At 73.1% G+C, this 105,242-nt stretch carries 92 protein-coding genes; 41 read left to right on the top strand and 51 right to left on the bottom strand.

Going from position 1 to position 105,242, the window contains the following annotated elements; genetic code table 11:
• A partial coding sequence (locus ABZ128_RS20625; RefSeq protein WP_356850094.1) for a LacI family DNA-binding transcriptional regulator occupies positions 1-1,022 on the bottom strand: 1,022 nt, incomplete at its 3' end.
• A 195-nt stretch (positions 1,023-1,217) separates the two neighbouring features.
• Here ABZ128_RS20625 and ABZ128_RS20620 point away from each other — a divergent pair.
• Positions 1,218-3,371: a GAF domain-containing SpoIIE family protein phosphatase gene (locus ABZ128_RS20620; RefSeq protein WP_356850092.1), complete on the top strand. Its 2,154-nt coding sequence runs from the start codon at positions 1,218-1,220 to the stop codon at positions 3,369-3,371.
• A gap of 85 nt (positions 3,372-3,456) precedes the next feature.
• Entirely contained in the window at positions 3,457-3,690 is a 234-nt protein-coding gene (locus ABZ128_RS20615) for a hypothetical protein (protein WP_356850090.1), read from the top strand.
• A 111-nt stretch (positions 3,691-3,801) separates the two neighbouring features.
• Here ABZ128_RS20615 and ABZ128_RS20610 read toward each other — a convergent pair whose 3' ends face one another.
• The 5 genes from ABZ128_RS20610 to ABZ128_RS20590 all read right to left on the bottom strand — a co-directional run bounded on the left by ABZ128_RS20610 (position 3,802) and on the right by ABZ128_RS20590 (position 8,318).
• Positions 3,802-4,362 carry a DUF4232 domain-containing protein gene (locus tag ABZ128_RS20610; RefSeq protein WP_356850088.1) on the bottom strand — a complete coding sequence of 187 codons (561 nt, stop codon included), beginning with the start codon at positions 4,360-4,362 and terminating at the stop codon, positions 3,802-3,804.
• A 110-nt stretch (positions 4,363-4,472) separates the two neighbouring features.
• A complete protein-coding gene (locus ABZ128_RS20605; protein WP_356850086.1) occupies positions 4,473-5,492 on the bottom strand; it encodes a zinc-binding alcohol dehydrogenase family protein in 1,020 nt (339 codons plus the stop codon).
• Between the two features lie 132 nt (positions 5,493-5,624).
• Entirely contained in the window at positions 5,625-6,662 is a 1,038-nt protein-coding gene (locus tag ABZ128_RS20600) for a hypothetical protein (protein WP_356850084.1), read from the bottom strand.
• Positions 6,659-7,966, bottom strand: a complete 1,308-nt coding sequence (locus ABZ128_RS20595; RefSeq protein ID WP_356850082.1) for a flavin-dependent oxidoreductase — start codon at positions 7,964-7,966, stop codon at positions 6,659-6,661. The genes ABZ128_RS20600 and ABZ128_RS20595 overlap by 4 nt, the downstream gene beginning before the upstream one ends.
• A 160-nt stretch (positions 7,967-8,126) precedes the next feature.
• Positions 8,127-8,318 (bottom strand): hypothetical protein, encoded by a 192-nt coding sequence (locus ABZ128_RS20590; protein ID WP_356850081.1) that lies wholly within the window; start codon positions 8,316-8,318, stop codon positions 8,127-8,129.
• 27 nt (positions 8,319-8,345) lie between these two features.
• On the opposite strand from ABZ128_RS20590, the gene ABZ128_RS20585 reads away from it, so the two are divergent.
• The 7 genes from ABZ128_RS20585 to ABZ128_RS20555 all read left to right on the top strand — a co-directional run bounded on the left by ABZ128_RS20585 (position 8,346) and on the right by ABZ128_RS20555 (position 17,788).
• Positions 8,346-8,945: a hypothetical protein gene (locus tag ABZ128_RS20585; RefSeq protein WP_356850080.1), complete on the top strand. Its 600-nt coding sequence runs from the start codon at positions 8,346-8,348 to the stop codon at positions 8,943-8,945.
• Between the two features lie 303 nt (positions 8,946-9,248).
• Positions 9,249-10,517 (top strand): AMP-binding protein, encoded by a 1,269-nt coding sequence (locus ABZ128_RS20580; protein WP_356850078.1) that lies wholly within the window; start codon positions 9,249-9,251, stop codon positions 10,515-10,517.
• A complete protein-coding gene (locus ABZ128_RS20575; RefSeq protein WP_356850077.1) occupies positions 10,514-11,899 on the top strand; it encodes an MFS transporter in 1,386 nt (461 codons plus the stop codon). The genes ABZ128_RS20580 and ABZ128_RS20575 overlap by 4 nt, the downstream gene beginning before the upstream one ends.
• Positions 11,896-13,032, top strand: coding sequence for a GNAT family N-acetyltransferase (locus ABZ128_RS20570; protein WP_356850075.1), 1,137 nt, complete (start codon positions 11,896-11,898; stop codon positions 13,030-13,032). The genes ABZ128_RS20575 and ABZ128_RS20570 overlap by 4 nt, the downstream gene beginning before the upstream one ends.
• Entirely contained in the window at positions 13,029-14,222 is a 1,194-nt protein-coding gene (locus ABZ128_RS20565) for an acyl-protein synthase (RefSeq protein ID WP_356850074.1), read from the top strand. The genes ABZ128_RS20570 and ABZ128_RS20565 overlap by 4 nt, the downstream gene beginning before the upstream one ends.
• Complete coding sequence (locus ABZ128_RS20560) at positions 14,219-16,732, top strand: acyl-CoA reductase (protein ID WP_356850072.1); 2,514 nt, start codon at positions 14,219-14,221, stop codon at positions 16,730-16,732. The genes ABZ128_RS20565 and ABZ128_RS20560 overlap by 4 nt, the downstream gene beginning before the upstream one ends.
• A gap of 201 nt (positions 16,733-16,933) precedes the next feature.
• Complete coding sequence (locus ABZ128_RS20555; protein ID WP_356850071.1) at positions 16,934-17,788, top strand: calcium-binding protein; 855 nt, start codon at positions 16,934-16,936, stop codon at positions 17,786-17,788.
• Between the two features lie 15 nt (positions 17,789-17,803).
• Here the strand turns inward: ABZ128_RS20555 and ABZ128_RS20550 are convergent, their stop codons facing one another.
• Positions 17,804-18,610, bottom strand: coding sequence for a dienelactone hydrolase family protein (locus ABZ128_RS20550; protein ID WP_356850069.1), 807 nt, complete (start codon positions 18,608-18,610; stop codon positions 17,804-17,806).
• Between the two features lie 101 nt (positions 18,611-18,711).
• Between ABZ128_RS20550 and ABZ128_RS20545 the strand changes: the two genes are divergently transcribed.
• Positions 18,712-19,029: a hypothetical protein gene (locus ABZ128_RS20545; RefSeq protein WP_356850068.1), complete on the top strand. Its 318-nt coding sequence runs from the start codon at positions 18,712-18,714 to the stop codon at positions 19,027-19,029.
• Between the two features lie 429 nt (positions 19,030-19,458).
• Positions 19,459-21,057, top strand: coding sequence for a phospholipase D family protein (locus ABZ128_RS20540; protein ID WP_356850066.1), 1,599 nt, complete (start codon positions 19,459-19,461; stop codon positions 21,055-21,057).
• A gap of 49 nt (positions 21,058-21,106) precedes the next feature.
• Here ABZ128_RS20540 and ABZ128_RS20535 read toward each other — a convergent pair whose 3' ends face one another.
• Complete coding sequence (locus tag ABZ128_RS20535) at positions 21,107-22,216, bottom strand: glutamate--cysteine ligase (protein WP_356850064.1); 1,110 nt, start codon at positions 22,214-22,216, stop codon at positions 21,107-21,109.
• Between the two features lie 194 nt (positions 22,217-22,410).
• On the opposite strand from ABZ128_RS20535, the gene ABZ128_RS20530 reads away from it, so the two are divergent.
• Both ABZ128_RS20530 and ABZ128_RS20525 read left to right on the top strand, forming a co-directional pair.
• Positions 22,411-22,902 (top strand): hemerythrin domain-containing protein, encoded by a 492-nt coding sequence (locus tag ABZ128_RS20530; RefSeq protein WP_356850063.1) that lies wholly within the window; start codon positions 22,411-22,413, stop codon positions 22,900-22,902.
• Entirely contained in the window at positions 22,899-23,933 is a 1,035-nt protein-coding gene (locus ABZ128_RS20525) for a cation diffusion facilitator family transporter (RefSeq protein WP_356850062.1), read from the top strand. The genes ABZ128_RS20530 and ABZ128_RS20525 overlap by 4 nt, the downstream gene beginning before the upstream one ends.
• 76 nt (positions 23,934-24,009) lie before the next feature.
• On the opposite strand, the gene ABZ128_RS20520 is transcribed toward ABZ128_RS20525, so the two are convergent.
• From ABZ128_RS20520 to ABZ128_RS20495, 6 genes are all read right to left on the bottom strand, one after another.
• Positions 24,010-25,650 (bottom strand): phospholipase D-like domain-containing protein, encoded by a 1,641-nt coding sequence (locus ABZ128_RS20520; RefSeq protein WP_356850060.1) that lies wholly within the window; start codon positions 25,648-25,650, stop codon positions 24,010-24,012.
• Positions 25,651-25,854: 204 nt separating this feature from the next.
• A complete protein-coding gene (locus ABZ128_RS20515; protein WP_356850058.1) occupies positions 25,855-26,223 on the bottom strand; it encodes a VOC family protein in 369 nt (122 codons plus the stop codon).
• A gap of 122 nt (positions 26,224-26,345) precedes the next feature.
• Positions 26,346-26,603 carry a hypothetical protein gene (locus tag ABZ128_RS20510; protein ID WP_356850057.1) on the bottom strand — a complete coding sequence of 86 codons (258 nt, stop codon included), beginning with the start codon at positions 26,601-26,603 and terminating at the stop codon, positions 26,346-26,348.
• Positions 26,590-26,877 (bottom strand): DUF6400 family protein, encoded by a 288-nt coding sequence (locus ABZ128_RS20505; protein ID WP_356850056.1) that lies wholly within the window; start codon positions 26,875-26,877, stop codon positions 26,590-26,592. Before ABZ128_RS20505 ends, ABZ128_RS20510 begins: the two co-directional genes overlap by 14 nt.
• Before the next feature lie 52 nt (positions 26,878-26,929).
• A complete protein-coding gene (locus tag ABZ128_RS20500; protein ID WP_356850055.1) occupies positions 26,930-28,162 on the bottom strand; it encodes an MFS transporter in 1,233 nt (410 codons plus the stop codon).
• A gap of 642 nt (positions 28,163-28,804) precedes the next feature.
• On the bottom strand, positions 28,805-29,155 hold the full coding sequence (locus ABZ128_RS20495) for a PRC-barrel domain containing protein (RefSeq protein ID WP_356850054.1): 351 nt from the start codon (positions 29,153-29,155) through the stop codon (positions 28,805-28,807).
• Between the two features lie 206 nt (positions 29,156-29,361).
• Here ABZ128_RS20495 and ABZ128_RS20490 point away from each other — a divergent pair, with 206 nt between their 5' ends.
• Positions 29,362-30,495, top strand: a complete 1,134-nt coding sequence (locus tag ABZ128_RS20490) for a D-isomer specific 2-hydroxyacid dehydrogenase family protein (protein WP_356850052.1) — start codon at positions 29,362-29,364, stop codon at positions 30,493-30,495.
• Here ABZ128_RS20490 and ABZ128_RS20485 read toward each other — a convergent pair.
• The 14 genes from ABZ128_RS20485 to ABZ128_RS20420 form a co-directional block, all read right to left on the bottom strand.
• Positions 30,446-31,456, bottom strand: a complete 1,011-nt coding sequence (locus ABZ128_RS20485; protein WP_356850051.1) for a glutathione S-transferase C-terminal domain-containing protein — start codon at positions 31,454-31,456, stop codon at positions 30,446-30,448. The two genes, ABZ128_RS20490 and ABZ128_RS20485, sit on opposite strands and share 50 nt — an antisense overlap.
• Positions 31,457-31,574: 118 nt before the next feature.
• Entirely contained in the window at positions 31,575-31,883 is a 309-nt protein-coding gene (locus tag ABZ128_RS20480) for a hypothetical protein (protein ID WP_356850049.1), read from the bottom strand.
• Between the two features lie 69 nt (positions 31,884-31,952).
• Positions 31,953-32,333: a hypothetical protein gene (locus tag ABZ128_RS20475; protein WP_356850048.1), complete on the bottom strand. Its 381-nt coding sequence runs from the start codon at positions 32,331-32,333 to the stop codon at positions 31,953-31,955.
• Positions 32,334-32,369: 36 nt separating this feature from the next.
• Positions 32,370-32,642: a gas vesicle protein K gene (locus tag ABZ128_RS20470; RefSeq protein ID WP_356850047.1), complete on the bottom strand. Its 273-nt coding sequence runs from the start codon at positions 32,640-32,642 to the stop codon at positions 32,370-32,372.
• Positions 32,639-32,824: a gas vesicle protein gene (locus ABZ128_RS20465; protein ID WP_356850046.1), complete on the bottom strand. Its 186-nt coding sequence runs from the start codon at positions 32,822-32,824 to the stop codon at positions 32,639-32,641. The genes ABZ128_RS20470 and ABZ128_RS20465 overlap by 4 nt, the downstream gene beginning before the upstream one ends.
• The gene (locus ABZ128_RS20460; protein ID WP_356850045.1) at positions 32,821-33,699 is read right to left on the bottom strand and encodes a GvpL/GvpF family gas vesicle protein; all 879 of its coding nucleotides are present in this window, start codon (positions 33,697-33,699) and stop codon (positions 32,821-32,823) included. Before ABZ128_RS20460 ends, ABZ128_RS20465 begins: the two co-directional genes overlap by 4 nt.
• Positions 33,687-34,013 carry a gas vesicle protein gene (locus tag ABZ128_RS20455; RefSeq protein ID WP_356850044.1) on the bottom strand — a complete coding sequence of 109 codons (327 nt, stop codon included), beginning with the start codon at positions 34,011-34,013 and terminating at the stop codon, positions 33,687-33,689. Before ABZ128_RS20455 ends, ABZ128_RS20460 begins: the two co-directional genes overlap by 13 nt.
• A gap of 40 nt (positions 34,014-34,053) precedes the next feature.
• Positions 34,054-34,290: a gas vesicle protein GvpG gene (locus tag ABZ128_RS20450; RefSeq protein WP_356850042.1), complete on the bottom strand. Its 237-nt coding sequence runs from the start codon at positions 34,288-34,290 to the stop codon at positions 34,054-34,056.
• An 8-nt stretch (positions 34,291-34,298) separates the two neighbouring features.
• The gene (locus ABZ128_RS20445) at positions 34,299-35,018 is read right to left on the bottom strand and encodes a GvpL/GvpF family gas vesicle protein (protein WP_356850040.1); all 720 of its coding nucleotides are present in this window, start codon (positions 35,016-35,018) and stop codon (positions 34,299-34,301) included.
• The gene (locus tag ABZ128_RS20440; RefSeq protein WP_356850039.1) at positions 35,015-35,446 is read right to left on the bottom strand and encodes a gas vesicle structural protein GvpA; all 432 of its coding nucleotides are present in this window, start codon (positions 35,444-35,446) and stop codon (positions 35,015-35,017) included. The genes ABZ128_RS20445 and ABZ128_RS20440 overlap by 4 nt, the downstream gene beginning before the upstream one ends.
• Positions 35,447-35,482: 36 nt before the next feature.
• Entirely contained in the window at positions 35,483-35,794 is a 312-nt protein-coding gene (gvpO, locus tag ABZ128_RS20435; RefSeq protein WP_356850037.1) for a gas vesicle protein GvpO, read from the bottom strand.
• 113 nt (positions 35,795-35,907) lie between these two features.
• Positions 35,908-36,519 carry a pyridoxamine 5'-phosphate oxidase family protein gene (locus ABZ128_RS20430; protein WP_356850097.1) on the bottom strand — a complete coding sequence of 204 codons (612 nt, stop codon included), beginning with the start codon at positions 36,517-36,519 and terminating at the stop codon, positions 35,908-35,910.
• Between the two features lie 42 nt (positions 36,520-36,561).
• Positions 36,562-37,647 (bottom strand): globin domain-containing protein, encoded by a 1,086-nt coding sequence (locus ABZ128_RS20425; protein ID WP_356850035.1) that lies wholly within the window; start codon positions 37,645-37,647, stop codon positions 36,562-36,564.
• A gap of 479 nt (positions 37,648-38,126) precedes the next feature.
• Positions 38,127-40,988 (bottom strand): peroxidase family protein, encoded by a 2,862-nt coding sequence (locus ABZ128_RS20420; RefSeq protein ID WP_356850096.1) that lies wholly within the window; start codon positions 40,986-40,988, stop codon positions 38,127-38,129.
• 288 nt (positions 40,989-41,276) lie between these two features.
• Between ABZ128_RS20420 and ABZ128_RS20415 the strand changes: the two genes are divergently transcribed.
• Both ABZ128_RS20415 and ABZ128_RS20410 read left to right on the top strand, forming a co-directional pair.
• On the top strand, positions 41,277-42,983 hold the full coding sequence (locus ABZ128_RS20415; RefSeq protein WP_356850033.1) for a thiamine pyrophosphate-binding protein: 1,707 nt from the start codon (positions 41,277-41,279) through the stop codon (positions 42,981-42,983).
• Between the two features lie 65 nt (positions 42,984-43,048).
• Positions 43,049-44,440 (top strand): hypothetical protein, encoded by a 1,392-nt coding sequence (locus tag ABZ128_RS20410; protein WP_356850032.1) that lies wholly within the window; start codon positions 43,049-43,051, stop codon positions 44,438-44,440.
• Here the strand turns inward: ABZ128_RS20410 and ABZ128_RS20405 are convergent.
• Complete coding sequence (locus ABZ128_RS20405) at positions 44,365-45,057, bottom strand: phosphatase PAP2 family protein (RefSeq protein WP_356850031.1); 693 nt, start codon at positions 45,055-45,057, stop codon at positions 44,365-44,367. The genes ABZ128_RS20410 and ABZ128_RS20405 overlap by 76 nt on opposite strands.
• Complete coding sequence (locus ABZ128_RS20400) at positions 45,047-46,105, bottom strand: YihY/virulence factor BrkB family protein (protein ID WP_356850029.1); 1,059 nt, start codon at positions 46,103-46,105, stop codon at positions 45,047-45,049. Before ABZ128_RS20400 ends, ABZ128_RS20405 begins: the two co-directional genes overlap by 11 nt.
• A gap of 180 nt (positions 46,106-46,285) precedes the next feature.
• Between ABZ128_RS20400 and mscL the strand changes: the two genes are divergently transcribed.
• Both mscL and ABZ128_RS20390 read left to right on the top strand, forming a co-directional pair.
• The gene (gene mscL, locus ABZ128_RS20395; protein ID WP_356850027.1) at positions 46,286-46,753 is read left to right on the top strand and encodes a large conductance mechanosensitive channel protein MscL; all 468 of its coding nucleotides are present in this window, start codon (positions 46,286-46,288) and stop codon (positions 46,751-46,753) included.
• A 142-nt stretch (positions 46,754-46,895) separates the two neighbouring features.
• Positions 46,896-47,231, top strand: a complete 336-nt coding sequence (locus tag ABZ128_RS20390; RefSeq protein WP_356850026.1) for a hypothetical protein — start codon at positions 46,896-46,898, stop codon at positions 47,229-47,231.
• 60 nt (positions 47,232-47,291) lie between these two features.
• Here ABZ128_RS20390 and ABZ128_RS20385 read toward each other — a convergent pair whose 3' ends face one another.
• The gene (locus ABZ128_RS20385) at positions 47,292-48,263 is read right to left on the bottom strand and encodes a WYL domain-containing protein (RefSeq protein ID WP_356850025.1); all 972 of its coding nucleotides are present in this window, start codon (positions 48,261-48,263) and stop codon (positions 47,292-47,294) included.
• Between the two features lie 100 nt (positions 48,264-48,363).
• On the opposite strand from ABZ128_RS20385, the gene ABZ128_RS20380 reads away from it, so the two are divergent.
• Both ABZ128_RS20380 and ABZ128_RS20375 read left to right on the top strand, forming a co-directional pair.
• On the top strand, positions 48,364-48,987 hold the full coding sequence (locus ABZ128_RS20380; RefSeq protein WP_356850024.1) for a TIGR03086 family metal-binding protein: 624 nt from the start codon (positions 48,364-48,366) through the stop codon (positions 48,985-48,987).
• Positions 48,988-49,454: 467 nt separating this feature from the next.
• Positions 49,455-50,609 (top strand): oxygenase MpaB family protein, encoded by a 1,155-nt coding sequence (locus ABZ128_RS20375; protein WP_356850023.1) that lies wholly within the window; start codon positions 49,455-49,457, stop codon positions 50,607-50,609.
• A gap of 134 nt (positions 50,610-50,743) precedes the next feature.
• Here ABZ128_RS20375 and ABZ128_RS20370 read toward each other — a convergent pair whose 3' ends face one another.
• Positions 50,744-51,676: a LysR family transcriptional regulator gene (locus ABZ128_RS20370; RefSeq protein WP_356850021.1), complete on the bottom strand. Its 933-nt coding sequence runs from the start codon at positions 51,674-51,676 to the stop codon at positions 50,744-50,746.
• Between the two features lie 128 nt (positions 51,677-51,804).
• Here ABZ128_RS20370 and ABZ128_RS20365 point away from each other — a divergent pair, with 128 nt between their 5' ends.
• Complete coding sequence (locus ABZ128_RS20365) at positions 51,805-52,842, top strand: YncE family protein (RefSeq protein ID WP_356850020.1); 1,038 nt, start codon at positions 51,805-51,807, stop codon at positions 52,840-52,842.
• A gap of 8 nt (positions 52,843-52,850) precedes the next feature.
• Here ABZ128_RS20365 and ABZ128_RS20360 read toward each other — a convergent pair whose 3' ends face one another.
• Together ABZ128_RS20360 and ABZ128_RS20355 are read right to left on the bottom strand one after the other, a co-directional pair.
• Positions 52,851-54,590 carry a serine/threonine-protein kinase gene (locus tag ABZ128_RS20360; RefSeq protein ID WP_356850095.1) on the bottom strand — a complete coding sequence of 580 codons (1,740 nt, stop codon included), beginning with the start codon at positions 54,588-54,590 and terminating at the stop codon, positions 52,851-52,853.
• Between the two features lie 128 nt (positions 54,591-54,718).
• Positions 54,719-56,977, bottom strand: a complete 2,259-nt coding sequence (locus tag ABZ128_RS20355; protein ID WP_356850019.1) for a catalase — start codon at positions 56,975-56,977, stop codon at positions 54,719-54,721.
• A 206-nt stretch (positions 56,978-57,183) separates the two neighbouring features.
• Between ABZ128_RS20355 and ABZ128_RS20350 the strand changes: the two genes are divergently transcribed.
• The gene (locus tag ABZ128_RS20350; protein WP_356850018.1) at positions 57,184-57,954 is read left to right on the top strand and encodes a hypothetical protein; all 771 of its coding nucleotides are present in this window, start codon (positions 57,184-57,186) and stop codon (positions 57,952-57,954) included.
• A 54-nt stretch (positions 57,955-58,008) separates the two neighbouring features.
• Here ABZ128_RS20350 and ABZ128_RS20345 read toward each other — a convergent pair whose 3' ends face one another.
• Together ABZ128_RS20345 and ABZ128_RS20340 are read right to left on the bottom strand one after the other, a co-directional pair.
• Positions 58,009-58,857, bottom strand: coding sequence for an aldo/keto reductase (locus ABZ128_RS20345; RefSeq protein ID WP_356850017.1), 849 nt, complete (start codon positions 58,855-58,857; stop codon positions 58,009-58,011).
• A 126-nt stretch (positions 58,858-58,983) separates the two neighbouring features.
• The gene (locus tag ABZ128_RS20340; RefSeq protein ID WP_356850015.1) at positions 58,984-60,033 is read right to left on the bottom strand and encodes a saccharopine dehydrogenase NADP-binding domain-containing protein; all 1,050 of its coding nucleotides are present in this window, start codon (positions 60,031-60,033) and stop codon (positions 58,984-58,986) included.
• Between the two features lie 98 nt (positions 60,034-60,131).
• On the opposite strand from ABZ128_RS20340, the gene ABZ128_RS20335 reads away from it, so the two are divergent.
• Complete coding sequence (locus tag ABZ128_RS20335) at positions 60,132-61,094, top strand: helix-turn-helix domain-containing protein (RefSeq protein ID WP_356850013.1); 963 nt, start codon at positions 60,132-60,134, stop codon at positions 61,092-61,094.
• A 58-nt stretch (positions 61,095-61,152) separates the two neighbouring features.
• Here ABZ128_RS20335 and ABZ128_RS20330 read toward each other — a convergent pair whose 3' ends face one another.
• On the bottom strand, positions 61,153-63,705 hold the full coding sequence (locus ABZ128_RS20330) for a discoidin domain-containing protein (protein WP_356850012.1): 2,553 nt from the start codon (positions 63,703-63,705) through the stop codon (positions 61,153-61,155).
• A 263-nt stretch (positions 63,706-63,968) separates the two neighbouring features.
• On the opposite strand from ABZ128_RS20330, the gene ABZ128_RS20325 reads away from it, so the two are divergent.
• Both ABZ128_RS20325 and ABZ128_RS20320 read left to right on the top strand, forming a co-directional pair.
• Positions 63,969-65,696, top strand: a complete 1,728-nt coding sequence (locus ABZ128_RS20325) for an ATP-binding cassette domain-containing protein (RefSeq protein ID WP_356850011.1) — start codon at positions 63,969-63,971, stop codon at positions 65,694-65,696.
• Between the two features lie 61 nt (positions 65,697-65,757).
• Complete coding sequence (locus ABZ128_RS20320; RefSeq protein WP_356850009.1) at positions 65,758-66,729, top strand: zinc-binding dehydrogenase; 972 nt, start codon at positions 65,758-65,760, stop codon at positions 66,727-66,729.
• Between the two features lie 56 nt (positions 66,730-66,785).
• Here the strand turns inward: ABZ128_RS20320 and ABZ128_RS20315 are convergent, their stop codons facing one another.
• A complete protein-coding gene (locus ABZ128_RS20315; protein ID WP_356850008.1) occupies positions 66,786-67,235 on the bottom strand; it encodes a PRC-barrel domain-containing protein in 450 nt (149 codons plus the stop codon).
• A 327-nt stretch (positions 67,236-67,562) separates the two neighbouring features.
• On the opposite strand from ABZ128_RS20315, the gene ABZ128_RS20310 reads away from it, so the two are divergent.
• On the top strand, positions 67,563-67,706 hold the full coding sequence (locus ABZ128_RS20310; protein WP_356850006.1) for a hypothetical protein: 144 nt from the start codon (positions 67,563-67,565) through the stop codon (positions 67,704-67,706).
• Between the two features lie 209 nt (positions 67,707-67,915).
• Here ABZ128_RS20310 and ABZ128_RS20305 read toward each other — a convergent pair whose 3' ends face one another.
• From ABZ128_RS20305 to ABZ128_RS20290, 4 genes are all read right to left on the bottom strand, one after another.
• Positions 67,916-72,676, bottom strand: a complete 4,761-nt coding sequence (locus tag ABZ128_RS20305; RefSeq protein WP_356850004.1) for a hypothetical protein — start codon at positions 72,674-72,676, stop codon at positions 67,916-67,918.
• Positions 72,677-72,829: 153 nt separating this feature from the next.
• A complete protein-coding gene (locus ABZ128_RS20300) occupies positions 72,830-73,771 on the bottom strand; it encodes an NAD-dependent epimerase/dehydratase family protein (RefSeq protein WP_356850002.1) in 942 nt (313 codons plus the stop codon).
• A gap of 62 nt (positions 73,772-73,833) precedes the next feature.
• The gene (locus ABZ128_RS20295; RefSeq protein WP_356850000.1) at positions 73,834-74,331 is read right to left on the bottom strand and encodes a GNAT family N-acetyltransferase; all 498 of its coding nucleotides are present in this window, start codon (positions 74,329-74,331) and stop codon (positions 73,834-73,836) included.
• Between the two features lie 67 nt (positions 74,332-74,398).
• Positions 74,399-75,052 (bottom strand): hypothetical protein, encoded by a 654-nt coding sequence (locus ABZ128_RS20290; protein ID WP_356849999.1) that lies wholly within the window; start codon positions 75,050-75,052, stop codon positions 74,399-74,401.
• A 484-nt stretch (positions 75,053-75,536) separates the two neighbouring features.
• On the opposite strand from ABZ128_RS20290, the gene ABZ128_RS20285 reads away from it, so the two are divergent.
• The 6 genes from ABZ128_RS20285 (at position 75,537) to narI (ending at position 84,022) form a co-directional block, all read left to right on the top strand.
• A complete protein-coding gene (locus tag ABZ128_RS20285) occupies positions 75,537-76,841 on the top strand; it encodes a ferredoxin reductase family protein (RefSeq protein WP_356849997.1) in 1,305 nt (434 codons plus the stop codon).
• Positions 76,842-76,857: 16 nt separating this feature from the next.
• A complete protein-coding gene (locus ABZ128_RS20280) occupies positions 76,858-77,136 on the top strand; it encodes a hypothetical protein (protein ID WP_356849996.1) in 279 nt (92 codons plus the stop codon).
• A gap of 184 nt (positions 77,137-77,320) precedes the next feature.
• On the top strand, positions 77,321-81,001 hold the full coding sequence (locus ABZ128_RS20275) for a nitrate reductase subunit alpha (RefSeq protein ID WP_356849995.1): 3,681 nt from the start codon (positions 77,321-77,323) through the stop codon (positions 80,999-81,001).
• The gene (gene narH, locus ABZ128_RS20270; RefSeq protein ID WP_356849993.1) at positions 81,001-82,644 is read left to right on the top strand and encodes a nitrate reductase subunit beta; all 1,644 of its coding nucleotides are present in this window, start codon (positions 81,001-81,003) and stop codon (positions 82,642-82,644) included. The genes ABZ128_RS20275 and narH overlap by 1 nt, the downstream gene beginning before the upstream one ends.
• Positions 82,641-83,270, top strand: a complete 630-nt coding sequence (gene narJ, locus ABZ128_RS20265; protein ID WP_356849991.1) for a nitrate reductase molybdenum cofactor assembly chaperone — start codon at positions 82,641-82,643, stop codon at positions 83,268-83,270. The genes narH and narJ overlap by 4 nt, the downstream gene beginning before the upstream one ends.
• Positions 83,267-84,022, top strand: a complete 756-nt coding sequence (gene narI / locus ABZ128_RS20260; RefSeq protein WP_356849990.1) for a respiratory nitrate reductase subunit gamma — start codon at positions 83,267-83,269, stop codon at positions 84,020-84,022. Before narJ ends, narI begins: the two co-directional genes overlap by 4 nt.
• A 64-nt stretch (positions 84,023-84,086) precedes the next feature.
• Here the strand turns inward: narI and ABZ128_RS20255 are convergent, their stop codons facing one another.
• Positions 84,087-86,402, bottom strand: coding sequence for an immune inhibitor A domain-containing protein (locus ABZ128_RS20255; RefSeq protein ID WP_356849988.1), 2,316 nt, complete (start codon positions 86,400-86,402; stop codon positions 84,087-84,089).
• 222 nt (positions 86,403-86,624) lie between these two features.
• On the opposite strand from ABZ128_RS20255, the gene ABZ128_RS20250 reads away from it, so the two are divergent.
• The gene (locus ABZ128_RS20250; protein WP_356849986.1) at positions 86,625-88,568 is read left to right on the top strand and encodes a S41 family peptidase; all 1,944 of its coding nucleotides are present in this window, start codon (positions 86,625-86,627) and stop codon (positions 88,566-88,568) included.
• Between the two features lie 76 nt (positions 88,569-88,644).
• Here ABZ128_RS20250 and ABZ128_RS20245 read toward each other — a convergent pair whose 3' ends face one another.
• The 3 genes from ABZ128_RS20245 to ABZ128_RS20235 are packed head-to-tail and all read right to left on the bottom strand — an operon-like array spanning position 88,645 to position 92,242.
• Positions 88,645-90,969: an FtsX-like permease family protein gene (locus ABZ128_RS20245; protein WP_356849985.1), complete on the bottom strand. Its 2,325-nt coding sequence runs from the start codon at positions 90,967-90,969 to the stop codon at positions 88,645-88,647.
• A 2-nt stretch (positions 90,970-90,971) separates the two neighbouring features.
• Positions 90,972-91,739, bottom strand: coding sequence for an ABC transporter ATP-binding protein (locus ABZ128_RS20240; protein ID WP_356849983.1), 768 nt, complete (start codon positions 91,737-91,739; stop codon positions 90,972-90,974).
• Complete coding sequence (locus ABZ128_RS20235; protein ID WP_356849982.1) at positions 91,736-92,242, bottom strand: PadR family transcriptional regulator; 507 nt, start codon at positions 92,240-92,242, stop codon at positions 91,736-91,738. Before ABZ128_RS20235 ends, ABZ128_RS20240 begins: the two co-directional genes overlap by 4 nt.
• 168 nt (positions 92,243-92,410) lie before the next feature.
• Here ABZ128_RS20235 and ABZ128_RS20230 point away from each other — a divergent pair, with 168 nt between their 5' ends.
• The 6 genes from ABZ128_RS20230 (at position 92,411) to ABZ128_RS20205 (ending at position 99,792) form a co-directional block, all read left to right on the top strand.
• Positions 92,411-93,685 (top strand): ABC transporter substrate-binding protein, encoded by a 1,275-nt coding sequence (locus tag ABZ128_RS20230; RefSeq protein WP_356849981.1) that lies wholly within the window; start codon positions 92,411-92,413, stop codon positions 93,683-93,685.
• A 221-nt stretch (positions 93,686-93,906) separates the two neighbouring features.
• The gene (locus tag ABZ128_RS20225) at positions 93,907-95,589 is read left to right on the top strand and encodes a glycoside hydrolase family 13 protein (protein ID WP_356849980.1); all 1,683 of its coding nucleotides are present in this window, start codon (positions 93,907-93,909) and stop codon (positions 95,587-95,589) included.
• 66 nt (positions 95,590-95,655) lie between these two features.
• The gene (locus ABZ128_RS20220; RefSeq protein WP_356849979.1) at positions 95,656-96,987 is read left to right on the top strand and encodes an ABC transporter substrate-binding protein; all 1,332 of its coding nucleotides are present in this window, start codon (positions 95,656-95,658) and stop codon (positions 96,985-96,987) included.
• A gap of 10 nt (positions 96,988-96,997) precedes the next feature.
• Positions 96,998-98,329, top strand: coding sequence for a sugar ABC transporter permease (locus ABZ128_RS20215; RefSeq protein WP_356849978.1), 1,332 nt, complete (start codon positions 96,998-97,000; stop codon positions 98,327-98,329).
• Positions 98,326-99,258, top strand: a complete 933-nt coding sequence (locus ABZ128_RS20210) for a carbohydrate ABC transporter permease (protein ID WP_356849977.1) — start codon at positions 98,326-98,328, stop codon at positions 99,256-99,258. Before ABZ128_RS20215 ends, ABZ128_RS20210 begins: the two co-directional genes overlap by 4 nt.
• A gap of 78 nt (positions 99,259-99,336) precedes the next feature.
• Complete coding sequence (locus ABZ128_RS20205) at positions 99,337-99,792, top strand: YbhB/YbcL family Raf kinase inhibitor-like protein (protein ID WP_356849976.1); 456 nt, start codon at positions 99,337-99,339, stop codon at positions 99,790-99,792.
• An 84-nt stretch (positions 99,793-99,876) separates the two neighbouring features.
• On the opposite strand, the gene thpR is transcribed toward ABZ128_RS20205, so the two are convergent.
• Positions 99,877-100,461 carry an RNA 2',3'-cyclic phosphodiesterase gene (thpR, locus tag ABZ128_RS20200; protein WP_356849975.1) on the bottom strand — a complete coding sequence of 195 codons (585 nt, stop codon included), beginning with the start codon at positions 100,459-100,461 and terminating at the stop codon, positions 99,877-99,879.
• Between the two features lie 123 nt (positions 100,462-100,584).
• Here thpR and ABZ128_RS20195 point away from each other — a divergent pair, with 123 nt between their 5' ends.
• Positions 100,585-100,995, top strand: a complete 411-nt coding sequence (locus tag ABZ128_RS20195; protein WP_356849974.1) for a VOC family protein — start codon at positions 100,585-100,587, stop codon at positions 100,993-100,995.
• A gap of 13 nt (positions 100,996-101,008) precedes the next feature.
• The gene (locus ABZ128_RS20190; RefSeq protein WP_356849972.1) at positions 101,009-101,380 is read left to right on the top strand and encodes an AraC family transcriptional regulator; all 372 of its coding nucleotides are present in this window, start codon (positions 101,009-101,011) and stop codon (positions 101,378-101,380) included.
• On the opposite strand, the gene ABZ128_RS20185 is transcribed toward ABZ128_RS20190, so the two are convergent.
• The 4 genes from ABZ128_RS20185 to ABZ128_RS20170 all read right to left on the bottom strand — a co-directional run bounded on the left by ABZ128_RS20185 (position 101,338) and on the right by ABZ128_RS20170 (position 104,372).
• Positions 101,338-102,213 carry an alpha/beta hydrolase gene (locus ABZ128_RS20185; protein ID WP_356849971.1) on the bottom strand — a complete coding sequence of 292 codons (876 nt, stop codon included), beginning with the start codon at positions 102,211-102,213 and terminating at the stop codon, positions 101,338-101,340. The genes ABZ128_RS20190 and ABZ128_RS20185 overlap by 43 nt on opposite strands.
• The gene (locus ABZ128_RS20180) at positions 102,210-102,947 is read right to left on the bottom strand and encodes a TetR/AcrR family transcriptional regulator (RefSeq protein WP_356849970.1); all 738 of its coding nucleotides are present in this window, start codon (positions 102,945-102,947) and stop codon (positions 102,210-102,212) included. The genes ABZ128_RS20185 and ABZ128_RS20180 overlap by 4 nt, the downstream gene beginning before the upstream one ends.
• 11 nt (positions 102,948-102,958) lie before the next feature.
• Positions 102,959-103,810 (bottom strand): class II aldolase/adducin family protein, encoded by an 852-nt coding sequence (locus ABZ128_RS20175; protein ID WP_356849968.1) that lies wholly within the window; start codon positions 103,808-103,810, stop codon positions 102,959-102,961.
• 223 nt (positions 103,811-104,033) lie between these two features.
• Positions 104,034-104,372 (bottom strand): hypothetical protein, encoded by a 339-nt coding sequence (locus ABZ128_RS20170; protein ID WP_356849966.1) that lies wholly within the window; start codon positions 104,370-104,372, stop codon positions 104,034-104,036.
• Positions 104,373-105,242: the final 870 nt, after the last annotated feature.

Genomic DNA, 105,242 nt, shown 5'->3' with positions numbered 1-105,242 from the left:
GCGAACATCGACGCGACGTTCTGGTCGCGCCCGCCGACCACGGGAGCCGCGGCCGCGGCGCCCGAGCCCCGCAGCCGGCCGAGCAACAGTTCCACGGCCTCGGACGCGGCACGGTCCAGGTGCAGGTCGACGGAGGTCAGCGGCGGCTGGCAGGTCCGCGCCCGCAGACCGTCGTACCGCGTGACCACCAGGACGTCCTGCGGGATCCGCCGGCCGCTGTCGAGGATCGCCCGCACGGCGCCCACCGCGAAGGTGTCCACGAGCGCGCAGACGGCGTCGATACCCGGGTGCTCGGCCAGCAGGGCCGCGCAGCTGTCGTACCCGGCCTGCTCACCGCCCTCCTCCGGGGCACTCGCCACCAGCGGGGCCCAGCCGTGCCGGGCCGCGGCGCGCTCGAACACGTCCCGCGCGTCGACACCCGAATGGCGGGACCCGGCTCCGACGATCAGCGCCGGCCGGCGCGCCCCCTGCTCGCGCAGGTGGCCGAGGAGCAGTTCGGCCACCTCGACCCCGCGCAGGTCCACGTACGGCGCCTCGTCCCCCGGCGCCACCGGGCGGCCCAGCGCCACGTAGGGGAGCCCCCGCTCGCGCAGCTGTGCGATCGCCACGTCGTCCGTCTCGGGCTCCACCACGATCGCGCCGTCGATGTCCACCGAGTACAGCGGTGAGCCCGACCGGACCGGCGGTACGAGGACCAGCGCGTAACCGTGCAGCAGGGCCCGCTCGGCCGCCGCGGCGGCCACCTCCATGTAGAACCCGAGCCGGGAAGGGCCGCCCGCGACGGCGAAGGGCATCGACGACGCCAGGGCGATGGCCTTCGCCTCGCCCCGCCGCAGCCGCTGCGCGCGCAGATTGGGCCGGTACCCGAGCTCGGCGGCGATCGCCTTGATGCGCTCCCGCGTCCGGGGATCGACCTTCCCGATCCCGTTCAAGGCGTGTGAGACGGTGGTCCGCGACACCGAGGCGGCCTGGGCGACATCGGCGATCGTGGGCGGCCGGGAACCGGAACCGGAGGCGGACATCTGCGGCAACGCTCCTCGGACTGCAACGGGAATGACCCCCGCATCTTCCCCGACCGCCCGCCCCCGCCGGAAGACGCCCTCCCTTTCCCGGCTCGGTTCCCCCGTACCCCGTCCGGGGCCCCCCCCCGGCGCGCTCCTTCGGCTCACTCGCCGGGCGGCCCTGCGGCGGCGATGGGGTGGGGACACCATGGTGGTGTGCGGAATGTTGCGTGGCGCGAGCAGGGGGCGGCTCAGCAGGCGCTGGGGGAGTCGCTGGTGCAGGGCTGCGCCGAGGCCGGGGCGTCCATCGGCATGCTCTACCTGCCCGGCGGTCCGGCGGAGGACGTGCTCCATCTGGCACTCGCCACCGGACTGTCCCACGAGTTCGCCGCCCCCTGGTCCCGCGTCGGACTGGACGACCCCATTCCGATCGCCGACGCGGTCCGTGAACAGCGCCTCGTGTGGCTGAGCGGGCAGGAGGACACGGCGGCCCGCTTCCCGCGGCTGGGTCTGGTCCTGCCCTACGACTTCGCCCTCGCGGCCGTTCCCGTCCCCGCGCACCCGGCCGAGCGTCCCCCACGGGCCGGGCCGGGCATCGTCCTCCTGTGGCCGGGCTCGCACGGCCCCCAGCTGGGCCAACGGGAACGGCAGGCCCTGGGGGCCCTCAGCCGCACCCTCGGCCGCATCCTGCGCCGGGCCACGGACGACGGCCGGCCGGTGCGGCCCGCTGCGCGGCCCGTCATCCTGCGCCCCCTGCCCCCGCCCACCCCTGGGCCGGTGGAGGCGGCCGCCGCCCTGGCCTTCATCCGGCGCCTGCCAGGGGGAAACTGTGCGCTGGACCTGAACGGCAAGGTCACCTTCATCACCCCGGAAGCCGCCGACCTCCTGGGCGCGTCCGTGTCCCACCTGCGCGGAGCCCTGCCCTGGGAAGCGCTCCCCTGGATGGACACCCCCACCATCGAGGACCACTACCGGGGCGCGGCCATCAGCCGCCTGCCCCGCAGCTTCACCGCCGCGCACCCCAGCGGACGGCACCTGCACTTCGCTCTGTACCCCGACGACACGGGCATCAGCGTCCGCATCACCCCCACCACCCACGCCGCGCCCGCACCGGTCCACCCGCCGTCGGCGCCCAGCCGGGCCACCGCCCTCTACCAGCTCATGCACCTGGCGGCCACCCTCACCGAGACGGCCCACGCGCGGGACGTCGTGGACAAGGCCGCCGACCAGCTCGTCCCCGCCCTGGGAGCCGAGGCCATGGCCCTGCTCGTGGTCGAGGAGCACCGCCTGCGGATCGTCGGATTCCGCGGCTACACCGCCGAACTCATGGCCCGGTTCGACGGGGCGCCCCTCACCACCGACACCGCCACCACCGAGGTCCTGCGCACCGGCACCCCCCTGTTCTTCGCGAGTCCGGAGGAACTGCTGGCCTCCTATCCCGAGGCGGTCATCCAGGACGGGATGTCCGCATGGACCTTCCTGCCGCTGATCGCCTCCAACCGCCCCGTGGGCTCTCTCGTCCTCGCCTACGCGCGCCCCCACCCCTTCGCCCCCGGCGAGCGCGCCGTCCTGAGCTCCATCGCCGGGCTCATCGCCCAGGCCCTGGACCGCGCCCGCCTCTACGACTCCACGCACCAGCTCGCCCACAGCCTGCAGACCGGCCTCCTCCCGCACGAACTGCCCCGCGTCGGCCACCTGGACGTCGCGGCGCGCTACCTGCCCGCGGCGCACGGCCTCGACATCGGCGGAGACTTCTACGACCTCATCCGCATCGACGACACCACCGTCGCCGCCGCCATCGGCGACGTCCAGGGGCACAACGTCACGGCGGCCGCCCTCATGGGACAGGTCCGCACCGCCGTCCACGCCACCGCCGGGGCACCGCCCGCAGAGGTCCTGGCCCGCACCAACCGCCTGGTGACCGACCTCGAACCGGGGCTCTTCACGAGCTGCCTGTACGCGCACATCGACCTCGCGCGGCGGACCGCCCACCTGGCCTCCGCCGGGCACCCGCCACCGGTGCTGCGCCGCCCCGACGGCACCTCCGCGATGCTGGACCTGCCGCCCGGTCTGCTCCTCGGCATCGACCCCGGCGCCGCCTACACCGCCGTCGAAATCCCGTTCACCCCCGCCACGCTCCTCGCCTTCTACACCGACGGTCTCGTCGAAGTCCCCGGCGAGGACCTTGAGGACTCCATCCGCGCCGTGGCCGACCGCATCGGCAGGGCCCGCCGGGACGAGCCCCTGGACGCGCTGGCCGACGACCTCATCCGCCACTCCCGGCGGAGCGCACCCCGCACCGACGACATCGCCCTGCTCCTGCTGCGTGCGCAGCCCCCACCCGAGCCGCACGGCCCCCCGGGGGCGTGACCGGCCGCAGCGGCCGAGCAGCGGGGTCGCGCGTCATTGCGGAGCATGGAACCGAGCACGGCGTCGTGCAGTGAGGAGCCTGGTGATGACTGAGTCTGGAGCCGGTGGTACCTATTCACGGGTGGTGGTGTCCCCCGTCTACCCGGGCAGCCCGCCGTTTCGGATCGTGCAGACCGAGGGCGACGTGCTGGGCCGGGCCCATGACGTGATCGACGTGGTCCGCCTGCTCATCTCCATCGGCATCGCCCACCCCGATCTCGACGATCCGTCGGTCATCCGCTGGGAGGGCGGGGGCAAGTACACCTGGGCCGTGCACTGACCGCTGCACGTGCCGTACGCCGGCGGTCACCGCCCCGCCGTCCCGCCCGGCCGACAGCGCCGGGCGGGACGCCGGGGACAACCGGCGCGGGGGAGCAGGGCGGACCCGGCGTCAGGAACCGCCCGCGCGGAAGGCGGTGGCCCGGACGCTGGTGCCGCAGAGTGCGAACTCGCCCCCGTCGTCGGGCGCCAGCTGGTTCTGCGTGCCCGCGACGCCCACCACGAGCGTGGGGGCCACGGTCGGTGTGGCGCCGGAGGCGCAGTACCCGTCCGCCTCACCGAGAACCGGTGTGAAGGAGAGCCGCGTCGAGGCCCGGCCGCCCACCGCCAACTGCACGGGCGCCGCCTTGCCCTGGCGGACGACGAGGAGAGGCCGGTTCTTGGCCGGTGAGCCCAGACCCGCGAGGGCGACGGTGGGGAAACCCGTCAGCACGCACGGCTTCCGGCCCTTGTTGACCACCGTGATCACCACCTGGCTCGTCACGGTCCGGTGGGCGCCGGTCGCGACGGCCTGGTCGCCCGTACACCGGGCGGCCGGAGCGGCGCGCAGCGACGGGCTGCCTGCCGCGGCGGCCCCCGAACCGGCTCCCGTCAGGACCGCTCCCGCCACGAGGCCCGCCACCAGCACGACGGACGAGATCCTGGTCAGGGCACTTCTCGGTGTGCAGTTCATGGACGGCCCTCCACGGTCGACGGCGCCCCGAGCCCTCGTCCAGGCTCGCACCAACCCGGCTCATCGGCCTCCGCACCGCGCTGACCTGCGAGGGCACGCCTTCGACCGGGTCAGGGGCGGGCCGGTTCGCGATCGCTGAGGGCTTCCGACGCCCCGGGGTCTTCGTCACCTCCGGCGGGGACGAACACGATCCGGGAGCCCGAGCGCACCGCGGACTCCCAGGCGCCTTCCACATCGGCCAACGGCACCCGCACGATCTCCGTGGCCGGCGTCAACGCGGGCAGCCGCGCCAGGAGTTCCCGCAGGGCGGCATTGCGCCGCGCGAGCGAGATCGAGCCGAGACCGCTTCCGCTGACGAGCACGTCGGCCTTGCGCAGCCAGGCCGACGGCAGGGTCATGTCGGGTCCGGCCGCGGAGCCGACCTGCACCCACCGCAGGGTCCGGGTGAGGTCGGCACGCCGACGGAGGATTCCGTCGGCCGCCAGCTGTGCGGGCCGGTCCCACAGGTAGTCCAGCACGATGTCGGCATCGGCCGCCGCCGCACCGAAGACCGTCGCGATCTCCTCGTCGGAGCCGTCCAGCGCCACCGTCCGGTGTGCGCCCAGCCGTGTCACGGCCTCCAGTCCGTGCGGATCCCGTCCGGCCGCCACCACGTGGCCGGCCCCCAGGTCCAGCGCCAGCTGCACCGCGGCCCGCCCGGCGTTGCCCGTGGCGCCGAGGACCAGGACCGACTCTCCCGTCCGCAGGCGGGCCCGCTCGCGCAGGGCGATCCAGGCGGAGGACGCGGGGTTCATGGCCGCCGCGACAGCGACCGGATCGAGTCCCTCCGGTACGGGCATGAGCGCGGCACGCGGTACGGCGATCCGCTCGGCCATCGTGCCGTGCGGAGGCTCCATCCCCGGGACGTAGACCAGCTTGCCCTCCGCGGTCCGGCCCACCCCGTCGAACCCCGGGACCAGCGGCAGCGCGTCACCACCCGTGTAGTGCCCGCCCGACGCGAACGAGCGGACCAGCGGGTACAGCGCGGCCGCCAGCATCTCCACGACCACTTCGTCGGCCGCCGGGACGGGCTCGGGCACGGACTCGTAGCGGGGCGGCTCTCCCAGGGCGTGGACCACGGCTGCGTACACGAACTACCCCCAAATGGGTGATAAGACTGCGTGACGGACAGCCCGATTGTGACGGCTGCCCGCCGGGTGCGGCGGCTGCGCCACGCGGGCGAGCGGCGTCCGCACCGGCACTCCGCAGCCTGCCGCGGACCCTCACGGGGCGGCGGCAACCAGGGGGCGGGCCCCGGCCGAGGGGACGAAGTCCGTGAGGGAGACCGTGTAGTCGCCCCGGTCGGGCCGGTAGGCCGTGCAGTACCGGGTGGGATACCAGCCGGGCGTCCGCCAGGCGGCCGGCTGGGGAACCGGTTCGCAGGTGCGGTGCCCGGGAACGGTGCGCTGCCGTTCGAGGAAGGCCTTCGTGAGCATCGGCTCGATGAAGACGAGCTCGCCCGCGTACGCGCCGTAGATGAGGGTCTGGCCGCTGAGCGTGCCGGTGGACGGAGGACGGCTGTCCAGGTGCGCGCCCATGGCTCCTTCGGCGGTCTGCGGGCTGCTCGCCGGGTAGCCCGCCGGCAGGTAGGCGTCCGGGACGGGCTTGGCGGCCGCGGCCAGTTGGTCGCAGGCGATGAGCAGGGCGCAGCTCCCGGTCCTGATGCCCGTCCGGACCTCCTCGGGAACGAGGTAGAAGTGCACGTCGAAGTGGGGGACGTCATAGCGGCCGTGCGGATTGTGGCCGTACGGGTTCCAGTTGAACAGCGCCCACTGGAAGGGCAGGCCGGGCCCGGCCGAGACGGGCGGGGCGGCGGGCAGGGCGAGTTCGCGGCTGTGGCCGCCCACGCACTCGTGGACGGGGTCACGGCTGCCGTCGGCATCGGCGTCGTAGCAGTGCTTGCCGTCGGTGGGCGGGGTGGGCAGTCCGGTGAGGGCCGGGGCGGTGAGCGAGATCCCCAACGCCTGGGGCACCCCGCCCTCGTACGTGCTGTACGTCCTGACCGTGCCGTTGCCGATCCGGGCGGCGGGCCCGTACAGGGAGCAGGCCGCAGTGCCGGTCCGCTCGTCACAGCCCGCGGTCCGCCCCGCGGAGCCGGAGGGCGGCGAGGTGTCCCGAGGCTGCCCGAGCGACGGCAGCAGGGCTGCCAGCAGGGCGGCCGAGGCCAGTGCGACGGCGGCAGCCGGACGGCTGCGGGAGCTGCGCAGGAGGCGTCTGCCGTTCGTGCCGTTCGAGCTGTCCATGCCGTTCGTGCCCTTCATGCCGGGCTCCATGAGGAACGTGCGTTGAGCGCTTCGGCGTCCACTCCCGTCACCTGGCGGGTGCAGGACCGGATACCGGCCAGCCGGTCCTCCGGCAGGACGTGGCGGATGTCCTCGAAACCGCGGGGTGCGAGGGCCTCCACCTGGCGGAGCACCGGGTCGGGCTCCAGGCGGCGGTGCGCGGCGAGCAGCCGTGTGGTCTGCGGGCGGCGGTCCGCCTCGTAGCGCGCCAGGGCCTCGTCCACCCCGTGGCGGGCGAGCGCATACGCCAGCACCCGGCCGTCGACGACGGCCTGCGAGGCGCCGTTGGATCCAGTCGGGTACAGGGGGTGGGCCGCATCACCGATCAGGACGGCGCGGCCGTCCGTCCAGGAGGGCAGCGGGTCGCGGTCGATCATCGGGTACTGGCCGATCCGGGGCGCACCGGCGACGACGGCGTGGAGGTCGAGGAACTCGCAGCGCCAGCCGTCCAGGTGCGCCAGCACCTCCTCCGGCGGTGCGGTGCAGTCGGCTTCGGCGCCGACGGCCGGGCCGTCCGGGACGAGCGCAGTGCCCTCGGCGCCCTCGATACGGCTCTCCACCACCCAGTTGAGCAGGCACCGGCCGTCCGCGCCCGGGCAGGTGACCGGATAGACCACCGCCTTCACCCGGGCGTTGCAGCCGATGATGACCATCGTGCGGCCGTCGAGGAAGGGACGGCCCTCGGTCAGCCCCCGCCACATGCGGATACCGTTCCACAGCGGCGGTCCCTCGTGCGGATACATGGCCGCCCGTACGGCCGAGTTGATGCCGTCCGCACCGATGAGCAGGTCGCAGTCGAACCGACCGGTCTGGCCGGCGGTGTACGCCGTCACGGTGTGCCGGCCCCGCCGGCGGTGCTGCTCGTAGCGGACCAGGCGGCATCCGGTGACGAGGGCCCGGGGACCGAGCCGCTCCCGGACCGCCGCCAGCAGCAGTTCCTGCAGGTGCGCCCGGTGCACCGAGTACTGCGGCCAGTTGTAGCCGGCGGCGCGCCCGCGCGGCTCCGACCAGATCAGGCCGCCGTAGCGGTGGTGGTACTCCAGCGTGGAGGTGGCCACGGCGGTCCTGTCGAGCGCGTCCGCCAGGCCGAGCTCGCTCAGCTCCCGGACCGCGGCGGGCTGCAGATTGATCCCCGCACCGACAGCGCGCAGCTGCGGGCAGGACTCCACGATCCGCACGTCGTCCAGTCCGGCCGCGTGCAGACTCAAAGCCGTGGTCAGCCCGCCGATTCCGGCGCCGGCGATCAGGATGCGCGGTGCATTCCTTCTGCGGTACGGGGACATGCTCTGCCCTCCTGGAAAGCCCCCTCCACAAACCCCTCCACAAAAATGCGGCGGTTCACCCGGGAGCACAACCGCAGCGGTGACGCGTCCCCGTGCCCGGGCCGGCCCTTGTTCACCCGATCAGGCTATGGCCGAGTGCACCCTCACGAGTGACGTGGCTTTAATCGGGTGTCGACAACAGAAAGGCTGCGACATGCATGATGTGACGTTCGAACCCTGCGACGTCCAGCGCCTCCAGCATGCTGTTGACTACGCCCACCACGCCTCCAGAAAATCCCTCGACGCCCTCCTGCCGCCCTGGATACCCGACGGCCTCAAACGGGAAATAGAGAGCAGGTGCATTGTTTCCCATTGCGCCACACTGGTGTTTCCGGAAACGGTGGAATCCGCTCTGGAGTACTTCGAGGAAAATGGCTGGACCGCCTCGGCGACGATACCGAGCGTTCTGGTGAAGCGCCGTCTGGTGGAACGGTACGGGCTCCCTGACGAGGCGGACATACGGGTGACGCGGCTGCGGGTCACGGCCGGCCCGGCACCCGAGGTCGAGGTCTTCCTCTTCCCGCGGTCGAGCCCCGGCTACGAGGAGGACGTCGGCACGCAGGAGCGCGTCCACGGCTTCGAGAACCACGTCGGCCTGTTCATGGACCGGCCGGAGGCGGGCACCCTGGCCCGGCTGGCGGACCGGCTGGAGACCTCCGGCCGGATGGTCTACGAGGGCTCGGCGCACAACCCGCACGAGAACACCACCATGCTGTACTTCGCCCCGAGCGCCCCCATGGCCAGGGCCCGCCGCCGCTTCCCGCGGTGGGAACTCCAGTGCGCGGGCGACCTGACCGCGCTCGCCGCGCGCAGGCCGGTGCGGACCCAGGCCCTCTCCCGTGCCTACGCCGTGCTCAAGGCGAACCACGCGGACGCAGACGCGGCCCTCGCGCCGTCCGCCGGCCGGCCCGCTCCTCCCGTACCGGTCTTCGAAGGCTGACCACGGCCCGTCTTCCCGGGCTCCCCGCCTCCGCGTGCTTTCCCGCGAGGCGGGGAGCCCGTCTTCGTGCGCGGACCGCGGATTTCGGCCGCCGACGCGGTTTCGGGCCCCGCAGGCCGGAAGGGCGCCCTCTGTGGCCGGGAGAGCCCGTTCGATTTGGTGCTGCGTTCCCCGTGTTCCATCATGTGAATGGGCATCAGCTTGTGACCGGCCCGCCAACTGTGCGCATCGGGCGCACGGTTGAGTGGGGCCCCTCGTCTGCGTCCCGTCTATTTCAACTTTCATCTTTCAGGTAAAGGCAGCATGCCCGTCCAGCAGTTCTCAGACCTCGTGCGTTTCGCCCGTGACAACTCCCCTTTCTATGCCGGCCTCTACGCCGGTCTGCCGGCCGAGGTGACGCGGATCACCGACCTTCCCGTGGTGGATCAGAGCGCCTTCTGGGCCGCCAACACCCTCCGGGACAACCGCGTCCTGACCGCCCCCCTCACCGAAGCCGTCGTCTTCAAGACGGGAGGCACCACCGGCACGCCGCGGTTCTCGTACTACACCCGTGAGGAATGGCAGGAGTTCGTCACCGCCTTCGGCACCGGGTTCACCGACGCGGGCCTTCGGCCCGGCCACCGGGTCGCCGACCTCTTCTACGCCGGCGAGCTCTACGCCAGCTTCCTGTTCATCCTCGACTCCCTCGCCCACGCCCCCCTCGCCAACGTCCGGCTCCCCATCGGCGGCGCAGCCGCGCCCGAGTCGGTGGTCGCCACCCTGGAGGACTTCACGGCACAGGTCGTCGCGGGCACTCCCACCACCCTGTGCCGCCTCGCCGAGCACCTGGTCTCCCAGGACCGGCACCTGCCGTACGTCGAGCTGCTGTTGTTCGGCGGCGAGGCCCTCTTCGCCGACCAGCGCCGCCTCCTCAAGACCGCCTTCCCCAACGCCGTGCCCCGCTCGCTCGGTTACGCCAGCGTGGACGGGGGCCTGCTCGGCAGGCCGGTACCCGGCCCCGACCCGCGCACCCACCGCCCCTTCACCCCGCACACCGTCGTCGAGATCCTCGACGAGACGACCGGCGAGCCGATACGCGAGGCGGGACGGCCGGGGCGCGTCGTCGTCACCCAGCTGTTCCGCCGCCTGATGCCGGTCATCCGCTACCCCGCCGGTGACCGGGCGGAGTGGACCGCCGCCGAGGGCGGCCCCTTCCGCATCCTCGGCCGCGCCGAGGAAGGCGTACGCGTCGGCCCCGTCTCCCTGCACTGGCAGGACGCCACGAACGCCGTCGCCGAAGCCGATGCCGAGGGCCGCGTCACCGGCATGCAGCTCGTCGTCCGCCGCTGGGAAGGCCGCGACGGCCTCGTGCTGCGCCTGGCCACCGGCCCCGGCCGGACCCCCGCCGAGCTGGACGCCCTCGCCGGGCAGGTCGTCACCGGGCTGAACACCGCCCGGCCGCTCTACCCCGAGAGCGTGGCAGCGGGGTTCGTCCACCCGCTCCGCGTCGAGTGGGCCCGCCACCGCGACCTGGCGGTCAACTCCCGCTCCGGCAAACTCGTCCGCGTCCTCGACGAGAGGCCGACCGCATGACCGCCGCGATGGCCCCCGCCCGCCGGACACCCCTCGTCCTGCGCAACCGCACGTTCGGGACCGTATGGCTGGCCCAGGTGCTCACCCAGGCCGGCATGCGCATGTTCCAGGTCGGTGCCTCCTGGTGGCTCATCGCCTACGCGGCCTCCGGCGACGGCGGGTCCGCGGCCGGGCTGTTCATGGCCGTGAGCACGCTGCCCGCCGTGGCCCTGGCCCCCGTCATCGCCCGCGCCATCGCCCGCTTCTCCCACCGTGCACTGCTCCGCGCCGCGGCCGCAGGTGCGGGAGCCGCCGCCGCGGCGCTCGCCGGCTGGGCCGGCGTGAGCGACCTGCCCGTCGCCGCGGCCTACGCGGGAGGACTCGCCCTGGCGACCTGCCAGGCCTTCTTCGACCCGTGCCTGACCACCTCCGTGCCCGAGCTCGTCGACGACGAGGACATCGAGGCCGCGACCGGCTTCGAGCTGTCCACCCAGTCGCTGGCCGGCCTCGGCGGAGCCATGCTCGGCGCCCTCGTCGTGGACGGGGCCGGGATGGCCGGCCTCGCCGCCGGCTGCACCGCCGCCTACGCCGCGGCCGCCGTGCTGGTGGCGACCGTACGCTTCCACGGCACGGCCGGCGCCGCCGCTGCCGCAGCGCCCGCTGCCGCCGCTTCCGCCGAGCCCGCTGCCGCCGGGGCAGCCGCGGCCCCGGAGGGCGGCGGTGTCCCGCGGCGGACGCTGCGCCGGCTCCTGGGTGCGCTGCCGTACGTCCGCGCCGTCCTGCTCTGCTTCACCGCGGCCAACCTCTTCACCACGGCCGTCTTCGTCGTCATGCCGCTGTACACCGCCTCGGTGCTGCACGGCGGCGGCGCCACGGTCACCCTCCTGGAGGCATCGCTCGGCGCAGGCACGCTGATCGGCTCCTTCACCGGCGCACGGGTGCCCGGCCGGCCCGGTGCGGTCGGCTCCGCCTGCCTGGGCCTGATGGCCCTCGCACTCGCCCTTCCGGGCCTGGTCCCGGCGCGGCCCGTCCTCGCCGGCTCCCTGCTGGTGGCCGGGTGGTGCGTCGGGGTGATCGGGGTGCGTTTCGTGGCCCTCTTCCAGCGGCTGGTGCCCGCTGCCGACAAGCCCGCCTTCTTCGCCGTCATGCAGGCCGTGCTCGGCGCCACCTTCCCGGTCGCCTCGCTGCTCTTCGGGGTGCTGGGCGACCACCTCTCCGCCCGGACGCTGTGCCTGGTCCAGGCGGCCGGACTGGTCCCCGCCGCCCTCGCCCTGGCCCTGCTGCCGGAGCGCCCCGGCGCAGCCGGAGCGGACACCGCCGGCGCAACGAGCCGGGCCGGGGCCGTGACAGAGGCCGAGACCCGGGCCGAGAGCGCCGGACCCGCCGCGGGAGGCACCCGATGACCGCCCTGATCGAGCAGGCCACCCCGGCCGACATAGCCGAGCTCCGCCAGCTCTACTACGCCGTCTACGGGCCGCACTACCCCACCGCGCTCGGCACCGACCCCGCCGAGATGTCCCGGCTCATCCAGGACCCGCACACCCTCTGGCTCGTCACCCGCTGCCCGCGCACCGGCGCCCTCGCCGGATCGGCCGCCGTGCACAGCGAGCCCGGCAGCCGCGTCGGCCGCCTCGAAGGGCTCGCCGTCCACCCGGACCAGCGCGGATCGGGGTGCGCCGGTCAGCTCACCGAGGCACTGTGCGCCGCGACCCTGGACACCGGAACCCTCGACTCGGTGTACGCCACCGTCCGCACGGTCAGCGCCGGCCCCCAGCGCGTCGTGGCCCGCAACGGCTTCCGCCCCCTCGGCATCCTGCCCAATGCCGTGGAGCTCAGCAGCCGCGAAAGCCTCGCACTCTACGCGCGTCACGCACCGGGGGTGCTGGACCGCCGCGTCCCCGTCGACGAGGTGCCCGCCTCCCTGATGCCGCTCCTGCGTACGGCCGGGGCGAGCCTCGGCATCAGCTACGCGGGCACCCGCCCGACGGCGCCGCAGCCGACGCCCGCCGGGCCCGCGCCGCGACCGCTGGAGATGATCGAGGCACCTGCGTTCGTCCGCCGCCGCTTCCAGGAGCACTTCCCCGACCCGGGCCGCTGGTTCTACCCGCTGCACACCCCGAACATCCTGCTCACCCCAGAGGACGGCAGTTTCGAGGTGTACGCCTACCTCAACCGCACCGGCGGGTACTGCGCCCTGGTCACCGCCCACCCCGAACCCGCGGCCGCCGCAGGCCGGCTGGAGCAGGTCACCCGGACCCTCACCCGGGCGGGCGCCGGCTACGTCGAAGCCCTCGTACCCCTCGAACACCATGCCGGGCTCTCCGCGTTCGCCGCCGAGGGCTTCATCGCAGGAGCCCTCTACCCGGCCATGCGCCGGGACGGGGACGGCTTCCACGACTACGTGGTGATGTCCCGCACCACCGAGCACATCGACTTCCGCGGCGTCGTCGTCGACCCGCCGCTCCAGCCCTTCCTCGATTCCTATGTGTCGGCCTGGGCGTCGACACACCTGCCCTCACGTGAGGTTGCCCCGTGACCCCAGCGAACACCGCGAACACCGCGAGCACCGCGACCCCTTCGAATCCCCATCTCGCCCCGGTCGACGTCCCCGACCCCCACGCCCTCGCCCGGGTGCAGCAGCTGTGCGACCTGACGGCGCCCTACACCTCGGGTCCGGCCGAGGAGGAGCTGTTCACCGCCGCCATGGCGGAGATCAACGCCTGGCACCGCGACCGGTCCCCGTTCTTCCGGAGCCTGTACGACGCCGAGCGGCCCGATTCCCGGTACGGCGCGCCCCTGGTGCACGCCAACTTCTTCAAGCGCCACGAAGTCCTCTCCATACCCGCGGACGACGTCCACCTCCACCTGACCTCCTCCGGCACCACCGGACAGAAGTCGCAGATGTTCTTCGACGAATGGACCATCCGCTCCGCCCAGCGCATGGTGGCCCGCATCTTCGACCACAACGGCTGGATCACCCCCGACCAGCCCGTCAACTACCTGCTCTACAGCTACGAACCCGCCCGCGACCTCAAACTGGGCACCTCGTTCACCGACAACTACCTGTGCGACTTCGCCCCGGCCCGCACGGTCGAGTACGCCCTGCGCCACACCGGCAGCGGGCACGAGTTCGACCCCTTCGGCTGTATCGCCGCACTGCGCCGCTTCGCCGAGGACGACGCCCCCGTACGCATCCTCGGCTTCCCCGCGTTCCTCTGGTTCACCCTGGAGCGGATGCGCGCCATGGGCCTGCCTCCGCTGCGGCTCCCGGAAGGCTCGCTGATCATCCTCGGCGGCGGCTGGAAGGGCCACACGGACCGGCAGATCGGCAAGCACGAGCTGTACGCACGCGTCACCGAGCAGCTGGGCATCCCCTCCGAGCGGATCCGCGACACCTTCGGCTCCGTCGAGCACTGCATCCCGTACATCGAGTGCGCGCACCACAACCTCCACGCGCCCGTCTGGTCCCGCGTCTTCGTCCGTTCCACCCGCACCCTCGAACCCCTCCCGTACGGCGAGCGCGGCTACCTGCACCTGGTGTCCCCGTACATCACCTCCGTTCCCGCGCAGAGCGTCGTCATGGGCGACCTCGCCTCCCTCCACCCGGGCGAGGAGTGCGGCTGCGAGCTGGGCACCCCGTGGTTCACGATCCACGGCCGCGCCGGCGTCAGCCGCAACCGCAGCTGTGCCGTGGCCGCCGCCGAACTGATGAAGGGCATGTCATGACCGACTCCACCACCGGCCGGCACTACTGGCAGGGCGCGTTCATCGGCGACGAAGAGGCCGCACGCCGCCTGGAGACGCTGCCCGCCGCCGTCGGTTCCGCCCTCGCCGCGCCCCTCGACACCGACGTCCTCCTGGCCGCCTGCGACGCCCTCGCCGAGGCCCTGCGGGACCCCGGCCACCGCATCCGCGAGCGGCTGGCCCCGCACCTGCCGGCGGGCCCGGGGGAGGAGGCCGGGGAACTCTTCGCCGAGCTCGCCGCCTTCCTCGACCGCAGCGCCCTCACCCGCAAGCTCCGCCGCGAGCTGGGCGGCACGGCCCCGCAGCGGCTGAACCGGCCCGACGCCAAGGAGACGGTGTACGAGGCCTGGGCGCCCGTCGGCCTGGTCGCCCACATCGCCCCCGGCAACGCCGCCACCGTCGCCCCGCTCACCGTGGTCGAGGGACTGCTCGCCGGCAACGTCAACGTCCTGAAGACGAGCAGCGCCGACGGCCTCCTCGCCCAGCACCTCCTCGCCGAACTGGCCGCGCAGGACCCGAGCGGCGCCCTCGCCGAGCGCATCATCGTGCTCCGCTTCCCCTCCTCCCGCCAGGACTGGCTGCGCCTGATGTGCGCGCCCGCCGACGCCGTCGCGGTCTGGGGCGGCGAGGCCGCCGTCGAGGGCGTCGCCGCCCATGTCCCGGCCGGCTGCCGCCTGGTGGAGTGGGGGCACAAGATCTCCTTCGCCTACCTCACGCCGGACGCCTGGGCGGACGAGACCGTGCTGAACTCCCTGGCCCAGGACGTCTGCCGGTTCGAGCAGCAGGCCTGCTCCAGCCCCCAGGTCGTCTACCTCGACACCCGGGACCCCGACGAGCTGCACGCCTGCGCGGACCGCCTCGCCGCCGCCCTGGCCGCACAGCCGGCGCCCGCCGGGGAGGATCTCGACCCGGCCGAGTACGCGGAACTGACCACCACCGAGCACCTCGCCCGCCTGGAGGAGCACCTTGGCCTCACCCGGGTCCTCGCCGACCCGGACGGCGCCTGGCGGGTCATGGCCGACACCCGCCCGGCCCTCACCGCCTCCCCGCTGCACCGCAGCGTCTGGGTCAAGCCGCTGCCCCGCAAGGACCTGATCGCCACGCTGCGCCCCATGCGCCGCTACCTCCAGACCGCCGGGATCGCGGGCAGCCGCACCGACACCGCCGAGCTCTCCGCCCTGGTCCTGGCGGCGGGCGCCACCCGGGTCACCCCGGTCGGCGCCATGACGGCCGGCTACGCCGGCGAACCGCACGACGGCGTCTACGCCCTCCAGCGCTACAGCCGCCGCGTCGCCGTCCAGGCCGACGAGCGCTTCGCCACCACCGCCTGCCTGGACGACCTCGTCCGCCCGGCCCAGTTCCCCCCGCCGGCCGGACCCCTGCTGGACAAGGCGGCCGTCCAGCACCTCAACGGCGAGGTCGACCGCCGCGACGCCGAGCTGTACTTCCGCAGCGGAGGCAGCACCGCGGCGCCCGCCCTCTCGCTCTTCAGCTACGAGGACTACGACACGCAGATGCACGCGGCCGCCCGCGGCCTCCTCGCCGCGGGCTACGACCCGTCGCGCGACCGCACCGCCAACCTCCTCTACTGCGGAGGCATGTACGGCGGGTTCATCAGCTTCTTCTCCATCCTGGAGCGCCTGGGCGGCGTCCAGATACCGATGGCGGCCGGCTCCGACCACCGGGCCACCGCCGAAATGATCACCGCGTACGAGGTCGACACGCTCTTCGGCATGCCCTCCTACCTCTGGCAGCTCCTGCATGAGGAGGCCGGCCTCCTGCGCTCCTACGGCGGCATCCGGAAGATCTTCTACGGCGGCGAGCACTTCACCGAGGAGCAGCGCCGCGTACTCACCGAGACCTTCGGCATCGAGGTCATCCGCTCCCTCACCTACGGCAGCACCGACCTCGGCCCGCTCGGCTACCAGTGCACGCACAGCACCGGCAGCGTCCACCACCTCCACGCCGACCTGCACACCCTGGAGATCGTCGAGACCGAGGCCGACCGCCCGGTGGAACCCGGTCGGACCGGCCGGCTCGTCTTCACCACCCGGGCCCGCCGCGGCCAGCACCTCGACCGCTACGTCATCGGCGACCTCGGCCGGGCCGTCCCCGGGCGCTGCCCGTGCGGAAGCCGCGCCCCGCGCTTCGAACTCCTCGGCCGGCTGGGCGAGGTGATGCGCGTGGCGACGTACTTCCTGAACTACCGCCGCTTCGTCGCGATCGCGGCGGAGCACCTGCGCTACGGAGGCGAGATCCAGGCCGTCCTCACCGGCGGACCCGTCCGCGAGGGCCTCACCCTGCGCATGGAGCGCTCGCACGTGACGGACGCCGAGCGGGCCCGCGGGGCCTTCCTCGCCGCCTACCCCGAGCTGCACTCGGCCGTGTCGGAGAAGCTGCTCGACTTCACGGTCGAGCCGGTGGACGGAGCCGGCCTGGCCCGTACGGCGACGAGCGGGAAGCTGCTGGCCGTGGTGGACCGGAGGCGGTAGCCGCGAGCCGGGAACTGCGCGTGGCTGCGGGGGAGGCGTCGTGCCCCGCAGCCACGCGCTGGGCCAACGGAGCGTAAGGCATACCAACATCCAGGCATGTCATTGCTCATGGGTGATTTGCCCCCTATGTTCCCTTCCGAATCAAGGCTGCCCCCTGCACCGACATCCGGAGGACCCATGCACGCCCGAACATCACTCACGTTGCCGGCGGCAGCTCTGCTGCTCTCGCTCGGCCTGCCGGCAGCGGCCGCGGATCCCGGGACCACCTGCTTCGGACGCGCGGCGACCATCACCGGGGCAGGCACGATCAACGGGACCGAAGGCAACGACGTCATCATCGGGTCGGCGGGCGCCGACATCATCGACGGGCGCGGCGGAGACGACCTGATCTGCGGACTGGCCGGGACCGACACCCTCGCGGGCGGCCTGGGCAACGACCAGCTCGAAGGCGGCGAAGGCAACGACCTCATCCGCGGCGACCTGATCACCACGGGCACCGCCGCCGACGGCGGGGGCGACGACGTCCTCTTCGGCGGCGCCGGGGACGACCGCATGGGCGGCGACAGCATGGCCTTCGGCGGCAGCGCGACCGGAGGCGGGAACGACGTCCTCTTCGGCGAGGAGGGCAACGACGCCATGATCGGCGACAGCCGGGGCGGCGTCAACGCCTCGGGCGGCGGCAGCGACGTCATCGACGGCGGAGCGGGCAACGACAGCATCACCGGCGACTCCTCGGCCGAAGCCACGGCCACCGGCCACGGCAAGGACGTGCTCCTGGGCGGTCCCGGCACCGACGCCCTCATCGGGGACAGCAACTCCGGGCACGTCGCGCACGGAAAGGGCGACGGCACCCGCAAGGAGCGCCCCGCCCGCCCGGCCGCAACCACCCCCACCCCGATGACACCCCCTCAGCAGAGCGCGCCCGTTGCGCCGACTCCCGAGGCGGAGGGCGGCAACGACGTCCTCGACGGCGGTGACGACACGCTGGACACCTGCGACGGCACGGCGGGAACCGACGTGGCCGTCCGGTGCGAGACCGCGACCAACGTTCCGTAGGGACGCCGGGCGTCCTCAGCCGTCCAGCCGGTCGTGCAGGAAGGCGGTGACCTCCGCCCGCGCCTTCAGGGCGGGGTGGCCCGGGGCGTCACGGACCTCCAGGGTCAGCACCGCATGGGCCAGGCGGCCGAAGCCGTCGCCGTTGCCCGGGGCCGAGTCGAGCCGGATGACCCGGAAGGAGCTGCCGAGCCGCTCGCGGAGCGTCTCGAAACGCTCCTCCGGGGCCAGCCGGTCCTCACTGAAACGCAGCCCCAGAACGCACAGCCCGCTGCTGCGTGTACGCTCGGCCACCCGCTGCAGCTCGCCCTCGGACACTCCGGCGTCCGCGCGCCGGGCGGGGGTCAGGGCTATCGGAGTCGACGGCTGGCTCATCACCGGGGCCAGCACCACGTCGTCCACCGCGGCGGCCAGGGCGAAGCCTCCCGTGAAGCAGAGGCCGATGACTCCGACCCCGGCGCCGGGCGTACGGGCCGCGAGGTCGCGGGCGAGGGCCCTGAGGTAATCGGCGACGGGCCGGCGGGCGTTCGTGGCGAAGGCCCGGAACTCGGCCGAGACGCACACGCGGGCGAAGACCGCCGCGGTCCGCGCGAGGGAGACCGGCCTGCCCGGCGTACCGAACAGCGAGGGCATCACCACGGTGAATCCCTCGTCCACCAGGTGCTGGGCCAGCCCCAGCACCTCGGGCGTGATGCCCGGCAGCTCCGGCAGCAGCACCACACCGGGGCCGTCGCCCTTCTCGTAGCAGTCGTACGCAAGGCCCTCGGCGGTGAACGGGGCCCGGCGCCATCCGGCGAGGCTGGACGTCGGTGCGGCGGCGGTCATCGCTCCTCTTTCGCTCCCGGCCGGGGGGTGCGGCAGTCGCCCCTCGGCTCAACGAGACATCTACCACGGTTCCTTCGCGCGCGGACGGGCACCTGCACACCATGACCGTTTACGTCGTCACCATCCCCGGCACCCTGCTCGGCGAACTCACCGCGGCAGGGCGCACCGAGCTGATCCGGGCGCTGCGGCCCTCGGACCCGAGGAGCACCGGCCTGGGCGCGGCCGAAGACCTGGACATCCTGTCCTTCTATCCCGACTCGCCGGCCTTCAGCCTGCACCTGGAAGTCGAGGCGGCCGACACCGCATCGGCGGAGGACAAGGCCCGCACCCTGGCCAGGGCCGCCCTCGGCTCCGCCGGACTCACCGCCGACACCGCACCCCTGGGAGACCCCGTCATCACCGGCATCGCCCGCGACTGATGCCGCCGTCCCGCCGGGCCCGGGGGCCGCTGCGAGGGCAACGGCCGCCGGGGGCTTTCCCGGGCTCGCGTGCTGCGGGGAGGCAGACGGACGGGAACCGGGGTGCCGTTGAGGCGGGACGGCAGCGTGGTGCCGGTCGGCGTGTCCGCACGCCGTCCCGGGGGGACGGGGACCGCGCGCGGACCACCGCTCTCGATGCGCGGCGCCCCCCTCGACCGCGGGGGCGCCGACTGCACCGACACTCCGCGTATGGCCGCTGGGGCCGAGCCCAAACGTCCCCGTCGCCATGGAGGGTGACACTCCCTCACCCGTGCCCGGATCGTGCGCCGCGGACCGGGGGCACGCGCCGGTCGCCCGGGCCGCCCCGCATCCCTTCCGTGCGGGAATGAAACGGGCCCAGTGGGTAGCCGCAGGGTGGAGGCCGAGCCCGTGAAGCACAGTGACTGGCTGATCACCACCGGTGAACGCGGCAACCCCGCGACCCGGCTGGACCGGCGCCACCCCCGGGGAAGCGCGTGGTCCAGCGGCAACGAAGTACGCCCTCTGGTGCACGGCAGGACGTACTTCGCCGAACTGCTCCGCGGGATCCGCGCCCTGCACCCGGGGGACCTCCTGCTGTTCACCGACTGGCGCGGCGACCCCGACGAGCGGCTCGACGGCGAGGGCACGGAGATCGGCGCGGTCCTGTGCGAGGCCGCCGCCCGCGGCGTGATCGTCAAGGGGCTCGTCTGGCGCTCCCACCTGGACCGGTTCCAGTTCAGCGAGACCGAGAACCGCCACCTCGGCGAGGAGATCGAGGCAGCCGGCGGGGAGTGCCTGCTCGACATGCGGGTGCGCCCCGGCGGCTCCCACCACCAAAAGCTCGTCGTCCTGCGCCACCCCGGCCGCCCCGGGCTCGACACCGCCTACGCGGGCGGGATCGACCTGTGCCACAGCCGCAACGACGACGCCTCCCACCGCGGCGATCCCCAGGCGATGCCCCTGGCCACCGCCTACGGGCCCCGCCCGCCCTGGCACGACGTCCACCTGGCCGTCCGCGGCCCCGCCGTCGGCGACCTCGAAGCCGTGTTCCGGGAGCGCTGGGACGATCCGGCACCCCTCAGCCGCAGCCCGCTGCTGCGGCTGCGCGAACTCCTGCGGCACGAGGACACCCGGCCGGGCGGCCTTCCGCCCCAGCTTCCCGACCCCCCGCCGTGCGGCAGCCACACCGTGCAGGTGCTGCGCACGTACCCCAACCGCCTGCTGCGCGGCTACCCCTTCGCGCCCGACGGCGAGCGCAGCATCGCCCGCGGCTACCTCAAGGCGCTGAAGCGGGCCAGGTCGCTCGTCTACGTGGAGGACCAGTACCTGTGGTCCCCGAACGTGGTCGACGCCTTCGCCCGGGCACTGGGCGACAATCCGCGCCTGAGGCTGATCGCCGTCGTACCCACCGTGCCCGAGCAGGACGGACGGCTCAGCCTGCCGATGTACCTGGTCGGGCGGGTCACCGCGCTGGAACGGCTGCGCCGGGCGGGCGGTGAACGGGTGGCGGTCTACGGGCTGGAGAACCGGTCCGGGACTCCGGTGTACGTCCACGCCAAAGTGTGCGTGATCGACGACGTGTGGGCCTCCGTCGGATCCGACAACATCAACCTCCGCTCCTGGACCCACGATTCGGAACTCGGCTGCGCGGTCCTCGGCGAGGTCCCGGACACGCGCAGGCCCCGCGATCCGGGCGGCCTCGGCGACGGGGCGCGCCGCTTCGCGCGCGAGCTGCGCCTCGAACTGGCACGGGAACACCTGGACGGCGGGGAGCCGGAGGTCCTCTGCGACCCGGTGGGCGCCTTCGAGGCCTTCGCGGCGAGCGCCGCCGCGCTGGACTCCTGGCACGAGGGCGGCGGCCGGGGCCCGAAGCCGCCGGGCCGCCTGCGTACGTACCGCCCGCCCGGGCTGTCGCGTCCGGCGCGCGCACTGGCCATGCCGCTGTACCGCGTCCTCGTCGACCCGGACGGGCGCCCGCTCGGGCTCCGCCGGCGCAACGCCTACTGACCCTCGCCGGCAAGGCACGGGCGCACCGCCGGACCCCTCGTCGCCCGGCTCACTCCCCGGCGGTCAGCTGCGCGCAGCGGGAGACCACGGCGGCGAGATCGCCCGTGGAGCGCAACAGCTCCCGCTGGACGCGGGCGCCGTTGCCGCGGCGCAGGAGCTCCTCCAGGGCCGCCTTGACGCGGTCGGAGTCCCCGTTCTCGTCGAGGGCCTCCCGTACGTGGTCGTACAGCGCCCAGACGACGGCCTCGGGCGAGTCCTCGCGCAAGGTGGCGGGGTGGATCAGCTGTCCGTCGATCCCGGACCGGGCGGCGCGCCAGGCGGCGAGCCGGAGCAGGCTCGTGTCGACGGGGGCGGGGGCCTGGCCCGCCCGCCAGGCCCGCGCGGCCGTGTCGACCAGGCCGCGCACCAGGGCGGCCACCAGCACGGTGGTGGACGCGTCCAGACAGACGTCCGCCACGCGGATCTCGACGGTGGGGTAGCGGGCGGCCAGCCGCGCATCGAAATAGATCATGCCCTTGTCGCGCAGCACGCCGGTTTCCACCATGGCCCGCACCCGCTCGTGGTACGCGGCGGCCGAGCCGAAGAGGTTGACCGGACCCGCGGAGGGCCACCGGTTCCAGACCCTGCTGCGGTAGCTGCCGTAACCGGTGTCCTCCCCCTGCCAGAACGGCGAATTGGCGCTCAGCGCGGTCAGGACGGAGAGCCAGGGCCGGATCCGGTCCAGGACGGCCACGCCCTCCTCGTCGGAATCGACCGACACGTGCACATGGCAGCCGCAGGTCAGCTGCTCCTGGGCCGGCAGACCGAACTGCCGGGCGATCCACTGGTAGCGCTCACCGACGCTGAGGGTGGGCTCCACGGTCAGCGGGCAGGTCGCGAGCGCCGCCACCTGCACGCCGGCCGCCTGGGCGTGCCGGGCGGCCTCGGCGCGCCACCGGCGGAGCTCCTCGGCCAGTTCGCCCATCCGGGTCACGGGCCGCGTCGCGAACTCGACCTGTTCCTGCTGCAGCTCCTTCTCCAGCGGGATCTCCCCGTCCGCTCCGGCGGCCCGGCCCCCGGACAGCAGGGCGGAGGCCAGCACCGCGCCCGCCGACGCCGCCGGCTCACCGGTCCGCGGGTTGACCAGGAGCAGTTCTTCTTCCACGCCGACGCTTCGCATACAGTCCCGTCTTTCCTCGCCCGTGCCGTGCCGGTCTCGCAGGTCTGCTCTGCCCCGAAGCCGGGCCGTCATGCGCAGGCCGCCCCGGCTGCCCCCGTGCGCCGGCACCCACGTTTGAACGGCCGCGCAGCGAGCACGTCCGAAAGGACGCATGCGGATCGCCGCGCACCGGAGTGGAAGGAAAGGAGCAGGCCATGGCCGTGCAGCAGGACATCATCGAGGTGATCCTCAAGGACCACCGGACGATGGAGGAGCTCTTCCGGCGGATGCGGAGCGTGGAAGCGGACCGGGCGGGGGCACTGCGCGAGTTCGCCGCCCTGCTGATCGCCCACGGCGAGGCGGAGGAAGCCGAGGTGTACGGCGCCCTCAAGCGGTTCAAGGGCGTCGACAACCACGAGGTGGAACACGGCTCCGAGGAGCACGCCGAGGGCAACGAGGCCCTGCTGGCGCTGCTGGAGGTGTCCGAGATCGGTTCGGACGAGTGGGACGAGCGCCTGGAGGAACTGGTGAAGGCGGTCTCCCACCACATCGACGAGGAGGAGCGGACGATCCTCAACGGGGCCAGGGAGAGCGTGCCGGACGAGCGGCGGAGCGAGCTGGCGGCCGCGTTCCTGCGCGAGCGCGAACGGCAGCTCGCGGCGGACTGCGGCAGCATCGAGAGCGTACGCGCCCTCGTACGGGGATGACGGCCGACGAAGCCACCCACGCGCCCGGGGCAGGGGCCGGGGCGCGGCCCGGGGCCGCGGCCGGCGGCCGGGACGGTGAGACGCGTCTGACGGTGTGGGCGGCCCTCGCGGCGAACCTCGCCATCTGCGTGGCCAAGGCCGTCGGCGGTGTCATCGCCGGTTCGCCGGCCCTGCTCTCGGAGGCGGCCCATTCCGTGGCCGACAGCATCAACGAGGTGTTCCTGCTGGCCTCGGTCCGGCGCAGCAGGCGCCCCGCCGACGAGCGCCACCCCTTCGGCTACGGCAAGGAACGGTTCTTCTGGTCGCTGCTCGCCGCTGTCGGGATCTTCGTCACGGGCGGCTGCTTCTCGGTGTTCCAGGGGGTGGAGGCGTTCCGCTCCGGCGGCGGCGCATCGCACGAGGGCTACGTGGTCGGCCTGATCGTGCTGCTCGTCGCGCTCCTGGCCGAGGGCGCCTCGCTGCTGCGGGCCGTGTTCCAGGTGCGCCGTGCCGCCAGGGCCGCCGGACACGGGATCGCCGAGGAGGTGCGGCAGGGCCGTGATCCGGCGCTGCGTACCGTCCTCGCGGAGGACGCCACGGCCTGCGTGGGCGTGGTCCTGGCGATGGCGGGGATGGCGCTGCACATGGCGACGGGCCGGGTGGCGTACGAGGCGGGCGCCTCGGTCCTCATCGGCATGCTGCTCGTGTACGTGGCGTACGTGCTCGGCAAGGGCGCACGGGCCCACCTGATCGGCGAGGCGGCCGATTCCGGCCTGCAGGACGAGATCCGTGCCCTGCTCGAAGCGCAGCCCGAGATCGACTCGGTGACGGGCCTGCTGACCATGCGCCTGGGGCCCGACGCGGTGCTGCTCGCCGCCGGGATCGACCTGACGGCCGGCTACGACAGCGAGACGGTGGAGGAGGCGATGGTCCGCATCCGCACCGAGCTGAAGAGCCGGTGGCCCGAGCTGGAGCAGGTCTTCCTGGACGTCACGGACGCCGCGGCGGCCCGCCGCTCCAGCGCACACCCACGCCCCCCGCGCCCTGAGTGAGCGCGGGGGAAGCCACCGGGACGGGTGCCGGGGCCGGGCCGGATCCTTGGGGGCCGGGGATCCGGCGATCCGGGGGTCAGCCCTGGCAGATGCCCTGCTCGTAGTCGACCGTCGCGGTCGCGCGGGAGTACTGCCACTGCGGCGCGAGCAGCTGGGCGTCGACCTGCCGGGCGGCGGCCGGGCTCTCCACGATGTAGCCGAAGTCCTGCAGCCACGCCGGGTAGAGGTTCTTGGAACCGATGTAGAAGGCCGAGTCGTCCACCGAGACCAGCTTGTGGTGCTGCGCGTACGGGTGGCCGTCGGCCCACCGCGGGCTCTGCGCGCTGCGGAAGGTGGCCAGCTGGAGGTTCGAGCACATCGCGGCCCTGGCCTTGCCCGGGTCCCCGGTGACCAGGGCGATCCGGTCGCGGAGGGTGTCGCTGACCTCGGACAGCGACTTGATCTGCGAGTACCCTCCGCTGCCCACCGCGCCCCGGTTGGCCGGGTCGCTCACGACGATCCGGACCTTCACTCCGGCGGCCAGCTTGGCCGCGAGGGCGTCGTAGACGCGGATGTCGTAGCGCGGCAGCGGCGGGCAGGTCGCGTTGAGGTCCTGCTGGGAGATCTCGATGTGCCGGTTCGCGCTGGAGATCAGCGCCCGGAGGGCGCTCTCCTCCGGGTTGACCGTGTCGTAGTCGCGGTCCGCGTTGGTGTTGTCGTGCAGGCCGACCACGCACTTGGTGTCCGGGGCGCTCGGCAGGGTCGGCCGGAAGGAGGACGCGGGGTCGCTGCGCCTGATGCCGACACCGAGCCCGCCGACCGCGATGACCGGCACGCCGCCCGCTGCGGGGGCCGCCGGGGGAGCGCCCGGCCCGGTCTGCGCGGCGAGCGAGGGCATGCACGCGGCGCCGTTGGAGGAGGCGAACCAGACACTGGCGATGTTGCTCTTGTTCTGGCAGGTCCAGGACCACAGCTCGTCCAGGTAGCGGCCGGCGGAGGCGGCCCCGGGCCCCTTGAGCGCGAGGTCGACGTCGGCGACCGGGTGCGCGGTCTCCAGGTAGTCGTCCTTCCAGCTGTTGATCCCGCCCGTAATCGCGGACCGGCCGTCTACCACGAGGATCTTGGAGTGGTTCCAGGAGAACGCGGTCTTCGAGGTGGTCATCGACGCGACGTTGAGGTCGATGTTCCGGGCGTCGTCCCCGAGCCTGGCCACGAGCTCGTCCCGGTACTTCGAGGGCACCACGTTCAGGTGGTAGACCGGTGCGGCCCCCACCAGCACGCGCACCCTGAGCCGGTTGCCGCCGGCGCCCTGGGCGGCGGCCTTGAGGCCGGCGACGACCGCGTCCTGGAAGGCTCCGTTCGGGAACGGGGCGAGGGTCGATATGTCGACCGTGTGCTTGGCCTGCGAGACGGTCTCGGTGATCTTCGAGAGCAGCTGCCGGGACCCGGGCCGGGTGGCGCAGGTGTCATCGCCCCAGCAGCCCGGGGTCTGCAGCAGCCAGTCGCCGCCTCCCGGAGTGGAGGCGTCGAGGACGTTGCCTTCGCTCCGCTCCCACACCTGGCCCTCCAGGCCGGGGGAGACCTGGCGGAGCGTCTGTTCGACGGCGTCGAGATGGGGCGCCGGCGTGCGCCCCGAATCGGCCGCGGCCGGAAGGGCGGGCAGCAGGGCCAGCACCGCCGCCGAGACGGCGGCGCGGGTGAGGAGGGCGGACGGGCGGTACGGGGAGAGGCGGTGCAATGTGACTTCCTTGAACGAGGGATCGCCGTCGCCGCGGCAGGGGCGACCGGCAAGATCAACTCGCGGAAGTTACCACCGGGTCACAAAAAGAGGGCAATCGCTCGCGCGCATTTCAGCCACCCGCTCCGGCCGTCAACTCCCGGCCGCGTAGGGGAGGTGGCGGGGTGTCAGGGAACGGGCGTGCGCGTGCAGGGGGGCGGGGCATCAGCTCCGGGTGAGGCAGAACGGATGCCCGGCCGGATCCAGCAGGACCCGCCACCTTTCGCCGCCGGGCTGGTGGGCCGGCTTCGTCGCCCCCCACTCCAGCAGGGCGGCCTCGGCGCCGTCGAGGTCGTCGGCCGTGAAGTCGAGGTGGACCTGCTGCGGCCTGCCCTGGCCGGGCCAGCGGGGGGCCTCGTAGCCGTCGACCCGCTGGAAGCCGATGAAGAGGCCGTCCTCGCGGGTGAGGCCCGCGAAGTCGCCGTTGGACTCGGGATGGGCCTCCAGGCCCATGGCCCGCTGGTAGAACGCGGCCAGCGCCTCGGGGTCGGCGCAGTCGAGCGTGATCGCAGCCAGCTTCAACCGCAGGGACACGACCGCTCCTCGGACTCGGTGTCGGCACGCCGATCGGCATGCCGGTCGGCCCACCCTAAGGGCGCGGTCCGCTGAAGCTCCCGTTCCGCAGGAGACCGGCTTCCGGGTGCCGGGGCGGTGGGTCAGTGCCGCGACAGGCCGCTGGTGATGCGGCTCCAGAGGGACCGGGTCGCGCCGAAGCCGCTCTCGTGGGCCCAGACGTGCGAGCAGGACGGGCACTGCAGGTGCAGCAGGCTGCCGGTGTTCGTCAGGAGGTAGCGCCAGTGCACCGAGCAGGTGCGCCGGTCGGCGCACGGCTCACAGCCCCGGGCGTCGTCGCACTGGGGGCAGGCCACCCAGGCGCGGCGGCCGGGGTCGGCCTGCGGGTCACGCGGCAGCACGACCGCCGCCCTCGCGCCGGGGGAGCACGCCGGCCGCGACCAGCTCCTCGTACACGCGCTGCTGCTCCGCGTCGAGACCGGAGTACAGCAGGTCGTAGGCCTCTTCCTCCCCCCGCATCACCTCGACCGGATCCCAGTCCGGCCCGAGGGCGGCGAGGACCTGGGCGCGCCGCTCCATCTCGTGGGCGGTGAAGTCCAGGTCGAAACCGGCCGACGCACGGCTGTCGGGCGTCCCGGCCGGGCCGTCGGGGTGGGGTTCGCGGTGGGGGGTCATACAGGGAAATTAGGTAACCCTTCTTTCCCCGGTCAAGGCCGAGTGAGTGGAGTCACAGCAGGCCCGGGCCGCCGCGCCGTGCCGTCAGGTGACGGGCCAGGGCGACCGTCGTGAGCAGCGCGACCAGGATGCAGACCGCGGTCCAGCCGAAGGCGGCATGGGCCCGCACGCCGAGCCAGGAGCCCACGGTGCCGCCCGTGTAGGCACAGGCCATGTAGGCGGTGTTGAGCCGGCTGCGGGCGTCCGGGCGCAGGGCGTACATCCGCGAGGTGTTGGCGAGCATGCCGGACTGCATCGAGACGTCCAGCAGCAGCGTCCCGACGGCGAGCGCGGCCAGGCCGGCCGTACCGCCCAGCCCGCCCAGCGCGAGGACCGCGGCCGAGAGCAGGACCCCCAGCAGGGAGGCCCGGTTCACGGGGTCGGGTCCATGGCGGTCCACCAGGCGTCCGGCGAACGGGGTCCACCCCATGGTGAGGCCGCCGACCAGGGCGAGCAGGCCGATGGCCTGGGCACCCAGGCCGTAGACCGGCCCGGTCAGCAGCAGGGCCAGTCCGGTCCAGGTGGCCGAGAACCCGCCGAAGACGCAGGCCTGGTACAGGCAGGACCGCCGCAGCTCCGGCTCGGTGCGCAACAGGCGCAGGGGTTCGGCCAGGAAGGCGGCGTACGGCCGCCGGGCGGCGGAAGCGGCCGGGGTGGTGGCCGGGACCGCGAACACCAGGACGGCCGCAAGGGCGAAGGCCGCCACCGAGGCCACCAGATAGGGGGCCCGCCAGCCCAGCCACTCGCCGAGCGTCCCGCTGAACGTCCGGGCCAGCAGCATGCCCCCGGTCGATCCGCTCAGCAGGGTCCCGAGCACCGCGCCCCGGCGCTCGGGCGCCACCAGGCCGGCCGCCAGCGGGCCGATGATCTGCGCGGCCACCGTGGTCAGCCCGACCAGGGCGCTCGCGGCGACCAGCGGCGCCAGCGCCGGGGCGCAGCCGGCGCCCAGCAGGGCCAGACCGGTCAGCGAGAGCAGCACGACCAGCAGCGAACGGTGGCGCAGCCGGTCGCCGAGCGGCACCAGCAGGACCATCCCGGCGGTGTATCCCAGCTGGGTGGCGGTCACCACCAGGGTCGCGTCCTCGGCCGGCACGTCCAGCCCGGCGGCGATCAGCGGGGCGATGGCCTGCGGGAAGTAGAGGTTCCCCACGGCCACGGCACAGGTCACGGACAGGATCAGCACCAGGCGGCGGCTCATGCGGACGTCGCGCGGGCCCGTACCGGGGGCGACGGCGGGGAAGGTCATGCCCCCCAGTCCACGGCACGGGCGGGGATCTGCCCACCGATGTGGCGTACGGCTCAATGATCAGCTTCGAGCTCGCGTCGAGGACCTCGCCGACACCCGGTTCGCCGTCTCACCCCGGACCGAGGCGGTACTGAGCCTGCGGGTGCTGTACGACCCGTGCCCCTCCGCCTCCACCTGCCTGGGCGCAGGTCCGTCCTCGGCGCCCTCGACGTGCTGGACGCGGGCTTGCCGGTGTCCCTGGTGGGGGTGCGGCTCGCCCTCCCGACTTCCTGACGCCCGGCCCCGCGGTGTTCGCGCCCTCCTTCGAGGACTCGGTCTTCGCCCACAAGCCGGCGCCGGCGGTCAGCGCGCGGGCACGGCCCTCGCTGTTCCACCCCAGCCGCGGGGTGGCGACGCTTTCTGGGCTCCGGTCCCCGCCACGCCCCGCTCCGGTCAGGCGGCCGGCTCCGCCCTCGTCCCGCTCCCCGGTGCCCCGAGCGCCCGGCTGCCGGGCCTGCCGGCGGAGCCGCCGGCCACGGTCGAGCCCGCCGCCGGGCTGGTCACCCGCGCCCGGCAGGGCCGCCGGGTCCTGAACCGGCGCAGCCCGCTCGGCGACCGCCTCGCCGAAGGACGGCCGCAGGACGGCGGCCCCGTACGAGGGGGTCAGCCGAGGAAGTTGCCGTAGTAGCCGCCGATGCGGCTGTAGTAGTCGGTGTCCCCGAGGTGCCGCTCGCCGACGAATTCGGGGGCCGCCTTGATCTGGTCCTTCGTCCGGTCGACGTGGATCGTCTCCTCCTCCGTGTCCACGTGGATGACCGTGCCCGCCGGGAGCAGGACCTCCCGCCCGAAGATCCACGGGCCGGTGTCCACGACGATGTACGAGGACCCGACCTCGTCGGAGTGCTTGCTGACCTTTCCGATCGCGCCGTCCGCCGCCTCGACCTTGTAGCCCGTCAGGTCGAGGGCCTGCAGACGGCCCGCGTTTTCGCGGTATCCCCACACGTTCACGTTCACGAGGAGTTCCCTCTCTTCCGGTCTCGAACGGCACCCGCCCCGGACCCGCCGGGATCGCGGAGCGGCCTGACCGCCCGTCTGCCCCGCCGACCGCCCCCGACACCTGCGCCCCCGAGGTTGCGGATCGGCGGCAGCGAAGGAGATGATCAAGGGCGGCCCCCGCTGCCGGGTCCTGAGGCGGGGGGACACGGGGGAGCAGGGGAGTCGTGAGCCGGGTACATCCGCACCGTCGGTCCACCCGCGCCCCGGCACGGGTCCTCGTCGTGGACGCCGGCCCCGGCGAGACGGCACTGGCCGAGCTCAACGCGCTCGCAGGGCTGGGGCTCACCCCGACCGTCAACGTGCGGCGCATGGACGACCCCGCACTGAGAGCCCGCGTCGAGGCTGAGTGGGACACGGTCGACTTCGACGGATTCTCGGAGGAGGAGCTGGCCGCGCAGCTTGAGGACGGAGGCCGGGGCCACGACGTCCTGAAGTGCCGCGCCGGCATCCCGCTCACCGAGGCGGTGCTTGAGCGGGCGACGGCGAGCACCCTGCGGCGCCGCCTGGTCCTGGCGGGAAGAGCAGCCTCGGGATCCGACACGTTCGACCATGCGGCGGCGCGGCGGCTCGGGGTGGCGATCAGGACCACCGCGGGGGCGAACGCGGGCGCGGTGGCCGAACTGGCCGTGGCGCTCATGCTCGACGCCCTGCGCGGGATCTCCTGGCGCGCGAATGCCCTGCGCGACGGCTCCTGGAGCGAGGCGGTCACGGCGCTGCCCACGGGGAGCCTGGCCGATGCCCGGGTCGGGCTGGTGGGTTCGGGGGCGATCGCGCGGCGCGTGGCGGAACTGGTACGGGCCTTCGGCGCCGATGTACGGGTGTTCGGGTCGCCGAGGTTCACCGCGGAACGGGCGGCCGGTTGGCCCGGACGTCGGGTGGAATCCCTCGACGAGCTGCTGGCCGTCTGCGACGTGGTCTCCGTCCACGTGCCTGCGACGCCGGAGACCGAGGGGCTCATCGGTGAACGGGAGCTGCGGCTGATGCGCCACGGTTCGGTCCTGGTCAACACGGCCCGGGCGAGCGTGGTGAGCGAGGAGGCCCTGGACCGGGCCCTGCGCGACCCCTTCTCCGGGCCCGCGCGGGCCGCCGTGGACACCTTCGAGGTGGAGGGACCCGGATTTTCCTCGGTGCTCGCCGGCAATCCGCACTGTCTGCTGTCGCCGCACGCGGCCGGCATGACCCGGTCCGCGATGCAGGAGGCCTCGCGTCGGCTGCTGGCCGAGTTCGAACGCTTCCTGTCGGGGAAGTTCACGGGGTCAACGGCGTGTGGCGGGCCGGGACGGCCTCCTCGGGGCTGACCGGTTGGGGCGGGGTGCCCTCGCCGAAGGGGCGTCCGCCGAGGGCTGCGCGGCCGTGCGGTTCGAGCCAGCCCGACAGGTCCGGGCCGACCGGAACGATGCGGGTCGGGTTGATGTCCTCGTGGACGAGGTAGTAGTGCCTCTTGATGTGGTCGAAATCGACCGTGTCGCCGAAGCCGGGCGTCTGGAACAGGTCCCGGGCGTACGCCCACAGCACGGGCATCTCCGAGAGCTTCTGCCGGTTGCACTTGAAGTGGCCGTGGTAGACGGCGTCGAAGCGCACCAGCGTGGTGAACAGCCGCACGTCGGCTTCGGTGAGCGTGTCGCCGACGAGGTAGCGGGACCGCTCAAGCCGCTCGGAGAGCCAGTCGAGCCGGGCGAACAGCCGCCCGTACGCCTCGCGGTACGACTCCTGCGACCCGGCGAAACCGGCCCGGTAGACGCCGTTGTTCACGTCCTTGTAGACCACCTGGTTCACCGCGTCGATCTCCGACCGCAGCGCCGGCGGGTAGAGCTCCGGCGCCCCGTCGCGGTGGTACGGCCGCCACTCCAGCGACATGTCGATCGTGATCTGCGGGAAGTCGTTGGTCACCACCTTGCCGGTGGGCACGTCCACGATCGCCGGCACGGTGATCCCCCGGTCGTAGCCGGGTTCGCGGGCGAAGTACGCCTCCTGCAGCCGCTCGATGCCGAGCACCGGGTCACGGCCGTCCGGGTCCAGGTCGAACGTCCAGCTGCGCTCGTCGTGCGTCGGCCCGGCGATGGCCATCGGCAGGGCCTTCTCCAGCCCGAGGAGCCGCCGCACGATCACCGCCCGGCTGGCCCACGGGCAGGCGCGGCTGACCACCAGACGGTATCGGCCGGGCTCCACGGGGAAGCCGTCGCGGCCGTCCGCGGTGATCCGGGTGGTGAGGTACCGGCTGTCGCGGGAGTACTCCTCGCCGGGGTGCACGTAGCTCATCCGAAACCCCTACCCGGAATCCGCAGCGGCGAACGCATATAAAGGAACAGACTGGCACAGATCCTCCCTGACCGGGTGAATCTTCCCCCGCGCGGCCCCTGCGCGGATGCGCAGGGGCTCAGCGACGCCGACGGGCGCCGGGGTGGTGCCCGAACACCGCCGAGGCGGTGCTCACCGCACCGATCCACGCCATCACCGCCGCCACGGCCGCGGCCGTGGAGCCGCCGAGGGCGCTCGTGACCAGCACCGCGAGCGCCGCCCCCAGAAAGAGGGCGGCCACGGCCCGCTTCACCGGAGCGGCGGGCGCGGGGCCTGCCCCGGGGCCCGGCACGAGCCGGCCGGTGGCCGGCGGCTCGGCCGTGAGCTGCCATTCCAGCTGGTTCCACGCAGCGGCCTCACGTGCGGACAGTCTGCCCCGTGCGGACATGTCGCCTCCTGGTAGAGGTACGGCCCTGACGGGCATGGTGTGGCTCGGACGCGCTGACGCCCGGCCGGGTCAGAGACGGCCGCCCGTCAGCCGGGAGAGGGGGCCGCGGCGCCGCAGACCTGCCCGCCGGCCGACCGCGTACGAGGCGGCGACGAGGGTGGCCGTGCCGGTGGCGGCGCCGGCGGCCACGGCCTTGCGGGCGCGGACGGCGCTCCACAGCAGACCGGCGCGGTCGACGCCGCCCCGCAGGGCCCGGGCTGCGACACGGGTCTTCTCCGCGAGGGGGGCGGGCAGCACCGTCAGCGTGCCCGTCGCCTCGTCCTTGGCGTCGGCGGCGGTCTTCGCGCCGGCCTGTGCGGCCTGTGTGGCGCGCTGCCTGGTGGTGGCCCCGTTCGAGCGGGAACTGCTGGAAGAGGCCTTGGAGTTGGTGGACTTCTCGGATGCAGTCATGTTCCGCGTCTGGCCGCATCCGCCGTCGCTAAACCTTTACAGAAGCCTGCCGAGCGGCCCGAGATCGAGGTTGAGGTCCTCGGGGGTCAGGCCGAAGCGGCTGCGCAACAGCCCCATGCGGTCCTCCAGCAGCATGAGGGTCAGTCCCAGCCGCTCCTCCTGCTCCTCGGTGAGGTCGCCGCATTCCACGCGGCGCAGGGCCTGGCGTTCCATCAGCTGCCGCAGCAGCTCGACGACGGTCAGGACCAGGCGGGCCAGGTCGCGTTCCACGGTGTCGGGGTCGAGTTCGACCCGCTGGGGCCGGCTCATGGGGCCACCTGCTTCCAGGGGGACGGTACGGCGTCGTTGACGGAACTGATGAGGGCTTTGAGGTCGATGCGTACGAGATCCACGTCCGCGATGCGCAGGGTGATGTCGCCGGCCAGGACGACGCCTCCCGCCAGCAGCCGGTCGAGCAGGTCGACGAGGGCGAGCTCCTGCTGACCCGTCATGAGGCGGACTCCCCGCCCCGGCCGCCCGCGGCGAAGGAGTAGGGCACCCACGGGCCGGTGACCTCCAGGCGCAGCCCGCGGGGCAGCATCCGGGGGGAGGGGACGGCCTCGGTGAAACTCCGGCGGGCGTGGACGGGTACGAGGTAGGCGGCGTTGAGGACGTTGCGTCCCGGCGCCCCGGAGAGCTGGGGCTGCTGGGGCGGGTGCAGCACCGCCGCGGAGGCGTGCCCGGAGAGCACCCGGTGGATGTCCTCGCAGATGCGGGCGGCCTCCTCCCCGGCGGATTCCCGGGCGCGGCGGTCCTTGAGCCGGCGGCGCAGGTAGTCGCGCCCGGCAGATCCGTCGCCCGATCCGTCCGGCGGCCGGCCCGGAGCCACGGACGGCGCCGGGGCCGGCTCCTGTGGGGAGGAGGGGGCGTCGGCGTAGACCTTGACCCCCCACTCCTGCGCACCGGCGATGCGCTCCAGCGTGGCGGTGATCTGCTGGTGGGCCTCGTCCAGCAGGCGGCGTACGCTCTCCTCGCCGCGGCAGAGGGTGGCCAGCTGCAGCGGGACGGTCGTGGTGCGGTCGCCGACGGCGGCGACCACGCCGTGGTGGGCGCGGGCCAGCTCGGACAGCCGGTCGAGGTCTTCCAGCTGTGCGCGCAGCGGTTCCTCGTCGAAGCGACTCGCCTCGACGGGCTCCACGACGGCCGCGAGCCCTGCGTGCTCCACCAGCCGCAGGCCACCGCCCAGGGGAGCCGGCAGGTCGGGAAGGGCATCGCGGGCGGAGGCCTCGACGACCGTGTACACGTACAGCAGGGTGTTCTCGCGGTCGCGGTCGTGGTCGTGGTCGTGTTTGTCGGCGTGGTCGTCGGGGTGGTTCATGTCTGCCATGTCTGCTCCGGGCTGGACTCCAGCTCGGCGATGCGCCGGCGCAGTTGTTCGTTCTCGCGGCCGAGTTCGGTGTGCCGGGCCGAGGAGGACAGGGCGGGGTCCTGTTCCCACCAGTCGATGCCCATTTCCTTGGCCCGGTCCACCGAGGCCACCACCAGCCGGAGCTTGATCGTCAGGAGTTCGATGTCCAGCAGGTTGATGCGGATGTCACCGGCGATCACCACGCCCTTGTCCAGGACGCGTTCAAGGATGTCGGCGAGGTTGGCGCTGCTGCCGTCGTCGTAGGGCCGTGACAGGCCGGAGGGCATGGTCATGACCGTCCTCGGCCTTCGGGCCCGATCGCCGTCCCGTTGTTCATTGCGGTCGTACCCTGCTTTCCAGTCGGTCCAGGAGCTCGTCCTCCCGGCGGTCGAACTCGGCCTCGTCCATCTCGCCCGCCTCGAACGCGGCGACGAGTTGCGCCAGCTCCCGTTGGATGGCGGAGGGGTCGTGGTACTGCCGCTCCGCCTCGGCCACCACCTGCCGCAGCACCCATGCGGTGCCGCGCACCGGAGCGGCCGGCAGCAGCAGCACCTCCGTCAACAGCCCCATCGCGGCGCTCAGCTCGCGTCGGCGAAGCTGTACGCCGGCAGCGGCCCGGTGATCTGCACGTTGAGGTGCTCGTGCTGCTCGGCCAGGGCGCGGACCGCCTCAAGGAACTTCTCCCGCTGCTCCCGTTCGACGAGGAACGACAGGTTCGCCAGCCGGCCACTGTTCTCCGGGCCGTGCCGCAGCGCCGCGGCCAGCGGGGAGAGGGTGGACTCGATCAGCAGCGCGTCGGCCGCCTCGCGTTCCTTGACCGCCCGGGCCATCAGCTCGCCGAACTCCAGGCGCTGGTCGTAACTGCCGCCACCCGCAGCGCGGTTGGCCTCCAGGCGGGCCGCCAGTTCGGGATGTGAGGACAGCACCTGGTAGAGCACCGCCTGCTCGTCGTGGTCGGCCTTCACGTTGTACTCGTCCTTGCCCTCCAGGACGTCGAGCCGCTCCAGGTAACTGCTCTCGTGCTCGTCGAGAATGGCGGCCACCGTCGCGTCGTCGGGGGAGACCCCGCCGAACCGCAGCGGCAGCACCGGCCCCCCGGCCCCGGCCTGGATGACCACGCGCTGATGGGCCAGCAGGTCACGCCGCTTGGCCTTCAGTTCGGCCGGTGCGTCGCTGACCAGCGCCAGCAGGCGTCCGCTGCGCACCGTCCGGACCGGCAGGGCCGGCTCGCCGATGCCCGCCAGTGACTCCGGCAACTGCTGGGAGGCGCGGGCGATTCCGTACACGTAGGTGCTCATTCCTTCTCCTCCCGTCGGGTGGTGGTCCGCCGGCGCGGCCGGCTCTCGGCCTTCTCCTCCTTCTCCTCGCCGTCGTCCCGGTGGAAGATGTCGGAGACGGCCTGGGCGGCGCCGCTGAGCGCGCCCTTGGACTTGCCGCGGGCTCCGGATTCGGTGATCTCCCCCACCAGGTCCGGAAGGCCGGGGCTCTTGCGCGGACCGGCTTCCAGGTCAAGGCGGTTACAGGCTTCGGCGAACTTCAGGTAGGTGTCCACGCTGGCCACGACGACCCGTATGTCGATCTTCAGGATCTCGATGCCGACCAGTGAGACCCGCACGAACGCGTCGATGACCAGACCGCGGTCGAGCACGAGTTCCAGGACGTCGTACAGCCCGCTGGAGCCGCCTCCGGAGGAGGCTGCTGCGGACTGGGCAGGGACGACGGTCATTGTTCTGCTTCCCTCTCGTGTAGGGGGCGGAGCGGGTCACCTTCGGTCCGCGCGGCCCCGTTCGTAGCGGCGGGTGCGCCGGTAGCCGAGCAATGCGCCCTCGGCGTCGAGTTCGACGTCGTACGAGGCCAGCAGACTCGTGGTGTCCGGGATCCGGGAGAGTTCGAGGACCTCGACCGAGAGCTGCCAGGCGCCGTCCTCGGCGCGCTCGCACGAGCTGACGGACTCGACGGGCAGCCGCAGCAGTTCCGACAGCTGCTCCATCGCCGCACGGATGACGCGGGCGGCCGACAACGGCCGCTCCCTCTCCGCCTCTTTCGGTGTGCCGTTGTGAGATGTGTCTGTCATGTCTTCCTCCTGCCGCGTATGGCCGGTCGCCCCGGCTCCAAACCCCGCACGGCAAAACCGAGGGGCCGTGCCCGCTGACGCGGCACGGCCCCTGGGCAGGGAGCGGGATCCCGTTACGGCGTGCTCGGGCAGTGCGCCGCGCGTGGCCGGGTGAAGTACTGGGCGTCCTTGGGGCGTGATGCGTCATGGCTGCCGGGGCGCGGAGCCGGCTCCATGTGGGGTATGTACTTGGAGCAGTGGATGTAGGCCTCCTCGACGGTGAGGTGGACCCACAGGTGCTGATTGCGGCCGGGCGCGGAGTCACTGGGCAGGCCGGGGTGGAGCAGGCGCAGGTCGGCGTCGTGGTAGAGGCGGGCCACGCCGTTGACGTGGAGTCCCACGTGGTGGTGGGTGAAGTCCACGAAGAGCATGCCGAGATGCGGGTTCTCCAGCATGTTGCCGGCGCTTGCGAGCACGCCGTTCCCGCGGAACTCGGGGTAGGCGAGGGTCCGGTCGTCGATCACGTGGACGAACCCCGGCGGTCCCGCCCGGAAACTCGCGTCGCATTCCCCGTGGGAGTCGGCGGTGGCCAGGAAGACCATGGCCTGGCGGCCGATGAACTCACGCATCTCCGGTGTGAGGTGGGGGTGTACCTGCTGGTCGTAGAAGCGTGCGGCGCGGTCGGCGGTTCCCAGGTGCTGCTGCAGCCGGTGTTCACCGGCTGATCCGAAGGACGGCGGCGGCATGGTCACGGGAGGTTTCTCCTGGCAGGGCGGATGGGGAGCGGCTCAACGGGCGGAGAGGACGGGGGTCTCGAAGGGGTCGTGGTGGATGTGGTCGGGCAGCGTGCCGTGGAGCGTGAGCGTTTCACTGGCGGAGACGACCATGGAAGCGGGTCCGCTGAGGAAGACGTCGTGCTGGTACCAGGGCCCGTACTCGGCCAGCACCTGCGGCAGGGAACCCCGGATCCCGGGGACGTGTTCGTGGGAGACCGCGCCGCGCAGGGTCAGCCAGTGGTGCCGCTGGGCCATCCGCAGCATGTCGTCGACCCCGTACAGCTCCGCGCCCGTGCGGGCGCCGAGGAACAGGTCCACCTGGTGGCGTCCACCGCGGCGGGCCACCTCCTCGATGAGGGCGCGGATCGGGGCGAGACCGGTGCCGCCGGCCACGCAGAGCAGGTCGCTGTGGACGGCCGCGTCCAGCACCATGTCACCCATGGGTGCTCCGAGGTGGAGGAGGTCGCCCACCACGGCCCGGTGCACGAGTGCCTCGCTGACCGTGCCGCCGGGCACGGCGCGGACGTGGAAGGTGAGGGTGCCGTCCTCACGCGGGGCGTTGGCGGGGGAGTAGTAGCGCCACTGCTTCGGCCACCACGGGGTTTCCACACTCACGTACTGCCCGGCGGCGTATGCGTACGGTATGTGGGGACGTACGGTGATTTCGGCGATGCCGTGACCGCGCGAGAGGCGGTGCACCACCGTGGCGGGCCACACGGCGGGCCGTACCGCCTCGTCCTCCTCGGCCGCACTGATCATGACCTGGGCGATCGCGCCGTACGCCTTCGTCCAGGCGGCGGCGATGTCCTGGTTCCAGGCCGGGCCGGCGTAGCGGGCCAGAGCGGCGAGCAGGCATTCGCCCACCGCCGGGAAGTGCGCGGCGAGGGTCCCGAACTTGCGGTGGTCGCGGCCGAGGTGCCCGCAGAAGCGGACCAGCCCCTCGGTGTCGTCGACGAGGTCCACGATGCGCAGGAGCGCCCGCAGGAGGCGGCCGCGCTGGGCGTCCATCCCGGGCGGGAACATCGGACGCACCTCGGGGTAGCGGGCGAACAGGATGGCGTAGAAGTAGACCGTCATCTCCTGCGCGAGGGGTTCCACCACCGCCACGGAAGCCCGGATCAGGGCGATCTCGTGATCGGACAGGGGTGCTTCGGCGGCCGGTGGTGCAGCGGGAGCCGCGGCCGGAGCCGGTGTCGGGCTTCTTTCCTCCCGGGGCAGGGGTGCGGACGGACTGCTGGGACGGTTGATCCGGAACCTCAAGGGGCCAGCGCTCCTCCTCTCGCGACTTTCGATGGCTTCTGCCGGGTGGAGCAGGGTTTGGCCTGTTTCAAGGAGCCTCGTCCCCGGAGTGTGCCGAGGGCGAGGGCGGAACCTTCACCGAATCTACGTGCCGAGGGAGGGGCGGGAGGGGTGAACAGTGCAAGCATGGGTCCTCATTGGGGTCGATAACCGAAAAAGCGGACGGGATGCTTCCGGATATCACATGATCCTCAATGAGGAAGCCGACGTGGGGAAGGGGTGTATCCGCTAGATCTCGCCCGGAGATCTTGTCGCTTCCCCAGAACGCCGGTATGGCCTCAGCCTCGGCCGTCGTCGGCCTTCCGCACCGCAGCCGGCCGCCAGGGGGCGAACGCACTCGCCGTGCGCGGCAGGAGGCCCGCGAGCTCGGGGCAGTGCCGCAGCACGACACTGGTCATGCCGTTGCGTTCGATCCAGTCCATGCCCAGCGGCGTGTATACCTCGGGCCGGAAGTCGACGGTGAGGAAACGATCGCTCTGCAGCCGGCGGGTCGCCATCAGGATGAAGATGCGGAAGGCGGTGTCGCTGAAGCCGAAGCCGCGCGGCGGGTTCTCGGCGAAGAGGCCGACCATGGTGTCGATCTGGTCGACGTCCCGGTAGACCTCCTTCAAGCGCGCGACCGTCTCCGGATCCGTGGAGACGTCCTCGAACCGGCGCACCCGCGGCTTGTGCAGTCCCGCCCGGAAGTCGTTGTAGCGGGGGACCCCGCGGCGCCGCGTCCGCACCAGGTCGACCACCGACAGGTCGATGATCTCGCCGTCCCGCTCGAAGGCCTGGAGGGCGCGCGGATAGTTGTGCAGGGTGATCGCCCCGGGATGGGCGCTGCCGAGCGAGTACAGCGCGTTGGCCAGGCCGGTCCTGCGCATGAGCGGTTCGGCGGCGGCGCCCTGGACCTCGTTGAAGCCGAGGGTGTCCAGCCGCCTGCCGAGCCGGTGGTCGACGATCTCGAAGTCGTCGGGGAGCAGCGGGTGCATGCGGTAGACGGTGACGAAGTCCTCGGTGAGGGAGTACGGAGTGCCGTGGTGGTCCGGCAGGGTCTTGGGGATCCCGGTCAGTGAATGCGCTTCGAAGAGCCACAGTCCCAGCTGTTCGAGCCATTTCCTCGGCGGTCCCTGCCAGTTGGTCTTCAGTCCGATGTCGATCACTTCGGTGGCGAGGATGGCGGGGGTCCACTCCACCGTGTGGATCTTCGCGATGAGCGCCGAGACGACCAGGCGCGCCGTGTCGTAGACCCGGTCCTCGTCCAGCCGCGGGTACTCCTGCCGCAGTGCCTCGCACACGGCGTTGTGCTCGCGGGCGAACAGGGTCTGCATGGCGCTCAGGCCGTACCACCAGCTCTCCGCGAAGCCGGTCAGCGGCAGGCCGTCGGGCCCGATCGGCAGGTGCCCGTCCTCCAGCCGCAGGGCCGCGCCGCCGCCCGGCTCGCGCAGCGACCGTGCGGAGTCCGCGTCACCGCCGTAGACCTCCGAACCGTCCCACCAGTGCGAGGCCACATTCCCGAAGAGGATGGGCGGCATCACGTCGCCGGGCGGGCGCAGCCCCTCGTTCTCGGCGAAGCGCATCACCTTCTCGGGCCGGCCGCCCGGCCTGTTCTTCCAGGTGACACCCGGCGGCAGCGGCACCTCGACGGACTGCGTACCGGTGGGGTAGCGCTTGTGGTTGACCCAGTCGTGCACCTGGAACTGGATCCAGGCCGCGGCCAGGATGTTGAGCGAACGCGCCGGGATGAAGGCGTCGCGGTGCAGCAGCTCCCGGCTGACGGTGACCGGATTGGGTACGTCGAACAGATCCGGCTGGTAAACGGGCGGGAGGTTGCGGCCGAAGGCGGCCCCGACCGCCCCCATGTGCGGTGCGGACAGGTCGTTGTAGGTGCCGTCGTGGCTCCGCGCGATCCGCAGCTTCTCGTCGACGGGCCCGGGCACGGGCTGGGCCCGCGGCGGTGCCTCCCGGACGTCGGTGTCGATCAGGTTGTCCCGGCGCAGCTGCTGCCGGAAGGCCACGAGGTTCAGCAGGCCGAGGCGCGTGGGCAGCCGGTGCCAGGGCACGCAGCGGTCGAGGCCGCGGAAGGCGGCGCGCAACGGCACGCCGAGTACGGCATTGCGGCGCGGTGCGGTACCGGCGAACCGGTACCCCAGGCGGTGGGCGCTGGAGGCCTCGTAGGCGACCTTTCGCGCCCGGTTGAGGTTCCCCAGGGGCCGGAACTCCTCCGTGGTGTTCCACGGGTTGAAGGCGAGCTGGTCGACCCGCTCGGCTGCTGCCCGCGCCGGTGCGGAGTCGATGTCCTGGCGCGGGACGGTCAGCACCGCCACCCGCACCGGCGGCGTGTCCTGCTCCGTCCACTCGGCCGCGCCGTCCTCGACGGGAGTCAGGCGGGCATCGACGTACCGCTGGACGTACAGCTCGAAGACGACGTCGGCCGTACTCAGCCGCTGCGCGAGCTCATGGTGCAGGTGGTCGGGGTCGGAGCCGGACGGGGCCGGCGCCGGCGCAGTGCCCGCGGCCGGGCGCAGCTGGTAGCGCACCGGTCCCGCCCCGCCCCACAGGACGGCCCCGCGGCTCCAGTACGTCTCCAGCGCCAGGCTGCGCACCGTACGGCTCGTACCCGCGCGCACATTGCGCCGCATGCGTGCGGCCGCGGACCACCCGACCGCGAAGGGCAGGGTGACGAACAGCGCGAGGGCCTTGCGGGGCGTGGAGTCGGCGCCCGCCATGGCCTTGGCGAAGGCGACGAACTCGCGGGCGTTGCGTGCGTGCGAGACCGGATGGCTCGTCATGAGGAGGTCGTGCGCCTCCTGCGGTCCCACCGCGACGCGCAGGGCCGCTCCGTGCAGATCGGGGGCCTGATCGGGCTGACGGGTGCCGCTCGCATTGGAGAGCCGGACGGTGACGGGATACTCGGCGCCGGGGCGCGCGAAGCCGGCCCGCAGGTCCGCCGGCAGGTCGTCGAGGAACCTCAGCCGGGCGTTCTCCACGCCGAGGGCCGCCTTGGCGTGGAACGTCCTCGCCAGGTCGGCGGCGCCGCTGCGCTTCCTGGCCTTCAACTGCACCTGCATGAGCTCGCGGGCGAGCCGCTCGAAGACGAGCCGTTCCACCTGCGGATGCCCGCCCACGTAGCGCTCGTACCGGCCGATCTCGTCCATGTCCACACCACCACCCTCACGCCATGGGGCGGCCGCGTCGCGTGGGACGGGGCAGACGGGTGTCACCCGGCTCCTGCCGCTCCCGCACCGGCCCCGCCCCGGTGCGGGAGCGGGATGCCCCGGGTGCTGGCAGACTGGTTCCTTAAGGACCGCACAGCAGTGCCGTCCGGCGCGGGTGAACATCCTTCCCGCCACTCGCCGCCCCGAGCGCATGAGTCGATACCGGCTGCTCCTCGACGTCGGACGGGCTCGACGTCCGAAGAGGGGCGGCGGGACGAGGGAACGCCGATGAGAGTCTACGAAGCCATCGTCAAAGGGCTGGAGAGCATCGGGGTGCGGGCCGCGTTCGGCGGCGCCGGTGAGAACGCCGCCGGCCTGATGCTCGCCCTGAAGCACTCGCAGCAGATCCGCCCCGTCATCACCCGACACGAGCAGGCCGCGTCCTTCATGGCCTGCGGCTACGCGATGTACACCAACGAGCTCGGCTTCTGCTTCGCCACGGCGGGCCCCGGGGCTTTCAACCTGTTCTCCGGCCTGGCGGTGGCGATGTCCGACTCCTACCCCGTGCTCGCCGTTTCGGGGTACGCCTCCCGGGCCTGGCAGGGATGGGGCTCGCTCAACGAGACCTCGGGCCTGAACCGGACGCCCGACTCCCGGGCCATGTTCGCCGCCACCACGAAGAAGTCCTTCCTGCTCACCGACGCCGCCGACACCTGCGACGTACTGGAGGAGGCCGTCAACACCGCCTTCGAGGGCAGGCCGGGGCCGGTGCACATCCACGTACCCGAAGACCTCACCCACCGCGGCGTCGAAGTCGGCAACTTCCGGCCCGTCCGGCTCGACGTCGCACCGGTCGTGCCCGATCCGCAGCGCGTCGAGGAGATCGCGGCGGTGCTCGCCGGCGCCCTCGCGCGGCGCGAGCGGATCGTGGCGCTCGTCGGCTTCGGCGCGATCCGCAGCGGAGCGGGCGCGGAGATCAGGCGGCTGATCGAACGGTTCCGGATCCCCCTGCTCACCACCCTGGACGGCAAGGGCATCGTGTCCGAAGGTCACCCGCTCTCGGTCGGCGTCTTCGCGGACAGCGGGCACTCCAGCGCGTGGAAGGCGTTCCGCGAAGCCGACGTCGTGGTGTGCATCGGCAACTCCCTGAACCAGCATGCCACGTTCAACTACCGCGAGGACCTGTTCGAGAACAAGGTGCTCGTCCACGTGAACATCTCCGAGGCCGAGTTCCACAAGGCCTACCGGCCCGACCACGCCCTGCGCTCCGATGCCCGTCTGGGCGTCGCGGCCCTGCACGAGGCGCTGGAACGGAAGGTGGGTGACGTCCCGGCGGTCGAGGTCGAGGGCCGGGACTACGAAGCCCGGCACATCACCCACCTGACGGGAAAGATCCACCCGGGGGAGCTCGCCCAGGCGATCGGCCGGATGCTGCCCCCGCAGGCGATCCTCCTCGCCGACGCCGGAGCACATCTCGCCTGGCTCGGCTACTACGTGGAGCTGGAGGAGGGGCAGAACTTCCGCAAGGCCGGCTCCTTCGGACCGATGGCCGGGCACGTCAACGGAGCGATCGGCCTGAAGGCCGCACACCCGGAACGCACGGTCGTGGTCGGCTGCGGCGACGGCTGCTACGCGTTGTCCGGTTTCGAGCTGATGACCGCCGTCGAGCACGAGATCCCCGTGATCTGGATCATCTTCGACGACCGGGAGTTCAAGCTCATCAAACTCTTCCAGCTCACCACCTACGGAGAGTCCGCACTCGTCGAGTTCCAGAACCCCGACTTCGCCGCCTACGCGCGGGCGTGCGGAGCCGAGGGCTACCGGGTCGAGACGCTGGACGAGTTCGAGAAGGCCTTCCGTGACGCGCTGGCCTCCGGGCGCCCCGCCCTCATCGACGCCAGGATCACGCGGTGGGCCGTGCCGCACTACAGCCCCTCGCCCGACGGGGTCATCGCCGGCCTCGTCGAGACCCTCGAAGCACGTCTGCGGGACTGAAGACCGGACCGGATACCGCCCGACCCGACCCGACCGGATCGCCCGCGCCGTGAAGGGACAGCCGAATGAAGTTCCCGCTGAGCACCCAGAGCCGTACCGGGCTTGAGGACCTGATGAACCGCCCGCTGCTGCAGTCGATCTGGCGTCGGCGCACCCACCGGGTCAGCCGCGGCAGTTCGGTCGAGGCCGGGTCGATGAGCTGGGCCTCCACCGCGCCGCGAGCCCCGCTGACCGAGCTCGAAGAGGCCGTCCTGATCGCCATGACGGGATGCTCAGGCCTGACCATGCCCGATCGCCCCTTCGCCGACCCGCGCGACGGCAAGCCCATCATGGCCAAACCGAACCTCAACATGGCCGGCCGTACCGCGGGCAGTCCCGACAACGCCCAGGGCACCCACTTCTTCCTGATCAACGACAGCGGTACGTACTTCCTGCGCAGACTGCCGCCGCCGCCCGACGGTTCGGCGACGGCCTTCGACCCGGAGACGCTCTGCTCACGCGCCGCCGAGGCCAAGGTGCAGCTGCTCGACCACCGCATCGACGTACCGGAGGGGAAGCGCGACTTCCCCGCCTACCTGGACTCGAACCGGTTCCTGTCGAACCTTCCCGGCACCACCGTCCTCTTCCCCGTGGTGGACCTGTCGCGCCAGTACATCAACGGGCTGATGTACCTCCTGACCCAGCCCGAGGGAGCCCGGCCGTCGATCGTCGACGACCGGAACCTCTACCGCTCCGCCGGCGTCCGCAAGTGGGTCGACTCGGGCTTCCTGAACAAGGACAACAAGCTGCCCCTGGGCGCGATCTGGGCCATGCGCACGCAGATCGAGGCCGACCTGCTGTTGCAGAACCTCATGCTCACCGCCGACGCCATGGGCCTCGGCGCCTGGATCCACGCCTCGCTCGCCCCGCCGATCATGCTGGGCGACCCGAAGTTCCGTCCCACGTACGGGCCCATGCTCGCCTTCGACTGGGTCACCCCGCGGTGGAGGCCGGCGGACGTGCTGCGGTGGCACGTGCCGCTCCCGCGGTACGCGTCCCTGCGGGCCGGCCCTGTCGGGCTCCGGCACAACGGCGAGCACCTGATCAAGGCCATGTGCCCGCCCAACTACCCCGACATGGGCGCAGCGGTCGACGAGGTCGTGGCGGGCAAGTTCGGGCCGGCGGGCATCTACTCCGACGAGGGACTGTTCGCGCGCATCTACCGCGGCGACTTCGGCAGCCAGTACCTGCACCAGGCGAGCAACTACTCCGCCGACGTCATCGCCTGTACGCGGGACATCTGCACCTACATCCACGAAACGCACGGACGCTTCCCGGCGCACTGCGACACGATCCACGTCCCGGGCGTGTGGCTGCAGGCGCACCACGTGGAGAACGGCTACTACGAGCGGTACTTCCGCGAAGGTCTGACCGAGGCCCACCGCACCCACGACCAGCACTGGCACGGGGCGGGGTGAGCGCCGGCCGCCCGGGCGGCGAGGCGTTCCGCACACCGTCCGAACAGGCGGCGGCCCAGGCAGGAGCCGGCGAGGCCGATGACGGCTCCTGCGGCGACGTCGCTGGGGTAGTGGGCGCCGCCGTGGACCCGCTGAAGCGCGATGGCCGCCGTCAGGACCCCGCACGGGACGGCCGCAGCAGGCCAGGCGGCCGCGACGGACGCGGTGAAGCCGACCGCGGCGACGGTGTGGCCGGAGGGGAAGGAGGAGGTGTCGGGCCGGTCCTCGACCTGGTCGTGGGGGATCAGCTCCTTGGGCGGTCGGCGGCGGTCCCCCAGGTGCTTCACGACACCGCCGAGGGCCTGCGCGGTCCACATGCCGGCCAGCCCCGCGGCTGCGGTCCGCCGTCCGCGGGGCCCGCCCGCCGCGGCCATGAGCGTGGCGGCGCCCAGCCACAGTTTGGTGTGTTCGGCGGTCTCCTCGACGGCCGGGAGCACCCTGCGGGCCAGCACGCCCGTCCACGAGGCCGCCGACCGGGTCAGCGCCTGGTCGAGGGCGCGCAGGTGACGCACCGGACGGGGAGGCGCCCCGGCTGCGGCCCGGGCGCCCCGGGGAAGCGCGGCCCGGTCACTGTGCACGCCGTTTGTCCTCCTCGCTCCACTCCCGCGTGTCGCGCGGTTCCACGTACGGCTCGTCCCGGGCGGGCAGTCCGCCGGCAATGGCGCGCTCCCGGCTCATCTCCGCGTCGAACTCCAGGCCCAGCAGGATGGCCAGATTGGTGATCCACAGCCAGACGAGGAAGACGATGACGCCGGCGAGGGTGCCGTAGGTCTTGTTGTACGAGCCGAAGTTCGCCACGTACAGCGCGAAGCCGGCCGAGGCGATCATCCAGATCACCAGCGCGAGGAAGCTGCCCGGTGTGATCCACCGGAACCCGCGCCCCTTCGCGTTCGGCGAGGCCCAGTACAGCACGGCGATCATGATGGTGACGAGGAGGACCAGCACGGGCCATTTCGCGATCGACCACACGGTGACCGCCGTGTCGCCCAGCCCCAGGGCGTCTCCCGCGCGGCGGGCGAGGGTGCCGGTGAACACCACGATCAAAGCACTCATCGCCGCCATGACCATCAGCCCCACGGTGAGGGCGAGCCGCAGCGGCAGCACCTTCCACACGGGCCGGCCTTCCGGAATGTCGTAGACCGCGTTGGAGGAGCGGATGAACGCGGCGACGTAGCCGGAGGCGGACCACAGCGCGGCGATCAGGCCGACCACCGCCAGGATGGAACCGGTCCCCGGGCCGCCTTGCAGCTGGCGGACCGCGCCGGAGACGATGTCCCGCGCGGCGCCGGGAGTCAGCTTCTGGAGGCTGTCCAGGACGGACTGGGTGGCGGACGTCCCGGCGACTCCGAGCAGGGACACCAGGACCAGGAGGGCGGGGAAGAGGGACAGGACGCTGTAGTACGTCAGCGCGGCGGCCCGGTCGGCCAGCTCGTCGTCCTTGAACTCCTTCAGCGTCCGCTTCAGCACTGCCGACCAGGACTTCTTCGGGAGTTCCGTGGGCTCGTCGGGCGCGTTGCGCTCCACTTCGGGACCGGGACCGGGTCCGGGTCCGGCATCGGGCCGGTGCCGGGGCCGACGGGCCTCATCGCGCCCGTCCCTGTCTGGGGGAGGTGGGGTGTCCTTCATATCAGGCGACTGTCCTGTCCGGTCCCCGCCAAACCTCCCTGACCCGCGCCCCGGCCGGCCTGTGGCCGCGGCCGCCGGCGAGCGGCCCCGGAGGGCGGGTGGACGCCGAAGAGCCGGGTACACGGCCGCAGAGCGCCCTGCTCGCACCCCCATCCACCACTGGCCTCCGGAGGACGCCCGATGAAGGGACTGTCAGGCTTCCGCAGCTTCATCCTGCGGGGCAACGTCGTCGACCTGGCCGTGGGCATCGTGATCGGCGCGGCGTTCACCGCCGTGGTCAACGGCTTCGTCAAGGCGTTCCTGACCCCGCTGGTGGGGCTGGCCGCGGGCGCGGCGGGAGACTTCACCGACAAGACGTTCACCCTCGGGAAGACCGCCTTCCCGTACGGCAGCTTCATCAACGCCACGATCAGTTTCGCCCTCGTCGCCTCCGCCCTGTACTTCCTGGTCGTCGCCCCGATGAACAGGCTCCACGAGCGGTTCGCCCCGCACCAGGACGTCCAGGCCGACAAGCGGGACTGCCCCGCCTGCCTGAGCCCCGTGCCCGCCCGCGCCCGGCGGTGCGCCTTCTGCACCGGGGAACTCGAACCCGTTCCCGTCCCGTCACCTCCCGCGCAGAGCCCTCCGCACCCGCGCCGGCGAGCCTGAGCGGGCCACCGGCAGGGCGCGTGTTGAACGCGTTCAAAGCATCTGACAGTATGGCCGCGCAGGCGAACCTGCGGGAGCGGGCGGGAGGTGGATCCGCCTGCCCTGGTGCCCGGTTCGCCATGAATCCGGAGGTCAGTGCGCCGTGGTCATCGCTCTTCTCTTCTTCCTGTTCGTGGGTCTGATCGTGGCGGTGACTCCGGGGGCGGTCCTCGGGTACGCCTTCGTCGCGCTGAGCGGCCGGTGGTCGCCGGCGGTCAGGCTCCCGCTGCTGCTGGTCGTGGCGGCGGGTACGGCAGCGTTGTGGCTCGGCATCGTCGGAGCGGCCACCTTCTGGCGGCCGGCGGTCATGGCGGTGTCGTTCTTCGCGACGCTCGTGTCGGGAGCCGTCTTCCTCGTACGCGAGTCCCAGAGGCGGCGCGCCCCGCGGTCGCCCGTCGTGGTGTGGCCCGGCTGGCAGCCGCCGGCCGACTCCCGGTGAGGGCGCAGCCGGAGGCGGGAGGCCGGAGGCTGGAGCCCGGCGGCCGGAGGCAGGCCCCGGCTACCGGTCCGCCGGCGCGGCGGCCGCCTCCGCTGCGTAGAGGGCGGTGAGTTCCGCGCCCAGCCGGGCCAGTCGCCCCCGTACCTCCGGCGGCTCCAGCACCTCGATCCGTGCGCCCAGCCCGGACAGGTGCGCGGCGAGAGCCTGGGGTGCCGGGCCGTCCACCCACACCTCCGTCCAGCCGTCCGGCAGCGGGTCCCCGATACGCAGCCGGCCGCCGGAGAGCCGTTGCAGCAGGGGCAGCGCGCCGGGCTCCACCCGGGCCCGGGCGGTCACCGCGTACAGGCGCTGCTCCACCTCCTCGGCCAGCGCGCGCCACGCCTCGGCCAGATCGAAGCCCGGTGGCCGCACCACCGCCTCGCCCGTCAGCTCGACCGAGGTGACCCGGCTGAGGCGGAAGGTCCGCAGGCCCTTGTCCGTACCGGCGACCAGGTAGTCGACGCCCGCCTTCGCGACGAGGCCGAGCGGGTCGGCCAGGCGCTCCCCGGCCGGTTTGCCGACGCTCTCGTAACCGAGCCGGATCCGGGTCCCCTCGACCACCGCCCGCTGGAGCGCAGCCCGGTGCCCGGCGTCGGCCGTGACGGGCGTACGGGACCAGTCCGTGCCGTCGGTGACCCCCGCGCGGGAGGCGGCCTCGGCATCCGCCCGAAGGGTCGGCGGCAGCGCCCGGACGAGCTTGCGCAGGGTGGTGCGCAGTTCGGGGGTGGCCGTCAGGGGGCCGGTGACCAGGAACAGCGCCCTGATCTCGTCGGCCGTGAGCCCCGTGAGGTTGGTCCGCGCGCCGCCGACCAGGGACCAGCCGCCGCCGCGCCCCCGCTGGGAATAGACGGGGATGCCGGCCGCGGCCAGTGCCTCCAGGTCGCGGCGCGCCGTCCGCTCGGACACTTCCAGTTCGGCGGCGACCTCGGGGACCGTGACCCGTCCCCGCTCCTGGAGGAAGAGCAGCGTCGCCACCAGACGGTCCGCTCTCATCACCCGCCACCCCGCCCTCGTCCGCGCCTGCGTGCCATTCTCCCTGAAGACCTGGGAAAAGAGGCCAGAGGGTGGCCACTTTGGCGTCGAGGATGGGCCCATGAACGAAAACGAGCAGTTCAACGCCCCCGCAGTGCTTCCTTCCACCCCCGTCGACCCCCGCCTGGACCTCGCCGCGGCCGTCGATCTGGCCGGCCGCACCCTCGCCGCCGTACGGCCCGACCAGTACGACGCCCCGACCCCCTGCGAGGAGTTCGACGTCCGGCGGCTGTCGAGCCACCTCGTCGCCGTGGTGCGCCGGATCTCGGTGATCGGCCGGGGCGAGGACCCCTTCAGCGTGCCGTCCTTCGCCGACGAGCTCGCGGACGGCGAGTGGGCGCCCGCCTGGGAGCCCGCGGCCCGCGAGGTGGCCGCGGTCTGGGCCGACCCCGGGATCCTGGAGAAGCCGCTGACCCTGCCGCTCGGTGTGGTGCCGGGCGCGATCGCCGCGTCCGTCTACGCCCACGAACTGACCGTGCACACCTGGGACCTGGCCACCGCGACCGGTCAGCAGCCCGAGTGGGACCCGGCGGTGCCCGAGCGGCTGCTCGCCGTGGTACGCCGCGCCCTGCCGGCCGAAACCCGCGGCGGCCGGGTGCCCTTCGGCGAGGTCGTGGCGGTCCCCGACGACGCTCCGGCCATCGACCGGCTGGTGGCCTGGGCGGGCCGCCGACCGCGCACGTGAGCCGCTGCCCAGGCCGCTGACCCCCACCAGGCGGGGGACGTCAGCCGCCTTCGCCGGCCGTGACGTCACGTCGACTCCTCCTCTCCCTCCCGGTGCAGGGGCGCCCGCGAGGCCGGGTCCGCTGGGCCGGGCGCCGCGCACAGGACAGCACGGAGCAGGGACCGCGTTGCCCGGGGATCGTTTCTGCGCATCCGGAATCACCCGGACGGCCGAGCATCCCCGGGGCAATACCGTTTCAGCAGGTCAGCTGGCCCGTCAGGCCGTCGTCCGGTGGTACGGGAGGGGCTCGGCGGCCGTTCGGGTGAGGGCGAAACGATCCCTTCGGCGCGTGGGCTTACTGGCACGCCCGGGAGGCCGGGACCATCCTCTCGCCCGGCCGCCGTGCCGGGCCGCCGCCGCCGGGCGTGCCGCCCGACGGGCGCACCCGCAGCGGCGAAACCCCCTGCACCTCGGATGGGAGTCCCTCTGTGGGATTGACGACAGCGACGATCGCCGCCGAACTTGAGGCGGCGAGCAAGGTCGGTGACCCGAAGGCCGACGCACTGGTCTCGGACCTGATCGACAACAAGGAGATCGACGGGGTCAACGCCCTGTTCCGCACCATCGGCACGCTCAAGCCCGGCCAGGACCTCTCGCAGTTGCCGCCGCGGCTGGCGGAGTTCCTCAAGGAGTCCGCGGCCCCGCCGCCGGACTGGTCGGAGGCGGACGTCAAGGCCGCCGAGAGCTTCTTCGGCCACCACCACGGCGAAGTCTCGATGCTCCAGGGAACGGTCGGCCTGATCGGCACGTACCTGTCCCCGACGGGTGCCTTCACCCTCCGCTCCACCGGCCGTCTCGGCGGAGTCGAAGGCCCCGGCCGGCGCCTGTCGCAGTCCTCCCGCCTCTTCCTCGACATGGGCAACAAGAACGCCATGCGCGACGGCACCCTGGCGGCGAACGTCACCAAGGTCCGCCTGGTCCACGCGTCGGTCCGCCAGTTGCACAAGAAGAGCGGCGAATGGGACTACGCCAAGTGGGGCGAGCCGGTCTCGCAGAAGTACACCACCGGCGCCGCCTGCGTCTTCTCCACCCAGATCCTCCAGGCCATGGCACGCCTCGGCGTGGACGTCTCGAAGGACGACGCCCACGGCTTCATGTGCGCCTGGCACTACGTCAACCACTACCTCGGCACCCCCGAGAAGTGGCTGCTGCCCAAGAACGCCGACCAGGTCGAGGCCCTGTGGAACCAGGAACGCGACAAGGAGTGGAAGAAGACCGACGACGGCGTCTTCATGACCAAGCAGGCCGTCGACTTCTACAAGAAGTTCTACCCGCCGGGCGTGCACGACGCGTTCTTCGCCATGGTCCGCCATGCGCTGAGCGACAAGTACGCCGACATGGCCGGCCTCCCCAAGAGCGTCCTCGGCGCGGCGGCCGAGCCCCTGGCCGCCGGCCACGGCCTGGTCAGCGGCGTGGGCGGCGGCCTCCTCGGCGGCAGCACCAAGAAGGCCACCGGAGTCAACCCGTACAAGGACATCCTCGGCATTGCCTCCAAGGGCTACAACGAGGTCCAGAAGTTCGCGCTGACCCAGGGTGAGGACGACCAGCCCCAGATGCACCAGGAGCTCCACGACAACCGCTGACCCCGAAGGCGGGCAGGGGGCCGGTGCCCCCTGCCCCCGCACGGTCCGGACTGCGGCCGCGGTTCACCGGCACGGCGCCGTGGCCACGAGACGCTCGACCGTGCTCCACGCAGAAGGCCGGGAAGAGTACGGGGTCACAGGCCGGTCCAGCTCTCCCGGACGCGGTCGCGGAGCCAGCGGTGGGCCGGGTCGGCGTCGTTGCGCGGGTGCCAGGCCATGCCGAGGGGCACGGGCGGGAGGTCCAGCGGTATCTCGAACGTGCGCAGCCCCAGCGCGTCCCGGTGGTGCGTCGCGGAGTCGGCCGGGACCAGGCAGACCAGATCCGTCTCCCGGCACAGGAAGAGCGCGGCGCCCCAGCTCGGCACCACGGCGACCACCCGGCGGCGCAGCCCGAGCTCGGCGAGCCGGTCGTCGATGGGACCCCGGACCCGCCCCTGCCGGGAGACCCCGATGTGGTCGGCCGCCGCGAAGGCCCGGGCGGTAACCGTCTTCCGGTCCGCCAGCGGGTGTCCGCCGCGTACGGCGGCGAGGAGCCTGGTCCGGCCGAGGGACTCGACCCGGGTTTCCGGGTCGGGATGTCCGATGACGCCGATTTCCAAGTCGAGCCGGCCCTCGCGCAGGGCGGGCGTGCCCTCCAGGGCCTCCGGCATGAAGCGCAGGGTGACGCCGGGTGCCTGGCCGGCGACGGCGCCGACGAGCCGGGCGGCGAGCCCGGCGAGCACCATCCCGCTCGCCTGGACGGTGAAATCACGGACCAGCCGCGCCGGGTCGGCGACGGGCTCGGGGACGAGGAGGGCGCGTGCCTGCCGGACGAGGGCGTGCACGCGCGGCCGCAGGTCCACGGCGCGCGGCGTGGGGACGAGCTGCCGTCCGGCGCGTACGAGCACGGGGTCGCCGAGGAGCGTACGGATGCGCCCGAGCGTGCGGCTCATGGCGGGCGCGGACACGTGCAGCCGGGCGGCGGCCCCCGTCACGCTCTCCTCCTCCAGCAGCGCGTCCAGGGCGACCAGCAGATTCAGGTCCCACTGCCTGCCGAGTCCGTCCCACTGGCTGCCGAGTCCGTCCAACGCGCTGTGTCCCCCCTCACAGGCCGGCCCGTCCGATTCCCGTGCGACCAGCTCCCTTTCGCCCCATGCAATCACACCTTGCCAGGTGTGCACTGGAGTTAATCCGCCCGGCGTTCCAGCCTTGGGGCATGACAGAGACCCAGAAGGACACGGACGTACTCGCCGTGGCGAGCCAGAGCGGCCCCACGATCACCTTCTTCGACGCGGCGGACTTCCGCCGGCTCGGAGTGCTGGAGGTCCCGAGCGAGCCGCACGAGCTGTGCTTCGACCCGGTACGGCGGCGGCTGTACGCCACGATCACGTACCGCTCCGGCTACTACCACGCCAACGGCGGCCGTGCCCAGGAGCTCGTGGTCATCGACCCCGACCGGCGCCGGATCCTCGACGTCGTCGACCTCGCACCGGAACGCGCCCCGCACGGCATCGCCCTGGACCCGTCGGGCGCGTTCCTGTGGGTGAGCGTCGAGGCGCACGGCGCCGAGGAGGGTGCCCTGGTGGCGCTCGACGCGGACTCCCTCAAGCCGGTGCGCCGGCTGTCGGTGGCCGCGCCCGGCCCGCACTGGTTCGCGCTCACGCCGGACGGCCGCCGTGCGTACAGCGCGAACAAGGAGGCGCCCTTCCTCTCGGTCGTCGACCTCAGTCGGGGCGGTCCGGCCGGCCGGATCGAGGTCCCCGGCAGCGAGGGCATCGCGATCTCGCGCGACGGACGGTTCGTCTACGCGGCCGCCCCCAAGGGGGACTTCACGGTCACCGGGGCGGTGCCCGGGGCCGGTGTGCGCGTCATCGACACGGCCACCGGCGCCCTGGTCCGCACGCACCGGACGGACGGCCTGGTCTTCCCCGTCCACGTCACCGCCACGGATCTGGTGCTCGCCGGCGAACTGCGCATGCGGGCGGGCGGGTCGGGCCTGGGGGAGCAGGCGCCGGGCCTCCTGCACGTGTACGGGAAGGACGGTGCAGAACGCGGCCGCGTGGAGGTGGGTGCCTTCCCCCTGACGATCACCTCGTCACCCGACGGCAGGTACGGCTACGTCGCGGCGGTCTCGTCCAGCACGGTGACGGTGGTGGACCTGGCGCGCACGGAGGCGGTGGCGACCCTCCACGTCGACCGCGCGGGGGAGCCGGGAGCCCACGGGCTCGCCTACGTCCCGGCACCGGGCGCCTGACCGTCCGGCTAACACGCGGTCGAAGGCCCGTTCTGGCGGGTGAGGTTGTCGTTGGACATCCAGCCGGCCGTGTTCGTGCCCTCGATACGGACGTAGGTCCACTTGTTGCCGTGTGCGTTGACGACGGTGCAGTGGTACCAGACCTTGGTGCCGGTCTTGGCCAGGGACACGGCGGGGCAGTTCTGGTACGGCCCGGTTTCGAGGTGGTAGTCGCCGGACATGTAGCCGTACGTTCCCGGGTGCGGGTCCCGGTGGCTCCAGCCGCCGCAGGCCGTCGGAACGGGACTGGGCCCGGCCGCTGCCGGGGCCGTCGACCGTGGTGACGGGCTGCCGGTTCCCTTCGGTCCCGGGAAAACGGGCGCGGACGGGCCGCCGGCCGGGCCGCCCCGGGAGGGCCTTGAGGTCTGCGGGGCCGTGCCGCCTGCGCCGGCCTGGCCGCCGGCCGCGGGGGAGCCGCCCGGCGGCACGGCCGTCCGGGCCTGCTGACGGCCCGTCGAGCCGTCGGGGCCGGCCAGCGCGTACGTGGCGCCGCCCGCGGCGATGACGGCGGCGGCCGCCCCGGCGATCAGGGCGGCCCTGCGCCCCCGGCTCCCGCCGCGACGCGGTGGGGGCAGCTGCGAGGGGACCGTCGGCTGACCGGGCGGTGCGTACCCGGCGTACGCGGACTGGGGGCAGGGCTCGCGGAACGCTCCGGCTCCCGCTGCGGACGCCGCCGCCGGCGGCGGCCCGAATGCGGCAGGCGCGGGGGCCGGAGCGCCGGTCGGCGGCGCCGTGGACGGCGGTGTCATGGTCGGCGGCGCCATGGACGAGGGCGCGGTCGGAGTCGGCGCGGCGGCCGCGGGAACCGGGCCGGCGCCGGGCGTGCCGGCCGGCGCCGCGAGGTCCGAGGTGGCGCCGGCCGCCACCTGCTCCAGCATCGCCCGCGCCTGGTCGGCGGTGGGACGGCTCCGCGGATCCTTCGCCATCAGCGCCTTCAGCACGGGCGCGAGCGGTCCCGCGCGCCGCGGCTCGGGGAGCGGCTCGGTGACGATCGCCGACAGCGTGGACCACACGGAGGTGCGGCGGAACGGCGACGTGCCCTCCACGCAGGCGTACAGCGTCATGCCCAGCGACCAGATGTCCGAGGCAGGGCCGGGTTCCTGCCCCTGGGCGCGCTCCGGGGGCAGGTAGTCGAGCGAACCGACGAGTTCACCGCTGCGCGTCAGTTTGGACAGGGCCTCGTCCCCGGAGGATTCCATGCTGGCGATGCCGAAGTCCGTGAGCACCACCCGTCCGCCCGGCTCCAGCAGCACGTTCGCCGGCTTGACGTCCCGGTGCAGGACCCCGGCCCGGTGCGCCGCGTCCAGCGCGGACATGATCTCGGCGCCGACCGCCGCCGCCGCACGCGGATCCAGACTGCCGCGCTGCGCGAGCACGTTGTCGAGCGAGGGGCCGTCGACGAGCTCCATGACGATGACCGGCAGCCCGCGCTCCTCGGTCACATCGTGGACGGTGACCACGCCACCGTGCCGGATACGGGCGGCGGCCTGGGCCTCCCGCTGCATCCGGGCGCGCAGATCCGCCAGTTCGGACCCGGAAGCGTCGGTGTACGCCCGCAGGACCTTGACCGCGACCTCCCGGTCGAGGAGTTCGTCCACGGCCCGCGCGACCACGCCCATACCGCCGCGGCCGATCACGGCCGTCACCCGGTAGCGCCCCCCGAGTACCGTACCGACCAGCTCTTCGCCGTTTGCTTCCTCCGGTGGCACCACACGCTCCGTTCCCTGGCCGGCCGTCCGTCGACGACCGGGGCGGCCACAAGGATAGAGCGCATGATCATGTGAAGCGGTTCCCGTCCCACGGTCGCGCGGGCCCCGGAAGGACGTACCGGCCGTGGTCAGACGGTGGTGGGGAAGCGCTGCCAGACGCGGTGGTCGGACAGCAGCCGGGTGATCTTCGCCAGGGCGGTGGGGCCGTCGTCCGCGAGGACGATGCCGGGCTGGTCCGCCGCGATGCCGGCGGCTTCGAGGAGAGGGGAACTGCCGTTCCACCCGCCGATCGCCTTGCCGTGCCGGTAGGCCTCGGTGAGCAGCATCAGGACCCGCGGGTCCGCGCTGCCGTTCCCGGGGCCGCCGGCCTTCGCGTCGCGGGCGCCGTGCGCATCGGCGCCCGCCCGGGGGATCCCGGAGAACAGGAGGGCGTCGAATTCGATCGAGCGGGCGTTGGCGAAGGTGCGCTGGACGGTGAGCCGGTCCGGGTGTGCGCCGGTGCCCAGGGCGGCGCCGGTCGGGGCGATGACGAGCGGCACCATGCCCGCCTGCAGGGCCGCGTCCCGCGTGGCGCGGACCCCGTCCAGGTCGGCGGTCGGATCGGCCACGATGCCGACGACCCGGCCGTCGATCGGCCAGGACCGGCCGAGCTGGGACAGGGCGGGGCTCGGTTCGACGTCCGCCGGTGGGACGGTGGCGGACGGCGCCGCCAGCCCCAGTCCGTCGGCGACCTGCGCGCACAGGTCCGGGTCGATGTTGGCGAGGACTCCCAGCACGCGCTCCTTCACGGCCTGCTCGTAGCACTTGCTCAGCTCGAAGGTGTAGGCCGCGATGATGTGTTCGCGCTCCACCGCCGACATGCTCCGCCAGAACAGCCGCGGTTGGGTGAAGTGGTCGGCGAACGAAGCGGGTGCCTCCCGGACCTTGCGCGCGGCGGGCACTTCGACGGGTGTCTCGACGAAGGCGGCGGAGTCGGCGCCCGCGAGGAAGGGGCAGCCCGCGTCGAGCGAGTTGGGCCGGTAGGGGGCGACCCCGGCGTGTACGGCGCTCTGGTGCATCCCGTCGCGCAGCATGTCGTTGACCGGGGTCTGGGGGCGGTTGATGGGGATCTGGCCGAAGTTCGGCCCGCCCAGGCGGCTGATCTGCGTGTCGAGGTAGGAGAAGAGCCGGCCCGCGAGCAGTGGATCGTCCGTGACGTCGATGCCGGGGACGAGGTGGCCGGGGTGGAAGGCGACCTGTTCGGTCTCGGCGAAGTAGTTGCTCGGGTTGGAGTTCAGCGTCATCAGCCCGATGGGCTGCACGGGCGCGAGCTCCTCCGGAACGATCTTCGTGGGATCGAGGAGGTCGATGCCCTCGAAGGTCTGGTCGGGGGTGTCGGGGAAGGTCTGGATGCCCAGTTCCCACTGGGGGAACGCCCCCGCCTCGATGGCGTCGGCGAGATCGCGGCGGTGGAAGTCGGGATCCGTCCCGCTGGTGATCTGGGCCTCTTCCCAGACCATCGAGTGCACGCCGAGCTTCGGCTTCCAGTGGAACTTCACGAGCGTCGTGGCGCCACCGGCGTCCACCAGGCGGAACGTGTGGACGCCGAACCCCTCCATCATCCGGTAGGAGCGGGGAATGCCCCGGTCGGACATGTTCCACAGGGTGTGGTGGGTGGCCTCGGTGTGCAGGGAGACGAAGTCCCAGAACGTGTCGTGCGCACTCTGCGCCTGCGGAATCTCGCGATCCGGATGGGGCTTCCCGGCGTGGATGATGTCGGGGAACTTGATGGCGTCCTGGATGAAGAAGACCGGGATGTTGTTGCCGACCAGGTCGAAGGTGCCCTCTTCGGTGTAGAACTTGGTGGCGAAACCGCGCGTGTCCCGCACCGTGTCCGCCGACCCCCGGGAGCCGAGGACGGTGGAGAACCGGACGAACACCGGTGTCTCGGCGTCCTTGGCGAGGAAGGCCGCTTTGGTCACGGACTCCGCCGTCCCGTACGCCTGGAACACGCCGTGCGCCGCGGCGCCGCGCGCGTGCACCACGCGCTCGGGAATGCGCTCGTGGTCGAAGTGGGTGATCTTCTCGCGCAGGTGGTGGTCCTGGAGCAGCACCGGCCCCCGGGCACCCGCCCGCAGGGAGTGGTCGGTGTCGTGGAGCCGGGCGCCCTGCGCCGTGGTCAGGTACGCCCCGCTCTGGGCGTTGCGGGCCTGTTCCGCGCCGGTGGGCTGGCCGGTGGGGCTGACCGTCTCAGGGCCGCTCTGGTCCGGCTTGGGAGGCGGCGGCCCGGTCGGTTCGGTGGGCTCGGCCAGGGGCGGCGCATCCCGTCCGGGCCTGCCGGGCACCGCGCCGCCGCCGGCGGTCGCGTCCCGGTCGGGGTTTCCCTCAAGCGGCTGCTTCGCAGTCATCGTCTCTCCGTATCCAGGCAACAGATGTACCACTCATGACCGCGAACAACAGAGGCTAAACGGGGTAAAACACCCATTGGTTTCGCCTTTGAGGCCCGACAGGGTCGCACCTGACGTCAAGTCAGGGCCACGCCAGGGCCGGATCGGGGTCGGGTGAGGGACTTCCCCGAGGCCGGCGCAGTGGGCGGGGCGGCAGTCTGAGGGACATGCAGACCACCACTGACCGGCGCCCCTCCGCCGTCCGCCGCCGGACCGCAGCGCTCGCAGCCGCCGCCGCTCTCGCCGCCGCCGTCACCGCCGCGGCAGCCGTGCCCGCGGCCGCCGCCGAGGCGCCTCCCGTCCCTTCGTACGACTTCAGCGACTGCCCGGACCTCCCGGCCGGTGCCGACGCGACCCGGTGGAAGTGCGAAGTCCTGACCGCCACCGGCTCGATGACCCTCGGAAGCCGGCACGTCCCCGCACTCGCACCGATGACCCTCACCCACGCCGAGGGCCCCATGCCCGACGGGAGCAAGGGCCAGGTCTGGGGCGCGCTGCGCAGCGAGCCGACGCCCGTCCCCGGGGGTCTCCTCGGCAACCCGGCCGGGCACGGGCTTCCGCCGCTGCTCTCCCTGTCCCTGCAGCCCGAGTACGGCGGCCGGTCAGACTTCTACTCGGTCGGCAACAGCCTCGGCCTGTTCACCGTCCGCTATCGCGCCATCGGCCCGTTGCTGCCGCAGGGCTGCGTCATCGGCGGCGACGCCCCGCTGGAGATCCGCTTGCAGCGCGTGGGCGACTCCCGGTGGGTCTCGAAGAACCCGCCGGTCATCGCATTCGACGCGAAGGACGAGCTCTTCACCGCACCCGCCGCCGAGGGCTGCGGCCCGCTGGGCCGTCTCGTCAACGACCGGCTCGGTCTCCCGGCGGCGCAGGGCAACGCGATGACACTGTCCGCGACCTACACCTTCAAGACGTACGACCAACTGCCGCCGCACTGACCCGCAGGCGGTCCGGAGACGCCCCGCCGCCGCGCCCGGCAGGCCGCGTACGGGTCAGGTACGGGTGCGGGCGTTGCCGAGCCGGCTGACGACGGCCGGGTCCCAGTGGGCGAAGAACAGGGAACGTCCGGTGTCCAGGGCGGCGATGCGGGCCATCTGCTCGGCGGTGAGCTCGAAGTCGAAGACGTCGATGTTCTCCGCCATGCGGTCGGCCCTGACCGACTTCGGGATGACGACGACCTGCCGCTGGACGAGCCAGCGGAGGACGACCTGCGCCACGGACTTGCCGTGCTCCGCGCCGATCGCGGTGAGGGCCGGGTGGGAGAAGAGGTTGTTCCGGCCCTCGGCGAACGGCCCCCAGGATTCGATCTGGACGCCGCGCTCCCGCATCAGCTCCTGGTCGGCGGTGCGCTGGAAGAAGGGGTGGGTCTCGATCTGGTTCACCGCGGGGGTGATCTCGTTGTGGTCGATGAGGTCGATCAGCCGGTCCGGATAGAAGTTGGACACGCCGATCGCCCTGGCGAGGCCCTCCCGGTGGAGGCGCTGCAGGGCGCGCCAGGATCCGTAGACGTCGCCGAACGGCTGGTGGATCAGATAGAGGTCGAGGTGGTCCAGGCCGAGTCTGTCCAGCGATCGCTCGAAGGCGCGCCGGGTGTTGTCCTCGCCGGCGTCCTGGATCCACACCTTGGTGGTGACGAACAGTTCCTCACGGGGAATGCCGCTCTTCCCGACGGCGCGGCCGACGGCCTCCTCGTTGCCGTAGGCGGCCGCGGTGTCGAGGAGCCGGTAGCCGGCGGCCAGGGCGTCGGTGACGGCCTGCTCGGTCTGCTCCGGCGGGATCTGGTAGACGCCGAAGCCGAGGACGGGCATCTCGACGCCGTTGTTCAGCGTGACGGTCTGCATGGGCTTCCTCCGGGTACGTGACCTGCTGCCCGGCATTCCGGGCCGCAGCGTCCGGCCGTGTCGCGTCCTCGACCGTACCGCGGTGGCGGACGACAAGCCCCGCCGCACGGGGGCACCACGCCGTCCTCAGTGCGGGAGCCGCGGGGGCCGCGGGAGCTCGACCGACAGGTACGGCTCCAGCGCACGGAGGAAGTCCGCCGCGTCGAACATCGCGCCGGCCGAGGCCACACCGGTGGTGCGCGCCTCTCCCGCCAGGATGCGCTGGACGGCCTCCACCACCAGGGGCGCGGTGACCGCGTAGATGTCCCGGCCCCGGGCCGTCGCGCGTCGCCGCGCGCCATCCGCCTGGACCAGGACGTCGACGACGAAGGTCTGGTCCGACCGCCCCAGGGCGTCGACCGGCTCCGGCCCCGGGGTGTCCTCCTCGGCCAGGTCCCTCGCGGCCTCGACCGTCATGTACGTGCGGACTTCGGGGACGGCCAGGTGGCTCGGAACGGTGACGACATCGGCCATTGTGAACTCCGCGATCACCGCCCGCCGGCCCAGCGGCTCCGGAAACAGCCAGTCCTGCTGCGAGGGCTTTTCGTCGTGGTATTGCAGCGCACCGTCCGTGAACCGCACCCGGCGGCCCGCGCGGCGCTGCCGGGACACCCGGCCGGCCGCCCGGGTGCCCGCCGTGGGACGCCAGCTGTCCAACCCGTACGCCACGTGCACCACCTCGGCCGTGGTGCGCCCGTCCATCACCGCGGTCACCAGCAGGTCGCCCAGTCCACCGTAGAACGCCATCGCCGGCACCACGGGCAGGCCCGCCTCGCGGGCCGCCTCGGCATGGTCGGCGAACGTGGAGGCGTTCGCTTCGATCTCCGCCGCGACGTCAAGGTACGGGATCCCGGCGCGCAGGGCCGCCTCGACCACCGGGCCCGCCGTCACCGCGAACGGTCCGGCGCAGTTGACGACGGCCGCGGCGCCCGCCAGGGCCCGGTCCAGCGAGCCCGCGTCGGCCACGGTGGCCGGCCGGACCACCACGTCCCCCCGCTCCGCGGCCAGCGCCTCCAGCCGCGCCGCGTCACGGCCGGAGACGACCGTGGCGAAGCCGCGCCTGCGCAGTTCGGCGACGACGAAGCGACCGGTGTGCCCCGTCGCCCCGTAGACCACTACCGCATCCGCTGTACTCATGGTTCCCCCGGTTCTCGATGTGCTGACGGGGCCAGTCTCGGCGCAGGCGGGACCCGACCGTGATGGTCCGGAACGACATCACCCGTACACTTTCGGACATGCCCTCGAAGAGGCCCACCGTCGCGCTGCTGACCGCCGGTCGACTGCTCCACTTCGAACTCGCGGTGGCCTGCGAGATCTTCGGCAATCCTCCGGGCGAAGCCGCGCAGGACTGGTACGAGGTACTGCTCTGCGGGCCCGGACCGGTGCGGGTCGGCCCGTTCACGGTCCAGCCCGGGCACGGTCTGGAGCCTGCGGTCGGCGCCGACACCGTGATCGTGCCCGCCTGCGCCGACATCGACGATCCGCCGCCGGCCGAGCTGGTCGAAGCCGTGCGCGCGGCCCACGCCTCCGGTGCCCGGGTGGCCTCCCTGTGCACCGGCGCGTTCGTACTCGGGGCCGCAGGCCTGCTCGACGGCCGGCGGGCCACCACCCACTGGGCGCACACCGCGGAACTGAGTGCCCGACATCCACGGGCCGTGGTCGACCCGGACGTGCTGTACACCGACAACGGCAGCGTGCTCACGGCCGCGGGCAAGGCCGCCGCCGTGGACCTCTGCCTCCACCTGGTCCACCTCGACCACGGCGCCGCCATCGCCAACTCCGTCGCCCGCCGACTCGTCATGCCGCCCCACCGGGCGGGTGGCCAGGCCCAGTTCGTGGCCACACCGGTGCAGGCCACGGGGGACCACTCGCTGACGTACCTGCTCGCCTGGGTGCAGGAGCGGCTGGACCAGCCGTTGACCGTGACCGACATGGCCCGGCGCGCGCACACGAGCCCGCGCCACCTCGGACGGCAGTTCCGGTCGGTGACCGGGCAGACGCCGCTCCAGTGGCTCCTGACCCAGCGCGTACGCCGGGCCCAGGAGCTCCTGGAGGCCACCGACCAGAGCATCGAGGCGGTCGCCCTCGCCACCGGCATGGGTACCGCCACGACGCTCCGGCGCCAGTTCAAACGGATCGTCGGGGTGCCCCCCGACAGCTACCGGCGCGCGTTCCGCGGCGCGGCCGGGGCGGCCTGACCGCGCCGGGCGTTCGGGGCCTGCGGAGCGTTCGGAGCGCCGTGCGGCCCCGGGCGGCTCAGGAGATCGTGAGGAACCGGGCGATGCTCGGCACCCCCTGGGCGTCGAGGGCGAAGAGCATGTAGGTGCCCGGCAGGACCACCCCGGGGTCGGCGGGGACGGACACCGTGTACGCGCCCGTTCCCGCGGGCCGGGACACGAGCGGGACCCTGCGCTGGTCGTTGTCGGTGGAGTGGGTCGCGGCCGCGGCCCGCATCAGGACGAAGGACGCCACCGGGGACTGGGTGCTCACCGTCAGCGAGGCGCCCGGGGCCGCCCTGGGGGGCACGCCCGCGGTGATCACGGGACGCGGCTTCGGCGATCCGTCGGCGTTGAGCAGGTAGGGCGGGGTGAAGACGGCCCCGTCCGGGTGGTTGGTCGCGCAGTCACCGCACAGGCCCCCGCCGCCCGAGAAGATCCTCCCGTCCGGCAGCAGGTTCGCCACGCTGTGGTAGTTGCGCGGCACGGCCATGGTGGCGAGCGGGGTGAAGCCGCCGGTCGACGGGTCCCACAGCTCCGGGGTCAGCACGGAGGTCGCGTCACTGAACGGCACCGGGTAGGCCTGTCCGCCGAAGACGGCCACCTTGCCGTCGGGCAGGACGACGCTGTTGCTGAAGCCGCGGGCGTATTCCATGTCTCCCGTACGGGCGGCCTGCGCCTGGCCTCCCGAGATGCTCACCGTGTAGGCGCGCCGGGTTGCGGGGGTCTTCTCGTAGGCGGGGGAACCGCCCAGGGTGAGCAGCTTGTCGACGTCGTACGCGACGGCGTTCCCTGTCATGGCGTCGCCGCTGTCGGCCCGGGGACCGGCGGCGGTGATGCTGCCCCGGCCGCTGGTGGAGATCCAGTTCATCTGCTTGCTCGGACCGAGCTGGAGCACCTTCCCGCCCGAAGTGGCATGGAGCCACATGTGGTTGTCGGCGCGGTACGGTCCGGCCGGGTCGGCCGTCAGGGCCGGCGTGGCGGGAACGCCCGGGAGCGGCCGCCAGGTTCCGGTGCCGGGGGACCAGACCTCACCGGCCTTGTCACCCGCGGTTCCGCTCCACGAGCCGCCCAGGACGAAGGCCTCACCGGTGGACAGGAGCGTCATGGCCTGGTAGCCGCGGGCTGTGTTCATGCGGGTGGTGGGGGACCAGGCGTCGGTGGCCGGGTCGTAGATGCTCGCCTTGTCCGCGTTGCTGCCGCCGGTCACGAGTACCCGGCCGTCGGCCAGCATCGCGATCCCGGGGCAGAACATGTCGTGGCCGGTGTTGTCGATGCGGCGCTGGGTGACCTTGCCGGTCTTCAGGTCCAGGATCGCGGTCTGCGTGTAGCCGTTGCTGCCGCCGAAACGGTCGACCGCGTAGGCGGACCAGGCCAGCAGTTTGTCGCCCGGCAGGGTGGCGGTGGCCACGGGCACCAGGGGGAAACCGGTGATCCGGTCCCAGGCCCCGTGGACGGCCGGGTTCGCCGGTCCGCTGAGGCGTATCTCGCCGGCCGAGGTCCACGGACCGCGTGCGCCGGCCTCGGTGGTCACGGTCAGGCGTATGAAGCGCGCGTTCCCGGCGCGGGTGAAGGTGGCGGTCTTGACCGTGTCGTCGTCCCGCCAGGTGCCCGCGGCGACCGGCGCGCCGAAGGCCGTGCCGTCGGTGCTGGTGGTGATGGTGTAGGCGCCCGCCCGGCCGTTGGCCCCGTCGGGCCGGGGGTGGTAGGTGAGGGCGGAGACGGCCGCGGTGCGGTGCATGTCGATGGTGATGCTGTGCGGGAGGGGAGTGGGGGTGCCGCTCCACTTGCTGTGCCAGATGGTGTTGGAGTTGCCGTCCAGTACGTTGGCCGCCCGGCCGTTCTCGCTGCCGGTCTCCTCGTCGCTCGCCGCGGCCGTCCAACCGGTCCGGGGCAGGTCGACGGTGGCTTCCGGGGTGCCGGGGTCGCCCAGCAGGTTGATTTCGGCGGCAGAGGTCCAGGGCCCGCGGCCGCCGGCCTCGGTGAGGGCCGTCAGCCGTACGAACCGGGCTCCCTGCGGGGCGAATCCGAGCGTCTTGGCGCTCCCGTCGTCCGCGAGGGTGCCGGTGGCCACGGGGCCCGCCCAGTTCTGACCGTCCGTGCTGGCGCTGATGCTGTACTCGCCGACGCGCCCGTTGGCCCCGTCCGGGCGGGGAACGTAGACCAGTGCGGAGACGACCGTGGTGCGGTGCATGTCGATGGTGATGCTGTGGGGGAGGGGACTGGGGGTGCCGCTCCACTTGCTGTGCCAGATGGTGCTGGTGTTGCCGTCGAGCACGTTGGCCCCCCGGCCGTTCTCGCTGCTGGTCTCCTCGTCACTCGCCGTGGCGGTCCAGCCGGTCCGGTCGAGCACGGGAGCCGCCGGTTCCATGGCGTTCGCGGGGACGATGCCGTGGTGCGGTGACTGCGTGGCCGCCTGCTGGTCGAAGGGCGTGGGTCCGGGCCGGGGCGCCGGGGCGCGGCCGGCCGCCATCGGGCCGGCGGCCCCGAGCCACGGAGTCAGCCCGATCAGCAGTGAGCCGAGGGCGAAGGCGATGAGCAGGTGGGAACGCCGTAGCGCACGGACAGCGGCGAGGTGGCGCCTGGACTGCAATCTGACCTCCTGGGGCGAACCGGCATGCCCTAGAAGTTAGGTCAGTGACATATCAACTCGTGCTACATGCAGCGGAGTTGGCGCAAAACCGCACGGAAGCCGACGAGGGGCGGAGTGTGGAAGGAGTGCGGCGGGCCGGACGTCTGGCGAGACGAAACGTCTTGCGTCGCCGGGCGCAGGCCGCTAGGTTACGCCTTGCATGAGACGAGACGGTTCGTCTCGACAGCTCGTGCGCGTCCTGTCGTCCACCGGAAGGAACCCGCTTGCGCACTGCACCACTCGCCGCAACCCAGATCGTCCTGTCCGAGGTCGGCAAGCGCTACGACACCCACGTCGTCCTGGACCGGGTCAGCTGTACGGTCCGCCCCGGCGAACGGGTCGGGGTCGTCGGCGACAACGGCTCCGGCAAGTCCACCCTCCTCCGGCTGCTCGCCGGCCGCGAGCTTCCCGACTACGGGGAGATCACCGTACGGGCGCCCGGCGGCGCCGCGTACGTCCCCCAGACCCTCGACCTGCCCGCCACCGCGCGGGTCGGCGACGCGCTCGACCTGGCGCTCGCAGACCTGCGCGACCTGGAGCGCCGCATCCGCACGGCCGAGGCCCGGCTGCACCTGGCCGGGCCGGACGAACTCGCCGCTTACGAACGGCTGCTGGCCGAATACGAGGCGCGCGGGGGCCGGGACGCCGAACGCCGGGTCGCCACCACCCTGCACCGGCTCGGTGAGCGCGCCCCGCTCGATCCGGACCGCCGGCTCGGCACGCTCTCCGGCGGACAGCGCTCCCGGCTCGCCCTCGCGGCGGCCCTCGCCGCCGAGCCCGAGCTGCTGCTGCTCGACGAACCGACCAACGACCTCGACGACGAGGCCGTCGCCTGGCTGGAGGAACACCTCCTCGCCCACCGCGGCACGCTCGTCGCCGTCACCCACGACCGGCTCTTCCTGGACCGCGTCACGACCACGATCCTCGAAGTGGACCGCGACCGGCACACCGTCCACCGCCACGGCAACGGCTACGCCGGCCACCTGACCGCGCGCGCCACCGCCCGGGCCCGCTGGGAGCGGGAGTACGCGCGATGGCAGGAGGAGACCCGCCGGGCCGGCCGCCTCGCCGATCACCACGTCGGACGGCTCGGCGAGATCCCGCGCAAGGGACCGCGTGCGTTCAGCGGGGCCGGTGCCTTCCGGGCCCGCTCGCGCACGCACGGCGCGACGAGCCGGATCCGCAACGCCCGGGAACGGCTGCAGCGGCTGACCGAGGACCCGGTGCCGCGGCCTCCGCAGCCGCTCTCCTTCACCGGCCGCTTCGTTGCCGGCACCGGCACTGGCACTGGCGCCGCCGAAGGGGTGGACGGAGGGGTGGTGGAAGTCGACGGACTCGCCGTGCCGGGCCGGCCGGCACCCCTCTCGTTCCGGCTGGAGCCGGGGGAGCGGCTGCTGGTGACCGGCCCCAACGGCGCGGGCAAGTCCACCCTGTTGCACGTGCTCGCCGGTGAATTCCGCCCGCGGCAAGGCACCGTACGCGCCCCCGCACGCGTCGGCCTTCTGCGGCAGGACGACCCGCTGGCACGGGAACCGCGGTCCGCCGTCGAGCTGTTCGGCGCGCACGGCGCCGGGCGGATCACCGACCTCGGCCTGCTCACCGCTGCCGACCTCGGCACGCCGGTACGGGCACTGTCGGCCGGGCAGCGCCGGAAGCTGGAGCTGGCTCGGCTGGTCGCGGCGGCCCCGCTCGACCTGCTCCTGCTCGACGAGCCGACCAACCACCTGGCCCCGGCCGTGGTGGAGGACCTGGAGGCGGCCCTGTCCCACTACTCCGGCACGCTGATCGTGGTCACCCACGACAGGCGCCTGCGGTCCGGATTCACCGGGCGGCGACTGGAGTTGGCGGAGTCCCAGCCGATCTCCCGGGCGCGCCGACGGCCGACACCGGAGCGGGCCGGCCGGGAGCCGGGAAAGGCGGCGCCCTGCTCGTTTGACCTCAACCGCAGTTGATGTTCGAGACTCACGGCGCGGCCGCCGGAGGGTCCGGCGGCCGAGGTGAGGGGTGGGTGCCATGCGCGCTACACACGCGATCGAGTTCGGCGGTCCGGAGGTACTGGTTCCGGTGGAGGTACCCGAGCCCGTGGTGGGACAGGGGCAGGTGCTGGTCGCCGTCGCCGCCGTGGACACGATCTACGTGGAGACCCAGGTGCGCAGCGGCTGGGGCCGGCAGTTCTTCCCGGTGGTCCCTCCGTACGTCCCCGGCGGCGGCATAGCCGGCACGGTCCGGGCGACCGGAGAGGGCGTCGACCCGGCGTGGACCGGACGCCGGGTCGTCGCCTCGATCGGCTCCACCGGCGGCTACGCGGAGCTCGCCGTGGCCCCGGCCGAGGCGCTGGCCGTCGTACCCGACGAGGTCTCCTTCACGGACGCCGCGGCCCTGGTGCACGACGGCGTGACGGCGGCCCGGCTGCTGGCCACCACGGCTGTCGGGCCGGGCGACCAGGTCGTGATCACGGGCGCCTCGGGCGGCATGGGCACCGTACTGGTCCAGCTGGCCAAGGCCGCGGGCGCACGGGTGATCGGTGTGGCCCGGGGTGACCGCAAGACCGCCCTGGTCCGGGAACTGGGCGCGGACGCCGTCGTCGACGCGGCCCGCCCCGAGTGGGTGGAGCGGGCCCGCGAGGCACTGGGCGGCGCGGCTGCGGACGTCGTCCTGGACGGGGTGGGCGGGGAGGTCGGGATGGCCGCGTTCTCCCTGGTCGCCGAGGGCGGTCGGTTCTCGGCCCACGGCGCCCCCACGGGCGGTTTCGCCCGGGTGGATCCGGCGGATGCGGCGGCCCGCGGTGTCCGCCTGCTCGGCATCGCCGACGTGCAGCTGACCGCCCCCGAACACGCCGAGCTCGCGGGGCGGGCCCTGCGCAAGGCGGCGGAAGGCGCCCTCCGCCCGGTGATCGGCGCCACCTTCCCCCTCGACCGCGCGGCATCGGCGCACGAGGCGATCGAGTCCCGCGCGCTCGTGGGCAAGGCCGTGCTCACCGTCTGACGCGGCAGGCGGGCCCGCCCGGCCCGGCCCGGTTCACCGAGCCGAGCCGAGCCGGGTCACCGCCCGGGCCGGGCCGGCCGCAGACGGGACAGGGTGTGCTCGTGGCCGGCCGTGCCCTCGTGAATGGCCTGCGCCCGGTCCATCTGTCCCCAGCCCGCGCCCGCCTCCGCGTTGACCTCCTCGCGGACGTCCCTCAGGTCGTAGTGCCCGAACAGCTGCTGCTCCTCCGCCACGGAAAGCACGCTGCCGCAGTCCAGCGCCGCGCACGGAGCCTCTTCGATCACCGCCACCGGATACGGGAGGACCAGGCGCCCCTCCTCCAGCACCGCGTGGCGCAGCGGGACGAAGACCCCGCCCAGCCCCGAGGCCCGGTCGGTGATCCGTGCCCATTCGGGCCTGCCGGTGGTGTCGTCCACCAGGACGTACTCCACCCCGCCCACGCGCTGGCCCCCGCTCGTGTAAGCCGTGCAGCCGGCCATGGCTGCGAGCTGCTCCTGAGTGATCACCGCTGCTCCTCGTCTGTCCTGCCGCGCTCTCTTTCCCTGGTCGGCTACCCCGCCGCGGGCCTGCGAAAAGTCCGGCGGGTCCGCACGCCGGCCCACGGCTCCGGGGTGGCCGGCCCCCTGCCCGGCCCAGGCGGCGATGCCGACGCGGTTCCCGGTCTTCAGCTCGGTCTGGATGTCGGCGGCGTGGATCTTCGCGGTTCCCGGCGAGATGAAGACCTCGGCGGCTGTGGACCGTCCCTCCTTCGCCTCGGCCGTGGGCCGGGCTGCCCGGCCGCTCGCGGTCGCGGCCGGTTCGCCTTCAGCCGGGGCGTCGGCAACCTCGACGTCGTGGGCGGCGAGCCCGTCATGCCCCGGGTCGGTACCTGCATGGCCCCCGCTCCCTTCGCCCCGGTCACCGAAGGAAGCTTCACGTTCACGCGCGCGGACCTGCCCGCCCTGCCGGCCGGATGGCAGCCGGGCGCGGGCCGGTGACAGATGGGCCTGGTCCAGCCCTGGGGCGAGAGAGTGCCCCGCTGGATACCGGTTCTCCGGGGGCCGGCGGATCCCCGGCCTGTTGCCCGCTCCTGCGGTGGGCACGGGCGCCTGCCACCGCCGACGGCGCAGGGAGGGAGCCCGACGTCGGCGTACGGACCGGTGCCGACCCCCATCCAGGGGTCGGTACCGGCCGCCGGTCGCGGACCTCAGCCGGTACCGCCGGCCTCGCCGTGCAGCCGCTCCCAGGCTTCCGTGAACATCTCGTGCAGCGGTGCCGTCGGCAGGATCCGCCCGAACGGGGAGTGGATCCGACCGCCCCACAGCGGCCGCACCAGGTGCGTCGCAAGCTTCGCCGTTTCCAAGGGCAGGTGCGGGGCCTTGAGTTCGGTCCAGTCGCCGGGCAGGAACACGGAGCGGCCGGCCCGCGCCCGCTTCGCCTCCACCACTGCGCCCGTGCCCAGGAGCTCCGTCCGGGCCTCGGCGTGCCGCTTCGCCGACCAGCCGTTCCACCGCCGTACGTTCCGGTCGGTGGGTGCGGCCAGCGTCGCCACCTGGAGGTACAGCGCCGCCGCGTCCGCGCCCACCCCGAGCGCCTTTGCCGCGCGTTCGACCAGCTCCGGGCAGGACTGCCGCGGATCCGCCTCGTACGCCCCGGCCGGCACCGCCGTCGAACGGGCCCGCAGCATCATCCGCTCCAGGCCGCCGCCGACCAGGAGCGGCGCCACCCGGTCCAGCTCCTCGCCCAGGTCCGTGACCTCCCGGACGCGCCGCCAGACCTCCGGGTCGGCCACCGCCGCCGGCCGCAGGAAGGAGGAGCCGCCGGGCGCGCACACCACCAGCGGACCGGAGTCGTACGCGGTCACCGGAGCCGGCCCCTCCTCGGTGCGGCGGTCCATCGCCACCGGCAGCCGCTCCGGCCCGAACCGCTGCGCGATCCGCGCCGAGGTGTCCTGCACCCGCCCGCCGGGCAGCTCCACCAGCAGCTCCGGGCGGTCCAGCTCGCACCGCAGCCGTTCGTACAGGGCCTGCGCGCCGGCCATCGCCGGATCGCCGACGGGCCGGTCCGTCCACGCCCACACCACCGCGCACGCCATCTGCCGGAAATCCAGGCCGACCGGGGTGCGGTACGGCAGCTCGGGTCCGGCCGGCGGCACGGCCCGCACCTCCACGGCCATCCCCTGCGGTCGCGCCGCCAGCTCCCAGCCGGCCGCCTCCACGGTTGCGTCCGCGGCGGCCCCGTACCCGCCCGCGAGCCGTCGGGCCCACACCTCGGAGAGCCCCAGCCCCGTCTCCAGGGCCTCCGCCGCCTCGTCGTCGACGACGGGCACCGCCCCGAGGCGGTCCCGCCACACCCCGGCCATCCGTTCCACGGCCGCCAGGACCCCGCCCTCCCGCCACAGTTCGGCCGGGTCCTCGGGCAGCGCGGCCGCCAGGACGGCCCGGGCGCCCGCGCCACCGAGCCGGGTGCGCAGCCGTTCGTAGGACTCGGCCGTCTGCGGTGTGGCCCGGTAGGGGGCCTTGCGGGCCAGGGCACGGTCCTCCTCCCGGCCGGCGCAGCCGACCAGACCGGCCACCACGAGCCGTGCCACCGCCCTGCGCACACCGGTGAGTTCGGCGAAGCGGGCGGCCGCCGACTCCGGAACCGGGACCGGCCCGTGCGCGTCGATCGCGGCGAGCAGGGCCCGCAGCCGCGTCGCGTCGTCCCGCTCCACCAGGACCGCCCGTGCCTCGGGCACCGCCGCAGGCACCGGATCGCCGCCCGCGTCCTCGGACGCCGGCGCCACGAACCAGTGCCCCGCTCCCGCGCCCCGCCCGCCGCCCGCCGCCACCGCGATGCCGGCCTCCCGCAGCGCGTCCAGCACCTCGCCCGGCGCGCGGCCCACCCACCACCGGCCGCCCGCGCGGGCGAACGGCTGAGCGGCCCAGGTGTCCAGCAGTGCGACCAGGGCGGTCCGCGCCGCGTCCGGCGTCGGCGCCACCGCGGCCCGCCAGGCCACCGCGTCGATCGCGCCCAGCAGTTGTGACCAGTTGCGCGGCAACGCCGGCGGGGCGAGCCGGCGCACCTCCTCGGAGATGCTCCCCGCCAGGCAGGCGCCGTCGGCGGCCAGCGCACTCACCGTCGCGGGCAGCGCCGGGTACGTGGTCCGCTGCCAGGCGTCCCGGTAGCCGCTGTCCGTGACCAGCCCGAACAGCGCGGGGATCAGCTCGCTGTCCGGCGTGGACCGGACCGGCGGGACCGGGGGTGCCTGCGCGAGCAGGGTGACCCGCCGGTGCAGGGCGAGCCGGCGCTCCTCCACCCGGGCGGCCCGGGCGGCCACCGCCACGACCGCCTCCACCAGCACCGGGTCGGTGACGTCGGGCACCTCCCGGGCCACGGCGGCCCGCAGTGCCTCCGTACCGGCGAGGGCGGCCGTCAGCAGGGCGTCCGCCGTCTCCGGTCGCACGGTCCGCAGCGCCCGGGACCCGGCGGCGTCCCGGGTCCGCAGCAGGTACCAGAAGGCGGGAGGCAGGGCCACGCCCCCCGACACGGTGACCTGCCGGACCGGCGTCCCCCGCGGGTGCCGGGGCGAGCTGTGCCCGTCCAGCTCCCACAGCAGGACGCCGTCTGCGGTGTACGCGCGCACGCCGGTCCGGGTCTGCGCCTCGGCGAGGACCACGTCCTCCACCGCCCCCTCCGGCGGTGCCCAGAGTCCCCAGGGCTCCTGTCCCGGCCGGTCGATGTCGAAGCGGGCCGTACGCCCGTCCACGCTCTCCACCAGGAAGTGGTCGGGCGCGTGGTCGCGGTGCCGGGTGCGGAACAGCACCCGGGTCCCGACCAGCCCGTCCCGGCACCCCAGCGGGGAGCCGTCCAGACCGGCGGGCAGCGGAGCCAGCTGCAGCGCCTCCACGGCCAGGGCCATCCCGGTCTCGGACGGCTCCGCGGCCGGACCGGTGCTCACGGGACGGCCCGGGAAGCCGGGCAGTGCCACCTCGCCCCGCGGTTCCCCCGTGACCGGGTCCACCACCTCCCACGGCCGCCTTCCGAAGACGGCGTTGGTCCAGATCCGCGAGCCGTCGCCGAGCTGCAGTTCGTCCCGGTCGATGCCCTCCCGGCCGCCCGGGCGCAGCACCCGGCGGCCGCCGTGCCGCCCGCCCCCGTCGGCGGTCTCGAACTGGAAGCCGTACGCCCCGTCCAGGCTGCCGCCGAACGGCACCAGGCCGCCCGGCTCGTCCGGCGTGAACGGCTCCTCGGGACGGTCGGCCCAGACGGCGGTGTCGCAGTGGTACGGGCGCGGAGCGAGGGTCCAGCTCACCAGGAAGGAGCCGCCCACGTAGTGGACCGCGAACATGGTCGCCCCGTCGGGCACCGTGAACCGGCAGGAGCCGCGCACCCCGTCCGGGGCGACGGCGACCGCCCGGTCCCGCCCGAAGACGGTGAGCACCGGCCAGGTGGCGGTGACCCCCGCCACCCCGGGCAGCACCGCGTCCGCGGCCTCCTCGGGAGCGGCGTCCGCCGCGAACTCCGCGTACACCGACTCCAGGGCCGGCCAGGCCAGTTCCTCCGGCAGACCGGCCGCCAGCGAGCGCCGCAGTGCACCCGCCGCGCCCGCCTCGGCGAGGGCGTCGGCGATCCCGCCGAGCGCCGTCACCGTCGGCCGGTCCAGCAGGGTGTCCAGTTCGGCCACGGCCTCCTCGGCTCCGGCCATGCCGCCGCCCGCGACGGTGTCGACGAGCTTGCCCACGCGCCCGGCGACCTCGCGGGCGATGCCTTCGTTGCCCGGCAGCAGTGTCACCGCGGAGCCGGCCCGGCGCCGGCGCGACGGCGCCCACCCCGGCAGCAGCCCCGCGTGGACGGTGCCCTCCAACCGGGGGCCGAAGACCGGGTCGGCGGCCAGCGCGGCCAGGTCGCGCCGGGACCGCTCGCCCCAGAACCGCATCCGGATCTCCGGACCGGGGTCGACCACCGCCACCCCGGCCGCCAGGAGGGCGTCCAGCACGTCCGCGTCGAATCCCTGGTAGTGGTGCCGGGTGGTGTGCACCGTCACCGGCGTGCCCTCGGCCCGCAGCCGCGGCCCCCACCGGCCCACCAGGTCGAGGAATTCCACCGGCAGCTGCTGCCGCCCGACCCCGCCGCCGGACTGGGCCGCGTACTGGTACATGTGCACGAAGCGGCCGACCCAGTGGTGCAGTCCGCCCTCCGGCACCAGCCGCCCGGCCGCCATGGCGTCCGCGGCGCCGCAGCCGGTCAGCACCCGCAGCCACGGCCCGCCGTCGGTGACCCCGTCGGGGAAGACCTCCACCAGCCCGGCGGCGACCGTGTCCGTGGGCGGATGGGCCGTCAGGATCGGCGCCGCGGCGCCCAGCAGGGCGTCCGGTACGGCCTTCTTCCGCGTCACCGACAGGATCGCGCCGACCATGCGCGCGACCTCCGCGTCCCCGTGCCCGGCCGACTTCGCCGAGGCCCGCACCCGGCGCACCAGATCCGCCGGCAGGTCCGCCGCCGAGCCCGCCCACGCGGTCAGGAACGCTTCGAGCGCCGTGTGCGCGGCGGCCGGCTCCAGCGTCTCGGCGAGGAACCGCTGATGCGCGCCGAACTCCTTGGCCGGCATGGCCCCGCCTGCCGCGAACAGCAGCGCGTTGGCCCGGCGGTAGCCGGGGTCCACCGCAAGCCCGTGCTGCGCCTCGGCCGCCCGGGCCGCAGCATAGGCCCGCCCGCCCGGCCGGCTCCCGTACCCGATCAACCGGTGGCCCACGGTGTCCCAGAACCACGGCAGGTGCGCCGGCGGCAGCCGCCGCGCCCGCGCCGCCATCGTGTCCAGGAACCGGCCGGGCTTGGTCCAGGAACGGCCGAGCTCGGTGCGCATGTCCTCGATGAGACCGCGCGCGGTCCCGGCCGCGTCCGGGTCGTGGGCGGCGGCCCAGTCGGCGTACGTGGTCGAGGCGTGCGCACCGCCGGCCGGCAGCAGGGATTCCATCGAGACGATCATGTCTCGCATCGTCGCACGCCCCACTGACAGCCCGACGGCCGCCCGCGGCCCGCCGACCGGTCAGGACGACGGCGGGGCGGTGCTCCCGCCCGGGGGCTGCACCGCCTGTGGATGCCGTCACCGTCTCGGATCACCCGTCAGCCCGTCAGCCCGTCAGCCCGTGCTGGCCAGTCGCTCACGCCACCAGTCCACCGTGGCCCGGATCTGCTCGTCGACGGGGGTGGCCCGCAGGGCGAACGCAGCCTCGTAGGCGCTGGAATCGACCACGAACGGACGGTCGAACTGGTAGCGGACCTCCTTCAGTTCGCGGATCAGCGGGGAGAAGACCGACGCCGCGCCCAGCACGGCCGGCGGGAGTCCGCGCACCGCGACCGGCCCCGTCCCCGCCCGGGCGGCGAGGCGGTCGACCATCTCCCGGGTGGACAGGGCCGGCTCCGTGGGGACGTGCCAGGCATGGCCCCACGCCCGCTCCTCACCCGCGACCTCGACCAGCGCCCCGGCCACGTCGGGGAGATAGGTCCAGCTGTGCGGAGCGTCCGGATCCCCCAGGGTGGAGACCGGCTTGCCGCGCAGCAGCCGTGGCATGACCCGCGCGGCCAGGTGCCCGCCGTCGGTCACGCCGGGCCCGAAGAAGTCCGAGGCCCGCACCTCGACCGCCTTGACACGACCCTGCTCGTGCAGCTCCTGCGCCTGCTCCCACACCTGCGCGCGCACCCTCCCCTTGGGGCCGGTCGCGGCGAGCGGCAGCTTCTCGGTCATGGGGCCGTCCACCGGTCCGTAGCCGTAGAGGTTGCCCAGCATGACCAGGACGGCCCCGGTAGCCTCGGCCGCCGTACAGGCCGCGGAGGCAAGCGGCGGCCAGTCCCTCGTCCAGCGGGGGTAGGGCGGGGCGGCACAGCTGAAGATCGCGGCCGCACCCCGCGTCACCTCGGTCAGCTGCTCGCCGTCCATCGCGTCCAGCACGACGTGCTCGATACCGGGCTCCGGGTTCCGGCCCGACCTGGTGACGACCCGTACGGAGTGCCCCTGCCCGGCCAGCAGCCGGGCGGTGGCCGCCCCGGCGGGCCCGAATCCCATCACGACATAAAGACTCACGCGCGAACACTAACGTGCGCACGTTGGTGCGCTGATGCCGGCCGCGATCCGTCAGGGCCGCGTCACAGGGCCCGCTCGTACTCCACCTGTTCGAGGGGCTTGCCGTCGCCGAAATCGAAGGCGCGTGTGGTGCCGCACTCGGCGAAGCCGCACTTGGTGTAGAAGCGGCGGGAACGGGGGGTGTTGCGCAGTGTCCAGAGGTGCGTCCGGGCGAATCCGTCCTCGCCCATGCAGCGCAGCACCTCGGCCATCAACGCGGAGGCGATCCCGCTGCCCCAGCTGTCCGGATGGGCGTAGAAGCTGTGGATCTCCGCGAGTTGCGGCCGGGTCTCGGACGGGCCGAAGAAGGACAGTGCGCCGGGGCGGCCGTCGAGGAGGGCGAGCAGGATCGTCGTCGGCCCGTCCGTGATCCGCTCGTGCCACCGGGTGCGCCTGCTCCGGACGGCACGCGCGGCGAACGACGGCTCGAAGAAGGGAGCGTAGGCCGCTTCCCAGGCCGCGGCGTGGATCTCACCCAGCGCCTCCCCGTCCCCGGGGGCGGCGCGACGAATTTCGATCATCCGCTCATCCTAGCCAAGACGCCCTGAAATCCTTCCGGTTCACGAGCCGAACCGGGGGACGCTTCCCTCATCGCACGCGATGGGCGGTCCGTTCGCGGGCCCGACCGGGGTACCACGACGTGAACTTGACGGCGAACACGATCAGGAGCACCGGGATGACCCAGTTGAGCCAGTCCCCGCTGAGGCGGGTGTGGACGGCGAGCAGCCCCAGGAGCGTATTGGCGACGAACACGCCGCCCCACACCGCGGTCAGCACGCGATTGGTGTGCTTGAAGAGGGGGGAGTTCCAGAATTCGGGGGGTACGGACTCCCGGGCATAGCTCTCCGTGAACGGCGTGAAGGCCAGCGAGCCGAGGGCCACCACGGCGATGATGCCGTTCGACAGCGGCTGTGCGTAGGTCTCCAGCCAGAGGAGGTCGTTGCGGTCGAGGACCAGGGAGAGGATGCTGACCACGGCGAAGAAGACGAGCCCGGTGACCTCCAGGACGCGGGCGTTGCCCCGCCGGAATTCCGGGACGCCGAGCAGGACCGCGGCGACGAGCGCGGTGAAGGCGGCGAGCTGCCACGTGCTGGGGCCGGCCACGACGTCGAAGATGATCCACGGCAGGAAGCCGAAGAAGACACCGGTGCCGCGGTGGGCGGTCTTGGTTGTTTCGGGCTCGGCCATCATCGCCTCCGCCAGGAAGGTGCTCGCCGGCGGCAGCGCCGCCCGCACGGTCACTCCTCCATGCTGCGATCAGCGGTGGACCGCCGCATCCCAGGCGCCACCGTCACGGCGGCGGGTCCGTCCTGGGGCCCACGCGCTGCCGACGGACGGACGGCCGGGACCGGACCGTCCAGCGGAAGCGTAAAGACTTCTCCAAGCGAGCACCCCGGGCGTGCTAGGCGGCCCGTTCCCGCGCCTCTGTCCTGCAGGAATGCAAAGCCGAAAGCGCGCGGGCAGGGGACCGTCGACGAGTTCCCAGGGCCCGTCCATATGCCACGTGTACGGACATATAGCGCAAACCGTCGCGCGTGACGGAAGTCATTCTGCGTTCCTCGTCATTGCCCGGGGCGAACGAATTTGCACATAGTTGCCGCTGCTATGTCCCTTGCGGGTCGTCCCCGGTGCTGCGCCGGAACGGCAGGCAGGGGAGAACGACGATCACCGAGTGAAAGGGACTTGGCATGACGCTCCCGCGCACTCCCCGCACGGCATGCCGCAGATGAAGACACCGCCCCAGCGCCTGCGCGCCGCCCTGGCCGCCGGAGCGGCCGCCGTCATCGCGCTGTGGGCCGCCCAGGTGCACCCGTCTGCCCGGCCCGACGAGCTGATCGGCGCGGCCGCGCACCTCACCGGGCTGCTCGCCGGTTACGGGATCCTCGTCATGCTCTTCCTCATGGCACGCGTACCGGCGGTCGAGCACGGCGTGGGCGCCGACCGCCTCGCCCGCTGGCACGCCTTCGGCGGCCGGTGGGTCCTGGTCCTGTGCGCCGCCCACGGGCTGTTCGCCCTCCTGGTGTACGCCCTGCGCACCGGGACCGACCTGCTGACCGCCACCGGGGCCCTGTTGCGCTACCCGGCCGTCACCGCCGCGTACGCCGCAGCCGCCCTGCTGGCGGGCGTGGGGCTGGTCTCCGCCCGGGCCGTGCGCCGCCGGGTCTCGCACGAGGCGTGGCGCGGCATCCACCTGCTCACGTACCTCGCCGCCGCGCTCGGCTTCGTCCACCAGCTCGCCGGCCCCGACGTCTGCGTCACGGGCCTCACCACCTGGTTCTGGGCCCTGCTGCACACCGTCGTCGGCGTACTGCTCGCCTGGTACCGCGGGATCGTGCCGGTCCGCCAGGCGCTGCGGCACGGGCTGCGCGTCGCCACCGTCGAGCGGGAGGGACCCGACGTCGTCTCCGTCACGATCGAGGGCGGCAGGCTCCGCGAACTCCAGGCGGAGCCGGGCCAGTTCTTCCGGTGGCGGTTCCTGAGGGGCGGCCTGTGGCACACCGCCCTGCCGTTCTCCCTCTCCGCGCCCGTCCGCGACGACCGCCTCCGCATCACCGTGAAGGCCCTCGGCGGGCACACCCGGCGGGTCCGCGGCCTGCGGCCCGGCACCAGAGTCCTGGCGACCGGCCCGTTCGGCGCACTCACCGGGCGGCGGCGCACCCGCCCGAAGGTGCTGCTGATCGCCGGCGGCATCGGGATCACCCCGATGCGCGCCCTCTTCGAATCCCTGCCCGCGGGCCCCGGAGACCTCACCCTGCTCTACCGCGCGGGCGACGCCGGTCAGCTGGTCCTGCGCGATGAGCTGGAGGCGATTGCGGCAGACCGCCAGGCCGCTCTGCACTACCTGGTGGGGCGCTCCGACGCCGCGTACGACCCGCTCGCCCCCCAGGCCCTGCGGGCGCTCGTCCCCGACCTGACCGACCACGACGTCTACCTCTGCGGGCCGCCCGGAATGGCCGATGCGACGACTGCCGCACTGGTCCGGGCGGGCGTCCCCTCCGGTCGCATCCACACCGAGTGCTTCACCTACTGAGGACCCCGAGCTTCCGATGAACCAGTACTCCGCACCCCGGGCTCCCGCCCCCCGGGCCGAGACCGCCCCGCGCTCCGGAACGCAGCAGCTCCCGACCGCTTCGCCCGCGCCGGCCGCCGGGCCGCCCCCGCGGGGCCGGCGCGCCCCCGCCCGGCACCGCAAGTCCTCCCGCTCCCGAGGGCTCCTCGCCGGGCTCGCGCTGGTCAGCGTGCTGGGCGCAACGGCCATCACGGTGACCGTCGACCCCGCCGCGCCGGACCCGGGAGGACAGCCCCACCTGCAGTCCCGGCGCTGAGGGCCGGCCCGCGGCGCCACCCGTGAGCCAAGAGCTCACCAAGATCCGTTCTCGATACATTCAACCCGCGGAAGGGTGATCCGCGTCACAAACGCCCGCCGGGGCAGCCTGGGGCACGACCACCCACGGTGAGCCGGCCCCCGCATCGGGACGGCTGCGCCCGTCTCCCGGAAGGGGCCACCACGTGAAGCGCGGCAGGGGCAGGGCCACGACAGAACGGGCAGCGGACGCCATCGCGGACCGGCTGCTGCAGGCCGGGCGGCTGCTCAGCCGGGCGCCCGGAACGGCGGACGGCCGGACGGTGTTCCGGGCCGACCAGGAGGTCAACGACACCCCGTACCGCGAGCGCTGGGCCCACGACAAGGTGGTGCGCTCCACGCACGGGGTGAACTGCACCGGCTCCTGCTCGTGGCAGGTGTACGTCAAGGACGGCCTGATCACCTGGGAGACGCAGGCGACCGACTACCCCTCCACGGGCCCGGACCGGCCGGAGTACGAGCCGCGCGGCTGTCCCCGCGGAGCCTCGTTCTCCTGGTACACGTACTCGCCCACGCGCGTGCGCTACCCGCACGCCCGGGGAGTGCTGGTGGAGATGTTCCGCGAGGCGAAACAGCGTCTGGGAGGGGACCCGGTCGCCGCCTGGGCGGAGGTGACCTCCGATCCGGACAAGCGGCGGCGCTACCAGGCGGCCCGCGGCAGGGGCGGCCTGGTCCGCATCGGCTGGGAGGAGGCCCTGGAGATCGCGGCCGCCGCGCACGTGCACACCCTGCGCGAGCACGGCCCCGACCGGATCGCGGGATTCTCCCCGATCCCGGCCATGTCGATGGCCTCACAGGCCGTCGGGGCCCGCTTCCACGCGCTGATCGGCGCGCCCATGCTGTCGTTCTACGACTGGTACGCGGACCTGCCGGTCGCCTCGCCGCAGGTCTTCGGCGACCAGACCGACGTACCGGAGTCCGGGGACTGGTGGGACGCCGCCTACCTGATGCTGTGGGGGTCCAACGTCCCCGTCACCCGTACCCCCGACGCCCACTGGATGACCGAGGCGCGCTACCGCGGCCAGAAGGTCGTGGTGGTCTCGCCGGACTACGCGGATGCCACCAAGTTCGCCGACGAGTGGCTCCACCCGCACCCGGGAACCGACGGAGCCGTGGCCATGGCCATGGGGCACGTCATCCTCAAGGAGTGCTTCGTCGACCGGCAGGTTGCGTACTTCACCCACTACGCCCAGCGGTTCACGGACCTGCCGTTCCTCGTGGAGCTGGAGGAGCGCGAGTCCGGGCGGCACGTGCCCGGCCGCTTCGTGACCGCCGCCGGCCTGCGCCTCCCGCACGACGTGCAGGACGAGGCGACGCGCCGCTGGATGCCGGTCCTGATGGACGCCGTCACCGGTGCGCCGGTCGTCCCGAACGGCACCCTGGGCGACCGCTGGTCCAAGTTCAGCGAGGGCCGCTGGAACCTGGACCTCGGGGACATCGACCCGCGCCTGAGCCTCTACGACGGCGAGGACGGGCCCAGCGCCGCGGTCGTCCTGCCCCGCTTCGACGGGGCGGGGGCGGGCGAGGAGCTCGTGCGCAGCGTCCCCGTGCAGCGCCTCGGCGACCGCCTGGTCACCACGGTGTTCGACCTGATGCTCGCCCAGTACGGGGTGGCCCGCAGCGGGCTCGACGGGGAGTGGCCGGCAGCGTACGAGGACGCCTCGGTGCCGTGCACCCCCGCCTGGCAGGAGGAGATCACCTCCGTGCCCGCCGCCGCCGTGGTCCGCGCCGCCCGCGAGTTCGCGCGCACCGCCGAACAGACCCGCGGCCGCTGCATGATCGTGATGGGCGCCGGCACCAACCACTGGTTCCATTCGGACACGATCTACCGCTCCTTCCTCTCCCTCCTGCTGCTCACCGGCTGCCAGGGCGTGAACGGTGGCGGCTGGGCCCACTACGTGGGCCAGGAGAAGGTGCGGCCGTACGCCGGCTGGCAGCAGCTCGCCACCGCGTCCGACTGGGTCCGCCCCTCCCGGCAGATGGCGGGCACTCCGTACTGGTACCTGCACACCGACCAGTGGCGCTACGAGGGGTTCGCCGCCGACGCCCTGACCGCGCCGACGGCCCGCGGCACCTTCGCCGGCGCCCACACCGCAGACCTCGTGGCGCGGTCGGTGCGCCAGGGGTGGATGCCGTCCTACCCCACGTTCTCGGCCAACCCCCTGGAACTGGGCCGGCAGGCCCACGCGTCCTGGAGGGAACCGGCGGCCTGGGTGGAGCAGCAGCTGGAGGCGGGCCGGATCTCCTTCGCCTGCGAGGACCCCGACGATCCCGCGAACTGGCCGCGCGTACTGACGGTGTGGCGGGCCAACCTGATCGGCTCCTCCGCCAAGGGCAACGAGTACTTCCTGCGGCACCTGCTGGGCGCCTCCGACAACGCCTCTGCCGCGGAGGCCCCCGAGGAGCACCGGCCGCGGGAGGTGGCCTGGCAGCACGAGGCGCCGCGCGGCAAGCTGGACCTGCTCCTCGCGCTCGACTTCCGGATGACCTCCACCACCCTCTTCGCCGACCTCGTGCTGCCCGCCGCGACCTGGTACGAGAAGCACGACCTGTCCAGCACGGACATGCACCCCTTCGTGCACGCCTTCTCGCCGGCGATCAACCCGCCGTGGCAGGCCCGCACCGACTTCGAGATCTTCCACGACCTGGCCGCGAAGGTCGGCGAACTCGCCCGGGGCCGCCTGGAGGACTCCTGGGACCTGGTCGCCACCGCGCTCCAGCACGACACACCGGACGAGGCGCCGGCCGAGGGCCCCACCCGGCCCCGGTACACCCTCGTCAAACGCGACTACACCGCGCTCGCCGACCAGCTCGCGGCCTTCGGGCCGCTTCCCGACGAACACGGCATGCAGGTGCGCGGCACCACCGTGCACACCAACGCGGAGTCCCACTGGCTCGCCGAACGCTGCGGCACGGCCCGCGAAGGCGCCGCCCGCGGACGGCCGCTGCTCGACACGGACGTCAAGATGTGCGAGGCCATCCTCGCCCTGTCGGGCACGACCAACGGCCGCATCGCCGCCGAAGGCTTCCGCGACCTGGCCGTACGCTGCGGAGCGGCGAGCGGCCTGGCGGACCTGGCCGCCGCCGTCGCCGAGCGGCGCATCGTCTTCTCCGACACCCAGGCCCGCCCGGTTCAGGTCGGCGCCAGCTTCGAATGGTCCGGCAAGGAAGGTGCGGACCGCCGCTACGCGCCCTTCACCATCAACACCGAGCACCGCAAGCCCTGGCACACCCTCACCGGCCGCCAGCACTTCTACCTCGACCACGAGTGGATCGCCGAGTACGGCGAGCAACTGCCCGTCTACCGGCCCCCGCTGGACCTCGCCGCCCTGGGCGGGGACCCGCGCCGCGACGCGGAGGACGGCCGGCGGTCGGTGACGGTGCGGTACCTCACCCCGCACTCGAAGTGGTCCATCCACTCCGAATACCAGGAGAACCTGCTCATGCAGACCCTGGCCCGGGGCGGCCCGGTCATCTGGCTCAGCGTCGAGGACGCCGCGGCCGTCGGCGCCGCGGACAACGACTGGATCGAGGCGGTCAACGCCAACGGCGTGGTCGTCGCCCGCGCCGTCGTCTCCCACCGCATGCCGCCCGGCACGGTCTTCATGTACCACGTGCAGGAACGTTTGGTGAACGTGCCCCTGTCCGAGACCACGGGACGGCGCGGCGGCGTCCACAACGCCCTCACCCGCCTGCTGATCAAGCCGACCCACCTGATCGGCGGCCACGCCCAGCTCTGCTTCGCCCCCAACTACTACGGCCCCACCGGAAACCAGCGCGACGCGGTCACCGTCATCCGGCGCCGCTCCCAGGAGGTCACGTACTGATGCCCCGAAGCGAAGCGCCCATCGGACGGGTGATGGCCCAGGTGGCGATGGTCATGAACCTCGACAAGTGCATCGGCTGCCACACCTGCTCCGTCACCTGCAAGCAGACCTGGACCAACCGGTCGGGCAGCGAGTACATGTGGTTCAACAACGTCGAGACCCGCCCGGGACAGGGGTACCCCCGCTCCTACGAGGACCAGGAGAAGTGGCGGGGCGGCTGGCAGCTCAAGCGGGGCCGCCTGGTGCCGCGCAGCGGCGGCCGGGCCCGCCGCCTCGCCACCCTCTTCGCCAATCCCCACCTGCCCTCCCTGGCCGACTACTACGAGCCGTGGACCTACGACTACGAGAACCTGGTCAACGCCCCGCTCGGCGACGACGTGCCCACGGCCGCCCCCCGCTCCCTGATCGACGGACGTCCCACCGAGGTGACGTGGGGGCCCAACTGGGACGACGACCTGGGCGGCGGACCCGAGCACCTGGCCGGGGACCCGGTGCTGCAGAAGATGAACGAACGGGTCCGCCTGGAGTACGAGCAGGCGTTCATGTTCCACCTGCCGCGGATCTGCGAGCACTGCCTCAACCCGTCGTGCGTGGCCGTGTGCCCGTCCGGGGCGATGTACAAGCGCATCGAGGACGGCATCGTCCTCGTCGACCAGGACCGCTGCCGCGGCTGGCGCATGTGCGTGACCGGATGCCCGTACAAGAAGGTGTACTTCAACCACCGCACCGGCAAGGCCGAGAAGTGCACCCTGTGCTACCCGCGCATCGAAGCGGGCCAGCCGACCGTGTGCTCCGAGACCTGCGTCGGCCGCCTGCGCTACCTCGGCGTCGTCCTCTACGACGCCGACCGGGTCGGCCCCGCCGCCGCCACCCCCGACGAGAAGGACCTGTACGAGGCGCAGCTCGACTGCTTCCTGGATCCCGAGGACCCCGCCGTGCAGCTCGCGGCGGAGGAGGCCGGCATCCCGCACGACTGGATCACCGCCGCCCGCCGCTCTCCCGTACGCGCGCTCGTCAGCGAGTACCGGGTGGCGCTCCCGCTGCACCCGGAGTACCGCACCCTGCCGATGGTCTGGTACATCCCTCCGCTGTCCCCCATCGTGGACTCGCTGACGGCCACGGGGCACGACGGCGAGGACCCGGCGACGCTCTTCGCCGCCATCGACTCGATGCGGATCCCCGTCGGCTACCTGGCCGAGCTGTTCACCGCGGGCGACGCCGCCCCGGTGGAGGCGGCCCTGTGCCGCCTGGCCGCGATGCGGGCGCACATGCGGCGGATCAACCTCGGCGAGGAACAGGACCCCGCCATCGCCGGATCGGTCGGCATGGACGCCGAGGGCATCGAGGCCATGTACCGCCTGCTGGCCGTGGCCAAGTACGAGGACCGCTACGTCATCCCCACCGGGTACACCGTCCGGGACTCCGAGCACACCGGCGCCGGCGCCGGGTGCAGCCTCGACGGCGAGGGCGGCCCGGGGATGTACACGGCCGACACCTTCCACGCCGCGCTCGCCGGCCCCGCAGCCGGTCCGGGGCCCGGGGCCACCGGACCGACCGGACCCCTCGGCGGCCGCGTCAACCTCCTCAACTGGAACGGCCAGGGCAGTCCCACCGGCCTCTTCCCCCGGCGGGAGCAGCCGTGAGCCGCACCGCCGCCCTCCACCAGGCCGCCTCCCTGCTGCTGTCGCATCCCGACGGGGACTGGCCGCAGCGCCTCGACCTCGTGAGCGGCGGCCTGGGCCCGCTCGGCGGCGACGAGGCCGCGCTGCTGCTGCGCTTCTGTGCCGCCGTCGCCGGCGTACCGCAGCTGGAGCTGTCCGCGCGCTACGTGGACACCTTCGACCGCAGCCGCCGCCGTACCCTGCACCTCACCTACTGGACCGACGGCGACACCCGCCGCCGTGGCGAGGCACTGCTGCGCTGGAAGCACCTCTACCACCGCCACGGCTGGCAGCCACCGGCGGACGAACTGCCCGACTTCCTGCCGCTGGCCCTGGAGTTCGCCGCCCGCTGCCCGGGCCCGGGCCGTACGGCGCTCCAGGAGCACCGCGCGGCCCTGGAACTGCTGCGCATGGCACTCGCCGACCACGGGAGCCCGTACGCCGACGTCCTGGAGGCGGTGTGCCGCACCCTGCCCGGCGCCTCACCGGCCGACCGCGCAGCCGCCCTGCGGCTCGCGCGCAGCGGCCCGCCCACCGAAACCGTGGGCCTGCTGCCCTTCCCCACCCTGCGCCCGGACGCAGCCACCGTCGAGGAGACCCGACGATGAACCACGTACACATCGCCCTGTGGGGCGTGCTGCCCTACCTCGTGGCCGTCGTGCTCGTCGCGGGCAGCGCCTGGCGCTACCACTACGACCGGTTCGGCTTCACCACCCGCTCCAGTCAGCTGCACGAGCACCGGCTGCTGAGCATCGGCGGCCCGCTCTTCCACTACGGCCTGCTGTTCGTGGCCGCGGGGCACGTCGTGGGACTGCTCGTGCCGGAATCGCTGACCGAGCGCCTGCACATCCGAGAACCGGTCTACCACCTCAACGCCCTCTTCGTCGGCGGGGCGGCCGGTCTGGCCACCGTCACCGGTCTGGCGGTCCTGCTGTACCGGCGCCTGCGGGTGCCCGCCGTGCGGGTCGGGACCAGCAGGAGCGACCGCGCCGTCTACCCCGTGCTGGTCGCCGTCCTGCTGGCCGGCCTCACGGCCACCGCCACCACGCTGGTCCCGCATCCGTACGACTACCGCCTCGGCGTCTCCGTCTGGTTCCGCTCGGTGCTCGCCCTGGATCCCGACGTCCCCGCCATGGCCCAGGCCCCGCTGCCGTACCAGGTCCACGCGTTCCTCGCCATGTCCCTGTTCGCCCTGTGGCCCTTCAGCCGGCTCGTCCACGCCTTCACCGCGCCGCTCGGCTACGTGGCGCGCCCGTACATCGTCTACCGTTCCCGCTCGGTCCACTCCGGCCACGCCGCGGGCCGGGCAGGCGGCGGCTCCGCGAAGCGACCGGCGCGGACCACGGGGCACGACGTGTGAGGCCGCAGCGGACCGCCCCCCGACCCGGGAGGGCGGTCCGCTCAGTGGCACCGGTGCGCGGCGATCAAGGGGACGGGCTCACCTGGACCGTGGTGAGGGCGCCGCCCGCCGCCTCCTTCACCACCGCGATACGGGTCCCGGTGTCCGGCACCTTGACCCCCACCTGCGGCAGCTCCGCGTTCCAGTACGAGCCCCGGTGGTCGTCGAAGACGGACACCCCCGGGCGGGAGGGGACCACGGTCGGCGTGCCCGCCTTGTGCAGCACGATCCGCTCGCTCGCCCGCAGCGAGAACGGCGCGTCGAAGGTCTGCGCCCGGGCGTTGAGGAGCGAGCCGTCCGCGTTCCGCAGCGGATCGGGCCGGGCGTCGACCGGCAGCAGCAGACCGCCGCCCGGGTGTGCCTTGGTGGTGTTGTCGCTGTAGGCCGTGTCCCACAGCCAGATCAGCACACCCTGCTGGTACGGGTAGAACTCCACCTGGTCGCCGGTGAAGCCGAAGTTGTACGGGCCCGTCTTGAGCTGGGCGCCGTAGCCGGTGTAGCGCCGGTTCTCGACCAGGTACGCGCGCGGGTGCTGCTCGCTGCCCGTACGGCCCTCCGTTCGCGACCACTTGACCGCGCTCCAGCCGTTCGCCCCCTGCTCCGCCCCGTCGCGCAGCAGCTCGTGTCCGCCCGCGGTGATCCGGATGTCGTCGAACGTGACGCCCCTGCCGTGGGTGTTGCCGTCGGACGTGACGCGCAGGCGCAGCTGGAAGCTCCGGCCGGCGAAGGCGTCCAGCGGCACACCGAGTTCCGTCCAGCCCGCGGAGGTACCGGACACGCCCTTCGCCGGAACGGCACTGCCGCCGACGGTACCGGGGAGCGCAGTCCAGGTCGTACCGCCGTCCGTGGAGGCCTCCACCGTCAGGAAGTCGAAGTCCTGCTCGATGTCATACCAGACCCTGGCGTCCAGCCGGGCGGGCCCCGCCGATCCGGTGAGGTCGACCGTCCGCCCGAGGGTGTTGTCCATGTAGTCCCCGGTGCCGCTCCACCACTGGCTGGCGCCCTCGTACGGGTCGGTCAGCTCGGTCCGGGTCTGCGAGGGCGGCAGGTGCACCAACAGGGCCTGCGGATCCTCGGTGTTGTAACCCGAGACGCCCAGGACCGCACGCGTCCTGCGGCCCGCGTCGGCCTCCGTGTACTCCAGCCAGCCGAGCTGAAGCTTGCTCCACGGGTCGAGGTCGCCCGGCCATGCGCCGGTGGTGCCCCGGCCCTTGCCGAGGTACGAGCCGGAGGACATCAGCGACCAGAAGTTGACGCTGTTGTCGCCGTCCGAGCTGTACAGGTCGGGGAGGCCCAGGTCGTGGCCGAACTCGTGGGCGAACAGGCCCGCCCCGCTGTTCTCGCCGCCGGTCAGGTAGTCGCCGGCCCAGATGCCGGAGTCGCCGATCGGCGTGCCGCCCGCCTTGTTGCCCTCGGGCCCCGCGCTGCCGGCCTGGTTCCAGTACGCGAACCACCGGTGCGCCCAGACGGCGTCCTTGCCCTGGGCTCCGCCGCCCCAGGTCTGGTCCTTGCCGGCGTGCACGACGACGAGGTGGTCGAGGTAGCCGTCCGGTTCGTCGAAGTTCCCGTCGTGGTCCGCGTCGTAGCGGTCCCACACGTCGTACTCGGCGAGCTGCGCCTTGATCTGCTCGGGCGTACGGCCCTTCGCGCGCTCGGCGCCGTACCAGGCGGCGGTGGCGTCCCGGATCAGGTCCCAGTTGGTGCGGCACTGGCCGGGCTCGGAGCAGTTGTCGGTGCCGTAACGGGCCTCGTTCCAGGGCAGCTTGACCCAGTCCGACACCGTGCCGTCCATGTCGTAGCGGCCGGAGGACTGGAGCCGGTAGTAGGCCCGCATGGACGCGGACTCGGGGTCGGTGGAGAAGAACTGCTTCTCGTAGAAGGACCGGTCGAAGTCCTTGCGCCACAGCGTGTGGTTGTCGCTCGCGGCCGGCTTGCCGATGGTGTTGTGGCGCGGGCCGGGGGTGCCGCCGAAGCGGGGCTTGCCCTCGAACTCGGTGGTGTTGTCCACCTGGTCCCCGAACTCGGCGAGGATCACGAAGACCTTGTCCTTGCGTTCCTGGGCGAGTTCGACGTACCGCTTGCCGACCTTGGCCTGGCGCGGGAGCGTGCCGTCGGCCTCGGCCTTGAGGGCGGCGGCCGGGCCGCCGGCGGCGACGCCTTCCAGAGCCTGGCGCCGCAGGGCCTGGCGCTGGAGTTCCAGGGGCGCGGGCGGCGGGGCGACGGCCTCTTCGGGCTGCTGCTGTGCGCCCGGGGGAGGGGACGGGGGCGCGGTGGCGGCGAGCGCGGGGGTGGCGAGGAGGGCGAGGGATATCGCCGCTCCCACCACAGCGAGTCTGCGCAACGTGGCGTACCTTCCGGTGCGTTGGGACGGGGGAGTGGAGTGGAGCGCAGGTAATATTTCACATGTCACAGGTGATGGATAGAGGCTGGAGCGGGCCGTCCAGGGTGATCCGTGAGCGCACTCGTTCGGGGGAAGAACCCGTGCGCGACTCATCGCGGCGGGTGAGCCGCCCGATAACTGACGGCGACAGCCCCCGGATCCGCCCCACCCTCAGGAGTCGCGATGACCGCCCCAGCCGACAGGAGCATCCCGGACTTCGTCCCCAAGGCGGCCGAACCGGTGCGCGAGCATCTGGCGGCCTCCACCGACCTGGCCACCTTCCTGCGCGGAGCCGGCACGCTGACGCTGGACGAGCGCCGGCTCATCGCCGCCCAGGCGCTGGTCCTGCTGGAGCAGAACTACGTCCACCTGCCGCTCAAGTCCGCGATGCACGCCGTCAACCCGATCCAGCGGCTGAGGCTGCTGATCCACCGCCTGGAGCGGCAGACCCCGCAGACCATGCCGCCGGAGTGGATGTTCCACTCCGAGATGTCGGAGATCTTCCACTCGGTCAGGGACCTGCACACCAACTACCTGCTCCCCCTGCCCTTCGCCGGCAAGATCGCCTTCCTGCCGTTCCTCGTGGAGCGGTACACCGACCAGCAGGGCGCCCACTTCATGGTCACGCACGTGGCCGAGGGCTTCTCCGCACCGGGATTCGGCCCGGGCGTCGAGATCACCCACTGGAGCGGCATCCCGATCGCCGACGCCGTCGACCTGAACGCCGCCCGGTTCGCCGGCAGCAACCCCGAGGCCCGCCGCAGCCGCGGCGTGCAGTCGCTGACCCTGCGACCGCTGCGCATCCACCTCCCCCCGTTCGAGGAATGGGTGACGGTCAGCTACCTCGACTCGGACGGGACCAAGCGGGAGTTCCGCGAGAGCTGGAGGATCGTCGACAACCTGCCCGCCTTCGCCGACACCGGCTCGGTGAGCAGTGTGGCGGCGGCCCAGGGGCTCGACCTCGAAGCCGACGAGATCAACCGTGCCAAGGTACTGCTGTTCGCCCCTCGGGTCGTCGCCCAGGCCAGGGCGGTCGAGGCCGGCGAGCCCACCCCCGAGCTGCGCCCCGGGGAGATCGCCACCAGCCTGCCGGAGGTCTTCCGCGCCAGGACGGTCCAGGTGGGCGGGGACACTTTCGGCCACCTGCGGATCTTCACCTTCAGCGTGGACGACCTTGAGGCGTATCTGAAGGAACTGCTGCGGCTGATCGGCGAGATGCCGGAGACCGGTCTGATCCTCGACGTCCGCGACAACGGCGGCGGCCTCGTCCTGGCCGCCGAGCTGGCCCTGCAGCTCTTCACCCCGGCCCACATCACCCCCGAGCCGGTGCAGTTCATCAACACGCCCCTCAACCTGCGCATCTGCAGGAAGCACCAGGACGACCCGCGGATCGACCTCGGGGCGTGGGTGCCGTCCATGGAGCAGGCCGTCGAAGTCGGGGCCGTGTACTCCGGCGCCTTCCCGCTCAGCCCCGAGGACGGGGCCAACTCCATCGGCCAGCAGTACTTCGGTCCGGTCGTGCTCGTCACCAACGCCCGCTGCTACTCCGCCACCGACATCTTCTCCGCAGGATTCCAGGACCACGCGATCGGCCCGGTCCTCGGCACCGACCAGTGCACGGGCGCCGGCGGCGCCAACGTGTGGACCCACGAGCTCCTCGCCGCCCTCATGGAGGGCGATCCGCGATCGCCGTACCTGCCGCTGCCGAAGAAGGCCGGCATGCGCGTCGCGATCCGCCGGACCCTGCGCGTGCGCGACAACTCGGGCACCCCCGTCGAGGATCTCGGTGTCACCCCCGACGAGCTCCACCAGATGACGCGCGCAGACCTCCGCAAGGACAACGTCGACCTGTTGGAACGGGCCGGCCGGATCCTGCAGAGCCTGACGCCCCACGCCGTGTCCATCACGGACACCGACACCACCGACGGCGCCCTGCGGCTGAAGGTGAAGGCCACCAACATCGACCGGCTGGACGTCTACGTCGACCAGCGGCCCCGCGCCTCGATCGACCTCGCCGACGGCCAGGCCGACGTCACCGTGCCCGACGCGGCCACCGCGCGGTCCGCCCGGGTGGAGGGCTTCGCGGGCGGCCGCCTCGTCGCCAGCCGGACCGAGCAGCTCCACTAGAACCGCGGCCCCCGCCCGCGGCCACCGCGACCGACGGTGGCCGCGGGCAGCCCCGTACGGGCGGGAAGCCGGTGGCTCAGAGGGTCTCGCTCAGCGAGTCCGCCAGGCGCCGACGCGCCGTCCGGGTCGCCGGAAGCACCGCCGCCGCCACCGCACCCAGTACCGCCGCGACGATCACCGTCAACAGCACCGGTGGCGACGGCAGGCGGGCGATTCCCGCGCCGATCCCGCTCGCAGCGCCTTGGGCGTCCACCAGCAGGCTGCCGGACAGCGCACCCACCGCCGTCCCCACCACGGCGGAGACCAGCGCGGTCAGACCGGCGGCCGTCACGATCATCGCCCCGATCTGCCGGGGCGTCAGCCCGATGGCCTTCAGCGCGAGCAGGTCCCGGCCCCGGTCGCGTACGCCCGTGCTGATCAGCGTCAGCAGTTCGGTCAGCCCGATCAGTGCGAGGACAGCGATCAGGGCGGCGATCACTGCGCGGGCCGGTTCCAGCCGGTCGGCCGGATTGGGCGTCTCCCGGATCTCCAGCGTTCCCCCCGCCACCCCGGCGAGCGTGGCGCCCACCGCCCGGGGGTCCGCGCCCTTGCGCAGCACCAGCGCATGGAAGTCCGGCCGCAGCCGTGGATCCCGTTCCCGCAGCGCGTCCATGGTCGTGGTGATCACGCGGCCGCCGGACTCGGGTTCGACGGTGCGGCCGACGAGGTGCAGGATCTGCGGGCGTCCCTCGACGGTCATCCGCACCCAGTCGCCGACGCGCACCCCGAGGAGGTCGAGCAGCCCCTGCCCGGCCACGGCCTCGTCCGGACCGTCGACCGCGCGCCCTTCCACCACCGCGGAGGGGTACGGGTCCCGGGCCGTTCCCAGTCCGCGCAGGGTGATCGTGCCGGTCTGCCCCGGCACGAGCGCCGCCATCTCCGCACCCGGGTGGACCGCAGCGACGTCCCGCGCCGCCCGCAGGGTCTTCTCCAGCTCCGCGTCCGACGGCCCGGCGGGCTGCTCGGCGCGTACGGTCAGCGCCGCGGGCAGGCCCATGTGTGCGGGCCGGCTGCGGAACTGGTCCAGGGTCGACCAGGCGACGAGCGCCACCGTGATGAGCACCAGCGGCAGGGCGAGCCGTACCACGGGCACCAGCGTCCGGCCGCGCCGGGGAAACGCGGCGCGCCACCCCAGAACCAGGGCGGGGGGCACCCGCACCCCCAGCGCCCGCCTGCCGAGCGCGGTCATCGGAGCGGCGGACGGCAGCGCCGCCCGGGCCACCGGCACCGGCGCCACCCGTCCGGCCCGCCACGCCGAGAGCCCGGTGGCGGCCGCGATCAGCAGCACGGCACCGCAGGGAACGCCGGCCATCAGCGCGGTGTGGCCGGGCAGGTCCTGCCACACGGCCGCCGCTTCACCGATCCGCCCGGGGATGCGGGCGCCCAGCAGGGCGATCGCCGCCGTGCCGAGGGCCACGCCGAGCAGCGCGAAGGCCAGGTGCTGCACGAGGAAGCCGCGGGTCACCTGGCCGGGGGTGAAGCCGACGGCCTTGAGGACGGCGATGTCCCTCAGCTGACCGCGGACGCGGGCGCCGATCGCCCCGGACGCGGCGAGCGCCGCCGCGAGCAGTGCGCCGAGCCCGAAGACCGCGAACACCTGCCCGAGGAGCCGGTCGTCGCCGCCCGCCTCGGCCCGCGCCTGCTGCCACTTGGTGACCTGGGTCACCCGGTCGGCGCCGAGGACGGTCACGGCGCGCTGGACCATGAAGTCGCTGTCGTCCGGATCCTTCAGGCGCAGTCCCACGCTCTGCCCGGTGTCCGCGTGGGCGATCTCGTCGAGCGTGGCCGGGAGCACCCAGCCGATACCGGGTGCGCCGCCCGGCTGGTAGCGGGGCTCGGCCGCCTCGGCGATGCCCTCCACCCGCAGTGCGTGCGCGGCGCCGTCCGGTCCGGTGACCCGGACCGTGTCACCCGGCTCCGCCCACAGCGCCCGTGCGACCGAGCTTTCCAGCACGACGCTGCCGGCTCGGGCGCCGCCGTCCGGCGGGGACAGCCAGCTGCCCGCGGTCAGGAGCGGCCGCCCGGTCTCCGGGGGAACCACCGCGGCAGCGCGCAGCGTGACCCCGGCCCGCGCGCCGCGCGAGTCGACGGTCGTCGCCGCCGTGCGGAAGGGCCCGGAGAGGGCGGTGACCCCGTCCAGGCGGGACAGGGCGTCCATGTCGGCCCCGCCGCGGGTGTGCAGCCAGACGTGGGCGCCCTGGGACTGGTTGAAGATCCGCTGCCAGGGGTTCGCCGCGTAGCTGAACAGCGCGCCGGCGAGCAGCAGCGAGGCGATGATCCCGGCGCTGGCCAGTACGACGAAGAGGGCTTCGCCGCGGTGCGCGCGGAAGTCGGCGTGCGCCCAGCGCAGCGTGGCCCGCACGGTCACTCCTTCAGTTCGAGTACGCCGGACACGCCGCCGGCCGGCCCGCCGCGCCCGCCGCCGAGCTCCGCGTCGTCGGCGATCCGCCCGTCGAAGAAGCTGATGACGCGGTCGGCGGCGCTGGCCATCCGGGCATCATGGGTGACCATCATGATCGTCTGGCCGCGCTGGTGGAACCGCGAGAGCAGCCGCAGCACCTCCCGGGTGCCCTTGCTGTCGAGGCTCCCGGCCGGCTCGTCGGCGAGCAGCAGCGTGGGGTGGTTGACCAGGGCACGGGCGAGGGCGACCCGCTGCTGTTCCCCGCCCGACAGTTCGCCGGGCATCGAGCGCTCCCGGCCTTCGAGGCCGAGTTCGGCGAGCAGTTCGGCGCGGGACGCGCGGGCGGCCTTGGGGGAGGCGCCGGCGAGCAGGGCGGGCAGTTCGACGTTGTCGGCGACGGTGAGGTTGGAGACCAGGTTGAAGAACTGGAACACGACGCCGATGCTGCGGCGCCGGAGAACGGCCCAGCGGGCCTCGCGGTACTCGTCGACGCGTTCTCCGCCGATCCACAGTTTGCCGCTGTCGGGCCGCTGGAGGCCGCCGATCAGATGCAGCAGGGTGGACTTGCCGGCTCCCGACGGCCCGGTGACCGCCACGAACTCGCCCGGCCGGACGGTCAGGTCCACCCCGCGCACGGCGGGCACCGGCGCGCCCTCGCCGTGGTGCGTCTTGGTCAGACCCTCGGCGCGGACGATGGGCACGGCAGGAGCGGCGGTGGCGTCGTCGCTCATTCCAGCTCCTCCTGACAGCGTTCCAGCCAGTCGAGGTCGGCCTGCAGGTGCAGCATGGCGCCTTCGATCAGCAGTTGGGAGATCTTGTTGTCGCGGTCCTCGGCTGCTGCCAGCTTCGACAGGTCCCGCATGGTGTTGAGGTACTGCCGCCGCTGCTTGTTGATCAGCGCGACCGGGTCGGCGAGACCCGACTGCGGCGCGAGCGCGAGCTTCATGAAGAACTCGTCCCGTACCCGGGGCTCCTCGGCGGTGTCGTCGAACCAGGCCAGCACGGCCTCGCGCCCGGCGTCCGTCAGCCTGTACGTGCGCTTGTTGGGCCGGCCCGACTGCTCGACGTCCTCGCCTTCGATCAGACCGCTCTTCTCCAGCCGCCCGAGGGTGACGTAGATCTGGCCGACGTTGGGCTGAGGGTACGCGGCGCCCAGGAGCTTCTCAAGGTCCTGTTTCAGCTCGTAACCATGGGCAGGGCCACGGGTGAGGAGTGCCAGGAGCGGCAGCCGCACTCGCTCCCCCTCCTTCCCGATCCGTAGTCAACCGTTCACTCGGCAGCGGACCGAGTGGCGCCGCCCTCCGTCGTGTCTGCCTGCGCGTCTAGTATCGCGCATGCCTAACGGGTATATATAGGCCGCGATGGTCGGCGACGCAGCCGGATCGTGCACTGGGAGGAACCTATGCGGTGGATGCGTGCCGCGGGTAGGGGTCTCCTGGTCGCGGCGGTGGTGCTGGCGGGATACGCCGGCTTCGGCGTCCGCGCCGACCAGGGCGCGGCCTCCGGGGCCCGGGGACCCCTGACGCTCGTGACGGCGGGGGATCTGACCGACTACCTCTCCCCGCTGCTCGACGACTGGAACGACGGCCATCCCGGCGAGCGCGTCACCCTCGTCGAGCTGCCCGACTCGGCCGACGAGTCCCGCGCCCAGATGATCAGCGAGCTGCGCTCGGGCAGCAGCCGATTCGACGTCCTGAACATCGACGTCGCCTGGACCTCCGAGTTCGCCGCGGCCGGATGGATCTCCCCGCTGGAGCGCGACCGCTTCCCCCTGGACACCTTCCTGCGGCCCGTGGTCGACACCGCGACCTTCGACGGCCGGCTGTACGCGGTCCCGTACGTCACCAACGCCGGACTGCTCTACTACCGCAAGGACATCCTGGACGAGGAGGGCGAGAAACCGCCGCGCACCTGGGCCGAACTGGTCCGCCAGGCGCGCACGATCGCCCCGGAGCACGGCCTGGACGGCTACGCCGGACAGTTCCTGCCGTACGAGGGGCTCGCCGTCAACGTCACGGAGGCCGTGCACTCGGCGGGCGGTTCCATCCTGCGCGACGACGGTGCCCGGGTGGCGGTGGACTCCGACGCGGCCCGCGCCGGACTGCGGTTCCTCGCGGACGGCGTACGCGACGGCTGGATCTCCAGGGATGCGCTCGGGTACAAGGAGGAGGAGTCCCGGCGGGCATTCCAGGACGGCCGGCTGCTCTTCCTGCGCAACTGGCCCTACGTGTACGCCGACGCGAGCGCACCGGGCTCGAAGGTGGCCGGCAGGTTCGGCGCCGTACCGCTGCCCGGACCCGACGGGCCGGGCACCAGCGTGCTCGGCGGCTCCAACCTCGCCGTGAGCAGCCGTTCGCGCCATCCGGCGTCCGCGGCCGACCTGATCTCCTACCTCACCAGTGAACGGGTGCAGCGCCAGGTGCTCACCCGGGGCTCGCTGCCACCCGTGCGCGCCGCCCTGTACGAGGACCCCGAGCTCATCCGCGCCTATCCGTACCTGCCCACGCTCCGCCAGAGCGTGCTGTCGGCGGTGCCGCGCCCCAAGAGCCCGCGCTACGACCAGGTGAGCCTCGCCGTGCAGGCGGTGGCGCAGGACGTCATGGCGCTGCGCCAGACGCCCGAACAGGCGGTGGCGCGGCTCGCCCGCGAACTCCGGGCCGTCTCCCGCCGGGGCTGACCCCGCCCCGCTTCCTCGCCTCCTCCTTCAGGGCTTCTACTTACATGTTAAGTAGGAGCCCTGAAGCATGCACAGGGTCACTTCGGTACAAACCACCCCAACTTTCGGCTGTTTCCGGACGCATCGTTGACACCTTCCCGTCGCTCCTACTTAACATGCATGCATAACAGCGCACCTGATCCAGGGCGCTCTCGCATTCAGCAGAAACAGGTCGACGCGAGATGCTCAGCACCCTTCCGGCCGGCACCGGCCACCCCTCCCGCAACGCCAGCGCACCGGACTCCTGGTGGCGCGACGCGGTGATCTACCAGGTCTACGTCCGCAGCTTCCTCGACAGCACCGGGGACGGCATCGGCGACCTGGCCGGCGTCCGGGCCGGGCTTCCCTACCTCAGGAAACTCGGCGTCGACGGCATCTGGCTCAGCCCCTTCTACCCCTCCCCGCAGCACGACCACGGCTACGACGTCGCCGACTACTGCGGCGTCGACCCCGTCTACGGCGACCTCGCCGAGTTCGACCGCCTGGTGGCCGACGCCCACCGCCTCGGGCTCAAGCTGCTGCTCGACATCGTCCCCAACCACTGCTCAAGTGAGCACCCGTGGTTCCGCGAGGCGCTCGCGGCCGAGCCCGGCAGCGCATCCCGTTCCCGTTTCCACTTCGCGCCCGGCCGCGGCCCCGACGGGACGGAGCCGCCCAACAACTGGCGCGCCATGTTCGGCGGTCCCGCCTGGAGCCGGACCACCCGCGCCGACGGCACGCCCGGAGAGTGGTACCTGCACCTGTTCACGCCCGAGCAGCCCGACCTGAACTGGCGCGACCCCGCGGTGGGCGAGGAGTTCGAGCGGGTGCTGCGCTTCTGGCTGGACCGCGGTGTCGACGGCTTCCGCATCGACGTCGCCGCCGGACTGTTCAAGCACCCCGACCTGCCCGACTCGGACGACCCCGGAGCCGACGAGCGCGCCCGCGACTCCGTCAACCAGCTGGCCTGGAACCAGCCCGAAGTCCACGGCGTGTGGCGCCGATGGCGCTCGGTGTGCGACGAGTACGCCGCCCGGGACGGCCAGGAGCGGCTGCTCGTCGGCGAGGTGTCCGTGCCCACCGCGCGCGAGCACGCCGCGTACGTCCGCCCCGACGAACTGCACCAGGCCTTCTTCTTCGACCTGCTCAGCGCACCCTGGGACGCCGGCGCCTTCCGTGCGACGATCACCGAGGCGATACGCGACATCGCCGGCACCGGATCCACCGTCACCTGGGTCCTCAACAACCACGACCAGGTCCGCACCGTCACCCGCTATGCGGGCGAGCCCGGCGTCGAAGGCAGCGGACTGGGGGCCGCCCGCGCCCGGGCCGCCGCCCTGCTGATGCTGGCGCTGCCCGGCGCGGCGTACGTCTACCAGGGCGAGGAGCTCGGCCTCCCCGAGGTGCTCGACCTGCCCGACGAGGTCCTCACCGACCCGATCTTCCACCGCACCGGCAGCCGCAAGCGCATCCGGGACGGCTGCCGCGTACCGCTGCCCTGGTCGGGGCACGCCTCCCCGTTCGGCTTCAGCCAGGGTGCGGCGGGCGCCAAGCCGTGGCTGCCCCAGCCCGAGTGGTTCGCCGAGCACGCCACCGACCGCGCCCTCGCCGACACCCGTTCCTTCTGGCACCTCTACCGCGAGGGCCTCCAGCTGCGGCGCAGCCTGCCCCAGCTCGGCGACGGCACCCTGCACTGGCTGGACGCGCCCCCGCAGGTGCTGGCGATGGCCCGCGGCGACGGCCTCGTCTGCGCGGTCAACTTCGGTACGGAGCCGGTGCCGGCCCCCGTCCCCGGGACCCCGCTGCTCGCCAGCGGACCCTGCCCCGACGGGGTGCTCCCCGCGGCGACCGCCGCCTGGTGGACGGCAGAGTCCCCGACCCCGTGAACCAGCGGCCCGAGTGAAGCCGCGCCCCGCCCCGCAGTCCCCGTACCCCCTGGAAAAGGACCCCTCATGCGACGACCCGGCAAGACGACCCGACGGACCGAGCTCACCGCGGCGGCCGCCCTCACCCTCGCCGCCTGCGCCACCGCCTGCGGCACCACCACCGGACCCGCGAGCGGTGGCGAACTCAGCGGCCAGACCGTCACGGTGGCCGGAGTCTGGACCGGCAGCGAGCAGAAGAACTTCAAGAAGGTCCTGGACGCCTTCACCGCGAAGACCGGCGCCAAGACGGTCTTCGTCCCCTCCGGCGACAACGTCTCCACCTTCGTCGGAAGCAAGATCGAGGGCGGCAACGCGCCCGACGTCGTGATGATCCCCCAGGTGGGCGTGCTCCAGCAGTTCGCGAAGGCGGGCTGGCTCCAGCCCCTGTCCGACCAGGCCGCCAAGACCGCCGACTCCACCCTCGCCCCGGTCTGGAAGAATTACGGCACCGTCGACGGCACCTACTACGGCCTCTACTTCAAGGCCGCCCACAAGTCCACCGTCTGGTACGCCCCCCAGGCCTTCACCCAGGCCGGCGTCAGCGAGCCCAAGACCTACGCCGACCTGCTCAAGGCCGGCCGCACCCTCGCCGACTCCGGCCGTCCGGCCTTCGCCGTGGCCGGCGAGGACGGCTGGACCCTCACCGACTGGTTCGAGAACATCTACCTCTCCCAGGCCGGCCCGGAGAAGTACGACCAGCTCGCCCGGCACCAGCTCAAGTGGACCGACGACAGCGTGGTCAAGGCGCTGACCACCCTCGGTGAACTGTTCAAGGACAAGCAGCTCCTCGCCGGCGGCGCCCAGGCGGCGCTCGGCACCGACTTCCCCTCCTCGGTCGAACAGGTCTTCGGCCCCCAGGCCAAGGCGGGCATGGTCTACGAGGGCGACTTCGTCGGCGGCGTCGCCAAGGACCAGTTCGGCAGGAAGCCCGGCGTGGACGCCAAGTTCTTCCCCTTCCCCGCGGTCGACGGCGGCAAGGCGCCGGTCGTCAGCGGCGGTGACGCGGCCGTCGTCCTCAAGGAGGGCAAGAACGGCAAGGCCGGCATGAAGCTCGTGGAATTCCTCTCCGGCCCCGAGGCGGCCGAGGTCTGGGCCGGCGCGGGCGGCTTCCTCTCCCCGAACTCCAAGGTCGACCCCCTCGCATACGGCGACGAGACAACCCGCAGCACCGCCGAGTCGCTCATCGCGGCGGGCGACTCGGTCCGCTTCGACATGTCGGACCAGGCCCCGGCCGCGTTCGGCGGCACCAAGGGCGCGGGCGAGTGGAAGCTCCTCCAGGACTTCCTGCGCGACCCCTCGGACCCGCAGGGCACCGCCGCGAAGCTTGAGGCCGAGGCCGCCAAGGCCTACGGGAACTGAGGCGCGCCCCATGGCTGACACCCTGACCCCGGGCGCCGCGGTGAACCCGCGGCGCCTGGCCCACCGCAGGAAACGCCGTCTCGCGGTCGTCTTCGTCCTGCCGGCCCTGCTCCTGCTCGGCGCGCTGGTGGTCTACCCCGTCGTCTTCTCCTTCGGCCGCAGTCTCTTCGACGCCAGCGGCGAACGCTTCGTCGGAGCCGGGAACTACGCGGCGATCCTCCACGACCCGGCCACCCTCAAGGCCATCCGCAACAGCACGATATGGGTCGTCGTCGCTCCGGTTCTGCTGACCGGACTCGGACTGATGCTCGCCGTGCTCACCGAGAAGGTGCGCTGGGCCACGGCGTTCAAGCTCGTGCTCTTCCTGCCCATGGCCGTGTCCTTCCTCGCCGCGGGCATCGTCTTCCGGCTCGCCTACGAACAGGACCCCGGCCGGGGCGTGCTCAACGCCGTCGTCGTCGGCGTCCACGACACCTTCGGGGACACCGCCGCCTATCCGACGGCCCGTGCCCGCGAGGGCCAGGGGCTGACGGGCGCGGCAGGCGGCCCGTACCGCACCGAGGAGGCCGTACGCCCGGGCCGTTCGGTCAGCCTCGGGCTCGTCGGGGTGGCACCCGACGCGATGCCCGCCGACGCCCGGCCCGCGGCCGCCGCAGCACCGGGCCCGCACGAGATCGCGGGCGTGGTCTACCTCGACTTCGCCCCCGGCGGCGCCGGCACGCCGGGCCGGGTCGACCCGGGCGAGAAGGGCCTGCCCGGCATGGCGGTCGAGGCCGTCCGGGACGGCCGGGTGGCCGCGACCGCGACGGCCGCCGCCGACGGCTCGTTCCGCTTCACCGCACTGGCCGACGGCGAGTACACCGTCCGGCTCCCGGCGGCCAACTTCGCCGCCCCCTACCAGGGCGTGAACTGGCTCGGCCCGGCGCTGGTGACACCGGCCATCATCGGCGCCTACCTGTGGGTCTGGACCGGCTTCGCCATGGTCCTGATCGGCGCCGGACTGGCGGCCATCCCGCGCGACGCGCTGGAGGCCGCGCGGATGGACGGCGCCACCGAGGGCCAGATCTTCCGCAAGATCACGGTGCCGCTGCTCGCCCCCGTCCTCACCGTCGTCTTCGTCACGCTGGTGATCAACGTGATGAAGGTCTTCGACCTCGTCTACATCATCGCGCCGGGACCCGTACAGGAAGAGGCCAACGTGCTGGCCACCCGCATGTGGCTGGTCTCCTTCGGCGGCGGCAACGACCAGGGGCTCGGCAGCGCGCTCAGCGTGGTGCTGCTCCTGCTCGTCGTCCCGGCGATGGTCTTCAACATCCGGCGTCACCGAAGGAGCGGAGCATGAGCAGCCACGGCACCATCGAGCGCCGAACGCCCCGGACGGCGACACCGGCCCGGCCCGCACCGTTCCCCTCCCCGCCCCGCCCGCACCGCAGGAGCCGGCTGTCACGGCTGCTGAGCAGCTCGGTCGTCCAGGGCCTGCTGATCCTGGTCGCCCTGGTGTGGATCACCCCGCTGGCAGGCCTGCTCCTGTCCTCGCTGCGCTCCGAGCGGGACAACGCCTCGGACGGCTGGTGGACCGCGCTCACCGACCCCTCCCAGCTGTCCCTGGACAACTACGGCGCCCTGCTGGAGGACTCCGGACTCGCGGCGGCCTTCGGCAACACCGTCCTCATCTCGGTGCCCACCACCGCCCTGGTGGTCGCCGTCGCGGCACTCGCCGGATACGCCTTCGCCTGGCTGGACTTCCCCGGCCGGGACGGCATCTTCCTGGTCGTCGTGGGCCTGCTGGTCGTACCCGTGCAGATCGGGCTGCTGCCGGTGGCCAAACTCTTCGGCGCAATCGGACTGTTCGGCACCATCGCCGGCGTCGTCCTCTTCCACGTCGCCTACGGGCTGCCGTTCGCCATCTTCCTGCTGCGCAACTACTTCGCCGAGATACCGCGCGAAATGCTGGAGGCCGCGCGGATGGACGGCGGCAGCGAGTGGCGGATCTTCTCCCGGCTCGTACTGCCCCTCGGCCGGCCGGCCATCGCGAGCCTGGCCATCTTCCAGTTCCTCTGGGTCTGGAACGACATGCTCGTGGCCCTGCTCTTCGCGGACAGCGACTCCCAGCCCCTCACGGTCGCGCTGCAGTCCCAGATGCGGCAGTTCGGAAGCAACATAGGCGTCCTCGCCCCTGGCGCCTTCCTGTCCCTGGTGGTCCCGCTGATCGTCTTCTTCGCCTTCCAACGGCACTTCGTCCAAGGCGTGATGGCGGGCTCGGTGAAATAGCGGATCCGGCTCGGCCGGGCGGGTGCATCGGGGGAGCCGGGCGGTAGGGGGGCCGGCGGGGCGGGTAGGGCGGCGGCCGTGACTGCATTCAAGCTGACCAGCCCCGCCTTCGCCGACCACGCGGAGATCCCCCGCCGGTACAGCGGCGAGGGGGAGGACATCTCGCCGCCCCTGACCTGGACCGCCGCGCCCGCGGAGACCGCGGAGCTGCTGCTCCTGTGCGAGGACCCGGACGCGCCGGGAACCACCTTCGTGCACTGGCTGGTCACGGGCATCGATCCGTGGACCGGCGGAGTGGAGGAGGGCCAGGAGCCGCACGGCGGGCACTCCTGGCCCAACGGGTTCGGGCGGACCGGCTGGGGCGGCCCGATGCCGCCGCCCGGACACGGGCCGCACCGCTATTTCTTCCGGCTGTACGCGCTGTGGCAGCCGGTCCGGCTGCACGGCCGGCCCGGCGTGGAGGACGTGCACGGCGCCGTGCGGGACAAGGAGCTGGCGAGCAGCACCCTCGTGGGCACGTACCAGCGGCTCTGAAGCGCCCGCCTCGCCGGCCCGTGGGCCGTTCAGCAGCCGCTCGGCCACCGCTCAGCCGCCGTTCAGTGGCCGCTCGGCCGTCCTTCAGTGGCCGCCGCTGAACTCCCACGCCTCGATGTCGCGGTAGCGGATCGGTCCCGGGCCGCGCCCGAAGTTGCTGCCGACCAGGTGCAGGCGTTCGGCCTGCCACCGGCGGCCGGTGAACGCCGCGAGCTCGCCGGCGGCCTTCACCACGCTGGAGGGGTCGTCCCGGCGGGACCGCGCCAGCGTGAGGTGGGGGCGCAGCGGCCGGTCCACGAAGGGGACACCGCACTCCCTGACCACCTGGCGGACCTCGGCGGTGAGCTGGTGCAGCCCTTCGAGGTCCCCCTCGATCCCGCTCCACAGCACCCGCTCGTCGAAGTGGCCCCCGCCGCGCAGCGCCAGGTCCACGGGGCGACGCCGGGCCGCGAGGTCCGCGAGCGGCGGCCGCAGCCGGGGAACGGTCGCCACCGGCAGCTCGCCGAGGAACGCCAGCGTGATGTGCCAGTCCTCGATGCGGTTCCACCGCATCCGCGGGTACGCGTCGTAGGCGGGCCGCAGCAGGCGCGCCAGTTCTGCCTTCGCGTCGTCGGGCGGCGCCAGCGCTATGAACACGCGGACGGTCGAGGCCTGGGTCTGTTCCTTCACGAAGGACTTCGTACACCATCGGCTGCCGGGACGGTGACCTGGCCCTCCCCGCGTACGACCGGTCGCCGGACGGATCAGTTTTCGAGAAGCGCCGGCCGCCGGGTTGCACCTAACGTGGCGGGCATGGACCTCACCATTCACACGGCCTCCCTTCCCCACGACGACCCGGACGCCTCCCTGGCGTTCTACCGCGACGCCCTCGGCTTCGAGGTCCGCAGTGACGTCGGACACGGCAGGATGCGCTGGATCACGGTCGGCCCCGTCGAACAGCCCGGCACGTCCATCCTCCTGGCGCCGCCCGCCGTCGACCCCGGGGTCACCGAGGACGAGCGCCGCACCATCGTCGAGATGATGGCCAAGGGCACCTACGGCTGGATCCTGCTGGCCACCCACGACCTCGACGGCACCTTCGAGAAGGTGCAGGCCACGGACGCCGAAGTCGTCCAGGAGCCCACCGACCAGCCGTACGGCGTCCGCGACTGCGCATTCCGCGATCCCGCCGGCAACCTGATCCGCATCCAAGAGCTCCGCTGAAAGGGGTTCCCGCATGTGTCATCCCGCATGGGGTCAGGCACTGACCGCCGCACAGCGCCTGCGCGACTTCGCGCGACTGCGCCGCGTCCGCGACCGGATCGACCGGGAGTACGCGCAGCCGCTGGACGTCGAGGCGCTCGCCCGCGACGCGGACATGGCCGCCGGGCACCTCGCCCGCCAGTTCCGGCTCGCGTACGGCGTGTCGCCGAACGCGTATCTGGGGGCACGCCGCATGGAGCGGGCGACGGCACTGCGGCGGCTCGGTGACCTCACCGCCGCCGAGGTCCGCTCCGCGGTCGGGCGGCACGCTCCCGGCCGGGCCGGACCGCGTGACGCCCCGCCTCAGGGCGCCAGGAACCCGGCGAGCGCCGCCGCGACGGCCTGAGGGTCCTCCAGCTGCGGATAGTGCCCGACGGCAGGCGGCCCGGCGAGCTCCACGACCCGGGCCCGCGGCATGCGCGTCCGGATCCGGGGGAGCACATGGGCCCCGCTGATCGGGTCCGCGGGCCCCCATACGAACAGCATGGGCCCGGTGAAGCCCTCCAGGGCCGCGGTCCAGCGCACGGCGTGGCGACGGCGCTCGTCGATGTACCGCAGCAGGCGCGGGGCCAGGCGGTGCCCGCCGTCGCGGGACGCGGCGGCCCACAGGTCGTGCACGTCCTCGTCGTGGACCGGTCGCCCCAGTACGGCGCGCAGGCTCGCGGCGAACCGCCGCTCCGTGGTGAGCGGCGCGAGCAGCGGGCCCAGCGGGCCGTGCAGGAGGCGCTGGACCGGCACGGGGCGGTGCAGGTCGGGGTACAGGCCGCCGTTGAGCCAGGCCATGTGGGTGATCCGGGCCGGGTCGCGGGCCAGCAGCTCCTGGCCGACGCTCACCCCGTAGTCGTGGGCGACCAGGGCGGTGCTGCCGGTCCCGTACCGGCGCCACACCTCCTCGACCAGCCCGGCCTGGTCGAGCACCGAGTAGCGGTGGCGCCGGGGTTTGTCGCTCTCCCCGAAGCCGAGCAGGTCCAGCGTGGTGACGCGGAGCCCGGCCGCGGTGAGCGCCGGGACGACGGCGGCCCAGTCGTGGGAGGAGGTCGGGAAACCGTGCAGGAGGGTGACGGGTGGGCCATGCACGGGCCCGTCCTGGCGTACGAAGACCGAGTGACCGCCGATCCGCAGGGCACTGCCGCCCTCGGTCCACCGGTGCAGGGGCGGCAGGACGCGTCCGCCGGTCATGCGGAAGGCTCCTCGGCGTGCAGGTGGCCGAGCCCGTACAGCAGCGTCCGCAGGCCGAAGTCGAATTCGGCTTCGGAGTCGAGCGAGTTGAGCAGTTCGGCGTGGCGGTGGACCACCGGGTGGGTGAGGGGGGAGAGGGCGGCGAACAGTTCGGCCATCGCGGCACGCTGTTCGGCGGTACGGGCCGCGCCGCCGGAGTCGAGCACGGCGGCGCCGATCACGAAGTGGGTGACCGTGAGGTAGACGTGGACGGCCGACCGCGGGGCCCACCCGTGCGCGAGGAGCTGTGCGAGGGCGTGTTCGCGGGCCCGCAGGGCGTTGGGACCCAGCAGCTGACCGGTCGTCAGCAGGGGGACGACCGCCGGATGTGCCGCGAGCACCCGGCGGAACTCCCGCGCCCCCCGCTCCAGACCGGCCCGCCAGTCCCCGTCGAGCGAGGGCAGCCGGATCTCGCCCAGCATGTGGTCGACGGTCTCGATCAGCAGCTCCTCCCGGCTCGCCACGTGCCGGTAGAGGGAGGTGTGGCGGACCTGGAGGTGATCGCCGAGCCGGCGCATCGTGAGCGCCTCCAGGCCTTCGCGGTCGGTCAGTTCCAGCGCACCCGCGGTGATCCGGTCGAGCGTCAGCCCGCCCTGACGCGGCCTGCGCCGGCTGCGTTCGGCGTACCGGGCCTGCCACCAGGCGGGGGATCCCGGCTCGGGGGAGCCGGGCCCGGCTTCGAGGGGGAGTGTCATGGGGGGTGCCCCTACTCGAAGAGGTCGGGTTCGGTACGGACGATCTCGTCCCAGAGGGGCTGGAAGGAGAACCAGCCGGCCAGCGGGAAGCCGGTCTGGTCCCGGGTGTGCCGGGCCGCCTCGGGCTCGATCAGGTGCGGAGTACCCGCGGCCTCCGCCAGCAGCTGGGCCTGGGCGCTGCGCTCCATGGAGATGAACCACCAGGCCGCCTCGTCGACGGATTCGCCGACGGTGAAGATGCCGTGGTTCTGGTGGATGACGGCCTTGTGCGGCCCCAGCCCCGCGGCGAGCTGCCGGCCGGCCTCCTCGTCGACCACCACCGCTCCGGCGCCGTCTCGGTGGACGGTGTGCTGCTCGTAGACGGCGCAGGCGTCCTGGGTGATCGGGGCCAGCAGGCGTCCCAGGCTGGAGAAGGCCTTTCCGTGGACGGCGTGGGCGTGGCAGGCGGCCACGACGTCGGGGCGGGCGGCGTGGATCGCGGAATGGATCACGAAGCCGGCCCGGTTGACCGGGCGCCGGCCGTGGCGGACCTGTCCCTCGTGGTCGACGAGGATCAGGTCGGAAACCCGGATGTGCCGGAACGACATGCCGAACGGGTTGACCCAGAACATGTCCGGGTGCTCGGGATCCCGCACGGTGATGTGTCCCGCGACCCCTTCGGAGAAGCCGAGGCGGCCGAAGATGCGACAGGCGCCGGCGAGCCGCTGCTTACGGTGCTCGCGCTCCTGGGCGGGGTCGGTGAACACCGGGGGCAGGGGCAGTTCGAGGTCCTCCTGCCGCGGGATGAACGCACTGCCACGCAAGCCGTCCGCGCCGCCGCCCCGGCCGCCTTGGTGCCCTTGAGTGCTCGTCGTCTGGTCCATGCCCCGCCTCATTTCTAATGCGTCCGATGGACGCACATCATGGGTCCATTGGACGCACAAGACAAGACCCGCGGCCGCCTGGTGGCCCGGCCGGGGGTCGTGTCGGCGGCTACACGCCGACACCGCCCGCGGCGAGGTGCCACGGGCGGTGCCGGTTCTGGGGGAGGGGGAGCGGGGCAGGGGCGGGGCCTCGGCCACCGGTCCGCCTCGGGGGCCTCCCGGCTCAGTCGTCCTCCGGCGCCGGGAGGAACCGCACCGTGACCGTCCTCTCGACCGTCTTCTTGATCACCTTGCCGTGGCGGTTCTTGGTCGTCTTGGTGACGGTCGTGGTCTTGATGACCTTCACGCGGCCGTCGGAGAGGGTGCGTTTGACGGTCGTCGTCTCGATCTTCACCGAAGTCGTGGTGCCGCCCGTGTGGTGGCCGGGCGCCGTCTGCACGGCTGCGGTCGGGGCTGCCGCCGGTGCGGCGAAGGCGCTGGAGGGGAGCAGCGCGCCGCCGGCGGCGAGCACCCCGGAGACACCGAGGAGGGCGAGACGCTGGGTCAGGGTCGTGCGGATCATGGTGGGCTCCTTGTCGTGCGAGTGGACCGGAGGGCCGAGGACCGGCCCTGTCCGGGAGGCCCTGTCGGGCCCGTGCTTCCATTGGGCCCCAGGGACCCCGGGCGGGTCATGCCCCTGCAATTCGGGACTTGACGGGCATCGGCCGACGGGGTAGCGGGCGGACCGGGCTGGCTCCCGGGCCCGTCGGCGCTCGGTGGCGGCCCGAGCCGGGGGCCCGTCCTCGGGGCGAAACGCCCTGGCGCGGCCGTACCCGGTGCGGCCAGGGCTCCTGGGCCGGAGGGACGCCGCCCGAGCCGGTGTGTGGGGCGAGTCGGTCCCGACGCCGTGGTCCCGCGCCTGGGGAAGCCCCGGCGGGCGGTACCACGGCGAGCCCGCGCTGTGACTGCAGGGCCCCGGGCTGCCGCTGTGCCGCCCGGGGAAACGAAGCTGCGTTGACCCCGGAGGCCGAGCAGCACGCGCCCGGCGGATGCTGGCCTGCCTGGCTGAGCCGCTGGTCATGTGACCGTGGCCGTCGGCCGGGTTCCGCGCCCTGCATGCCGGTCCCGAAGGTCGGAGGCCTCATGGTGGAGCCGCGGAAACGGTTGCGGGGAGGTATGGCTTTTGCGGCTCACGAATTCACCAAGAACGAGCCCCACATGTCATCGCACACGGCAGACGCCGGAGAGGCTGTGGGCCTCTCCGGCGTCCGCTGTGCGTGACCGGGAATTATGGGGGCACTCCTTTCCGGGCTGGAGGGATGGCGCCCGTCACTTGCCGAGCTTGGCCTTCAGGTTCGCCTTGACCTGGTCCTTGATGACCTGGGCCTCGGTCTTGCTCACGATGCCGCCGTTGCCCGTTCCGTCGCCGCCCACGGAGGTGGCGTCGCCCTGG

Origin of the sequence: Streptomyces sp. NPDC006326 (assembly GCF_040612915.1) — a bacterium.
GTDB lineage: Bacteria > Actinomycetota > Actinomycetes > Streptomycetales > Streptomycetaceae > Streptomyces.
Note: the sequence above shows the minus strand (reverse complement) of the source record. Positions and strands in the feature narration are given on the sequence as shown.

Excerpts from the sequence above, each read along its gene's own strand:
- ABZ128_RS20285 (WP_356849997.1), top strand. The coding sequence starts at position 75,537 with ATGAAGACACCGCCCCAGCGCCTGCGCGCCGCCCTGGCCGCCGGAGCG.
- ABZ128_RS20280 (WP_356849996.1), top strand. The coding sequence starts at position 76,858 with ATGAACCAGTACTCCGCACCCCGGGCTCCCGCCCCCCGGGCCGAGACC.
- ABZ128_RS20415 (WP_356850033.1), top strand. The coding sequence starts at position 41,277 with ATGAGAGTCTACGAAGCCATCGTCAAAGGGCTGGAGAGCATCGGGGTG.
- ABZ128_RS20230 (WP_356849981.1), top strand. The coding sequence starts at position 92,411 with ATGCGGTGGATGCGTGCCGCGGGTAGGGGTCTCCTGGTCGCGGCGGTG.
- ABZ128_RS20340 (WP_356850015.1), bottom strand. The coding sequence starts at position 60,033 with ATGAGTACAGCGGATGCGGTAGTGGTCTACGGGGCGACGGGGCACACC.
- narI (WP_356849990.1), top strand. The coding sequence starts at position 83,267 with ATGAACCACGTACACATCGCCCTGTGGGGCGTGCTGCCCTACCTCGTG.
- ABZ128_RS20505 (WP_356850056.1), bottom strand. The coding sequence starts at position 26,877 with ATGACCCCCCACCGCGAACCCCACCCCGACGGCCCGGCCGGGACGCCC.
- ABZ128_RS20175 (WP_356849968.1), bottom strand. The coding sequence starts at position 103,810 with ATGGACCAGACGACGAGCACTCAAGGGCACCAAGGCGGCCGGGGCGGC.
- ABZ128_RS20525 (WP_356850062.1), top strand. The coding sequence starts at position 22,899 with ATGACGGCCGACGAAGCCACCCACGCGCCCGGGGCAGGGGCCGGGGCG.
- ABZ128_RS20595 (WP_356850082.1), bottom strand. The coding sequence starts at position 7,966 with ATGTCCCCGTACCGCAGAAGGAATGCACCGCGCATCCTGATCGCCGGC.
- ABZ128_RS20455 (WP_356850044.1), bottom strand. The coding sequence starts at position 34,013 with ATGACCATGCCCTCCGGCCTGTCACGGCCCTACGACGACGGCAGCAGC.
- ABZ128_RS20460 (WP_356850045.1), bottom strand. The coding sequence starts at position 33,699 with ATGGCAGACATGAACCACCCCGACGACCACGCCGACAAACACGACCAC.
- ABZ128_RS20345 (WP_356850017.1), bottom strand. The coding sequence starts at position 58,857 with ATGCAGACCGTCACGCTGAACAACGGCGTCGAGATGCCCGTCCTCGGC.
- ABZ128_RS20430 (WP_356850097.1), bottom strand. The coding sequence starts at position 36,519 with ATGCCGCCGCCGTCCTTCGGATCAGCCGGTGAACACCGGCTGCAGCAG.
- ABZ128_RS20610 (WP_356850088.1), bottom strand. The coding sequence starts at position 4,362 with ATGAACTGCACACCGAGAAGTGCCCTGACCAGGATCTCGTCCGTCGTG.
- ABZ128_RS20210 (WP_356849977.1), top strand. The coding sequence starts at position 98,326 with ATGAGCAGCCACGGCACCATCGAGCGCCGAACGCCCCGGACGGCGACA.
- ABZ128_RS20580 (WP_356850078.1), top strand. The coding sequence starts at position 9,249 with ATGCCCGTCCAGCAGTTCTCAGACCTCGTGCGTTTCGCCCGTGACAAC.
- ABZ128_RS20475 (WP_356850048.1), bottom strand. The coding sequence starts at position 32,333 with ATGACTGCATCCGAGAAGTCCACCAACTCCAAGGCCTCTTCCAGCAGT.
- ABZ128_RS20550 (WP_356850069.1), bottom strand. The coding sequence starts at position 18,610 with ATGACCGCCGCCGCACCGACGTCCAGCCTCGCCGGATGGCGCCGGGCC.
- ABZ128_RS20320 (WP_356850009.1), top strand. The coding sequence starts at position 65,758 with ATGCGCGCTACACACGCGATCGAGTTCGGCGGTCCGGAGGTACTGGTT.
- ABZ128_RS20305 (WP_356850004.1), bottom strand. The coding sequence starts at position 72,676 with ATGATCGTCTCGATGGAATCCCTGCTGCCGGCCGGCGGTGCGCACGCC.
- ABZ128_RS20335 (WP_356850013.1), top strand. The coding sequence starts at position 60,132 with ATGCCCTCGAAGAGGCCCACCGTCGCGCTGCTGACCGCCGGTCGACTG.
- ABZ128_RS20180 (WP_356849970.1), bottom strand. The coding sequence starts at position 102,947 with ATGACACTCCCCCTCGAAGCCGGGCCCGGCTCCCCCGAGCCGGGATCC.
- ABZ128_RS20350 (WP_356850018.1), top strand. The coding sequence starts at position 57,184 with ATGCAGACCACCACTGACCGGCGCCCCTCCGCCGTCCGCCGCCGGACC.
- ABZ128_RS20250 (WP_356849986.1), top strand. The coding sequence starts at position 86,625 with ATGACCGCCCCAGCCGACAGGAGCATCCCGGACTTCGTCCCCAAGGCG.
- ABZ128_RS20535 (WP_356850064.1), bottom strand. The coding sequence starts at position 22,216 with ATGCGAAGCGTCGGCGTGGAAGAAGAACTGCTCCTGGTCAACCCGCGG.
- ABZ128_RS20385 (WP_356850025.1), bottom strand. The coding sequence starts at position 48,263 with ATGAGAGCGGACCGTCTGGTGGCGACGCTGCTCTTCCTCCAGGAGCGG.
- ABZ128_RS20560 (WP_356850072.1), top strand. The coding sequence starts at position 14,219 with ATGACCGACTCCACCACCGGCCGGCACTACTGGCAGGGCGCGTTCATC.
- ABZ128_RS20400 (WP_356850029.1), bottom strand. The coding sequence starts at position 46,105 with ATGAAGGACACCCCACCTCCCCCAGACAGGGACGGGCGCGATGAGGCC.
- ABZ128_RS20185 (WP_356849971.1), bottom strand. The coding sequence starts at position 102,213 with ATGACCGGCGGACGCGTCCTGCCGCCCCTGCACCGGTGGACCGAGGGC.
- ABZ128_RS20545 (WP_356850068.1), top strand. The coding sequence starts at position 18,712 with ATGACCGTTTACGTCGTCACCATCCCCGGCACCCTGCTCGGCGAACTC.
- ABZ128_RS20500 (WP_356850055.1), bottom strand. The coding sequence starts at position 28,162 with ATGACCTTCCCCGCCGTCGCCCCCGGTACGGGCCCGCGCGACGTCCGC.
- ABZ128_RS20485 (WP_356850051.1), bottom strand. The coding sequence starts at position 31,456 with ATGAGCTACGTGCACCCCGGCGAGGAGTACTCCCGCGACAGCCGGTAC.
- ABZ128_RS20355 (WP_356850019.1), bottom strand. The coding sequence starts at position 56,977 with ATGACTGCGAAGCAGCCGCTTGAGGGAAACCCCGACCGGGACGCGACC.
- ABZ128_RS20465 (WP_356850046.1), bottom strand. The coding sequence starts at position 32,824 with ATGACGGGTCAGCAGGAGCTCGCCCTCGTCGACCTGCTCGACCGGCTG.
- ABZ128_RS20575 (WP_356850077.1), top strand. The coding sequence starts at position 10,514 with ATGACCGCCGCGATGGCCCCCGCCCGCCGGACACCCCTCGTCCTGCGC.
- gvpO (WP_356850037.1), bottom strand. The coding sequence starts at position 35,794 with ATGACAGACACATCTCACAACGGCACACCGAAAGAGGCGGAGAGGGAG.
- ABZ128_RS20615 (WP_356850090.1), top strand. The coding sequence starts at position 3,457 with ATGACTGAGTCTGGAGCCGGTGGTACCTATTCACGGGTGGTGGTGTCC.
- ABZ128_RS20590 (WP_356850081.1), bottom strand. The coding sequence starts at position 8,318 with ATGGGAAACAATGCACCTGCTCTCTATTTCCCGTTTGAGGCCGTCGGG.
- ABZ128_RS20410 (WP_356850032.1), top strand. The coding sequence starts at position 43,049 with ATGAAGTTCCCGCTGAGCACCCAGAGCCGTACCGGGCTTGAGGACCTG.
- ABZ128_RS20530 (WP_356850063.1), top strand. The coding sequence starts at position 22,411 with ATGGCCGTGCAGCAGGACATCATCGAGGTGATCCTCAAGGACCACCGG.
- ABZ128_RS20450 (WP_356850042.1), bottom strand. The coding sequence starts at position 34,290 with ATGGGGCTGTTGACGGAGGTGCTGCTGCTGCCGGCCGCTCCGGTGCGC.
- ABZ128_RS20170 (WP_356849966.1), bottom strand. The coding sequence starts at position 104,372 with ATGATCCGCACGACCCTGACCCAGCGTCTCGCCCTCCTCGGTGTCTCC.
- ABZ128_RS20190 (WP_356849972.1), top strand. The coding sequence starts at position 101,009 with ATGTGTCATCCCGCATGGGGTCAGGCACTGACCGCCGCACAGCGCCTG.
- ABZ128_RS20600 (WP_356850084.1), bottom strand. The coding sequence starts at position 6,662 with ATGAAGGGCACGAACGGCATGGACAGCTCGAACGGCACGAACGGCAGA.
- narH (WP_356849993.1), top strand. The coding sequence starts at position 81,001 with ATGCCCCGAAGCGAAGCGCCCATCGGACGGGTGATGGCCCAGGTGGCG.
- ABZ128_RS20480 (WP_356850049.1), bottom strand. The coding sequence starts at position 31,883 with ATGTCCGCACGGGGCAGACTGTCCGCACGTGAGGCCGCTGCGTGGAAC.
- ABZ128_RS20195 (WP_356849974.1), top strand. The coding sequence starts at position 100,585 with ATGGACCTCACCATTCACACGGCCTCCCTTCCCCACGACGACCCGGAC.
- ABZ128_RS20295 (WP_356850000.1), bottom strand. The coding sequence starts at position 74,331 with ATGATCGAAATTCGTCGCGCCGCCCCCGGGGACGGGGAGGCGCTGGGT.
- ABZ128_RS20215 (WP_356849978.1), top strand. The coding sequence starts at position 96,998 with ATGGCTGACACCCTGACCCCGGGCGCCGCGGTGAACCCGCGGCGCCTG.
- ABZ128_RS20420 (WP_356850096.1), bottom strand. The coding sequence starts at position 40,988 with ATGGACGAGATCGGCCGGTACGAGCGCTACGTGGGCGGGCATCCGCAG.
- mscL (WP_356850027.1), top strand. The coding sequence starts at position 46,286 with ATGAAGGGACTGTCAGGCTTCCGCAGCTTCATCCTGCGGGGCAACGTC.
- ABZ128_RS20440 (WP_356850039.1), bottom strand. The coding sequence starts at position 35,446 with ATGACCGTCGTCCCTGCCCAGTCCGCAGCAGCCTCCTCCGGAGGCGGC.
- ABZ128_RS20365 (WP_356850020.1), top strand. The coding sequence starts at position 51,805 with ATGACAGAGACCCAGAAGGACACGGACGTACTCGCCGTGGCGAGCCAG.
- ABZ128_RS20445 (WP_356850040.1), bottom strand. The coding sequence starts at position 35,018 with ATGAGCACCTACGTGTACGGAATCGCCCGCGCCTCCCAGCAGTTGCCG.
- ABZ128_RS20380 (WP_356850024.1), top strand. The coding sequence starts at position 48,364 with ATGAACGAAAACGAGCAGTTCAACGCCCCCGCAGTGCTTCCTTCCACC.
- ABZ128_RS20470 (WP_356850047.1), bottom strand. The coding sequence starts at position 32,642 with ATGAGCCGGCCCCAGCGGGTCGAACTCGACCCCGACACCGTGGAACGC.
- ABZ128_RS20570 (WP_356850075.1), top strand. The coding sequence starts at position 11,896 with ATGACCGCCCTGATCGAGCAGGCCACCCCGGCCGACATAGCCGAGCTC.
- ABZ128_RS20240 (WP_356849983.1), bottom strand. The coding sequence starts at position 91,739 with ATGAGCGACGACGCCACCGCCGCTCCTGCCGTGCCCATCGTCCGCGCC.
- ABZ128_RS20220 (WP_356849979.1), top strand. The coding sequence starts at position 95,656 with ATGCGACGACCCGGCAAGACGACCCGACGGACCGAGCTCACCGCGGCG.
- ABZ128_RS20225 (WP_356849980.1), top strand. The coding sequence starts at position 93,907 with ATGCTCAGCACCCTTCCGGCCGGCACCGGCCACCCCTCCCGCAACGCC.